General features: G+C 66.5%; 76 protein-coding genes. 28 read left to right on the top strand and 48 right to left on the bottom strand.

What is annotated here, in order from left to right; translation table 11 throughout:
• Positions 1–388: 388 nt before the first annotated feature.
• Positions 389–910 carry an SET domain-containing protein gene (locus AOZ53_RS22535; RefSeq protein WP_054433829.1) on the bottom strand — a complete coding sequence of 174 codons (522 nt, stop codon included), beginning with the start codon at positions 908–910 and terminating at the stop codon, positions 389–391.
• Positions 911–1,017: 107 nt separating this feature from the next.
• Here AOZ53_RS22535 and AOZ53_RS22530 point away from each other — a divergent pair, with 107 nt between their 5' ends.
• Entirely contained in the window at positions 1,018–1,938 is a 921-nt protein-coding gene (locus AOZ53_RS22530; RefSeq protein WP_054475394.1) for a bestrophin family protein, read from the top strand.
• 10 nt (positions 1,939–1,948) lie between these two features.
• Here the strand turns inward: AOZ53_RS22530 and AOZ53_RS22525 are convergent, their stop codons facing one another.
• Positions 1,949–2,419, bottom strand: coding sequence for an Lrp/AsnC family transcriptional regulator (locus AOZ53_RS22525; RefSeq protein WP_054433830.1), 471 nt, complete (start codon positions 2,417–2,419; stop codon positions 1,949–1,951).
• A gap of 93 nt (positions 2,420–2,512) precedes the next feature.
• On the opposite strand from AOZ53_RS22525, the gene ilvB reads away from it, so the two are divergent.
• A complete protein-coding gene (ilvB, locus tag AOZ53_RS22520) occupies positions 2,513–4,333 on the top strand; it encodes a biosynthetic-type acetolactate synthase large subunit (RefSeq protein ID WP_156333485.1) in 1,821 nt (606 codons plus the stop codon).
• Positions 4,334–4,427: 94 nt separating this feature from the next.
• Here the strand turns inward: ilvB and AOZ53_RS22515 are convergent, their stop codons facing one another.
• From AOZ53_RS22515 to AOZ53_RS22495, 5 genes are all read right to left on the bottom strand, one after another.
• On the bottom strand, positions 4,428–5,210 hold the full coding sequence (locus AOZ53_RS22515) for an SDR family oxidoreductase (RefSeq protein WP_082380403.1): 783 nt from the start codon (positions 5,208–5,210) through the stop codon (positions 4,428–4,430).
• Positions 5,211–5,224: 14 nt separating this feature from the next.
• Positions 5,225–6,079, bottom strand: a complete 855-nt coding sequence (locus AOZ53_RS22510; RefSeq protein WP_054433832.1) for an ABC transporter permease — start codon at positions 6,077–6,079, stop codon at positions 5,225–5,227.
• A gap of 7 nt (positions 6,080–6,086) precedes the next feature.
• Positions 6,087–6,857 (bottom strand): ABC transporter ATP-binding protein, encoded by a 771-nt coding sequence (locus AOZ53_RS22505; RefSeq protein WP_054433833.1) that lies wholly within the window; start codon positions 6,855–6,857, stop codon positions 6,087–6,089.
• On the bottom strand, positions 6,857–7,915 hold the full coding sequence (locus AOZ53_RS22500) for an ABC transporter substrate-binding protein (protein WP_054433834.1): 1,059 nt from the start codon (positions 7,913–7,915) through the stop codon (positions 6,857–6,859). The genes AOZ53_RS22505 and AOZ53_RS22500 overlap by 1 nt, the downstream gene beginning before the upstream one ends.
• 133 nt (positions 7,916–8,048) lie before the next feature.
• On the bottom strand, positions 8,049–10,700 hold the full coding sequence (locus AOZ53_RS22495; protein ID WP_054489429.1) for a DNA topoisomerase III: 2,652 nt from the start codon (positions 10,698–10,700) through the stop codon (positions 8,049–8,051).
• A 62-nt stretch (positions 10,701–10,762) separates the two neighbouring features.
• Between AOZ53_RS22495 and AOZ53_RS22490 the strand changes: the two genes are divergently transcribed.
• On the top strand, positions 10,763–13,420 hold the full coding sequence (locus AOZ53_RS22490) for a GDYXXLXY domain-containing protein (protein ID WP_054489428.1): 2,658 nt from the start codon (positions 10,763–10,765) through the stop codon (positions 13,418–13,420).
• Positions 13,421–13,510: 90 nt separating this feature from the next.
• Here the strand turns inward: AOZ53_RS22490 and gluQRS are convergent, their stop codons facing one another.
• The 4 genes from gluQRS to AOZ53_RS22470 all read right to left on the bottom strand — a co-directional run bounded on the left by gluQRS (position 13,511) and on the right by AOZ53_RS22470 (position 18,307).
• Positions 13,511–14,392 carry a tRNA glutamyl-Q(34) synthetase GluQRS gene (gene gluQRS, locus AOZ53_RS22485; protein WP_054433949.1) on the bottom strand — a complete coding sequence of 294 codons (882 nt, stop codon included), beginning with the start codon at positions 14,390–14,392 and terminating at the stop codon, positions 13,511–13,513.
• Between the two features lie 99 nt (positions 14,393–14,491).
• On the bottom strand, positions 14,492–14,950 hold the full coding sequence (locus AOZ53_RS22480; RefSeq protein WP_006392201.1) for a Smg family protein: 459 nt from the start codon (positions 14,948–14,950) through the stop codon (positions 14,492–14,494).
• A gap of 239 nt (positions 14,951–15,189) precedes the next feature.
• On the bottom strand, positions 15,190–17,214 hold the full coding sequence (locus AOZ53_RS22475) for a TRAP transporter permease (protein ID WP_054489439.1): 2,025 nt from the start codon (positions 17,212–17,214) through the stop codon (positions 15,190–15,192).
• Positions 17,215–17,347: 133 nt separating this feature from the next.
• Entirely contained in the window at positions 17,348–18,307 is a 960-nt protein-coding gene (locus AOZ53_RS22470) for a TAXI family TRAP transporter solute-binding subunit (protein WP_054489426.1), read from the bottom strand.
• A 228-nt stretch (positions 18,308–18,535) separates the two neighbouring features.
• Between AOZ53_RS22470 and AOZ53_RS22465 the strand changes: the two genes are divergently transcribed.
• The gene (locus AOZ53_RS22465) at positions 18,536–19,675 is read left to right on the top strand and encodes a DSD1 family PLP-dependent enzyme (RefSeq protein WP_054475374.1); all 1,140 of its coding nucleotides are present in this window, start codon (positions 18,536–18,538) and stop codon (positions 19,673–19,675) included.
• A gap of 8 nt (positions 19,676–19,683) precedes the next feature.
• A complete protein-coding gene (locus AOZ53_RS22460) occupies positions 19,684–21,066 on the top strand; it encodes a DUF6630 family protein (RefSeq protein ID WP_054489424.1) in 1,383 nt (460 codons plus the stop codon).
• 43 nt (positions 21,067–21,109) lie between these two features.
• On the opposite strand, the gene AOZ53_RS22455 is transcribed toward AOZ53_RS22460, so the two are convergent.
• From AOZ53_RS22455 to AOZ53_RS22440, 4 genes are read right to left on the bottom strand one after another with little or no spacing between them, the layout of a single operon-like run.
• The gene (locus AOZ53_RS22455) at positions 21,110–21,847 is read right to left on the bottom strand and encodes an amino acid ABC transporter ATP-binding protein (RefSeq protein WP_054489422.1); all 738 of its coding nucleotides are present in this window, start codon (positions 21,845–21,847) and stop codon (positions 21,110–21,112) included.
• Positions 21,828–22,484, bottom strand: coding sequence for an amino acid ABC transporter permease (locus AOZ53_RS22450; protein WP_054475370.1), 657 nt, complete (start codon positions 22,482–22,484; stop codon positions 21,828–21,830). The genes AOZ53_RS22455 and AOZ53_RS22450 overlap by 20 nt, the downstream gene beginning before the upstream one ends.
• Positions 22,481–23,149 carry an amino acid ABC transporter permease gene (locus AOZ53_RS22445; RefSeq protein WP_054433847.1) on the bottom strand — a complete coding sequence of 223 codons (669 nt, stop codon included), beginning with the start codon at positions 23,147–23,149 and terminating at the stop codon, positions 22,481–22,483. Before AOZ53_RS22445 ends, AOZ53_RS22450 begins: the two co-directional genes overlap by 4 nt.
• Before the next feature lie 30 nt (positions 23,150–23,179).
• On the bottom strand, positions 23,180–23,962 hold the full coding sequence (locus AOZ53_RS22440) for a transporter substrate-binding domain-containing protein (RefSeq protein ID WP_054433849.1): 783 nt from the start codon (positions 23,960–23,962) through the stop codon (positions 23,180–23,182).
• A 553-nt stretch (positions 23,963–24,515) separates the two neighbouring features.
• On the opposite strand from AOZ53_RS22440, the gene AOZ53_RS22435 reads away from it, so the two are divergent.
• Complete coding sequence (locus AOZ53_RS22435; RefSeq protein ID WP_054489420.1) at positions 24,516–25,091, top strand: TetR/AcrR family transcriptional regulator; 576 nt, start codon at positions 24,516–24,518, stop codon at positions 25,089–25,091.
• A gap of 57 nt (positions 25,092–25,148) precedes the next feature.
• Here AOZ53_RS22435 and AOZ53_RS22430 read toward each other — a convergent pair whose 3' ends face one another.
• Positions 25,149–26,114, bottom strand: coding sequence for a Bug family tripartite tricarboxylate transporter substrate binding protein (locus AOZ53_RS22430; protein ID WP_054489418.1), 966 nt, complete (start codon positions 26,112–26,114; stop codon positions 25,149–25,151).
• Positions 26,115–26,327: 213 nt separating this feature from the next.
• On the opposite strand from AOZ53_RS22430, the gene AOZ53_RS22425 reads away from it, so the two are divergent.
• The 7 genes from AOZ53_RS22425 (at position 26,328) to AOZ53_RS22415 (ending at position 40,566) form a co-directional block, all read left to right on the top strand.
• Positions 26,328–27,521: an acetylornithine transaminase gene (locus AOZ53_RS22425; RefSeq protein WP_054489416.1), complete on the top strand. Its 1,194-nt coding sequence runs from the start codon at positions 26,328–26,330 to the stop codon at positions 27,519–27,521.
• 516 nt (positions 27,522–28,037) lie between these two features.
• Positions 28,038–29,633 carry an Eco57I restriction-modification methylase domain-containing protein gene (locus tag AOZ53_RS33710; protein ID WP_197286513.1) on the top strand — a complete coding sequence of 532 codons (1,596 nt, stop codon included), beginning with the start codon at positions 28,038–28,040 and terminating at the stop codon, positions 29,631–29,633.
• Positions 29,634–30,611: 978 nt separating this feature from the next.
• A complete protein-coding gene (locus AOZ53_RS34385) occupies positions 30,612–32,477 on the top strand; it encodes a hypothetical protein (RefSeq protein ID WP_156333483.1) in 1,866 nt (621 codons plus the stop codon).
• Entirely contained in the window at positions 32,470–36,702 is a 4,233-nt protein-coding gene (locus AOZ53_RS22420) for a helicase-related protein (RefSeq protein ID WP_054489414.1), read from the top strand. Before AOZ53_RS34385 ends, AOZ53_RS22420 begins: the two co-directional genes overlap by 8 nt.
• Positions 36,703–37,505: 803 nt before the next feature.
• Positions 37,506–38,906: a hypothetical protein gene (locus tag AOZ53_RS34380; protein ID WP_156333482.1), complete on the top strand. Its 1,401-nt coding sequence runs from the start codon at positions 37,506–37,508 to the stop codon at positions 38,904–38,906.
• Positions 38,896–39,735 (top strand): phospholipase D-like domain-containing protein, encoded by an 840-nt coding sequence (locus tag AOZ53_RS33705; protein WP_081335563.1) that lies wholly within the window; start codon positions 38,896–38,898, stop codon positions 39,733–39,735. Before AOZ53_RS34380 ends, AOZ53_RS33705 begins: the two co-directional genes overlap by 11 nt.
• Before the next feature lie 498 nt (positions 39,736–40,233).
• Positions 40,234–40,566, top strand: coding sequence for a hypothetical protein (locus AOZ53_RS22415; protein ID WP_054489413.1), 333 nt, complete (start codon positions 40,234–40,236; stop codon positions 40,564–40,566).
• Positions 40,567–40,660: 94 nt separating this feature from the next.
• Here the strand turns inward: AOZ53_RS22415 and AOZ53_RS22410 are convergent, their stop codons facing one another.
• Complete coding sequence (locus AOZ53_RS22410; protein WP_054489411.1) at positions 40,661–41,617, bottom strand: GlxA family transcriptional regulator; 957 nt, start codon at positions 41,615–41,617, stop codon at positions 40,661–40,663.
• 138 nt (positions 41,618–41,755) lie between these two features.
• On the opposite strand from AOZ53_RS22410, the gene AOZ53_RS22405 reads away from it, so the two are divergent.
• The 7 genes from AOZ53_RS22405 to AOZ53_RS22375 all read left to right on the top strand — a co-directional run bounded on the left by AOZ53_RS22405 (position 41,756) and on the right by AOZ53_RS22375 (position 48,030).
• Positions 41,756–42,067, top strand: coding sequence for a DUF3817 domain-containing protein (locus tag AOZ53_RS22405; protein WP_049070432.1), 312 nt, complete (start codon positions 41,756–41,758; stop codon positions 42,065–42,067).
• Between the two features lie 3 nt (positions 42,068–42,070).
• A complete protein-coding gene (locus AOZ53_RS22400; protein WP_054489409.1) occupies positions 42,071–42,499 on the top strand; it encodes a CopD family protein in 429 nt (142 codons plus the stop codon).
• Between the two features lie 141 nt (positions 42,500–42,640).
• Positions 42,641–43,285, top strand: a complete 645-nt coding sequence (locus tag AOZ53_RS35090) for a sigma factor-like helix-turn-helix DNA-binding protein (RefSeq protein ID WP_054489407.1) — start codon at positions 42,641–42,643, stop codon at positions 43,283–43,285.
• The gene (locus tag AOZ53_RS22390) at positions 43,275–44,315 is read left to right on the top strand and encodes a FecR domain-containing protein (RefSeq protein ID WP_054489405.1); all 1,041 of its coding nucleotides are present in this window, start codon (positions 43,275–43,277) and stop codon (positions 44,313–44,315) included. The genes AOZ53_RS35090 and AOZ53_RS22390 overlap by 11 nt, the downstream gene beginning before the upstream one ends.
• A 158-nt stretch (positions 44,316–44,473) precedes the next feature.
• Positions 44,474–46,903 (top strand): TonB-dependent siderophore receptor, encoded by a 2,430-nt coding sequence (locus tag AOZ53_RS22385; RefSeq protein ID WP_231690663.1) that lies wholly within the window; start codon positions 44,474–44,476, stop codon positions 46,901–46,903.
• 249 nt (positions 46,904–47,152) lie between these two features.
• Positions 47,153–47,467, top strand: a complete 315-nt coding sequence (locus AOZ53_RS22380) for a helix-turn-helix domain-containing protein (RefSeq protein WP_054433877.1) — start codon at positions 47,153–47,155, stop codon at positions 47,465–47,467.
• Positions 47,468–47,604: 137 nt separating this feature from the next.
• The gene (locus tag AOZ53_RS22375; RefSeq protein ID WP_054489403.1) at positions 47,605–48,030 is read left to right on the top strand and encodes a hypothetical protein; all 426 of its coding nucleotides are present in this window, start codon (positions 47,605–47,607) and stop codon (positions 48,028–48,030) included.
• A gap of 98 nt (positions 48,031–48,128) precedes the next feature.
• On the opposite strand, the gene AOZ53_RS22370 is transcribed toward AOZ53_RS22375, so the two are convergent.
• The 9 genes from AOZ53_RS22370 to AOZ53_RS22330 form a co-directional block, all read right to left on the bottom strand.
• Positions 48,129–48,530, bottom strand: coding sequence for a type II toxin-antitoxin system VapC family toxin (locus AOZ53_RS22370; protein WP_054433881.1), 402 nt, complete (start codon positions 48,528–48,530; stop codon positions 48,129–48,131).
• A complete protein-coding gene (locus AOZ53_RS22365) occupies positions 48,527–48,799 on the bottom strand; it encodes an AbrB/MazE/SpoVT family DNA-binding domain-containing protein (RefSeq protein ID WP_054433883.1) in 273 nt (90 codons plus the stop codon). The genes AOZ53_RS22370 and AOZ53_RS22365 overlap by 4 nt, the downstream gene beginning before the upstream one ends.
• A 201-nt stretch (positions 48,800–49,000) precedes the next feature.
• Positions 49,001–49,339, bottom strand: a complete 339-nt coding sequence (locus AOZ53_RS22360) for a VOC family protein (protein ID WP_054489435.1) — start codon at positions 49,337–49,339, stop codon at positions 49,001–49,003.
• A gap of 60 nt (positions 49,340–49,399) precedes the next feature.
• On the bottom strand, positions 49,400–49,966 hold the full coding sequence (locus AOZ53_RS22355; RefSeq protein ID WP_054489401.1) for a sugar O-acetyltransferase: 567 nt from the start codon (positions 49,964–49,966) through the stop codon (positions 49,400–49,402).
• Between the two features lie 49 nt (positions 49,967–50,015).
• The gene (locus AOZ53_RS22350; protein ID WP_054489399.1) at positions 50,016–50,717 is read right to left on the bottom strand and encodes a hypothetical protein; all 702 of its coding nucleotides are present in this window, start codon (positions 50,715–50,717) and stop codon (positions 50,016–50,018) included.
• A gap of 9 nt (positions 50,718–50,726) precedes the next feature.
• Positions 50,727–51,359: a LysE family translocator gene (locus AOZ53_RS22345; protein ID WP_054489397.1), complete on the bottom strand. Its 633-nt coding sequence runs from the start codon at positions 51,357–51,359 to the stop codon at positions 50,727–50,729.
• A gap of 39 nt (positions 51,360–51,398) precedes the next feature.
• Positions 51,399–51,923 (bottom strand): DUF4189 domain-containing protein, encoded by a 525-nt coding sequence (locus AOZ53_RS22340; protein ID WP_054489394.1) that lies wholly within the window; start codon positions 51,921–51,923, stop codon positions 51,399–51,401.
• Positions 51,924–51,931: 8 nt separating this feature from the next.
• The gene (locus AOZ53_RS22335) at positions 51,932–52,522 is read right to left on the bottom strand and encodes a cysteine hydrolase family protein (protein WP_054489433.1); all 591 of its coding nucleotides are present in this window, start codon (positions 52,520–52,522) and stop codon (positions 51,932–51,934) included.
• A gap of 100 nt (positions 52,523–52,622) precedes the next feature.
• On the bottom strand, positions 52,623–53,534 hold the full coding sequence (locus AOZ53_RS22330; RefSeq protein WP_054433892.1) for a hypothetical protein: 912 nt from the start codon (positions 53,532–53,534) through the stop codon (positions 52,623–52,625).
• Between the two features lie 214 nt (positions 53,535–53,748).
• On the opposite strand from AOZ53_RS22330, the gene AOZ53_RS22325 reads away from it, so the two are divergent.
• Positions 53,749–54,810, top strand: a complete 1,062-nt coding sequence (locus tag AOZ53_RS22325; RefSeq protein ID WP_054433895.1) for a YwqG family protein — start codon at positions 53,749–53,751, stop codon at positions 54,808–54,810.
• A gap of 51 nt (positions 54,811–54,861) precedes the next feature.
• Here AOZ53_RS22325 and AOZ53_RS22320 read toward each other — a convergent pair whose 3' ends face one another.
• The 15 genes from AOZ53_RS22320 to AOZ53_RS22250 all read right to left on the bottom strand — a co-directional run bounded on the left by AOZ53_RS22320 (position 54,862) and on the right by AOZ53_RS22250 (position 74,934).
• Positions 54,862–56,505 carry an acyl-CoA synthetase gene (locus AOZ53_RS22320; protein ID WP_054489392.1) on the bottom strand — a complete coding sequence of 548 codons (1,644 nt, stop codon included), beginning with the start codon at positions 56,503–56,505 and terminating at the stop codon, positions 54,862–54,864.
• 9 nt (positions 56,506–56,514) lie between these two features.
• Positions 56,515–57,579, bottom strand: a complete 1,065-nt coding sequence (locus AOZ53_RS22315; protein WP_054489391.1) for a phosphotransferase family protein — start codon at positions 57,577–57,579, stop codon at positions 56,515–56,517.
• The gene (locus AOZ53_RS22310; RefSeq protein ID WP_054489387.1) at positions 57,576–58,802 is read right to left on the bottom strand and encodes an acyl-CoA dehydrogenase family protein; all 1,227 of its coding nucleotides are present in this window, start codon (positions 58,800–58,802) and stop codon (positions 57,576–57,578) included. Before AOZ53_RS22310 ends, AOZ53_RS22315 begins: the two co-directional genes overlap by 4 nt.
• Positions 58,803–58,830: 28 nt before the next feature.
• Positions 58,831–59,592, bottom strand: coding sequence for an SDR family NAD(P)-dependent oxidoreductase (locus AOZ53_RS22305; protein ID WP_054475334.1), 762 nt, complete (start codon positions 59,590–59,592; stop codon positions 58,831–58,833).
• Between the two features lie 33 nt (positions 59,593–59,625).
• Positions 59,626–61,767, bottom strand: a complete 2,142-nt coding sequence (locus AOZ53_RS22300; RefSeq protein ID WP_054489385.1) for an acetate--CoA ligase family protein — start codon at positions 61,765–61,767, stop codon at positions 59,626–59,628.
• A gap of 38 nt (positions 61,768–61,805) precedes the next feature.
• On the bottom strand, positions 61,806–62,777 hold the full coding sequence (locus AOZ53_RS22295) for a tripartite tricarboxylate transporter substrate binding protein (protein ID WP_054433905.1): 972 nt from the start codon (positions 62,775–62,777) through the stop codon (positions 61,806–61,808).
• Between the two features lie 61 nt (positions 62,778–62,838).
• Positions 62,839–63,180, bottom strand: coding sequence for a Zn-ribbon domain-containing OB-fold protein (locus AOZ53_RS22290; protein ID WP_054433907.1), 342 nt, complete (start codon positions 63,178–63,180; stop codon positions 62,839–62,841).
• Complete coding sequence (locus AOZ53_RS22285; RefSeq protein WP_054489383.1) at positions 63,177–64,325, bottom strand: thiolase family protein; 1,149 nt, start codon at positions 64,323–64,325, stop codon at positions 63,177–63,179. Before AOZ53_RS22285 ends, AOZ53_RS22290 begins: the two co-directional genes overlap by 4 nt.
• Positions 64,318–65,088, bottom strand: coding sequence for an IclR family transcriptional regulator (locus AOZ53_RS22280; RefSeq protein ID WP_054433911.1), 771 nt, complete (start codon positions 65,086–65,088; stop codon positions 64,318–64,320). Before AOZ53_RS22280 ends, AOZ53_RS22285 begins: the two co-directional genes overlap by 8 nt.
• Positions 65,089–65,215: 127 nt before the next feature.
• On the bottom strand, positions 65,216–66,448 hold the full coding sequence (locus AOZ53_RS22275; RefSeq protein WP_054433913.1) for an MFS transporter: 1,233 nt from the start codon (positions 66,446–66,448) through the stop codon (positions 65,216–65,218).
• Between the two features lie 123 nt (positions 66,449–66,571).
• On the bottom strand, positions 66,572–68,587 hold the full coding sequence (locus AOZ53_RS22270) for an acetyl/propionyl/methylcrotonyl-CoA carboxylase subunit alpha (RefSeq protein WP_054475326.1): 2,016 nt from the start codon (positions 68,585–68,587) through the stop codon (positions 66,572–66,574).
• 179 nt (positions 68,588–68,766) lie between these two features.
• On the bottom strand, positions 68,767–70,374 hold the full coding sequence (locus tag AOZ53_RS22265; protein ID WP_054433916.1) for a carboxyl transferase domain-containing protein: 1,608 nt from the start codon (positions 70,372–70,374) through the stop codon (positions 68,767–68,769).
• Between the two features lie 288 nt (positions 70,375–70,662).
• A complete protein-coding gene (locus tag AOZ53_RS22260) occupies positions 70,663–71,844 on the bottom strand; it encodes an acetyl-CoA C-acetyltransferase (RefSeq protein WP_054433917.1) in 1,182 nt (393 codons plus the stop codon).
• A gap of 34 nt (positions 71,845–71,878) precedes the next feature.
• Positions 71,879–73,744, bottom strand: a complete 1,866-nt coding sequence (gene aceK, locus AOZ53_RS22255; RefSeq protein ID WP_054433918.1) for a bifunctional isocitrate dehydrogenase kinase/phosphatase — start codon at positions 73,742–73,744, stop codon at positions 71,879–71,881.
• A gap of 11 nt (positions 73,745–73,755) precedes the next feature.
• Entirely contained in the window at positions 73,756–74,934 is a 1,179-nt protein-coding gene (locus tag AOZ53_RS22250) for an isovaleryl-CoA dehydrogenase (protein ID WP_054433919.1), read from the bottom strand.
• Positions 74,935–75,179: 245 nt separating this feature from the next.
• Between AOZ53_RS22250 and AOZ53_RS22245 the strand changes: the two genes are divergently transcribed.
• From AOZ53_RS22245 to AOZ53_RS34360, 4 genes are all read left to right on the top strand, one after another.
• Positions 75,180–76,358 (top strand): M20 aminoacylase family protein, encoded by a 1,179-nt coding sequence (locus AOZ53_RS22245; protein ID WP_054433920.1) that lies wholly within the window; start codon positions 75,180–75,182, stop codon positions 76,356–76,358.
• 131 nt (positions 76,359–76,489) lie between these two features.
• Positions 76,490–77,461: a Bug family tripartite tricarboxylate transporter substrate binding protein gene (locus AOZ53_RS22240; protein WP_054475315.1), complete on the top strand. Its 972-nt coding sequence runs from the start codon at positions 76,490–76,492 to the stop codon at positions 77,459–77,461.
• A 243-nt stretch (positions 77,462–77,704) separates the two neighbouring features.
• Positions 77,705–78,166: a hypothetical protein gene (locus tag AOZ53_RS34365; RefSeq protein ID WP_156333481.1), complete on the top strand. Its 462-nt coding sequence runs from the start codon at positions 77,705–77,707 to the stop codon at positions 78,164–78,166.
• A 10-nt stretch (positions 78,167–78,176) separates the two neighbouring features.
• Positions 78,177–78,902 carry a hypothetical protein gene (locus AOZ53_RS34360; protein WP_156333480.1) on the top strand — a complete coding sequence of 242 codons (726 nt, stop codon included), beginning with the start codon at positions 78,177–78,179 and terminating at the stop codon, positions 78,900–78,902.
• A gap of 98 nt (positions 78,903–79,000) precedes the next feature.
• On the opposite strand, the gene AOZ53_RS22230 is transcribed toward AOZ53_RS34360, so the two are convergent.
• Positions 79,001–79,333 (bottom strand): YnfA family protein, encoded by a 333-nt coding sequence (locus AOZ53_RS22230; RefSeq protein ID WP_180180090.1) that lies wholly within the window; start codon positions 79,331–79,333, stop codon positions 79,001–79,003.
• Positions 79,334–79,340: 7 nt separating this feature from the next.
• Positions 79,341–79,724: a MerR family transcriptional regulator gene (locus AOZ53_RS22225; protein WP_006392261.1), complete on the bottom strand. Its 384-nt coding sequence runs from the start codon at positions 79,722–79,724 to the stop codon at positions 79,341–79,343.
• Between the two features lie 73 nt (positions 79,725–79,797).
• On the opposite strand from AOZ53_RS22225, the gene AOZ53_RS22220 reads away from it, so the two are divergent.
• Positions 79,798–80,865: an MBL fold metallo-hydrolase gene (locus AOZ53_RS22220; protein WP_054475309.1), complete on the top strand. Its 1,068-nt coding sequence runs from the start codon at positions 79,798–79,800 to the stop codon at positions 80,863–80,865.
• 54 nt (positions 80,866–80,919) lie between these two features.
• On the opposite strand, the gene AOZ53_RS22215 is transcribed toward AOZ53_RS22220, so the two are convergent.
• Complete coding sequence (locus tag AOZ53_RS22215; RefSeq protein WP_054433924.1) at positions 80,920–81,546, bottom strand: LysE family translocator; 627 nt, start codon at positions 81,544–81,546, stop codon at positions 80,920–80,922.
• Between the two features lie 77 nt (positions 81,547–81,623).
• On the opposite strand from AOZ53_RS22215, the gene AOZ53_RS22210 reads away from it, so the two are divergent.
• On the top strand, positions 81,624–82,322 hold the full coding sequence (locus AOZ53_RS22210; protein ID WP_054475307.1) for a nitroreductase: 699 nt from the start codon (positions 81,624–81,626) through the stop codon (positions 82,320–82,322).
• An 82-nt stretch (positions 82,323–82,404) separates the two neighbouring features.
• The gene (gene metC, locus AOZ53_RS22205) at positions 82,405–83,598 is read left to right on the top strand and encodes a cystathionine beta-lyase (RefSeq protein WP_054489431.1); all 1,194 of its coding nucleotides are present in this window, start codon (positions 82,405–82,407) and stop codon (positions 83,596–83,598) included.
• Between the two features lie 99 nt (positions 83,599–83,697).
• On the opposite strand, the gene AOZ53_RS22200 is transcribed toward metC, so the two are convergent.
• The 4 genes from AOZ53_RS22200 to AOZ53_RS22185 form a co-directional block, all read right to left on the bottom strand.
• Positions 83,698–84,657 carry an alpha/beta hydrolase gene (locus tag AOZ53_RS22200; protein WP_054489381.1) on the bottom strand — a complete coding sequence of 320 codons (960 nt, stop codon included), beginning with the start codon at positions 84,655–84,657 and terminating at the stop codon, positions 83,698–83,700.
• Positions 84,636–85,847, bottom strand: coding sequence for an ABC transporter substrate-binding protein (locus AOZ53_RS22195; protein ID WP_054475297.1), 1,212 nt, complete (start codon positions 85,845–85,847; stop codon positions 84,636–84,638). Before AOZ53_RS22195 ends, AOZ53_RS22200 begins: the two co-directional genes overlap by 22 nt.
• Positions 85,848–86,012: 165 nt before the next feature.
• Complete coding sequence (locus AOZ53_RS22190) at positions 86,013–86,645, bottom strand: thiol:disulfide interchange protein DsbA/DsbL (protein ID WP_054433928.1); 633 nt, start codon at positions 86,643–86,645, stop codon at positions 86,013–86,015.
• An 86-nt stretch (positions 86,646–86,731) separates the two neighbouring features.
• Positions 86,732–87,120, bottom strand: a 389-nt coding sequence (locus tag AOZ53_RS22185; protein WP_197286512.1) for an SPOR domain-containing protein, incomplete at its 5' end; no start/stop codon positions are given.

Raw genomic sequence — 87,120 nt, 5'->3', positions numbered from 1 at the left:
AAGACGCGGGGGGCGGGGGGGCTTGGGGGGAGCGGGGCTACGATTGCGGTCCGGAGCGTTCGCTCCGGACTGCCCCTGCCTCAACCTCGTCCGCCTTCGGCTCCCTTCGGTTTCCGTTGGGCGCATCTACACGCCCCGCTCCCCCCAAGCCCCGCCACCCCCGGCTCGGTCAGCTGTACCTTCACGGGCGCTGGGGGAAAGCGGTGTGCTTGGCGTTTTGGCCCAGGATGGGGCTGGGGGGAGGGTCTTGCGGGGTCGCCAAAGGCGGCCGCGCGGGCGGCCTTCTTTGGCGTTTGAGGGGGTTGCGTGGGGGCGGTGCCGGGCTGGATGCCGGGTGTCGGGCTAGCGCAGCTGTTGGGGCTGCGCTGTGGGTGCTCTCGCCGCTTGCTTACTTCGCGGCTTCGGTTTGCGCTTCGGCCGGTTTCTTTTTCTTCTTCTTTTCGGGCAGGGCCAGCATGGTGCCGCGGCACGGCGGGGTGCCGCAGAGGCACTTGTAGCCTTCCTTCAGGGCCTTGGTGATGCGGCCGTCTAGGACCAGGCCGTAGTCGTAGGAGAGTTCGGTGCCGCGCGGGATGTCGTTCAGGGCGACGATGTAGACGCGCTTGCCGTGCTTGCCTTCCTGGGCTTCGCAGTTGGGCTCGCAGGAGTGGTTGATCCAGCGGGCGTCGTTGCCCTGGTCGCCGCCGTCGATGACGCGGCCGGAGCTGAGGGCGAAGAAGAAGGTGTGGAAGGGATCGTCGGGATTGGTGGGGTGGCGACGGTCGGCTTCCTTGGCGCTGATGCGGGCGCCGCCGTACTCGATGATGCGGGTGCCTGCGGGGATCTTGCGGGCGGCGAAGACGCCGTTGCCGTGCAGCTTGGAGCGGCGCACGACGTACCAGGGCTTGATGGGGGTGTCTTCGGTGGTCATTGAGTGGCAAGTGTGGCGGTGAGACGAAACAGAATTATATCGGCGCGCTCATGACACGATGACAGGCGTATAGTGAGCGCCGCCTCGTTTCTTTGTTCACCTGCACCATGATTGTCCGTCCGCGTCCTTCCGCGCTGGCTCTGTTCTTTGTCTTGCGCGGTTCCATCATTCCCCGCATCTTCAGCCGCATCCTGGTGATCACCGTGCTGTCGTGCGTGGTGGTCTGGATGTATCACCGGCAATGGTTCTCGCCCACGCACCTGTCGGCGGTGCCGTTCTCGCTGTTCGGGCTGGCGCTGTCGGTGTTCATGGGGTTTCGCAACAACGTCTGCTATGACCGCTGGTGGGAAGCGCGCAAGCAATGGGGCGACCTGATCGTGCAGGCCCGCAGCCTGGCGCGCGAGAGCGCGGTGCTGCTGGCGGCCAGCACCGCCAATCCGGTGCAGGAGCGGCTGGTGCGGCGTTGCATCGGCTTCGGCTATGCGCTGGCGGCGCGGCTGCGCGACCAGGACATGCTGGAAGCGGTGCGGCCCTGGGTGCAGCCCGAGGAACTGGATACGCTGGCCGGCAACCGCAACGTGCCGGACGCGCTGCTGATGGCGATCAACCGCGACCTGGCGGCCTGTCTGCGGCGCGGCGAATTGACCGACATCCTGTACCAGGGGCTGACGCAGCGGGTGGCGCAATGCGCGGCGATCCAGGCGGCCTGTGAGCGCATCAAGTACACGCCGACGCCGTTCGCCTATTCGCTGCTGCTGCATCGCACGGCCTGGTTGTTCTGCCTGCTGCTGCCGTTCGGGCTGGTGGGCACGCTGGAATACCTGATGCCGGTGGCGGTCACCATCATCGCCTATACCTTCTTCGGGCTGGACGCGCTGGGCGACGAGCTGGAAGACCCGTTCGGCCTGGAGGAAAACGACCTGCCGCTGTCGGCCCTGGCGCGGGTGATCGAGATCGACCTGCTGGACGGGCTGGGCGTGCGGCCGCTGCCCGAGCCGGCGCAGCCGGTGGACTGCGTGCTGCGCTGAGCGCCAGGATTCAGGTCGTCGGCCCGTTCAGCGGCAGCATGGTTTCCTTCAGGCGCCGCAATACGAAGCAGGATTTGCTGTGGCGGATGCCGGGGATGCGATACAGCTGCTCGCGCAGCAGCCGCTCGTAGTCGCGGGTGTCGCGCACGGCGATGCGGATGTAATAGTCGTAGTCGCCCGACACCAGGAAGGCTTCCAGCACCTCCGGAATCTGCGCCAGCGCCCGCCCGAACTCATAGAGCGTTTCCTCGCTGTGGCTTTCCAGGGTCACGTGGACGATGACCGTGTCCATGAAGCCCAGGCTGGCCGGGTCGATGTCGACCGTGTAGCCGCGGATGACGCCGGCGGCCTCCATGCGCTTGATCCGGTTCCAGCACGGCGTGGACGACAGGCCGACCGCCGCGCCGATGTCGTTGAGGCTGGCGCGGGCGTTCTCTTGCAGGGCGCGCAGAATCGCCAAATCAAACTTGTCCAGGTTCATTTTCTTTGATTCCTCCGATCCAAAGATAAATTTACTGCGTTTGCCGGCAATTCGTGGAAAAGAAGATAAATATTCTCCCGGATTCCCAATAAGATGGATAGCATGAACGATCGCCTGCACCCCTCCGTCGCCGCCGCGCTTGCCGCCCCTGAAACTCCCCCCGCCAACGGGGCCAGGATTCTGCTGGAAACGCTGATCGCGCACGGCGTGGACACCGTGTTCGGCTATCCCGGCGGCGCCGTGCTGCCGCTGTATGACGCGCTCTATGCCGAGCCGCGCCTGCGCCACGTGCTGGTGCGCCACGAGCAGGCCGCCGTGCACGCCGCCGAGGGCTACGCCCGCACCACCGGCCGCACCGGCGTGGTGTTCGTGACCTCCGGCCCCGGCATGGCCAACACCACCTCGGGCCTGCTGGACGCCATGTGCGACTCGATCCCGGTGCTGTGCATCAGCGGCCAGGTCGCCACCAGCGCCATCGGCACCGACGCCTTCCAGGAATGCGACGCCATCGGCATCTCGCGTTCCGTGACCAAGTGGAACACCCAGGTGCGGTCGGTCGACGACGTCGCCGCCGTCACCGCCCGCGCCTTCGAACTGACGCGCCAGGGCCGGCCCGGCCCGGTGCTGCTGGACTTCCCCAAGGACGTGCAGCTGGCCGTGCCGCGCGATGCCGACGGCGACGACGACACCCCGTCGCAGCAGAAGCTGGCGGCGCTGCGCGCGCGGCGCCAGTCGGGCAAGCTGGCGCCCAAGCTGCCGCAGTCGGCGGTGCGCCGCGCCGCCGCGCTGATCGCCCAGGCCAAACGCCCCATTTTCTACGGCGGCGGCGGGCTGGTGAACGCCGGCCCCGAGGCCTGCGCCGCCTTCACCGAACTGGTGCGCGCCAGCGGCGCGCCCTGCACCCTCACGCTGATGGGCCTGGGGGCGTTCCCGGCCTCCGATCCACAGTTCGTCGGCATGCTCGGCATGCACGGCACCGTCGAGGCCAACCTGGCCATGCACAACGCCGACCTGGTGGTCTGCATCGGCGCCCGCTTCGACGACCGCATCACCGGCAAGCTGTCCGAGTTCTGCCCGCATGCGCGCAAGATCCATATCGACATCGACCCCGCCTCCATCAACAAGGTGGTGCGGGTGGACGTGGCCCTGGTGGGCGACTGCCTGCCGCTGGTGCGCGCCCTGCAGGCCGAGCTGGGCGGGCCGCTCGATGCGGCCCGGCTGGCGCCGTGGTGGGCGCGGGTGCAGGCCTGGCGCGCGCAGGACTGCCTGGGCTACACCCCGGCGGCCGACGCCATCCTGCCGCAGCACCTGATGTCGCGCCTGAACGCGGCGCTGGCTGGGCGCGACGCCATCGTCTCGACCGACGTCGGCCAGCACCAGATGTGGGCCGCGCAGTACCTGCGCTTCGACCAGCCGTACCGCTGGCTCACCTCCGGCGGCGCCGGCACCATGGGCTACGGCGTGCCGGCCGCCATCGGCGCGCAGGTCGCGCATCCGGACAAGACCGTGGTGTGCGTCAGCGGCGACGCCTCGGTGCTGATGAATATCCAGGAACTGTCCACCGCCATGCAGCACCAGGCGCCGGTCAAGGTCGTGCTGTGCAACAACGGCTACATGGGCATGGTGCGCCAGTGGCAGGAACTGATCCACGGCGGCCGCTACAGCCACAGCTACAACGCCTCGCTGCCCGATTTCGTGGCGCTGGCGCGGGCCTTCGGCTGGGGCGCGGCGCGGGTCGAGGACCCGGCGCAGCTGGACGCGGCGCTGGCCGAATGCCTGGCGCACGACGGCCCCTACTTCCTCGACGTGGCGGTGACGGCGCAGGAGAACTGCTTCCCCATGATGCCGGCCGGCCATGGCCACCACAAGATGATGCTGGCCGAAGGCGTCTGGTACCAGGACGAGACGACCTGAGCCGGCGGCGATTGCCGGGCAGGCGGACCTCCCACGCGGGGCCGCCGGAATGACGAAGGGGCCCGCAAAGGGCCCCTTCGCTTTTGCCGCACGGTCAGAACTGGATTGACAGGCCGCCGTCGACGACGAGCACGTGCCCGTTGACGTAGGACGCCGCCTTGGACGCCAGGAACACCGCCGCGCCGGCGATCTCTTCCGGCTCGCCCCAGCGCCCGGTCGGGTTGCGCGCCGCGATGCGCGGGCCGACCGCGGGGTCGGCCACCATCTGCGCATTGGTCTCGGTGGCGAACGTGCCCGGCGCGATGGCGTTGCTGGTGATGCCGCGCCCGCCGAACTCCGCCGCCAATGCCCGCACCATGCCGGTCAGGCCCTGCTTGGCGGCCGGATAGACCGCGTCGCCGGCGCGCGCCAGCTCGCCCACCACCGAGGTGATGGCGATCAGGCGGCCGCCGCCCTGGCGCGCCATGCGCTCGGCGGCGTGCTTGGCCAGCAGGATGCCGGCCACCAGGTCGGTGTCGATCAGCTCGCGGATTTCGGCGGCGCTGGTGTCGGCCAGCGTCTTGCGGTTGCGCGCGCCGACGTTGTTCACCAGGATGTCCAGGCGGCCATGCTCGCGGTCGATGCGCTCGAAGGCCCGCGCCATGGCGTCGTCGTCGCTGACGTCGAAGGCCAGCGCGTGCGCGTCCAGGCCATCGGCGCGCAGCGTGGCGGCGGCGCTTTCCGCGGCCTGCTCGTTGCGGCCGTTGATCAGCACGCGCGCGCCGCTGCCGGCCAGCGCGCGGGCGATACAGAAGCCCAGCCCGCGGGCCGAGCCGGTCACCAGCGCGACCTGGCCGCTCAGGTCGAAGTTGCGCAGATAGGGCAAGGAAGTCGTCATGGTCGCGGCTCGGTTCATTCGCGGAATTCGGGCGCCCAGTGCAGCAGCCGCCGTTCCAGCCAGGTGACGCAGTACACCAGCGCGATGCCGACGATGGACAGCAGCGTGACCGCCGCGAACATGTCGGTGGCGTTCAGTGTAGCCAGCGCGGTGATCATCAGGTAGCCCATGCCGGTGGTGGAGCCGACGAACTCGGCCAGCACCACGCCGATCAGCGCGAAGCTGATGGCGTTGGGCAGCGCGGCGAAGGTCCAGGCGGCCGCGGTCGGGATGCGCACGCGCCACAGGATCTGGCGCGGCGACCCGCCCAGCGTGCGGCAGAAGTCCACCAGCTCGCGCTCGACGCTGCGCCCGCCCTTGTAGGTGTTGAAGAACACCAGGAAGAACACCACGAACCACGAGGTCACCACCTTGGACGCCAGCCCCAGGCCGAAGAACATGGTGATGAGCGGCACGAAGGCGATGCGCGGCATCGAGTTGAAGGCCACGATGAACGGGTTGAACACGTCCGCCAGGAAGCGGCTGCGGCTCAGCGTCATGCCGACGATGAAGCCGCTGCCCACGCCCACCACCAGTCCGACCAGCGTGGCCTGCAGCGTCAGCCACAGGTGCGGCCAGACCGAGCGCGGGCCGGGTTGCAGCCATTCCCACAGCCGCACCGCCACGCGCGAGGGCTGGCTGATGAAGAACGGATCGAACAGCGTGTTCTGGGTGAACCACGGGATGCGCGTCAGCGTTTCCCAGGAGCCGAGGATGAGGGCCAGGATCAGCACCTGCCACAAGGTGATGCGCATGCGCCGCAGGGCGCTGGCGCGGCGGTCCAGCCGCAGCTGGTCCTGCAGGGTATCGGTGAATTCGGGAGCGGTCATGGCGGAATCAGGCGGCGGCGCGGAACTGCTGGCCCAGCACGCTCCAGAGGCTTTGCACGTGGGTGACGAACTGCGGCGTCTCGCGCAGGGTGAAGACGTCGCGCGGATGTGGGATGGCGATGCGCTCGTCCAGCAGCACGCGGCTGGGCGGGCCGGACAGCACCACCACGCGATCCGACAGCAGGATGGCCTCGTCCAGGTCGTGCGTGACCAGCACCACGGTCTGGCCCAGCTTGCGCCAGATTTCCATCAGCTCGCGGTGCAGGTGGGTCTTGGTGTGCGTATCGAGCGCGCCGAACGGCTCGTCCAGCAGCAGGATGCGCGGCTCCACCGCCAGGCTCATCAGCAGCGCCACGCGCCGCCGCATGCCGCCCGACAGCTGGTGCGGAAAGGCGTCGGCGAAGGCCGTCAGGTGGCCCAGCTCCAGCAGCTCGGCCACCCGGCTGGCGATGCGCGCGGCCGGCACGCCCTGGAACTTCAGGCCCAGCGCCACGTTCTTCCTGACGCTGAACCAGGGCAGCAGCGTGTCCTTCTGGAAGATGTAGCCCAGCGCCGGCGGCACCTGGCCATCGACCACCTGGCCGTCGACCCGGATCTGGCCGGTGGTGGGCGGCAGGAAGCCGGCGATCATGTTCAGCAGCGTGCTCTTGCCGCAGCCCGAGGGGCCGACGATCGACACGAACTCGCCCGCCGCGATCTCCAGGCTGACCTCGCCCACCGCGTGGGTGGTGCCCTGGCGCGTCTGGTAGGCCTTGCCCACCCGGTCCAGCGTGATCATCACAGGCCTCGCGCTTTGCGCACGAAGCTCATGTCGACGCACTTGGCGTACGGCACGGTCTTGATCTCGTCGTTCGAGAACTGGCGGCCGTCGCCCATGATCGCGGTCATGCGGTCGTAGGCGTCCTGGGAAATCAGGTTGTCCTTCAGGAACACGGTTTCCTTGTACACGCCCAGCGTCTTCTCGATAGCGGCGCGCGGGAAGGCGTTCAGATAATCGTCGTAGATCACGTCGGCGATCTCGGCGGCGCTGTGGGCGGTGATGAAGTCCTGCGCCCGCACCAGACCTGTAACGAAGGCCTGCACCGTCTCCGGCCGCTTCTGGATGGTGTCCTGCAGCGTCAGCGCGGCGATGCCCGGCACGTCGCCGCCCATGAACTCGTTCCACGAGGCCTCGGTGGTGGCGTCGAAGATCGGCACGCCCCAGCCTTCCTGCCGGGCCTGTTCCATCATCGACATGGTGGCCATGCTGGCGGCCACCGAGCCGGTCTTGAGCGCGCCGAGCATGGTGGCCAGGTCGCCCAGGGGGCGGATGTCGACCTTGTCGGCCACGCCGGCCTTCTGCATCAGGTACAGCGCCATCAGCCAGGTGCTGGACTGCGGCTGGGTCGCGCCCACGCGCTTGCCGGCCAGGTCCTTGAGCGACTTGATCTTGCCGCTCTCGAAGTCCTCGCGCCGCACGATGACGTTGGCGTAGGTCAGCTTGCGGTCGAAGCCGAACACCAGCGTGGCCGGCTTGCCGGCCAGCGTCAGGGCCGGCGCGGCGGTGGCCGCGGTGGCGCCGAAGGCGATCTGGCCGGCCGCCAGCAGCTGGTTGGTGCGCGGGCCGCTCTGCGAATTCAGGTACTCGACCTCCAGGCCCCCTTCGCCGAAATAGCCCTTCTTGAGCGCCACATAGCCAGCCGCGAAGAACGGGTCGATGCTGCCCTGCCCGTAGACCACGCGGCCCAGCTTGGGCTGGGCGAAGGCGACGCGGCCGCCGATCAGGGTGACGCCGGCGAGCGCCCCGGTTGCGGCCAGCACACGGCGGCGGGTGGTGAAGTGGGGGCTCGTGCTCATGTCTTCCTCGGTCTCGATCGGGTGTGGTTGTTTGGCGTCAACAATACCGCAGCGGCGCCTGCCGTCCAACAATGGAAAACGCCCGGTTGCCCGGGCGTTCTCGTCGTGCCACGCAAGTGTAGACCGTGGCGGTCTATGCCGCGGTCTTCTTGGGCGCGGCCTTCTTCACGGCCTTCTTGGCGGCGGTCTTGGTCGCCGTTTTGGTTGCCGTCTTGGTGGCCGTTTTCGTGGCGGTCTTCTTCACCGCGGCCTTCTTGGCCGGCGCCTTCTTCGCCGCCGTCTTGGTGGCGGTGGCGGCGGTCTTGGCCGGGGCGCGGCCGCGGCCGGGTTTCTCCGGACGCGGTTCGAACTCGAAGCCGATCTTGCCGTCGGGCTGGCGCACCAGGAAGGCCTTGAACTTGCGGTTGGTGCGGCTGGAGACGAAGCCGTCGAGCAGGTCGGTGCGGCCGTCGGTCAGCAGCTTTTCCATCTGCTCGCGCGAGATTTCCTGTTGCAGGATGACCTTGCCGGAGCGGAAGTCGCAGCTCTTTTCAGGGCCGACCGACTTCTCGCAGACATAGCTCATGCCGTGCTCGAACACGCGCGACTGGCACTTGGGGCAGTTGCCCACCGGCGTGTGGCCGGAGAAATCCACCGCCTCGCTGTCGTCCTCGTCGTTCTGGCCGAAGTCGAATTCCAGCTTGTACTCGTCGCTGATGCGCAGGATGGCGGCGAACGGCCGGCCCATCTTGCTGATGAAGCCCTGCAGCGGACCGATCTCGCGCTTGGCCAGCAGTTCCTCGACTTCCGGCAGCTCGAAGGTGCGGCCGCCCGGGTGCTTGCCGATCGAGAAGTCGCAGTTGGTGCAGGCGAAACGGCGGTAGTTTTCCTTGACCACCCCGCCGCACTTGGGGCACGGCGTCTGCAGCGTGGCGTAGTCGCCGGGCACCGTGTCGCGCTCGTATTCCTTGGCGCGCTTGACGATGACCTGCGTCATCTGGGCGATCTCGCGCATGAAGGCCTGGCGGTCCAGCGCGCCCTGCTCGATCTGCTTGAGCTTGTGTTCCCATTCGCCGGTCAGCTCGGGCGAGGTCAGTTCCGACACGTCCAGGCCCGACAGCAGCGTCATCAGCTGGCGCGCCTTGGCGGTCGGCACCAGGTCGCGGCCCTCGCGGCGCAGGTAGACCTCGTTGAGCAGGCCTTCGATGATGGCCGCGCGGGTGGCCGGCGTGCCCAGGCCGCGCTCGGACATGGCCTCGCGCAGTTCCTCGTCGTCCACCAGCTTGCCGGCGCCTTCCATGGCCGACAGCAGCGTGCCTTCGTTGAAGCGCGCCGGCGGCTTGGTGGCCAGGCCCACGGCTTCGACTTCCTCGGTGCGCACGGTTTCACCGTCGCCCACCGGCACCAGGTTGGCGTCCTCGCCCTGCGCTTCCTTGCCGTACACGGCCAGCCAGCCCGGGTTGACCAGCACCTTGCCGTCGGTGCGGAAGCGATGCCCCTGCACCTCGGTCATGCGGGTGGTGACGCGGTATTCGGCGGCCGGGAAGAACACGGCCAGGAAGCGCTTGAGCACCAGGTCGTAGAGCTTGGCCTCGGCCTCGCTCAGGTCGTGCGGGATCTGCAGCGTCGGGATGATGGCAAAGTGATCCGACACCTTCTTGTTGTCGAAGATGCGGCGGTTCGGCTTGACCCAGTGCTGGCTGACCACGGTGTCGGCATGGCGCGACAGCCCGCCGACGGCGTTGGAGCCGCCCTTGGCCAGCGCGCGCATGGTTTCCTGCACCGTGCCGATGTAGTCCTCGGGCAGGTAGCGCGAATCGGTACGCGGGTAGGTCAGCGCCTTGTGGCGTTCGTACAGGGTCTGGGCCAGGGCCAGGGTGGTCTTGGCCGAAAAGCCGAAGCGGCCGTTGGCCTCGCGCTGCAGCGAGGTCAGGTCGTACAGGGCCGGCGACATCTGGGTCGACGGCTTGGATTCCTCGGTCACGCTGCCCGGCTGGGCGCGGCAGGCGGCCACCACGCTCTGGGCGGCGGCCTGCGACCACAGGCGCGACTCGCGCTTTTCCGGGTCGCGCTCGTCCTTCTTGAAGTCCGGGTCGATCCAGCGGCCTTCATACAGGCCGGCGGCCGCCACGAAGGTGGCGCGCACTTCCCAGTAATCGCGCGAGACGAAGCGGCGGATGCGCTCTTCGCGCTCGGCCACGATCGCCAGCGTGGGGGTCTGCACCCGGCCCACCGGCGTCTTGAAGAAGCCGCCGTCCTTGCTGTTGAAGGCGGTCATGGCGCGCGTGCCGTTGATGCCCACCAGCCAGTCGGCCTCGGCGCGCGAGCGGGCGGCGGCCTCCAGCGGCTTGAGCTGGACGTCGTCGCGCAGGTTGGCGAAGGCCTCGCGGATGGCGGCCTGCGTCATGGATTGCAGCCACAGGCGCTGGATCGGCTTCTTCACCCCGGCGTACTGGATGATGTAGCGGAAGATCAGTTCGCCCTCGCGCCCAGCGTCACAGGCGTTGATGATGGCATCGACGTCCTTGCGCTTGGCCAGGCGCACCAGCAGCTTGAGGCGTTCGGCCGATTTCTTGTCGGTCGGGCCCAGTTCGAATTCAGGCGGAATTACGGGCAGGTGCGTGAAGCTCCACTTTCCCTTGACCGGATCGTTGGGCGCGACCAAGCTCAGCAAATGGCCAATGCTGGACGCGAGTACGTAACGTTCGCTTTCAAAATAGTCGCCCTCGCGCGCAAAGCCTCCCAAGGCGCGTGATATATCAAGGGCCACCGAGGGCTTCTCGGCAATAATCAGCGTTTTATTCATGTGTATCCAGTGGCGGCAGACCCGCCTTAGTAGCGCGGATAATAAGATCGGAGATTCGCGAGATGCAAGTCGGCACTGAACGGCAAGTGGGATCCGAACTGCACGCATGGCGCCAATTCCTGGCCCGCAGCACCCTTTGGCTAGGGGTTTTGCTGCTCGGCAGCGCCGCCATCTGCTGGGTCGCGGCGAACTGGCAGGACATGACCAAAATCCAACGCTTCGCCGGCACGCAGGGCCTTTTGGCCCTCAGCGCGCTGGCGGCGGCGTGGGCCGGATTGCGCCTGCGCGCCACCCCGGGGGTGCGCCGCAGCATACCCGGCGCGCTGCTGGCCCTGGCCGGCATCCTGCTCGGCGCCCTGCTCGCGTTATTAGGCCAAACTTACCAGACTGGCGCCGATACCTGGGAATTGTTCGCCTGGTGGGCGGTCCTGCTGCTGCCCTGGGCGCTGGTGGCGACCAGCCAGGCGGTCTGGCTGCTGTGGGTGGTGGTCAGCAACGTCGCCCTGGCCCTGTGGCTGGGTGAACGGGCGTTCAACTGGTGGCTGTTGCTGGGCGGCCCGCAGGTCGCCAGCCTGATCATGGCCGCCTGGAACCTGATCCTGCTGCTGGGCTGGGAACTGGCGGCGCGCCGCTGGCGCGCCAGCACGCTGATCGGCCCGCGGGTCCTGGCGGCGCTGGTCATCAGCCCGCTGGTGACGGCGCTGGTGTTCGGCCCGATGGTGACGGTGCTGGTGATCGGCGACGCCATGTCGCGCGGCCTGGGTTCCGTCAACAGCCTGGCCTGGATCGCGGTGACGTTGGGCCTGGGCTTCTATTACCAGCGCGGCCGCCGCGACCTGGTCATCCTGGCGATGCTGGTGGCCGGCGTCATCTGCGTGTCGCTGCGGATAGTAGGCGAATGGCTGCTGCGGCTGGAACCCGGCATCTGGGCGGCCCTGCCGCTGGCGGCGCTGCTGATGGCCGAGGCTGTCTGGGCGGCGCGCTGGCTGCGCGGCCTGGCCGCGGGGCCGCAGGCGGCCGTCGCGGCCCCGGCCGATGCCGAGCCCGCCGCCGCCTCGGCCGGCAACGCGGTCGATCCCGGCGAGGCCGGCGAACCGGTGGCGCAACTGGCGCCGCCCGCCGTGCCGCACACCGAGCCGCCCTGGTACGTGCAATGCATCCTGGCGCTCAGCGCCTGGCTGTCGACGCTGCTGCTGCTGGCGTTCGTGGCCTTCTCCGGCATGATCAATTCAGAGGAAGGCGCGCTGGTGGCCGGCCTGGTGCTGTGCGCCGCCGGCGTGGCCGTGCTGCGCAGCGACACCGGCCCGTTCTGGCGCCAGTGCGGCACCGCCATGGCGTTCGCCGGCCAGATCCTCATCATCTACGGCATGTCCGAGTCGACCTCGTTCGCCAGCGCCTGCCTGTTCGTGTTGCTGATGGCCACGGCGGTCTACGCGCTGGGGCCCGACGTGATCCTGCGCTTCCTGAGCGGCGGCCTGATCGCGATGGCCGGCGCCGGCCTGATCTGGCGCGTCCTGGCGCCCGAGCTGCTGCGCGACGACATACTCGACGCCCTGCTGTACTTCGACATGGCCCGCGCCGCCTTCGTCTGGCTGCCGATCGCGGTGACCGGCGCCTGGGCCACGGCGGTGATCCTGACCCTGGGCCAGCGCCTGGGCGGCAAGCGCGGCCACGCGCTGCAGCCGCTGGCCTGGGCCTTCCTGCTGTCGGTGCAGGGCATGGTCTGGCTGGCCAGCGGCCTGTCGATCATGCAGCTGCCGGCCATGTGGCAGCTGAACCCGCAGACCGCGCTGCTGGTGGGCGCGGGGGCGGTGCTGCCGGCCGCCTCGGCGCTGGCGGTGCTGTGGCCGCGGCGCCGCGTGCTGACCGCCGGCGTGCTGTGGGGCGTGCCCATCGCCCTGCTGCTGCTGGCGCTGTTCTGGCTGCCCAGCCCCGGTGTCGGCTTCGCGCTGGCCTGGCTGCTGCTGGGCTTCGGCCTGAACCAGCCGCGGGTGGCGCTGTTCGGCGTCTTCAGCCTGCTGATCTACCTGGGCGTCTATTACTACCAGCTGGACGTGCCATTGCTGGAAAAGGCCCTGTGGCTGGGCGGCGGCGCCGTGCTGCTGTTCGTGCTGCGGGGGCTGGTGTGGCTGGTGCCGCGCCTGATGCGCACCCAGGCGCCGTCGCGCCGCGCGCCCCTGCCGCCGATCTCGCCGGCCCTGCGCTGGCGCACCCTGGCGATCCTGGGGGGCCTGGTGCTGGTCCTGGGCGTGGCCAACGGTGGCATCTGGCAGCGCGAGAAGCTGCTGGCCAACGGCAAGGTGGTGATCCTGGAGCTGGCGCCGGTCGACCCGCGCTCGCTGATGCAGGGCGATTACATGGCGCTCAACTTCGCCGCCGGGCGCGAGGTCACCCGCATGCGGCTGGGCGGCGAGCGCCAGGGCGCCGACGACTCGATCATGGGCTACGAGCCCGACGGCTACGTGCTGCTGACGGCCGACGCGCGCGGCGTGTCGCAGCCGGTGCGCATCCAGCCCGACGCCCGTCCGCACGCCGACAACGAGGTGCCGCTGCGCTACCGCGTCCGCGACAACGGCGTGCGCATCGTCACCAACGCCTATTTCTTCCCCGAAGGCCAGGCCAGCCGCTATGAAGTCGCCAAGTTTGGCGAGTTGCGCGTGGCCGAGAACGGCGAGGCCCTGCTGGTGCGGATGCTGGGCGAGGATCTGCAGCCGCTGTGATGGCGCGGGCGGGCCGCCGGCGGCGGCCGTCCCGACAAGCTCGGATCGGGACGGGCGGCGCCGCGTGATCGCGCCAGCCTTGGGGCCGCTTCAGGCCAGCGGAAAGCGCGCCGCCCAGCGCGCCGTCGCCTCGCGCAGGAATGCGCCGGGGTCGGCGGCGGGCAGCGGCGCGAAGCCCAGGGCGCGCCAGGCGCCCTGCAGCGACGCCAGGGGCGCCGCCGTGTCGATGGCCGGGGCGCCGTTCTGCTTGGACAGTTTCAGGCCGTTGGCGGGGTCCAGAATCAGCGGCACGTGCAGGTAGCGCACCGGCGGCAGGTCCAGCAGCCGGCCCAGCACGCGCTGGCGCGCGGTCGAGCTGAGCAGGTCGGCGCCGCGCACCACGTCGGTCACGCCCTGCGCGCCATCGTCCACCACCACCGCCAATTGATAGGCCCACAGGCCGTCGGCGCGCTTGACCGCGATGTCGCCCACTGCCTGCGCCACGTCCTGTTCCTGCGGTCCCAGCCAGCGGTCCTCGAAGCGTTCCACGCCTGCCGGCATGATCACGCGCCAGGCGCGCGCCTCGCGGCCGGGCGGCAGGCCGTGGCGGCAGGTGCCGGGGTACGGGCGTTCGCCATCGGCGCCCGGCGCCGTCTGGCCGCGCAGCGCCGAGTCGGCGATCTCGCGGCGGGTGCAGCCGCAGCCATAGACCAGGCCGCGCGCGGCCAGGGCGTCGAAGGCCGCCTGGTAGACGTCGCCGCGGCGCGATTGCCACAGGATCTCGCCGTCCCAGTGCAGGCCCAGCGATTCGAGCTGGCCCATGATGTGTTCGGCCGCGCCGGGCACGGTGCGCGGCGTGTCCACGTCCTCGATGCGCAGCAGCCAGCGGCCGTCGTTGGCGCGCGCATCCAGCCAGCTGGCCAGCGCGGCCACGAGCGAACCCGCGTGCAGCGGGCCGCTGGGGCTGGGGGCGAAGCGGCCGGTGTAGGTCACGGGATGGCGCGGCAAAACAATGGGGTTACGGCGAAGCGGCGCCGCGCGCCTGACGCGCGCGGGTCGTGGGGAAACGGACGTCGGCCGGAGCCGGCGCCGTCAGTGCAGCAAGCGCACGCCGTCTTCGTCCAGCAGCTCTTCCAGGACCAGATTGTCGATCTCGGCTTCCTGGCTCCAGAGAACCATGAGGGCGATGATCTTGATCTTGGAGAGCGGCACGGGCGATTCCGGCGAAGCCAGGCCCCGGTCGATGACGATCTCGCGCAAGGGCGCGGGCAGCACGCCGGCCGATTCCAGAAAGGCGATGAAGCCGATGGATTCGGAACCCAGTTGCTGGTATTCGTTATCGGTGTAGATCCGGGTGCCGCTGGTGGGCGCCTGGGCGAGGTCGACACAGCGTTCGGTGGTTTCAGCCAGCCCGTAGAGCCAGCCTAACGCATCGTCGATGTCTTCGTGCTCGAACCCGGCGGCGGCCAGCCGTTTCGCCAGGACATCGGCGGCGGGACAGGCTTGCGGCGTGTAGTAATTCTCGTACAGGTAAACCAGGATATCGAACATATGGCGCAGTCTTGTGCCTGTTTGCACAGTCGGCCCGCATATCGGCAGACCAGCAAACATGAATTTTACTTTACGCTGATTTATTTGCCCGGGCAACCGCCGAAAAGGCCGGGGGCGGCGGGGCGTCGTGGCCTTGCGACAGTCATGAAAACCGCGCGGAAAGGCTGACAGAATAAGGGGTTGCGCGATCTGCCAGGGGCGGACTTCCAGGGTCCGCCCCTCTTTAATACCCCTACGAATCAGGCGGTTTTCGGCGCCGTTTCCAGCTTCAGCTGCGCCAGCTGGCGGATGAACACCGGGATGCAGATGGCCAGCCCGATCAGCCCGCTGGCCAGGCCCGGCAGGATGGTCAGCAGCGCGCCCAGCGTGCACAGCCAGCGTTCCCAGCTCTTCATCCCCACCAGCATGTAGCGCGAGAACGCCGCCGACAGCAGCACCAGCCCCACCATGCAGCCGAACAGGGTCACGAAGAAGTCGTACCAGGTGAAGCCCTGCACCGAGATCAGCAGCGACGGCGAGAACACGAACACGAACGGCACGATCAGCTTGGTGATGCCCAGCCGGAACGCGGTGTTGCCGGTCTTGAACGGATCGCTGCCCGCCATGCCCGCCGCCGCGTAGGCCGCCAGCGCCACCGGCGGCGTGATGTCGGCCAGGATGCCGAAATAGAACACGAAGAAGTGCGCCGCGATCGGCTGCACCCCCAGCTGCACCAGCGTTGGCGCGGCCACCGCCACCATGATCAGGTAGTTGGCGGTGGTCGGCACGCCGCAGCCCATCAGGATGCACACGATGCCCGTCATGATGAGCGCGGCGATCAGCGTCAGCGACTGCATGTTGGCGATGCTGTCCGGAATCACCGTGGCCGCGCCGGCGGCCAGCGCCTGCGAGGCCGCGATCACGATGTACGAGATCTTGAAGCCCACGCCCGTCAGCGTCACCACGCCGATCACGATGCCCACCGTGCCCGCCGCCGCGCCCACCGCCAGCGCGTACTTGGCGCCGGTCTCGAAGGCCTCGTACAGATCGCGCCAGCGCAGCCGCTGGAACGGATTGAGCAGGCCGACGATGATGCAGCCGGTGATGCCGGCGAACGCCGCCAGGTACGGGGTGCGGCCGCTGGCCAGCACGCCGATCAGCAGGAACAGCGGGATCAGGGTCGGCCAGCGCATCTTGAACGACTGCTTCAGCTTCGGCATCTCGGCCTCGGTCAGCCCGCGCAGGCCCTCGCGCTTGGCCTCGAAGTGCACCTGCATGAACATGCCGAAGAAATACAGGAAGGCCGGGAAGATGCCGGCGATCGCGATTTGCTGGTACGGAATGCCCAGGAACTCGATCATCAGGAACGCCGCCGCGCCCATGATCGGCGGCGTGATCTGGCCGCCGGTGCTGCTGGCCGCCTCCACCCCCGCCGCGAAATGGCGCGGATAGCCGATGCGGATCATCGCCGGAATGGTCAGCGAGCCGACCGTGACGGCGTTGGCCACCGACGACCCCGACAGCATGCCGAACATGGCCGAGCCGAACACCGACACCTTGGCCGGCCCGCCGGCGTAGCGCCCGGCGACCGTCGAGGCCACGTCCAGGAACAGCTGGCCCAGGCCGATGCGCGTGGCCAGCACGCCGAACAGCACGAAGTGGAACACGTAGGTCGCCACCACCCCCACCGCCACGCCGTAGACGCCCTGGCTGGTCAGGTACATGTGGTTGACGATCTGCGGCCAGGTGTTGCCCGCGTGCTTGAGCAGCCCGGGGAAATACGGCCCGAACATCGCATAGGCCATGAACACCAGCGCGATGATGGGCAGCGGCCAGCCCATGGCGCGGCGCGTCGCCTCCAGCAGCCCGATCAGCAGGATCGAGCCCATGAAGACATCCATCGGCATCGGATTGCCGACGCGGAACGCCAGGTCCTCGAAGATGTAGGGGATGTACAGCACCGACAGCGCCAGCGCGATGGCGATGATCCAGTCGTACAGCGGCACGCCGCCCGGCGCATACCAGGTGGACTTCGGCTCGCGCTGATAGTGCGACTTGGAAAAGCCGAACACCAGGAAGATCAGGCTCAGTACGAACGCCAGGTGCACGCCGCGATGCGTGGCCTCGCGCAACAGGCCGAAGCCGGCGGTGTAGTAGTGGAACAGCGACAGCGCGACGAGCAGGCCGGACACGAGCCACGTGGCGGTCTTGTGCAGCGGGCGGAAGCGGATTTCGGAATCGTACTTTTCCGCCAGCTGCTGGGTCTTCTGGTGGTCAATTTCCATGGCCAGGAATCTCGGCAAGAACACGGCGGGCAGGGCCGGACGGCCCTGCCCCTGCCACGCGACGGCGCGCGCGGATGCTTGCGGACCGACGCCGGCGCGGCAGGCCGACGTCAACGGGTCCGCGGCGGCGGGCCTACTTCAGCAGGCCGACTTCCTTGTAGAACTTCTCGGCGCCCGGATGGAACGGAATGCCCGCGCCCTTGACCGCGTTTTCCTTGGTGATGAGCTTGCCCTTGGCATGGCCCGCGTCCAGCGTCTTGCGGGTGGCGTCGCTGTACAGCGCCTTGGTCACCTCATACACCGTCTGCTCGGGGATCTTGGCCGACGTCACCATCTGCGCGTTGACCGAGATGGTCTTGACCTCGGGCAGGTTCTGATAGGTGTTGGCGGCGATCACGTCGGGCGTGAAGAACTCCTGCTTGGCGCGCAGCGCGTCGATCTCCGGGCCGACCAGCGGCACCAGCTCGATATTGCCGGTGGAGGCCAGCTCGGCGATGGCGCCGGCGGGGGCGCCGCCGACGAAGAAGAACGCGTCCAGCCCGCCGTCCTTGAGCTTGTCGCCGGCTTGGTTGGGCTTGAGGTACTCGGCCTTGATGTCCTTGTCGGTCATGCCGTAGGCGCCCAGGATCAGGCGCACGTCGACCAGCGTGCCCGAGCCCGGCTCGTCCATCGACACGCGCTTGCCCTTCAGGTCGGCCACGCCCTTGATGCCGGCGCCCTTGCGCGTCACCAGGTGGATGCTTTCCGGATACAGCGTGGAAATCAGCCGCAGGTCCTGCGCCTTGGGCTTGCCTTCGAACGTGCCAGTGCCGCTGTAGGCCCAGAACGCCACGTCCGATTGCGTGAAACCGGCCTCGAACGAACCGCCCATGATGCCGTTGATGTTGGCGACCGAGCCATTGGAGGCGACCGCGGTGGCGATCAGCTTGCCGGGCTGCGACACGGCGTTGCCGATGATGCCGCCGACGGGGTAGTAGGTGCCGGCGGTGCCGCCGGTGCCGATGCGGAAGAACTGCTGCGCCTGCGCCGTACCGGCCGCGGCCGCCAGGGACAACGCCATTGCCAGGGTGGTGATCCAGCTTCTCGTTTTCATGCGGGCTTCTCCAGGGAATAGATAAGGGGCATGCTTTGACGCTGCTGGGCCGTTTCGCGGCCTCGGCTCCCGCTCGGTATCGGATCGGCCCGTTGTGCGGGCGCATGGCGCGGGGCTTTATTTGTGGTGAAATTCTGGCATGGCCGCACCCCCGCGCCAATGCTTGCAGGGCTATGGTTTACCAGGGGGTCGCCGCTTTCCTCGCAGTGCAGACAACGGAGTCTCCAGATGTCCCAGGAAGTCATACGCGGCATTGCGCTGCCCCCGCCCGCGCAGGCCGGCGATCCCCTGGCCAGCGTCGACACGCCCAGCCTGGTGCTGGACCTGGCCGCGTTCGAGGCCAACCTGCGCACCATGCAGGCCTGGGCCGACCGCCACGAGGTCGCGCTGCGGCCCCACGCCAAGGCCCACAAATGCCCCGAGATCGCGCGCCGCCAGCTGGCGCTGGGCGCGCGCGGCATCTGTTGCCAGAAGGTCAGCGAGGCCGTGCCCTTCGTGGCCGCCGGCATCACCGACATCCACATCAGCAACGAAGTGGTCGGCCCGGCCAAGCTGCGCCTCTTGGGCCAGTTGGCGCGCGCCGCCAAGCTCAGCGTCTGCGTCGACAACGCCGCCAACCTGGTGCAGATCTCGCAGGCCATGGCCGCGGCCGGCGCCGAGATCGACGTGCTGGTGGAAGTGGACGTGGGCCAGGGCCGCTGCGGCGTGTCCGACGACGCCACCGTGCTGGCGCTGGCGCAGCAGGCGCGCGCGCTGCCGGGCGTGAACTTCGTCGGCCTGCAGGCCTATCACGGCTCGGTGCAGCATTTCCGCACCCGCGAGGAACGCGCCGCCGTCTGCCGCCAGGCCGCGCGCATCGCCGCGTCGTATCAATTGCTGCTGCGTGAAAGCGGCATCGCCTGCGACATCATCACCGGCGGCGGCACCGGCAGCGTCGAGTTCGATGCCGCCAGCGGCGTCTACACCGAACTGCAGGCCGGTTCCTACGCCTTCATGGACGGCGACTACGGCGCCAACGAATGGGACGGCCCGCTGGCGTTCCAGAACAGCCTGTTCGTGCTGTCCACCGTGATGAGCACGCCGGCGCCCGACCGCGTCATCCTCGACGCCGGCCTGAAGTCCACCACCGCCGAATGCGGCCCGCCCGCGATCCACGGCGCCCAGGGCCTGCAATACGCCGCCATCAACGACGAGCACGGCGTGGTGCGCGTGGCGGCTGGCGCGCCGGCGCCCGCGCTGGGCGACACGCTGCTGCTGGTGCCCTCGCACGTCGATCCGACCTTCAACCTGCATGACGGGCTGGTGGTCTATCGCGACGGCATCGTGCGGGACATCTGGGAGATCTCGGCGCGCGGCTTCTCGCGCTGAAACCGGTCATGCCGAGCGCGATGGAACCGTTGTCCTTCGACTGGAAGACGCCGCTGCCGGAACTGCTGGACGGGTTGCGGCAGGCGTATGCGGCGCGCTACCCGGTCCTGGCCTCCGCTCGGTTGGACGCGCTGCGCGCCGCGTTGCGCGATGACCGCGCCGACGACTTCCTGCCGCCGTTGGGCCAGGAACTGGAGGCGTTGGGACTGGCGCTGATCGGGCAGGACGAAGACGACGACGCCATCCACCTGCTGATTGTGCCGCGGGCCGATGCCGGCGACGCGCTGGCGCGGCTGGCCGCGCAAGGCCGGCAGGTGGTGCGGCATCGGCAGGATGGCGCGGCGCAGGACGCCCCGGCCACGCTGCCCCGCCCCGCTTCCGGTCCGCTGGCCCAACCCGGCGACTACCTGGACATGGCGCAGTGCGTGCCGCTGGCGCCGGGCTGGGCCAGCGTGGTCAATCGTGACACGGCGGCGCCGGAACTGGTGGACCTGCATGATTGGCCGGCCTTGCGCGAGGTCGGCGGCAAGTTCCAGCCGCATCGCGGCCTGCTGGCGTCGGCCGTCGCCGCCAACGGCGTCCATGCCTGGATTGAACAGGGCCCCGACGGCATCGCCAGCACGCCCTATGCGCACCTGCTGCGCGCGCCCCGGGTCGAGGCCGCGCCGCTCGACCGTCCCGGCCTCGCGCTGCCACCGCGCGCGGCGCAGGCGCAGCGCCGCACGCCCGAATTCAGCCTGGGCTTCGCGGGCGATGATCTGCTGCTGGTGGATCGCGGCATGGCGTTCGTGTACCGGGGCTTTGCCACGCTGGACGAAGCGGCCGCCATCGAGCCGGCGCTGCTGTACACCGCGCCGCCGCAACGTCGCCCCGTCAGCGACCGCTCGGCGGTGATCCAGACGCCCGATGGCCGCGCCTGCGTGCTGTGCCGTGGCCAGCTGCTGCGGTGGCGCGATGGCCAGTTGCATCCCCTGGCATTGGGCCCTGCCGACTCGGCATCGGGGGATCTTTCGCATCCCGTCGCCTGCGGCAACGGCGCCATCGCCTGGCTCGAAGACGATGCGCTTTGCCACGCGGACCTGGACGCCCTTGCCGTCAGCCGCCATGCGCCCCAACAGATGCCCGCCGGCGGCATGATCCTGCAGTCCCTGCCGCAAGGCTGGCTGCTGCTGGGCCACTGGCACGCGCCGCATCGCAGCCTGGACCTGGGCCAGCTGTGGCATCCCGATTCCGGGCAGGTCCTGCGCATCCGCCATGGCGCGCTCGACCTGGACAGCGGCATCCAGCGCGCGTGGATTTTGCCGGATGGCGAGGTGGTGGTGGGCGGACAGCTGCGTCATGTGCGCCTGGGTCGTTTCGACGCATTGTTGGGCCGGCTGTCAGCCGCTTGACCCTCGGTGGCCGGGCCATGGCCGCCGCCAGGATCCACGCGCCCTATCCGGCCAGATCCGTCATCCCCAGGAACTGCCGCAGCTCCGGCGTCGCCGGCGCCGTGAACAGTTCTTCCGGCGGCCCGATCTCGTGCACGCGGCCCTGGTGCATGAAGACCACGCGGTCGCACACCTCGCGCGCAAAGCGCATCTCGTGCGTCACCATCAGCAGCGTCATGCCGTCGGCGGCCAGCTCGCGCACCACCGCCAGCACCTCGTTGACCAGCTCCGGGTCCAGCGCCGACGTGATCTCGTCGCACAACAGCGCCAGCGGCTGCATCGCCAACGCGCGCGCGATCGCCACGCGCTGTTGCTGCCCGCCCGACAATTCCTCGGGCCAGGCGTCGAACTTGTGGTCCAGCCCCACCCGCGTCAGCATCGCCCGCGCCAGGTCGGCGGCCTGGTCCTGCGGCATGCGCTTGGCCACCATCGGCGACAGCATCACGTTGCGCCCCACCGTCAGGTGCGGGAACAGGTTGAACTGCTGGAAGATCATGCCCACCTTCAGCCGCAGCGCGCGCAGCCGCAGCTCGTCGTCGCCCAGCTGCGCGTCCGCCACCATGATGGCGCCGCTGTCGATCTGCTCCAGCCCGTTCACGCAGCGCAGCAGCGTGCTCTTGCCGGAACCGCTTTTGCCGATGATGGCGATCACCTCGCCGGGCTCGACGCGCAACGTCACCCCTTTCAGGACTTCGTTGTCGCCGAACTTCTTGCGGACGTCTTCAAGGGCGATGAGGGGCATGCAACTTCCTTTCCAGCCGGAGGCTGAGGCGCGACAGGGGCCAGCACAGCGCGAAATAGATCAGCGCGGCGCAGGCATAGACGGTGAAGGGGCTGAAGGTGGCGTTGGTGATCACCGTGCTGGCCTTGGACAGCTCGGTAAAGCCGATGATGGAGGTCAGCGCCGTGCTCTTGACGATCTGCACCGCGAAGCCGACGGTCGGCGCCACCGCGATGCGCAGCGCCTGCGGCAGCACCACGTAACGCATCTGCTGCACATAGCCCAGCGCCAGGCTGGCCGAGGCTTCCCACTGGCCCTTCGGAATCGCTTCCACGCAGCCGCGCCAGATCTCGGCCAGGAACGCGCCCGACCACAGCGTCAGCGCCGCGCCCGCGGCCAGCCACGGCGGCACCTCCACGCCGATCAGCGACAGCCCGAAGAACGCCAGGAACAGCTGCATCAGCAGCGGCGTGCCCTGGAACAGTTCGATATACGCCCAGCTGACCCGCCGCATCAGCGCCACGCGCGAGGTCCGCATCATCAGCGCCAGCATGCCCATCAGCGCGCCGCCGGCAAACGCCACCAGCGACAGCACGACGGTCCAGCGCGCCGCCAGCAGCAGGTTGCGGACAATGTCCCAGGTGGTGAACTCGATCATCGCGCCGCCTTGCGGAACAACCGCCTGCCCGTCATGCGCAGCAACTGGCGCAACCCCACCGCCAGCACCAGATAGATGCCGGTGGTCACGAAATACACCTCGAACGCGCGGAAATTGCGCGACTGGATGAAGTTGGCCGCGAACGTCAGGTCCTCGGCCGCGATCTGCGAGCACACCGCCGACCCCAGCATCACGATCACGATCTGCGATGACAAGGCCGGCCAGATGCGCGCCAGCGCGGGTTTCAGCACGACATGGCGGAACACCTGCCAGCGCGTCATCGCCAGGCTGGCGCCGGCCTCGTACTGGCCCTTGGGCGTGGCGTCGATGCCGGCGCGGATGATCTCGGCGCTGTAGGCGCCCAGGTTCAGCGCCATCGCCAGGCAGGCCGCCTGCATCTCGCTGAACTGCACGCCCAGCGACGGCAGCCCGAAGAACACGAAGAACAACTGGATCAGGAACGGCGTATTGCGCACCGCCTCCACATAGGCGGTGACCGGCGCGCGCAGCCAGCGCGGGCCCTGCGTGCGCGCCCAGGCGCAGCCGATGCCCAGCGCCACGCCCGCCACCGCGCCAAACGCGATCAGCTCGACCGTCACGCCGATGCCCTTGATGAGCACCGGCGTGTAATCGAACACGGAAGCGAAGTCGAATTGATAAGCCATGAAAAGCGCTCCGGCGCGTGCGCGCCCGCCCTACAGATCCTTGGGCAGGCCGGCGCCCAGCCACTTCTGCGAGATCGCCGCCAGCGAGCCGTCGCGCTTGGCGTTGGCCAGGATCTCGTTGACCTTGGCGCGCAGCTTCGGCTCGTCCTTGTTCAGGCCGATGTAGCAGGGCGAATCCTTGATCAGGAACTTGGTCTCCGGCTTCTTCGGCGGGTTGCGCGCCAGGATCGCCGCGGCCACCACGTTGCCAGTCGCGATCAGCGGCACCTGGCCCGACAGGAAGGCGGTGATGGTGCCGTTGTTGTCCTCATAGCGCTTGAGCGTGGCCGTGGGCGGAGCGATCTTGCTCAGCTCGATGTCCTCGACCGCGCCGCGCGTCACGCCGATGGTCTTGCCCGCCAGGTCGGCGGCCGACGCCACCTTCAGGTCGGCCGGGCCGAACACGCCGTTGAAGAACGGCGCATACGCGTCGGAGAAATCGATCGCCTTCTCGCGCTCCGGATTCTTGCCCAGGCTGGAGATCACCAGATCCACCTTGCGGGTCTGCAGGTACGGCACGCGGTTGGCGCTGGTCACCGGCACCAGCTCCAGCTTCACGCCCAGCTGCTTGGCGATCAGCGCGGCGGTGTCGATGTCGTAGCCCAGCGGCTTCATGTCGGCGCCGACCGAGCCGAACGGCGGGAAGTCCTGCGGCACCGCGACCTTGAGGGTGCCGCGCTTGACGATGTCGTCCAGGGTGTCGGCATGCGTGAGCGGCGCGGCCAGCAGGGCGGCGGCGGTGCAGAGGGACAGCAACAGGGTTCTACGGTTCATGAGGAACTCTCCAGGGCGCGCCGCCCCGGGAGCGGGGTCGAGCGTTGCACACCAATTCGGTATACAAAACTGGAAAAGCAAGTTCTGTGCCATTCGGCCGTCCCTTGGACGGATGCCGCCAGGGCGGCGCCGAATGCACCGGCATAGTGCGGCATGCGCCGCTACGGCGCACGCGTGGCACTGGAATGGGAGTGGCGGACGGCCCGAAGCGGATTCACCAAACCAACCATAATGGTTGGAAAAATACCGAATTGGTTTAATATGGCCGCATCCATCACCCGGCCGGCCCTGCCCGCCGCCCGGACTTCCAGGAACCCGTGTTGCCCCGCTTCCGCCCGTCATCGTCCCGGCCGCACCGTCCTTTCTCGGACCGTCGCCTCGGAACCCTGAGAATGGCCGCCGCCCTCGCCCTGCTCGCCGGCATCGCCGCCTGGCTGTGCCTGACCGAGCCGCCGCCGCGCATCGTGCCCTTCGTCGGCATCATGTCGGCCCTGCCGCGCGCGGCGCTCTGAAGCGGCATCAGGCAAAATGCGCCGAACCGGAAGAATCCACCATGCCCAAACCCACCAAATCCGAAATAGACGCCGAGATCCTCGACCGCGCCGCGGCCCTGTTCGCCAAGCACGGTTTTGCGCACACCTCGTTGCAGCAGATCGCCGACGCCGTCAATTACTCGAAGGCGGGCTTGCTGCACCACTACCCCAGCAAGCAGGCGATCTACGAGGCTGCCCTCAAGACCGGCTCCGACCACATGCAGTCCCTGCTGGAGAGCGTCGCCGACATCCCCGTCGGCATCGAGCGCGATCGCGCCGTGGTCGAAGCCTCCGTCGACTTCACCTACGACTGGCCCGGCCTGTCCGCGCTGGCCAACCGCCTGGCGGACCAGGGCGCCGACGTCGACCCGGAACTGATCAAGACCGGCCTGACCCTGTACGCCGCGCTCGGCATCGACATGGCTGACCTGGAACTGGAGCGCGTGGTGCGCGTCACCACCGCCTTCTGCGGCCTCGGCATCGCGGCGCTGACCGCCGCGCGCATGGACATGAAGCGCGAATGGCGCGGCCACATCGTCGCGTCCGCCATGGGCGCGCTGGGCCATGCAAGCAAAAGCGCCCGCAAGGGGCGCTGAAAGAAGCGCGGCGGGCCTCTCGCCCGCCGCCTTGCCGTCTACTTCCTTATAGAGGGCTCAGTCCACCTGCGCGCCGGACTGCTTGACCGCCTTGCCCCACTTCTCCACCTCGCCGGCGATGAACGTGCCGGTGGCCTCGGGCGTCAACGGCATCGGCTCGGCGCCGCGGTCTCGGAAGAACTTCTGCATCTCCGGCGTGCCCAGCACGTGGGCGATCTGCTGGCTCAGGTAGTTGGTGACAGCCGGCGGCGTATCACGCGGCGCCAGCACCGAGGCCCAGCCGATCGCCTCGAAACCCGGATAGCCGCTCTCGGCCACCGTCGGCACGTCCGGCAGTTGCGGCAGGCGCTTGGCCGTCGTCACCGCCAGCGCCACCGCCTTCTTGCTCTGCACGTGCGGCAGCCCCGCCGTCACCGAATCCACCATCAGCGGCACCTGGTGCCCCAGGAAATCCGCCTGTGCCGGGCCGCTGCCCTTGTACGGAATATGGCGGATGTCGATATTGGCCGCCGCCTTGAACATCTCGGCCGACAGATGCTGCGTGCCGCCGATGCCGGCGCTGGCATACGCCAGCTCGCCCGGATTGGCGCGCGCCTGCTTGACCAGCTGCTGCAGCGACGTGATGCCCGAAGCCGGCGTCGCCAGGAACATCAGCGGCACCGAGAACACCCCCGACACCGGCGCGAAATCCTTGGTCAGGCTGTAGTTGATGGTCTTGTACAGCGTCTGGTTCACCGCCGCGGCCGAGCCCGCGATCACCAGCGTGTAACCGTCCGGCGTCGCGCGCGCGGCCTGCTCCATGCCGATATTGCTGCCGGCGCCGGCGCGGTTCTCCACCACGATCGGTTGTTTGACGGCGGTGCCCAGCTTCTCGGCCAGCGCGCGGGCGAAGATATCGGTGGCCTGCCCCGGCGGGAACGGCACGATCAGGCGGATGGGACGGTCGGGATACTCGGCATGCGCGGCCGTCGCGGCCGCCGCCAGCACCAGGCCGGTGGCAAGACTGGAAAGAATTCGTGTCATGATCGGTCAGTAAAAAGCGACAAAGAGCGGCGTCCGGCGCCGGCCCTGTTGCATAAAATAGAGAGCCCCGCGCAAGCGGCCCTTTTGGGGCGGCCGTGGGGCGGATCGGCTGGGGGTGCGTCACGATAGCATTCCCCCGCCGGTGCTAAATTCGGCATTTAGCGTTTCCCCTTCTTTTTCAACCCCTGTTCTCTCCTTTCAGCAGGAACCGCCATGGAATTCAGCCAGTACAACGTCAACGCCCTCATGGAGATCACCTCCCGTCCGGACCTCGTGTTCGTGCGCGGCCAGGGGTCCTGGCTGGAGGATCACGCGGGCAAGCGATACCTGGACTTCGTCCAGGGCTGGGCCGTCAACACCCTGGGCCACAGCGCCCCGGAAATGCAGAAGGCCCTGCTGGACCAGTCCAAGCTGCTGATGAACCCGTCGCCGGCGTTCTACAACCTGCCCTCCATCGAACTGGCCACCCGCCTGACCGGCGCCTCGGTCTTCGACCGCGTCTTCTTCGCCAACAGCGGCGGCGAAGCCAACGAAGGCGCCATCAAGCTGGCGCGCAAATGGGGCCAGGTCAACAAGAAGGGCGCCTACAAGATCATCACCATGAACCACGGCTTCCACGGCCGCACCCTGGCCACGATGTCGGCGTCCGGCAAGCCGGGCTGGGACAAGATGTTCGCGCCGCAGGTGGAAGGTTTCCCGAAGGCCGAGATCAATGATCTGGAATCGGTGCGCAAGCTGATCGATGATCAGACCGTCGCCATCATGCTCGAACCTGTGCAGGGTGAAGCTGGTGTCATCCCCGCCACCAAGGAATTCATGCAGGGCCTGCGTAAGCTGGCGGATGAGCACAAGCTGCTGTTCATCGTTGATGAAGTGCAGACGGGGATGGGGCGTACCGGTACCCTGTTCGCCTATCAGCAATCCGACGTGGTGCCGGACATCATGACGCTGGCCAAGGGGATTGGTGGTGGGGTGCCGTTGGCTGCGTTGCTGGCCCGTCAGGAAGTTTGCGTGTTCTCGCATGGGGACCAGGGTGGTACGTATAACGGGAATCCGCTGATGGCGGCTGTGGGGGTGGCGGTGTTTGATGCGTTGGCTGCGCCGGGCTTCATGGAATCGGTTAATGCGCGCGCCAAGCAACTGTCCGAAGGGCTGCTGGCTTTGTCGGCCAAGTATGGGATGAAGGGCGAGCGCGGGATGGGGTTGCTGCGCGCACTGATCATGGATCGCGATGATGGTCCGGCGATCGTCGAGGCTGCGCGGAATCTGACGCCGAATGGGCTGCTGCTGAATGCGCCGCGGGGGAATCTGCTGCGGTTTATGCCGGCGTTGAATGTGACGGCGGAGGAAATCGATACGATGCTGGGGCAGTTGGATGGGTTGATTGGGAAGGTGCGTAAGGCTTGATTAGAGTCTGATGGTGGGTGAAACAAGGGTCGCTTTTGCGGCCCTTGTCTTATTTGCTTGGCTACTTACTTATAGAGCGTAGACAACAAGTCAAGGGCCGTTTTTAATCATAAGCAGCTCTTGTACGCACCCCAGTGAATGACTGCTTGCGGCTGGATTCCCTCGCTAAGGACAGCATTAGCGATTATCTACAGTGGATGATGGGAATCGTTCTGAAGAAATTGCGGATGGAAAGTTAGGTTGTCCGTCACGGGATGTTAATTTGAAGACGGTGCGGTATCGCAGCCGGCACCGGTAACAGCTAAATTCCTGAGCGTTGTGTAACGAAAGTACAAAAAGAGTATAAAGAGATAACTATGCAACCGACGAAATTAGGGGGGCGGTTCAATGGTAATACCGGCTGAGGCTCGGGTCCAGTTCGGAAGAAGGATTGCTGCGCTTAAACGACTGGTCGCCTGTGATCAAGGGTCGGCCGAAGTTGTTGCATCGGCATTGCTATATGTCTGGACACAACGTGTGCAGCCCAATCTGACACCGAAGAGAACACCCAATAAAGCTGCCGAACTTGTTGTCGACCCCCGCGTAATCACATTTGTAGACTGGCTTGCGACGCTTGAGAAATTTGAAGAAGCCGCTTATTGGATAGCTACCGCATACGCAACCTTAGTCGGGGACAAAGTCAGAAAGCAGAGAGCTCTCTATTTCACGCATCCGGTATTGGCAGGGCGGGTCATTGACGCCCTGCTTGCGCAGGGCGCAAGTTTAACGGACGACCACTGGCACGACCCTGCCTGTGGAGGAGCCGCCTTTTTGGTTCCAGTCGCGCTTCGAATGTCAAAAGCCCTGCAAGAGCGGGGCTTACCGGCTCGGGAAATCGTCGACCAAATCAGCAAGAACCTCAGCGGCAACGACACCAGCAATGCCCTTATTCGGCTGTCCAAGGTCTTCTTAAACCTTGCCCTGGCACCGTTGCTGCATGCAGCCGGACAGCCGCTGAAAGTCCGGATTACGGAGGGCGATGGTTTGCGCAAATGGCGAGGCGCTTCTCGCCCAGCCGTTGTCATCTGCAACCCACCGTATCGCAAGCTCAGCGCTAAGGAGGCCGCGCCGTATCGAGGCTGCTATGAACATGCACTTCAGGGGCAGCCCAACATCTATGCGCTGTTCATGGAGCAATCTCTACAGCTTGTCGCACCTGGTGGCCTTGTCGGCCTCCTTACGCCGACCAGCTACCTAACAGGTCCATATTTCTCAAGTCTGCGGAAACACATGTGTGCGGTCGCAAAGGTCCACTCTGTAGACCTCCTCGGCAATCGTTCGGCAACCTTCTTGAATGTCGAGCAAGAGACAGCGATTGCCACAATGCGGGCAACGCCCACTAGAAAAGGGCAAGAGTCTAGAGTATCGGTTTGGACAGAAACTGGCTTTGAGGAAATTGGTGTCATTCGCCTTAGGAATGACGGAGGTCCTTGGGTCCTCCCTCGGTCGGTAAAAGACAAGTCACTGCTAAGTCTCTCCGCTAAGTCTCCCCATCGCTTGAAGGATTATGGATACACGCCAAGAATCGGCTCTATGGTGGCCTATCGCAGCGAACGAATTACATATGAGACATATAGGGGGAGTGGTAAGGGCTTAGTCGTACCCCTGATATGGGCCACGGATATCACCCCCCAAGGCGCTTTTGTGCACGGCCGCCGCCATCACCGAAGCCACCGATCCGGGGAAGTCTTCATTGAAGTGCCCTCCAAAGAAGGCGCGGGAGTACTAACTCGGCCTGCAGTGCTGCTTCAACGGCTGACCTCTACAGATCAAACTAGACGACTGGTCGCAGCAGCTCTGCCAGAAGCGTTACTCGCCAAGCACATGGCCTATGTGTGTGAGAACCATGTCATTGCGCTTCTCCAAGCGCAAAACAGTAGTTGGACTCCTCAGGAAATGGCCGCCATCCTGCAGACAAACTTGGTCGACAGATTATATCGGGCGCTTTCAGGTTCATCGAACGTCGGCGCGTATGAACTGCGCGAGTTACCTCTCCCGTGTCCGCGCAAGCTAAGGGCGCACCTGGCCAAGGGGCACGACCTGGAGAGCGCCATACGGAAAGCATTTAAATAAATGACCGGAGAGTAGGTATGAAGGCACAGTCGGGATGGGCCTGAGATGATCAGATCTTCGTTGACTTTAAGTCGATTGGACAGGGCCGAGGCGCTTGAAAAGAAAAAGGCTATTGCCGCACGGCTTTTAAAGATTGGCAAACCGCCAGCACAAGCCGGCCCGTACTCGGTCGAGCCCATGCCAAGAGAGAGTGAAGAGACGAGCGCGCCACCGTACGACACGCCATTGGCCGAGGAATGCCGCTCACCAGGATTTAGCCTTAAGAGACTTGAAAGTGGGTTACCCGTTGCCGTTCACGAGGGAGTGGAGAGACTTGCCGCCGCTCTCGTTCAAGCTGCAAAAACTAGGGCCCATAAGAGCATTCTCCTATGGCCTGGATCTCTAAAGCGGCTCGCACTCGTTCATGCCACAGCCACCTTATCTGAGTGGCACGCCGGGAACAAGAGGGGAATTAGGACGCTCATTTATCCCGCAAAAGCAAACTTTCTGCACGGTCTTAACCATATCGTCGCTGACAGGAAGGAGATCGCTTCCCTCGCCGCTAGCCAGTGTGAGTCCCCTGGAGGAATGCCCAACCCGCTAGTTACCGTCTCGATGCATGAGAAGGACCCATTCCTAACGTGCCTTAATAATGAGCATTTGGACGAAGGTGGTGGCATCGACCCGACACTTTCCGAGTTGCTACCTCATTTTTATAGCGGGGATGATTCTGGCAATTGGTCGGCTAGCGACGGCGACTTGCTAAGGCGAGTGAAGGGTCAACTGGGAAACCGGAGTTGGACCCGAGCTCTAAACGACCTTATTCGGGCGGTGAGCGATTTTTCTTCAGCCCCTGATGCATTGATGGCGCTGGGGTGGCGTTCGTCGGGAGAGGCTGTAGAGTTAATCCTCCGCAAGCTTAGGCGTGGGGGACGCCCAGACGTAATCGTCCTAGACCTCATGAAGGGTACAAGGAAGTCGATTACCAACTGGCGTCCGATGATCATTCGTTTCTTGGACATTCTGACAGCGGTATTTGGAAGCGATTTGCCAAGCGTCGTCGTGGTTTCAGATGACCCGCACGTTCGTATGCAACTACTGAGGGAACTGGACAAAAGGTCCAAGAGTGCCAACGGATTAGCAAGTCGTCTCAATCCAATTCTGCGGGTGAGCCCCCTGGGAATACCCTTCACCACGACTGGTGAAGGGGTTACCCCTCCAGAGCTTTCTCGATTCCGTCCTCCATCTGCGCTGGACTATGTGGTCACAGAGACCGACAGAACAGCGGCATCTGTGGTACTTGGCTTCGAGGCGCTTAAAAAACGCGCTCAAGCCGAACAAGAGAGGGAACTGCTGTCGCAGGCAATCACCTTCTTGAACCGACTGGCATCGATGCCTTCAAGCGTCAAGGTCTTGACTAACTGGCTTAGCGAGGCTGATTTGCCAATGAATGTGCGTAAGGACTTCTTATGGCCAAGCCGGAGAGTGCCTCTTACTGAGCTCATCAACTCATCGACCTATCCTGATGCTGCGAAACTGAAGGCGCTAGTCAACCAAGCGGACGACATGTGGCGAGCCTATGAAAACGGAACGCCGTTCGTCCAGCTGCTGGCGCGACTGATCGAAGAGCACACACGTGGGGAGGAAAAATGCGTCCTCATCTTCACTCACCCGACTGCGCGAAAGCTCGCAGAGCGCTTCTTTGAAACCTACAGTTATGATGGATTTGCTCCTGGTGAGGGCTACGGCATTCTAAAAGACAGGCTTCGTCTCGTTCCAAGCGCGACATTGGATGAAGTGCTCAAGTGCAACAGCGATTCGACCGTAGTCTTTGCTGGACTGGATGAAGAAGGACTTCGTCTGTTGATTTCGGATGAGCGTATTTATGGGCGTGCCTACTTACTTCTCACAGCCAGAAACGCGGCATACCTGAAATCTTCACTGCATGCTATTGAGGGCATTGCAGGCATGCAAGGCCTTAAACCTCGCATGGCCAAGCTGCTATCTCAGCTTAGTGCGTATCCTGACATCGAAGACACAAAGCTCTCTCGAGAAGACTTTGTTCTTCCGGCCTTTTCGTTTGAAGCGGGTCTCTCTGGGCATATCAACGAGAGCGAGCCGGACGACCCAGATGCTTGGAAACTAGTTCTCGATAGTGGAAAAGTTCTTGTTCGTAGTCCCGCGACAACAATCTATCTCTATGATCCCATAGAGGGGCAACCTCTAACGCGAGGCTTCAGAGCTGTGCAGGTCAAGAGTCTCAAGCCCGGCGATCAAGTTCTTGTAATGTCTGGCGAACTTCGAGAGCTAACAGAAGGTGCACTGAAGTCTGCAGGCGTCTCCATATCCAACGACAAGCGTTTCGAATCGCTGCTTCATCAGTACCACACTCGCATTGCCGGACTGGTCGAAGAACGTCTCTTTGGAAAAACGCTGACCGACAAGGCGGAGCGGCTGAGGGAGGTGATTCAGAATATGCCCGGGTGCCCTCACGACTTCCCGACGGTCAACACTATTCGAGCGTGGATAGACGCTAGTAGATGGCTCACCGTGGCATTTGAAGAAAACCAACCTCACGCGCCTCAAAAGGAGGCTCACTTTAAGTACTTTGCGGAGGCCGTCGGTCTGTCACCCGTCGAAATGCTCCTCTTCTGGAAAACCGTCATTCAACCAATGCGGGGAACAAGAAGAGCAGACGGACGTCGTGTTTCAGATGCATATACAGACCTCCTCATGGCGCAAGAGTCGTTTGCCGTACATCAGAGGCTGGACCCGGCTGTTGTCCATCGATTGTTCTTGATGGCACAGGATAACGTATACACCGTAGAGGCGGTTCAAGAATCCATGAGGGTGAAAAATGGCTGAATCAGTGTCCAGAGTTGATCCGTCTGAAATCCCGACTGGGCTGAAAGAGGCAGTGGTGGACAGCCTCATAAATCAAACCTTCTTCGCTATTTCGGGGCATGGGCCAGAAGGTTCTGAGCTTTTTGGGGCCCGCCCAAGAAGTATCCTAAATTCTGCCTTCCTGCTGCCAAGACCAGCCGAGCTGGGCGATGGAGACGAAGTCACGCAGCCAATTCAGATTTATTCCCATGGGCTGAATTTTCACGTCAAGAGTGGCCACGCGGTCAAGTTCACGGTCAAGCCATCTTTTCAGGTGTATGTACGCGTTCTTCCAACGAGCGAGGACCTTCGCCGATCCAATATGCAACTCTCCTTTCGCGTAAACGACGAGACCCGAAAGGCGCTTCAAGACCAAACGAAAGCAGCACTCGAGGCATCGTGGCGCAAACTCAAGACTGAAGAAGGGGAGCAGAGCCGAAACAAACATCCGAAATGGAAAGAAACAGAAAAACGCGTCCGCGAAGAGATCCATAGGGTGATGGGGCTCCCCATCAATTTGCAAAGTGTGAAGAATCCGGATGCACTACTTGATTACACCACTACGGCAACGTCCACCTCTTCAGGTAGTGAGTTGATCGACAGGGAGCTGACAGCAGAGGTTGAGGGAGCCACAGTAAGTTCAGAGGCAGTTGCCGTCGAACTAAAAGATGACCATGCACAGCCACTCGATATTCCACAAAAGTGGTTCCGCATTCCTTTGGATGTGGGGAAACTGCCGGCCCTTGTCGTCGATGCTTCATGGTCTCCTGAACGATTGAAGCGGGAGCTTGATGTCTGCTCAGCGGAGCTGAACGGAGCTGTGCATTTTGCGATCGCGGAGTGGGCGCAATCAACGCAGGGGAAGGATTGGGGAATACGCAAGGGGAGAAAAGTCTTTCCTTCTCAATATAAGGGTTGGGATGCTTTTTTGGTCGATATGCGAAAGGAGCCCAAGATAGAGCTGCCTGCATTCAAGCTTGAGTGGGACGTCACTCTGATTCCTAACTGGCTCAATCCAGATGAAACAACAGTTCAGGTTCTTCTGGAGAACCGGTCTCAAGATTCATCGGATGACTTCACTGAAACAAGCGTTTTTCAAGTGTCGCTTGAGACTTTGATTTCCAACGAACAGCTCAAGGAATTAAAACTAGGTCGGGTAAAACCTTCATACCGGTACAACCGATATTTGGCTTATCCGGCGACAGGCTTCAATGGTGGTGTGAAGGTAATTCAGAAAACAGAGCGAGAGATGGTGCTCCGTACCACCTGGTCGCCGAGATACACCCAACCTCGAATTATCCCGAAAGAGCATGCAGGAATCGATCGGAATATTCTTGCTCTGAGCCGACCCGAGGGGCTGGACGGTGTCTTGCCGCTTGGAATTGCGATTGATAGATGGTTCTCGAGCCTGAGTGATTCGGTTCAACTTGATGCAGGCCTGGAGGCGACGGATATCAATGGACGTGAGCGCGAGAAGAACGGATTTGAGAAAGACTGTGTTGCTTGGGAAAAAGAAATCGCAGCTATAAAGGCAGGATTGAAGATTCTTCAAGAGTCTCGTACCGCTTGGGAAAAGAACTCAACGCGGGGGCCGCAAGTCGATGAGGCTGCGATCGTGTTCGAGGCATGGTTGTGCATGAACGAGGCGATGGCTGACCTCCTGCGAGAGAAGCTCAAAAATGATAAGGGGGAGTGGCGGCTATTCCAGCTAGCATTCATCGTGGCGCACATTCCAGCCATGGCCACTAGGCTGAAGTCATTCCATCAGCACTACGACAAATTCCGAGATGACACGGTCACGTTGCTCTACTTTGCAACCGGGGGGGGCAAGTCAGAGGCCTTTTTTGGACTTCTTGCATTCACCCTATTCTTCGACCGCTTGCGCGGTAAAGCCTTCGGGGTGACCGCGATGATGCGTTATCCCCTTCGTTTGCTGACAATTCAACAGGCGCAGCGATGCGCCGTGGTGCTCGCCAAAGCAGAACTGGTTCGTAAGCGTAGAGGTGTTGTTGGGGCTCCGTTCTCGATTGGGTTCTGGGTCGGTAGTGGTGGTTCTCCAAACCACCCCAAAGCGCCAGGGTTTGATGACATTCCACTGCTTAAGGACAGTCTTCCTACCGAGAAAAACGAGCGCAAGTTACTCAATGCTGATTCGAGTCGCTATCGCCTCCAGTTCGATGCTTGGAACAAAATTCCTGCTTGCCCATTCTGTGGTCAACCGACCGCACTTCGGGTATTTGGGGAGCTAGATAGCTTACTTGGTCACGTCTGCACAAATCTCCAATGCGCTTCGAACGAGGGTGGGTGGAGTCCGCTTCCGTTCTATATCTGCGACACGGATATCTATGCAATCGCTCCAAGCGTCGTGTTAGGGACGGTCGACAAGCTCGCGCTTATCGGGCAGTCAACCAGTACCCTCCGAAACATCTATGGCATGTTCGGCGCGGCCCCGTGGAGGCATCGTGAAACGGGACGTTTGAAGATGCCGAAGTCCCCAAAAGAGTTCGATGGTGACCCCGAGTCTTTGGGCTACGAGCTCCTCTCGCCCTCGTACCCACGCGGTGCTTCAGCGTTCTTTGACCCATTTCCGAGTCTGCTGATCCAGGACGAAGCGCACTTGCTAGACGAATCGTTGGGCACATTTGCGGGCATCTTCGAATCTTCGCTAGACGCCATCTTCGAGGAATTGGGTAAGGTACTCAGGGGGCTCGTCATTAGAGAGCCTGATGGAATCAAGCGCCGAAGAGCCAAGGTGATTGCTGCTTCCGCTACGGTTTCCGACCCCGAGCGGCAGATGGAGCACCTCTACCAAAGAGAAGTTCCAGCGATGCAGTTTCCCTATCCAGGGGAGAGTTTGTACGAGTCCTTCTACGCCAACCCAGCAGCCTCCAAAGACGGTCCTGTTCGGGACGCATTGCGAGATGTGAATACCGAAGCTTGGGCATCTTGGAGCCGAGTCTATGCAGCCTTCTTAACCAACGGTCGGCCACATACGGCAACTACCGTTGCCGTACTTGCGAGTTTTCATGCTCTTGTATCTCGCCTGATGCTTGGTCTCACCTCGACAGATGAAGCGGAGGTGTCAAAGGCTAGAGCGCTACTAAAAGATGGCATATCCGACGGTCCACTCCACTCCATCTACCTGCAGCATATCGAAACTGCAACTCCTGACGCGCTCGCTACATTGGTCGACTTGCATCGCATCTCACTGACGTATGTGACGAACAAAAAGGGCGGCGACCAAATCATGGCTGCGGAGTTCGAAGAGACTCGCAAAAAGCATGAGGACCTCGGACTTGACATCTCCGATCTGCAAACTCGCCTGATAACTGGCTCCGTGGCCCAAGGGGAGATTCAAGCCACTGTGCGGGAAGCTCAACGGCGGCCGCATCCGGGTCAGCCTTTCGGCCCACTTACAAGTGAGCTGCGATCTGTAATTGCGACCTCTGCCATCTCCCATGGTGTTGACGTTGAGGAGTTCAATTCGATGTTCTTTGCAGGTATGCCTTCTGACGTGGCAGAGTATATACAGGCCTCATCTCGCGTTGGACGAACACATGTTGGATTCGTGGTGTTGTTGCCGACGCCTCAACGCCGACGAGATAGGTATGTGATTCAGGTTTTCGACAGCTACCACCGATTCCTCGAGCGCATGGTTGCGCCAGCAGCTATAGACCGCTGGGCTGACAAAGCCATCGAACGAGTACTGCCTAGTCTCTTGCAGACCTATCTGGCAGGCATTCGCTTCGTGAAGGAGGTCACTCTTGAACCTCCAGAAAGCAAAAAGTCCGTGCGAGACCTTTCTTGGATACCCAATACGAACTCTCTCTTCGAGAAACAGGGTGCGGTCTTGGTTGATGGCGCATGCTCGTTCATCTACAAGGCACTGGGACTAGACAATGACACGTTCGCGCCATATCACAAGGAGCACTACCTTGAAGATATACGCCAACGCGTCGTTCAGCAGCTCTCTGATTGGGCTTCAGATAGGTCGATGGCGGAGCAGTCCATCGGCGAATTCTATAAGGAACGCCCAAGCTCGCTTCAGCGTCCGATGACCTCGCTTCGAGATGTTGACGAAGCTGGATCTATCAGGTTCGCGTATCGCGATTTCAACGGTAAAGGACTTGACTCCGACGACGCTCGCACAATCATGCGATTCACTCGGTTCGGCTCTGCAAATGACGATGTCTTGGGAGAGCAATGATGGCGCGCTCGGGAAGCTACTTCAGAGAGGGCCCCGCTAAGCCCGCACCGCAAGCCATGAGCAGGTCACGAGGCCAACTCGCATCATCTTACGCACCTGGTTCGATTTTCACCTTCGAGGGCGGACTGGGAGCATGTGTGGCAGTACCTTTGGAAGATGTGAATGCTAAGGAGGTGCAGTTGCCGACAGAGGCACAGCGACAACTCTTTGAGCGACTTCAAGAGACTTGGAGAAGTTGGTACGCCAGAGCGCAGGAAGCAGGTGACGATAAGCATCGTCCCTTGCCTAGGCAGTGCATCGATAAGGCGCTCCTGCCGGAGGGGAACTACAAGGCGCTTTCGCCCAATCAGTTCCAACTGGTTAACCCAACTCTTGTTGGATATATCCCTGGCCCGGCTTCTTTTGTTTGCAACAAATGCGGCCGATTTCATCAATTTGATACTGTGAAAGAGGCGGCAGCGTCACTTCCAAGACTTACAGGCGAACCCTGCAAGACTGATGGGAGTCGATGCACTTGGAGGCAGCTCGATGTCATTTTCGTTCACTGGTCTGGTGGATGGAGCGCCCCGCACCCTGGCCGTTGGGAGTGGAGCCAAGCTGAGCAAGATTCGTATCGACCGGTCGGGTGCCGACAGTGCGGTAGCAGTAAGTTTTTCCTAAATGACAAGTCGCCAAGAATAGGTCAATGGTTTTTCACATGTGAAGCTGGCCACAAGGCCGGCGACTCTTGGTTGCAAAACGATAAGGAGACTACGGAGATTCTTGGCGACGAGTGCTTCAATCGCCCCCCCAGGTGGCGACGGATGGAGCCTATTAGCTATCGTGCAACGGCATCGTTCTATCCGCACAGTGATCAGTTCATTGTGTTTGGAAAGGAGCAGCAGAAACTTCTGGAGTTGTTGAGAGAGGAGCGAAGGTCTGACCTGGCTAATAGTTTGGCGGGCTGGTATGGAATTGGTTCAGCGCCCTTGACCACAGAAGAAATTCTGCAGGTTATGGAACAGAAAGGCGCTGCAGCACAGTTGACGCCATACCGAGCTCTCGAGGAAATGTTGAGCGGACCGATGGCGGAGTCAAACAAGGAAGACTTGCGTGGAGTACTCTCGAAGATGGTTGAGAGTTGGCGAGAAATACCCGGCCTCATACCCGAACGCACGGAGGCTCCGCCTTCGTTCTTGGCGCAGGTTATGCAACGTCAAAGCTATGGGAGCCGCTATGATCCGGTGCTTCTAGCAGTCGAGCACGAGGCTCTCAAGCGAGGAACGCTCGAAGCGTCAACGCTGCCAGGTGAACGTGCACCCTTCGTTCTTTTCACGTCACCAGACAGAATCATAGGACCTCGTGACGACGAACAGATGTTGTCTCAGATGAGCACTACTAAGAGGGTTGCTGCGAGACTGGGTATAGAGAAGATTGGACTGATCCGCGAGTTCGAGCTGTGTCGCTTTACCCATGGGTATACAAGAATGTCCAATGAACCCATCATTGAAAAGAAGGACTCTGGAACTCTACGCCTGCCGGTTAGATTGAATCTGTTCGATCCCTTTAGGGATTCCCGTAAGCGGCCTATCTACACTGTAACGCAGAAGAATGAGGCCATCTACGTTCAACTTTCTCCAGAGCAAGTTTTGGCTTGGTTGAGAGAGGTGAACGTTGCAGATTTGCCCGACTGGAATCCCCACGAGACGGCCAAGCTGAACGCGCATTTGCTGGAACGAGCTCAGCCGTTTGGGCGATTTTTCTCCGACTTGATTCCGGCGGATGCCTCCACCTACCGATACTGCTATACCCTACTTCATACTTATGCACATGTGGTCATGAAGGCGGTTTCAGAGTTTTCGGGTCTCGACCTTGGCTCTCTTAGTGAGTACCTTTTTCCATGCGATATGGCCTTCGTCGTGTATCGCAATGCCACTACGATGGACCTAGGATACATGTCGGCCCTTTGGCGAAATTCCAATACTGAATTTCTTAAGCACCTAGGCGCGCAAGAGTCTCTACTGTGCGGTTCGGGCAGCTTATGCGAAACGAAGGGAGGGGCTTGCCCCGATTGCATTGTTGTGCCAGAAACGTCTTGTATTGCGTCTAACCGACTGCTTTCGCGTTCCGTGCTGGGAGGAGGGCTTGCTCCTCGCGAAGATGCAACGCATGCCGGCATGCGAATTCCAGGATATCTCGAGGTGATTGCCCGCAATGAAAAATGAGGCGATTGCTGTCCTCCTTGAGGTGGCTCGCTTTGCCGAACTCTTGGCTCCGATCTTCGTGCAGGGATCAAAAGGTCGACTCCGAACTCCGTCGAGCGTTAAGGAGCTTGCAAAAATTGCTGGTGTCTCCACCGCGCGTCTCGAGACGGTGCGGGAGGCGCTAGCATCCGTTTGTAGGGCCGGCGCTGCTGTTAAAGAGAGCGAAACTACCTGGAGATTGACGTTATCTCCGGCTGTCTGCTACGAACTTTCGCTGATGCTACTAGGAATAGCGGTATATCGCACGAAAGTGCACGAAGATGCGGATCGGGTGTCCGTGGTGCTATCAAGACCACCCTCGCCAAGTATATTTAGTTCTGCTCTGGCTCAATCCCTTAGGGGCGATTGGGGCTTACAAGAGACTGGGGACACTTTCCAGCGGATGGCTGTTTCGGCAGATCGGCGGTTCCTTGTGATGACGCCCTTCCTTGACGCTGATGGACTTGATCGTGTTCTATCCCTTTTCGAGATGACGCACCCGAAAGTTGAGCGGTGTCTTGTGGTCAGACAGGCCCATGCGCAAGCTATTATTGCGGCCAAGCAGCGCCTCGCGGGACTAAGCGTTTCGGTATTCGAATTCCGCCTCGCCAAAGGTGCCGGGCAGTATGAAACGTTTCACGCGAAAGTGGTTGTCGCAGACAACAATCAGTGCTACCTGGGGTCTTCCAACATGACGACTTGGTCCTTCAACTATTCACTTGAGCTGGGCTTCTACGTTCAAGGCGCTTCAGCCCGAAGGGCGGCGGAAACAATCGATGCCGTCTTGGCAGTGTCGCCGCGAAAGATGTGAGGGGTATATACGCTGAGTAGAGCTTACATTGACGGTAGTGGCTAGTCGCGCTATCCGACTGCAGTGATTTTGAATGGCAGCGACGCTGTACGTTGAGAGCAGCAGCTGCTTGCATGACTTTGACCGGCGTAAATCGTTGCTTTGCAGCCGTTCCTAGGCAGCGTTTGAAAAGCTCAACGGGTCGAAACCAGACACCATGTGATGATTGTTCCGACACTCGCTATGGCCAAACTGACTACTTGGCAGAAGGGACAGCAGTCGTCACCGTATACTTACTCCACTACCGCCACCAACGGTACCCCGGTGTGGAAGCCGGAAAATTCGTCGATGCCGACCCCTTAGGGTCAGCAAGCCTCCGCACGCCCAATGGGCGGGCCTTGGCAGGGGTGCGCTAGCCGCACGCCGGTTCCGACGATCCGGTCTTCCAACCTTGTCCTGTGCCCGCCCGCCCCATTTGGAAGTGGGGCAGCGGGATTTCCACATCGTCGGAGGAAGTCCATGCAATCCCACCCCCTCACCCAAAACCCCTGGCTGGTCGACACCGACCCCGAGCACGCCCCGGTCCCTCTCTCCCACCTCTACAACATCGAACGCGCCCGCTACGCCATCCAGACCATCGCCCGCCTGGTCGGCAACAGCGCGTCGGAGCCCGCCGCCACGGGCAGCCAGCCGCTGGACGCATGGACGGTGGCCGCGTTGATGGGCGGCGTGGAGGGCCTGTGCGATCACCTCGGCACCCTGACCGACGCCATGCTGGAATCGGCCCGCGCCTACGCTGATGACGCCGCGTTCGACGCCTCCACGCATAACGCGCCCCGCTCGATCCAGTAACCCGAAAAAGACCAACGGCCTGCCGCGCAACGCGTCAGGCCAGTTCCAGGCCACCAAGCGTCAGGCCGCCCCATTCCCAAGCATCAGGCAGCCTTCACGCCGCCCGCCGAAACGCCCGTCGATACCCCATCGGGCTCGTCCCCACGATCCCCGTGAAATGCTCCCGCAGCGACACCGCTGACCCGAACCCCACTTCCATCGCCACCCGCTCCACCGGCAGGTCCGTCGTCTCCAGCATCCCGCGCGCACGATTCACCCTCGCCTGGATCACCCATTGCAGCGGACTGACCCCCAGCAGTTCCTGAAACCGCCGGTTCAAGGTGCGCACGCTGACCGCGGCCTGGGCGGCGAGCGCGGCGACGGTCAGGTTCTCGGCCAGTCGGTGTTCGATCCAGTGCAGCAGCGGCGTCAGGTCGGTGTGCGAGGCCGGCGTGGGCCGGACGATGAATTGCGCCTGGCCGCCGGCGCGTTCCAGCGGCACGACGGCCAGGCGGGCGCTGTTGGCGGCGACGGCGGCGCCGTGGTCGCGCTTGATCATGTGCAGGCACAGGTCCATGCCGGCGGCAGCGCCGGCGGAGGTCAGGACCTGGCCGTTGTCGACGAACAGGACGTTGGGGTTGACGTCGATGGCGGGGTAGCGGCGCGCGAGCAGGCCGGCGGCTTTCCAGTGGGTGGTGGCCTTGAGGCCGTCGAGGATGCCGCTGGCGGCCAGGACGAAGGCGCCGGTGCAGATGGAGGCGATGCGGGCGCCCCGGGCGTGGGCGTGGCGGACCAGGTCGAGGATGTCATCCGAGACGCTGTCAGCGGGGTCGGCCAGGCCGGGGATGACGAGGGTGTCGGCGCCGCGCGCGGCGTCCAGGCGGTGGCGGATGTGCAGGTCGTAGGCGTGGGTGCGGACGCGGGGTTTGCTGGCGTGGACCTGCACGGCGTAGGGGCGGCGGCCGTCGAGGGTTTCGGCGAGCTGGAAGATTTCGCAGGGGATGGACAGGTCGCCCGCGACGAGGCCGTCGAAGGCGAGCACGGCGACGCGGTGCGGGGTGGACGGGGGCATGGGGTTGGGGCCTCGGGACAGGTCGGGCGGACGGCGGCGCACGGTTGGCGGATTTCTTTCGAAGATTGGCATTTTGGCCAATGGCTGGCGATTGCGCCAGCCCGGACAATGCCGCTGATCCTGTTGCGAGACGCTGCCATGCCCCTGAAAGACGCCGATGCTTCGACCCCTGCTCTCTTCAAGTGGGCGGCCATGCTGGAAGGCGTGACGCTGTTGGCGCTGCTGGGCGTCGCGGTGCCGTTGAAGCATCTGGCCGGAATGCCGCAAGGGGTGTCGTGGGTGGGGCCGGTGCATGGGGTGGCGTTCATGGTCTATATCGCGCTGGCGTGCAATGTGGCGTCGGCGCAGGGCTGGCCGCGTCAGCGGCTGGTGTGGACGTTGGTGGCGACGCTGGTGCCGTTTGGCGGCTTCGTGATCGCTCGTTCGCTGCGCCGCGCGCGGGAGGCGTGAGCGATGGCGTATCTGCTGATCAAGTCGCTGCACCTGGCGCTGGTGCTGTTCTGGGTGGCGGGGATGGTGGTGCAGGCGTTCGTGCTGGCGGCGGCCGACAAGCTGCCGGGGCCGGCCTTGCCGCAGGAGCTGGCGCGCCTGCGGCTGCTGCGCAAGTGGGAACGGCTGCTGACCACGCCGGCGATGGTGGGCGCGTTGGCCAGCGGCGTGTATCTGGCGACGAGCGCGGGCTGGTTTGGCAGCGGGTGGCTGTCGGTGAAGCTGGCGTTGGTGCTGGTGCTGGCGGCGGTGCACGGGATGCAGGCGGGGCGGCTGCGGCGGCTGGCGGAGGCGGCGGGTGACGTCACCGAGGCGAGTCGCGCGCGGCTGATGTCGGTGGTGCTGGCCGCGCCGGTCCTGATTATTCTGCTGGTGGTGATGAAGCCGTTCTGAGGGCGGTATGTCGCTCGATGGCGTCGATATGGTGGCTTGTCGCTTCAGGCGCCGAAGGTGTTGGCCTGGCCGCGCAGTCCCGGGGGAGCCCAAGCTTCACCCCTATAATGTGAACAATTCCCATTCACATGCCCTGCCCTCATGCCAGCCAAGCCCAGCGCCAGCCCCGACGCCGGTATCGCGACGCTCTACCGTGACCATCACGCCTGGCTGCATGGCTGGCTGCGCCTGAAGCTGGGCGATGCGCACCGCGCGGCCGATCTGGCGCAGGACACCTTCGTGCGCCTGCTGTCGGCCAATCCGTCCGGCACGCTGCACCCGTCCGGCACGCTGCACCCGTCCGGCACGCTGCACCCGTCCGGCACGCCGAACCCGTCCGACGCGCAAAGCCCGTCCGACACCCCGCACGCGCCCAACGCCTCCCACACTCCCGACACCGCCCTGCGCGAGCCGCGCGCCTATCTGCGCACCATCGCCAACCGGCTGCTGGTCGACCACTGGCGCCGGCTCGACATCGAGCGCAGCTATCTGGCGGTGTTGCAGACCTATCCGCAACAGCACTGGCCCTCTGAAGAATCGCGCCTGCTGATCCTGGAATCGCTGGAGCAGGTGGCGCAGATGCTGGGGCGTCTCAAGCCCGAGGTGCGCGATGTGTTCCTGCTGGCGCAGATGGACGGCTACACCTGCCCGCAGATCGCGCGGCAGGTGGGCAAGTCGGTGGCGACGGTGGAGCGTTATCTGGCGCAGGCGCTGGGCCATTGCTATCGGCTGGTCTATGAGTCCTGATCGCACGTCCGCGGCGCAGGCCGATCCCGGTCCGGCGGCGGACGGCGCGGCGGACCCGACCGTGCTGGACGCGGCGATCCAGTGGCGCATCAAGCTGCAATACAACACGGCCGATGCCGGCGCGTGGCAGGCGTTCGAGGCCTGGCTGCATGCGCGGCCGGCGCACGCGGTGGTGTGGGAACGCCTGCAGGCGCTGGGCGCCCGGTTGCAACGGCCGGCGGCGGGGATGCCGCCGCAAGCGGCCGCGCGCATCCTGCGGCAGACGGGCGCGGCACAGGCGCGGCGTTCGCGCCGCAAGGTGCTGGCGTCGTTTGGCGCGCTGGCGGCGGGCGGGTGGATGGCGTGGCGGCTGGGCGATGCGCCCATGGTGCAGCAGATGCTGGCCGATGTGTCCACCGCGCGCGGCGAGCGGCGCGAGGTCCGCTTGCAGGATGGCGGCACGCTGGTGCTCAACAGCGATAGCGCGGTCGATATCGACTATGGGGGCGCGGTGCGCCGCATCCGGTTGCTGGCCGGTGAAATCTATCTGATCTCGGGGCACGAGCCGCAGGCGCGGCCGCTGTTCGTGGAGACGCGCGATGGCCGGGCGCAGGCGCTGGGCACGCGCTACCGGGTGCGGCAGTGGGACGACTACAGCGAGGTCGCGGTGGATGAAGGCGCGGTGGCGCTGGCGCCGCGCGAGGGCGATACCTCGACCACGCTGCATCCGGGCCAGTCCGCGCGCATGACGCCGCGCGGCGTCGAGCCGATCGCGCCCGAGGCCGTTCGCATGCTGGACGGCGGCGCCTGGGTCGAGGGCGCGCTGTCGGTGCGCGACATGCCGCTGGACGCCTTCCTGCGCGAGCTGGCGCGCTATCACGGGCCGATCGAGTGCGACCCTACGGTGGCGCGTTTGAAGGTGTCGGGCGTGTTCCAGCTGGACGACACGCGCAAGGTGCTGGCGCTGCTGCGCCAGATCCTGCCGGTGGAGCCGCAGGCCGGGCGCCTGTGGTGGGGCGGCCGGGTGACGCGGGTGCGGGCGCGCGGCTGAGCGCCGTTACAAAGAATTTGAGGGGATTGGGCAAGACGCTCGTCATACCGGGTGCAGCAGTGCGCACTGCCCCGTATCGACCGACCCTCAATGGAGTATCTCTCGTGAAGACCCACCGCCTCCGGGCCGCGGCGACGCCGCCCGGTGACCGGGCTTGCTTGCGCGCCTGCCCTTCCCTTTCCTCTGTTGCGCTGCTGCCGTTGATGGTGGCCCTGGGCGCGTTGACGAGCGCGGCTCCGGCGCGCGCCCAGGCCGGGCCGCCCGCGACGCAGGCGGCGACCGCGTCGGCGCGCGTCTATGCCATCGCGCCCGGGCCCTTGAATGACGCGCTGTCGGCGTTCGCGCGGCAGGCGGGGATCTCGCTGGCGTATTCGTCCGCGCAGCTGGCGGGGGCGCGCAGCGCCGGGTTGAACGGCGCCTTCGACACGGCGGACGGCTTGCGCGCGCTGTTGGCGGGCACGGGCTATCGCGCGGTCAATGTCGATGGCGGCATCCGCATCGAGGCCGAGCCGCGCACCGGCGTCAGCACGTTGTCGCCGGTGCTGGTGAGCGGCACTTACCACGCCCAGACCGAGGGCTCGCAGTCGTACGCCGCTAGCGCGGCGACCATCGGCAAGACCGAGCAGGCGCTCAAGGACATTCCGCAGTCGGTCACGGTGGTGACGCGCAAGCGCATCGACGACCAGAACCTGGCCACCATCAGCGAGGTGCTGGAGAACACCACCGGCGTGACCATCAGCGAAGTGGCGGACGGCGGGCGCAATTTCTATTCGCGCGGGTTCAAGATCAGCAATATCCAGTACGACGGCGTGCCGCTGTCGCGCAGCTTCTATGCGGTGGGCAACAGCTTCACCGGCAGCACCGCCTATCTGGACCGCGTCGAGGTGTTCCGCGGCGCGCAGGGGCTGTTCGAGGGCGCGGGCCAGCCGGGCGGCTCGGTCAACCTGGTGCGCAAGCGCCCGACCGCCGAGACGCAGGTGTTGATGGAAGCGCGCGCCGGGTCGTGGGACCACTACGGCGGCATGCTGGACGCGGGCGGCGCGCTCAACGCCGACGGCAGCCTGCGCGGCCGCGCGGTGCTGGACTACGACACCAAGGGTTCGTTCATCGACGTGGTCAAGGAGCGCGACACCAACCTGTACGCCGCGCTCGACTACGACCTGACGCCGCGCACTACGCTGGGCGCGGGCGTGCTGGTGTCGCGGCTGCGTTCCACGCCCTTCTTCGGCGGCCTGCCGCGCTACAGCGACGGCAGCTCGCTGGGCCTGAAGCGGTCGACCTTCCTGGGGGCGGACTGGAACAAGTGGGACCGCGACGAAACGCAGCTGTTCGCCGACCTGACGCACCGCTTCAACGACGACTGGCGCCTGAAGATCGCCGCCACCTACGTCAAGGAAGAGAGCCTGACCACGGCGCTGGACGCGACGGGCGCGGTGGACCCGGTGACGCGGATGGGGCCGATGCGCAACGCATGGAACTACGACAAGTCGGCGCGGCACATCGGCTTTGACGCCAACGTGAACGGGCGCTTCACCACCTTCGGCATGCCGCAGGATCTGGTGGTGGGCGTGAGCCTGTCGCGGCTCAAGTCCACCGACCGCATCGAGTACGCCTCCAACTACCTGCCGCTGGACGTGTTCCGCCCGGATGCGCGCGTGCCCAGGCCGGACAGCTTCCCGGATTCGCAGCGCACCTCGCGCTATGAGCCGCACGTGCAGAAAGGCGTCTACGCGCAGTTGCGCAGCAGCCTGACGGATGACCTGACGCTGGTGTCGGGCGGCCGCTTCAGCTGGTTCGAGAGCCGCTACAGCACGCAGGCCGCCACCTGGAGCGACGTCAGCACCAGCAAGGCCAGCGCCGAGTTCACGCCGTTCCTGGGCCTGGTGTACGCGCTGACGCCGAACTGGTCGGTCTACACCAGCTACGCCGACATCTTCGAGCCGCAGACCGCCACCACGCTGGACGGCAGCATCCTCAAGCCCATCGTCGGCGCCAACTACGAGGCCGGCATCAAGGGCGAGCTGATGGACGGCAAACTCAATACCTCGTTCGCCGTCTACCGCATCGACCAGAAGAACCGCGCGGTGCAGGACTACGAGGCCGGTCCGGTGTGCAACGGCGGCTATTGCTCGCGCGCCGCCGGCAAGGTGCGCAGCCAGGGCTTCGAGGCAGAGCTGAGCGGCGAGGTGATGACCGGCCTGCAACTGGCGGCCGGCTACACCTTCAACAGCAACAAGTACCTGAGCGACCCCGACCGCGAAGGCCAGACCTTTAGCGAGGAAACCCCGCGCCACCTGCTGCGCGTCTGGAGCGAGTACCGCCTGCCGGACGAGTGGAACCGCCTGAGCCTGGGCGCCGGCGTGAACTGGCAGAGCGCGCTGAGCAACAGCATCTCGAAAGTGCGGCGGCCGTCGTACAGCGTGTGGAATGCGCGGGTGGCGTACGACCTGACCTCGCACTGGACGGCGGCGCTGAACGTGAACAACCTGTTCGACAAGGTGTATTACGAGTACCCCGGGTACGTGGAGAACCGCAACAACTATGGCGCGCCGCGCAGCGTGTTGTTGACGTTGCGGGGGCGGTTCTAGCGCGTTGCCTGCGGCACAGCGTTTAGTCGATGTCTGACGCGACGGGTTGAGTGAACGGCGAGCCGATCGCGCGGGGTCGGCTCGCCGCTGTTACGCAGCGGGGCCTTGCGTCGATGCAATGTCGGCTTTCTTTTCTGTTGGTCGGATATCAGCTGCTGCGTATCCGCTTGAGAAGGCAACCTCGCCAAAATGGCTCTCCTGGCTATTGCCACTCAAAAGCATGTTGGAAGCGGAACGCGAGGCGCGGCGATGAAAAAGCGGAATTTGTATGCGGAAATAGCCGAGGGCCTCGATGCGCTTGCCGATGAGCGAGCGGGCAAGCGAACCTTGCGCACGCACAAAGTAGAACGCAATCCCGCACCGGAGGTGACCGCGGAAGAGCTGCTGGCTCTGCGCGAGCGCTTGCACCTGTCGCGGCAGGTATTCGCACACTATCTGCGCACCAACCCTCGCACGTTGGAAAACTGGGAGCAAGGCCGCGCCAAGCCGAATGCGCAGGCGGCCTTGCTGATTCGTCTGGTCGAGAGATTCCCCGATACCGTGGAACGACTGGCAGTCGTGTAAGCGCAAGGCGCGTCTTGCAGCCACAAGGCAGCGTCATTCGCTTCGTCCGAAACCCACGCCCGGCACGCGCATGGACGACATGAAGCCCGTCAAAATGGGCTTCAGTCGATCCCCAGACGCGATACGCGTGCGTTGCCATGAATGCCCTGTTTGTCGAGCTGCCCGAATTCTCTCGCCACCGCGAGGAATTTCTGGCCGACGACGAATTTCGCGCGCTGCAATGCCTGATGTTGAAACTGCCCGAGGCCGGCGTCGTCATCGAAGGCACCGGCGGGCTGCGCAAGCTGCGTTACGTCGACCCGCAGCGCAGCCGGGGCAAGCGCAGCGGCTTGCGAGTCATCTATTACTGGTGCGACGCCGAGCGGCAATTCTGGCTGTTCCGGTTGTATTGCAAGCAGGATGTGAACGACAGCAATTCCGCCATCCGCAAGATGTTCGCCAAGTTGCTGGCGCAGGCGCTGGCGGCGCCGGGAGGCACGCCGGCGGCCATCACGCGCAGGGAGCCGAAGGTGCCGACGCATTACCGGGCGCCGAAGCATTCGATGAAGGCCAGGGCTGAATAAGCCGCCGTTGTTGCAGGTTCGAAACCGCCTTTTGCAGATTGGCGGCATCGGGGCACGTGGTCTCGATGCTGCTAAAGCAACGAGACGATGTGATCGATTCAGGCCAGCCAGTTTTCCACGGCGAGTCCGGGGATACGCTCGAATTCCCGGGTATTACCCGTCACCAGCGTCAGCCCGAGCGTGCAGGCGTGTGCGCCTATCCACAGATCGTTTGCACCAATCGGCTCGCCAGCGGCTTCCAGTTCAGCGCGCAGGCTGCCGTACTTGATGTCGACGGGCACATCCAGGGGCAGTACAGGGAGCGCGCTCAGCAGGCTTTCGACTTTCGCTTGCAGCTTCGCGGACCCCTTCTTGGCGCAGCCGTAGCGCAGTTCCGCCGCGACGACGATACTGGTGAATATCCTCTTTGGGCCTACCCGCTCGATGTGGCGGGCCGCCGGGCCGTTGGGATCACGCAGCAGCGCACTGATGATGTTGGTGTCCAGCAGATAACCGCTCACAGGACGTCCTCCGGCTTGAGCGGCGCGTCGGCGATGTCCGGAAATTGGTCTTCCGGCCCAAGCGGTTCGTCTTGTCGCCATTGGACCAACAATTCCACGATGTCGCGCGGCCCGATTACCGGTTCGATGATGAGCTTCGTGCCCTCACGATGGATCAGCACACGATCACCTGGCAATTCGAACTCTGCCGGAATGCGCACCGCCTGGCTGCGGTTGTTGCGAAAGAGCTTGGCTTCGCGGGGTTTGGCGGGGGAGGTCGGAATCGTCATGGCTTCTTCCTTTTGGCATATGCCAAATTGTATATGCCATGGACGAGGAAGAAAAACCGGTTCAATAAAAGAGGACTGGCTTGGCATGGTGGTCGTCTATCGCCGGCCACAAACGCTGCAACCGACTTTTGCAGTCGATTGAAGGTAACACCAGGGCTTCTCATCCCACACAGCCGCCGGTCTGATTTGCCCGGGTCCTCGTCAAACCCCCTGCACAAACGCCAGCGTATATCCGTTGCCATCCACCAACCCGAACTCATGGGAGCCATACGCCATGCGTTGCAATGGCCACGCGATGGGCGTCTTGTCCTTGATCTGCCGATAGAGCGCTTCGACATCGGGAAGCGAGAAATACAGGGTGCCGCTGAATCCCGGCGCCTGCTGCCACAGGTCGAGCGTGGTGAAGATCAGCCGGCCGCCGTGTTTCTCGACCGTGAGCGTGCCTTCGGCGGAGTCGGTGACGGTGAAGCCCAGCACAGACCCGTAAAAGTCGCGGGTCGCGGCGAGATCGGTGGTGTGCAACAAGGCGGAAAGAGGCATGGCGATGTTCTGCGCGATGGGGGGCCACACGATTCTTTCACGGATCGCCCGGCCGTGGTTTTATCTTTCAGGCTCTTCGAGGGGCCGGACCACGCGCGCGGGGTTGCCCGCCACCAGGGTGTTCGGCGGCACGTCCCGGGTGACGACGGACCCCGCCGCCACGACCGAATTCTCGCCGACGGTCACGCCGCCGATGACGGTGGCGCCAGCGGCGATCCAGACGTTTCTTTCGATCGCGATGGGCCTGGCGGTGACGAAATCGCGCCGTTGCGATGGCGCGAGCGGGTGGCCGGAGGTGATGAGGTTCACGTTTGGCCCGATCATCACATCGTCGGCGATGGACAGGCCGCCCAGGTCGTAAAAGGTGCAGTTCTGGTTGATGAAGACATTGCGTCCGAGCCGGATGTCGGGGCCGCCGGTGGTGTAGAACGGCGGGATCAGCAGGACGCTGTCATCGACGGGCTGGCCGATCAATTCGCTGAACAGGGCGCGGACGGCATCGGCGTCGTTGAAGGTCAGGCGGTTCAACTCGGCGGTAAGCGCCATGGCCCGCTTGACGTTCGCGATCATGGCGGCGGATGCGGGTGTGCGCCGGGGGATCACCAAGGTGCGATCGTCATTGTCCATGGTCATTGTCATGAGGCCGTTGCGTTATGAGGCCGCTGCGTCATGAGGCTCAATCCTCCAGGAATCCCAGGGTCCTGAGTTCGGCGATCGCGCCCAGCTCCTCGTCGCGCCGCTTCTTCGGCGCGCCCAGCGATGCGGTCAGCAGCATGGCCGGCTTGTCGGATTCGTCGAAGCCGCGCAGCACGCTGTCGGCGACGGGAAAGGCCTTGGCGAAGCCCGCGTCCAGCGCCGGTTGACCACGATAGCGGCCGCGCTTGTCCAGGATCACCTGGGTCCGCGGATCGCGCCTGATCAGGTGCAGCGGCACGCCTTCGCAACGCAGTCCCAGCAGCTTGGCTTCGCTGATGTCCAGCGCCCAATCGGTCTCGGCATAGAACGCGGCGCGGGCGGTCTCGAATTGCTGCAGCCGGTCCGCATCCGTGCAGAACGCTTCGGGCGTCAGGTTGAGATTGAGCTTGCCGATCTTGCCTTTGAGCGTGACGCGGCGAAAGAACGAGGCCCACACCAGCAGGATGGGGTTGGTGGACAGGTCTTCGACCACCACGTCCTCGAACACGCACGGCTTGATCTCTGAATTCGTCACGCGGCATTGGGACAGCCGCAGGTGCTGTACGCGCGACATGCGCTGCGGAGACTTGACCATCGACAGGCCGCAGTTGTCGAAGGCGCAGTCGTGCAGATGCAGGTCGTGGAAATGCGCGTTGCCCTTGTCCAGGGCCATCCGGAATTCCTGGCCTTCGATTTTCTGCATGGGTGCGCGTCAGTTGCGGTTGGCGGTGGCCAGGCGCAAGGCCAGGGCCAGGAACACCGAGCCCAGGACGTACTGCGGCCAGCGCGACACGCGCTGCCGTCCGGCCCAGCGCCGGCTGAGCTGATGCGCGGCCAGGATGACGGCGCCGTTGATGAAGAGGCCGATGACGTTGAGGATGGTGGCCAGCACCAGGATCTGCAGGGCCACCGAGCCGTCCTGCGGCCGCACGAACTGCGGGAACAGCGCCAGCACGAACAGCGCCATCTTGGGGTTGAGCAGGTTGGTCAGCAGGCCTTGCATGAAGACCTCGCGCACCGGCGAGCGGGCCCTGCCGGCGTCGGGCACGCTCTGCGCGGGCTTGCTGCGGAAGGTGCGCACGGCCAGGTACAGCAGGTAGAGCGCGCCGGCGAAGCGCACCGCGTCGTAGGCCATGGGCACCGCCACGAACAGCTGCGACAGGCCGAAGGCGGCCAGCAGCGCGTGGCAGTAGGTGCCGGCCTGGATGCCCGCCAGCGAGGCGAAGCCGGCGCCCTTGCCCTGGGCGGCGCTGCGCGAGGCGATCAGCAGCATGTCGGGGCCGGGCGTCATGGCCAGGGCGACGCAGGCGCCGCCGAAGAGGACAAGGGTGGCGGGGTCAAGCATGGAAGGTCCTTCGAGAATGGCGGGCCGGCGCGGCGTCGATTACTGGGCCGCCGGGGGCAGGCTGCAACCGGCGTAGAACGTCTGGCAGCTGCCGCCGGCGTCTTTGCCGCAGGTCTCCAGCGCGCGCATGCGGGCCAGTTCTTCGCTGGCGGCGAGGGCGGAGTTGATCATGACGCCGCTGCCCTTGGGCGACGGGCCATAGGCCACCGCCACGCACTGGTCGTGATAGGTGGTGTTGATGGCGCAGCGGGCGCCGCCCTTGGTGGCGCATTGGGCCAGCGCGTCTTTCTCTGCCTTGGCTTTGCTGGTCCGGTCGGCCGAAATGCCGATCGAGCCCGAGGGGGCGTCATACGCCACGGCGCCCCAGCGCTGGGCGTTGCCCGACGCGGGGGTGGACGCGGCGCCCGCGGCGGGCGCAATCTCCACGGGGATCGGCACGCATTGCTGGCCGGGCGTGCCGACGCTGGGCGCGTAGCCGTCCGGGCAGCCTTGTTCGGCTTGCGCCGCGCCGGCGGCCGAGAAGTTCAGGGCGATGACAAAGGAGGCAATGATCAGGGTACGCATGGGTCAACTCATTCGTTCGATAGACCGCCCAGCAGGGACAGGGCGGCGTCCAGCGACAGCACGGTCGTGCGGGACTCGAAAGCGGTCGCGAACAGGTGGTCGTGCACGACGGGATCGGGGTCGTAGCAACAGTCCTTGACGGTCAGGAGACGGTAGTCGGCGTCGCTGGCGTGGGCGATGGACGACAGCATGACGCCGGTGGAGGCGACGCCCACCATGATCAGGGTGTCGATGCCCTGGGCGGACAGGCGCGGTTGCAGGTCGGTGCCGAAGAACACGCTGGCGCGGTGGGCCAGGATGAGGGGCTCGTCGTCGCGCCGGCCGAGTTCGGGCGAGACGCGGTCATGCACGAAGCGGCCCAGCTGCCGGATGCCCTGCCCGTTCTTGTTGAGCGGGCTGACTTCCGGGTAGCCGGGACTGAAATGGATCTTGGCGAAGTAGACGCTCACACCGGCCTGGCGCGCGGCATCGCACAGTTGCCGCGCGTCGGCCAGCAGCCGGGGGGCGACCGACGGGAACAGGTCCATGATGTCGGTCTGGTAGTGCATGACCAACAGCGCGGTGCGCGCGGGGATGATGGCCGGGGGCTGGGAGGTCATGGTCCGTTCCGTGAAGACGTGCGTCATGACCTGTCAGTGTAGCGGCAGTCGCGGGGCCGCGGCGCGGGCCATGCCGGCCAGCGCCGCCCCGCGGGGTGGCTTACTTCTCGGCGTACTTTTTGCTGGCGGCGTCGTAGACGTAGCTGACGGCGTCGGCCGCGCCCAGCTGGCGGGTCTTGCCCGGGCCGGAGATTTCGCTGCCGCTGGGGGTGACGGTGATCCTGGGCATGTCGCCGCCGTTCTGCGCGGTGAAGGTCAGCTTGCCGGTCTTGGACACGCACGGCATGACGTCGCCGTCGGCGCAGGCGGCGCTGTTGTCGTCGCCGGTGATGAGGCTGCCGACGTAGGTCCAGACGTTGTCCTTGAGTTCGTCGCGCGGGCCGATGTTGAAGACGAACAGCGCGTAGCCTTCGAAGCTGGTGCCGTTGTCGAAGCCCTGCGTGGGCACGGCCAGCACCAGCTTGCCAGCCGGGGTGCGGTATTCGAGCGGCTTGCGGCGGGTGTCGATGGCCTCGGGCCGTTCGTAGGCGCCGAACATGCCGATGGTGTGCTCCATGCCGCGGAACTTCCAGGGGCGTTCGGCGCTGGAGCCGGTCAGGGTGAAGGTGGACTCGGCCAGGTTGACCTGGGTCTCCGGGCCGACTTCGTCTTCGCCGGGCTTGCCGTATTTCTCGCGGGTGTCCCAGGCGAAGCCGGTGAAGTACTGCGTGCCGCCCAGCTCGAAGGCATGGCCGAACCAGTAGGTGGCGACGCTGCCGTTGGCCACTTCGTAGGAATCGGCGCCCTTGCCGTCGATTTGATAGATGTAATAGAGCACGGTGGCCGCGTCGGGCGGCGTCACGGCGGCGGCGGCGCCCTGGACCGCATCCAGGCGCGGCGCGGTGGCGGCGGGCTCGGCGGCGATGGCGGCCGGGCCGGCGAGCGCGCCCAGCGTGGCGAGGCACAGGCTGGCCAGCGTGGCGCGCAGCAGCGGACGACGGGAGGACGGGCGGACGTTCAGACGCGTTTTCATATCGGACTTTTTCTCATCGGTCTTCGGTAGGCGCACCGTGGCGCATGATGCGGCGCCATCTTAGTGGGCGGCCGGGGTTGGCGTCGGACAGCAGTTTGCCAATTGTGTCCGACTGCAAGGCGAGCGGGGACGCGTCGCTGTCCTAGAATGGCGCTTTCGTCTCCGACACCCACCCCATGCCGGCAGAGCGCGACCGCCGGGAAAGGATGCGCCGATGGACTTCAAGCCGCTGCCCGCGGACCACGACGCCTTGCAGCGTTCGCTGGCCGACACCGACCTGCCTCGCGCCGTCATCGATCGCCTGCTGGCGCAAGCGCGCCCCGCGCTGCTGCTGGCAACCACCGCCGGCGACGAGGACGCCATCCCGTTGGGCGCCAGCAAGATCGGCGGGCGCCCCGACCTGCCGCCGGGCATGGCCTGGCCGACGCGGCCCGCCTATCCGGACGCGGGCGCGCGCGCCGCGGGGCATCGCCAGGAGGCCGACCGCCTGCTGGCGGATTCCAAAAAAAAGGGCTCGTGGATGACCCCGGCGCAAGGCGTGCGTTTTGCCGCCGATGCCCGCGCCCGGGCAGATGCGGTGGAGACGACGTTTCCGCTGACATTCCTGGGGCAGTTCGATCTGGCCACGCTGTCGCGGCAGGCGGGATTCGATGCCGCCTTGCCGAGCGAGGGTCGCCTGCTGGTGTTCTACGATTTCCTGGAGCAGGCCGAGAGCTTCACGCCGGCGGCTTCGGTGGGCTGGCGCGTGCTGTGGGACAGCACGCCCGCCGCGATGCTGACGCGGGCACCGGCGCCAGCGCAGCTTGTCGCGCTGTCGGATGAGGAATGGACCTGCGTGTTCCCCGGCGCGCCGGTGGCGGCGCGCACCGTGTTGACGCCGATCGGCGTGGACGACGCGGGCTGGGACGCGTTCAAGCTCGACGACGACGATCTCTACGACGGCTACCAGGATTGGCGCTCGCAGTTCGGCACGCCGGACATGGACGGCCGCGACAACCATCAGCTTGGCGGCCATCCGCAGTCCTTGCAGAACGGCATGCAGGCCACTTGCCAGCTGGTGTCGCACGGCCTGGACTGCGGCGGCAGCGAGGTCTGGCGCAGCGAGGCCGCGCAGGCCCTGCTGCCAGGGGCGCGCGACTGGCGGCTGGTGTTGCAGATCGGCGCGGATCCGCGTGCCGGCATTCCGCAGCCGGGCGCCTACTACGTGCTGATGCGCGAGCAGGACATCGCGGCGCGCCGCTTCGATCTGGCGCGCGTCACGTATCAATGCGATTAGCGTGACGTCGTCGCGAGACCCGGGCGGGCGCGAACCGCCGGACCTCGCTCCTCAAGTTGGCGGATCGCGATCCGCCAACGCCGCCGCCTGCTCGCGCAGCACGAACTTCTGGATCTTGCCGGTCGAGGTCTTGGGCAAGGCGCCGAACACCACGGTGCGCGGCGTCTTGAAGCGCGCCAGGTGTTCGCGGCAATAGGCGATCAGCTCGTCCGCGCTGCGCGATGCGCCCTCTTTCAACGTGACGAAGGCGCAGGGCGTTTCGCCCCACACCGCATCGGGGCGCGCCACCACGGCGGCTTCCAGCACGTCGGGGTGGCGGTACAGCACGCTTTCGATCTCGACGGTCGAGATGTTCTCGCCGCCGGAGATGATGATGTCCTTGGCGCGGTCCTTGATCTCGATGTAGCCGTCCGGGTGCACCACGGCCAGGTCGCCGGAGTGGAACCAGCCGCCGGCGAAGGCCTCGGCGGTCGCGTCGGGGTTGCGCAGATAGCCTTTCATGAGGGTATTGCCGCGCAGCATGATCTCGCCCAGCGTGACGCCGTCGGCCGGCACCGGCCGCATGGTGGCGTCCATCACCTGCACGGCTTCGACGTTGAGCTTGCGCACGCCGATGCGGGCCTTGAGCGCGGCGCGCTCGGCCAGCGGCAGGTCGTCCCATTCCTCATGCCAGGCGCAGCTGATCGACGGGCCGTAGGTCTCGGTCAGGCCGTACAGGTGCGTGACGCCTATGCCCAGCTGCTCCATGGCTTCGATGATGGCGGCGGGCGGCGCGGCGCCGCCGGTCATGGCCTGCACGCGGTGCGTGGCGCGATGGCGCACGTCGGCGGGGGCGTTGACCAGCATGTTCAGCACCACGGGGGCGGCGCAGAAGAAGCCGACCTGGTGGCGGCGGATGGCCTCGAAGATGGCGGCCGGTTCCACGCGCCGCAGGCAGACGCTGGTGCCGGCCAGCGCCGCCAGGGTCCACGGGAAGCACCAGCCGTTGCAGTGGAACATGGGCAGCGTCCACAGGTAGACGGCGTGCGGCGGCATGCCGCAGGCCAGCACGTTGCCGGTGGCGTTGAGGTAGGCGCCGCGGTGGTGATAGAGCACGCCCTTGGGGTTGCCGGTGGTGCCGGAGGTGTAGTTCAGGCACAGGTTGTCCCATTCGTCCGGCGGCCCTTCCCAGGGGGCGTCGGCCGGTTGGGCGGCGAGCCAGGCTTCGTATTCCGCGTCGCCCAGGTCGCCGTGGGGGCCGGCGTATTCGCTGTCTTCGATGCGCACGGTGCGCGGCGGCGCGCGCAGGTGGCCGAGCACTTCGCGCACCAGGGCGGCGTATTCGCTGTCGTACAGCAGCACGGTGGCGCCGCCGTGTTCCAGGATGAACGCCAGCGTGCGCGCGTCCAGGCGGGTGTTGAGCGCGTTCAGCACCGCGCCGGCCATCGGCACGCCGAAGTGCGCTTCGTACAGGGCCGGCGTGTTGGGCGCCAGCACCGCCACCACGTCGCCACGACGCACGCCCCAGGCGGCGAGCGCCGCGGCCATGCGGCGGCAGCGTTCGTCGGTGACGCGCCAGCTCTGGCTGCGGTCGCCGTGCAGCAGCGCGGCGCGTTCCGGGTAGACGGCGGCGGCCCATTGCAGGAAGCCAAGCGGCGTCAGCGGCTGGTGGTTGGCGGCGTTGCGCGGCAGCGCGTCGGCGGACGGTGGGGTCATGATGCGCTCCTAGTGGCCGGCGGGGGCCAGGCGTGCGGATTCGCGTTGCGCGGCCTGCCAGCCGAGCGCGGCCAGCGGTTCGACGCGCGCGCCCATCTCCAGCGCGTCCGTGGCGGCGGCGTTGCCGGCGCGGGCGCGGGCATACACGCCCTGCAGGATGGCGGCGATGCGAAAGAAGCTGTAGGCCAGGTAGAAGTCCCAGTTGGCCGGCGGCGCGATGCCGCGCGCCTCGCAATAAGCCCGCACGAACGCGGCTTCGTCGGGTATGCCCAGCGCCGCCAGGTCCAGGCCGGCGATGCCGCGCCACAGGGCCGGCGGGATGCGCCAGCACATGCAGTGATAGGCCAGGTCCGCCAGCGGATGGCCCAGCGTGGACAGTTCCCAGTCCAGCAGCGCGATGGCGCGCGGCGCGTCGGGCGCGAACACCAGGTTGTCGATGCGGTAGTCGCCGTGCACCAGGCGGGTCTGGTCGTCCTGCGGCAGGTGCTGCGGCAGCCAGTCGATCAGCGCGTCCATGGCGCCCAGGGACGTGGTCTCGGTATCGCGGTACTGGCGGGTCCAGCGCGCCACCTGGCGCGCGAAGTAGTCGCCGGCCTTGCCGTAGTCCGCCAGGCCGACGGCGGCCGGTTCCACGGCGTGCAGCGCGGCCAGCACGCGGCCGGTCTCGGCGTAGAGCGCAGCGCGTTCGACGGGCGCCAGTCCCGGCAGCGCCGGGTCCATGAAGACGCGGCCGCGGGCGTAGCTCATCAGGTAGAACGGCGTGCCGACGATGGAAGGGTCGGCGCAATAGTGCAGCATCGCCGGCACGGGCACGGCGGTGCCGGCCAGCGCGGCCATGACGCGGTATTCGCGGTCGATGGCGTGGGCCGAGGGCAGCAGCGCGCCGGGCGGCTGCTTGCGCAGCACGCGCGCGCCGCTGGCGTCTTCCAGCAGGTAGGTCGGATTGGACTGGCCGCCCGTCAAGGCCCGCGCGCGCAGGCCGTCGGCGTTGCCCAGGCCCTGGGCCGACAGGTAGGCGGCCAGGGCGGGCAGCCAGTCGGGGGCGGCGTTGGTGGCCGGATCGGGCGCGCTCATACCAGCGCCTTGCGCGGCGCGTCCGCGGCGTCCCACTGCCAGAACGCGTCGCCCTGGTCCATCAGGTAGCGCGCCAGCACCATCTTGTGGACTTCGGAGGCGCCGTCCACCAGCCGCGCCTGGCGCGCGTAGCGGTAGATCCATTCCAGCGGCGTGTCCTTGGAATAGCCGCGCGCGCCGTTCAGTTGCAGGGCGGTGTCGACCACCTTGTGCAGGGTTTCCGACACGACGATCTTGGCCATGGAGATCTCCTTGCGCGCGAAGTCGCCCTGGTCCAGCCGCGCGGCGGCGCGCATGGTCAGCAGGCGGCCGATCTCGATCTGCATGGCGGCGTCGCCCAGCAGCCATTGCACGCCTTCGCGGTCGGCCAGCTTCTGGCCGAAGCTGCTGCGTTCGCCGACGTAGTCCACCGCCACCGCCATGGCGCGCCGCGCCAGGCCAAGCCAGCGCATGCAGTGCGTCAGGCGCGCCGGGCCGAGGCGGATCTGCGTCAGCTTGAGGCCGTCGCCCACTTCCATCAGGCGGTTCTCGTCGGGGATTTCGAGACCGTCGAATTCCAGCTCGCAATGGCCGCCGTGTTCTTCCGGGCCCATGATGGGGATGCGGCGCACGATGCGCCAGCCGGGCTGGTCGGCGTCGAACAGGAAGGCCGACAGGCCCTTGCGGGCGTCGTCCGAGGTGCGCGCGATCAGAATGAAATGCTGTGCCGCGCCAGCGCCGGTGATGAACCACTTGCGGCCGTGGATCAGCCATTTGTCGCCCTGGCGCGTGGCGGTGGTGCGCATCATCGACGGGTCCGAGCCGCTGCCGGGGTTGGGTTCGGTCATCACGAAGGACGAGCGCACCTTGCCGTCGATGATGGGCTGCAGCCAGCGGTCCTGCTGGTCGGGCCGCGCCACCTGCGCCAGCACGCGCATGTTGCCGTCGTCGGGCGCGGCGGCGTTGAAGGCGGCCGGGCCGAAGATGGAGCGGTTCATTTCTTCGTAGCAGGCGGCCAGGCCCACCATCGGCAGGCCCTGGCCGCCGCGCTGGCGCGGCATCTGCAGCGCCCACAGGCTGGCCTCGCGGGCCTTGGCGCGGACGCGGTCCAGCAGGGCTTCGTCGATGTTCTCGTGGTCGTCGTAGTTGGCGCGGTCGGCTTCCAGCGGAATCAGCTCGCGGTCGACGAAGGCGCGCACGCGCTGGCGATAGTCTTCCAGTTCAGGGGGCAGCGAAAAATCCATGGCGGGGTCTCCGGATGGGGATGCGGGTTCAGAGCGAGCTGGCCAGGTGGCCGCCGTCGACGTCGATGACCGCGCCCGTCATGTAGGCGGAGGCATCGGAGGCCAGCAGCAGCAAGGGGCCGTCCAGGTCCTGCGGACGGCCCAGGCGGCGCTGCGGGATGCGCTTGACCAGGGCCTCGCCGGCGGGCGTGGCGAAGAAATCGCGGTTCAGGTCGGTGCCGATGTAGCCGGGCGCCAGCGCGTTTACGCGGATGCCGTGGCGCGCCCATTCCAGCGCCAGGGCGCGGGTCAGGTGCAGCAGGCCGGCCTTGGCGGCGGTGTAGGCGGCGACGTGCGAGGCCACGCGCTGGCCCAGGATCGAGGCGATGTTGACGATGGCGCCGGGACGGCCGTGGCCGTGGAAGTGGCGCGCGGCGCACTGCGCCACCCGCCACGCGCCGTTCAGGTTGACGTCGATCAGGCCGGTCCACTCGTCCTCGCTGATCTCCAGCGCGGGGCGCGTCATGGCGATGCCGGCGTTGTTGATGACGATGTCGATCGGGCCGAGCGCCTGTTCCGCCTGCGCGAACGCCGCCTGCACGCTGTCGGGTTGGGTGACGTCCATGGCCGCGACGCAGGCCTGGCCGCCATGGCCGCGGATCTCCTGCGCCAGCGCGTCGCCCAGTTCGGTCCGGCGGCCGCACAAGGCCACGCGCGCGCCGGCTTCGGCCAGCCGCAGCGCGAAGTGGCGGCCCAGTCCGCTGTAGGCGCCGGTGACCAGCGCGGTCTTGGATTTCAGGTCTTCAAACATCGGTGCGTCTCCTTTGTTTGTCTGCCGGCGGCATTACGCCGCCTCACGGGTCGCGGCCTGGCTGGCGGGATGAAGTTCCACCAGCGCGTCCACCGCCACCGCGCCCTGCCCCACGGCGCCGACCATCACCGGGTTGATGTCGACCGACGCCAGGCGCGGACCGGCCGCCAATGCGTAATCGCCCAGCGCCACGGCCTGCCGCGCCAGCGCCTCGACATCGGCCGGCGGATCGCCGCGCACGCCTTGCAGCAGCGTGCCGATGCGCAGGCCGCGCAGCTTTTCGATCACCTGCGCGGCGTCGAACGGCGGCATCAGCACCGCCACGTCGCGCAGCGCTTCCACGTATTTGCCGCCGCTGCCGATCATGACGACCGGCCCCAGCACTGGATCGACGCGCGCGCCCAACGCGCATTCGTGCAGGCCGCGCTGCATCCGCGCCACCAGCCAGGCGCCATCCCGCACGTTCAGCTTACCCAAGGTTTGGGTCTGCTGGGCAAACGCCGCGCGCAGCGCGGCCTCGTCGTTCAGTCCCAGCGCCACCAGCCCGTGCTCGGACTTGTGCGGCAGCTGTGCCGAGCAGGCTTTCAACGCCACCGGCGCGCCGATACGGCGCCACGCGGCGACGGCCTCGTCGGCCGTGCGGCAGACGGCGTGCTCGATCACCGCCAGCCCGTTGTCGGCCAGCAGCGCAAGGCTGGCCGCCTCGGACAGGAAGCCGCCGGCCGCGTCGGGCGCCGGATCGGCCGCCACTGCGTCTTGCGGCGCCGGGATCACGCCGTCGCGCTCGCGCAAGCGGCGCAGACGGAACAGCGCCGACAGCGCATCCATCGCCTGGATTTCGTCCGCATAGACCGGCAGGCCGCGCGCGCGGAATGCGCTGGCCACGTTGTCCTGCCACGCCACCACCACGACCGGCTTGGAAGCGGCCTGTGCGAAGCCGGCGGCATCCGCCGCGAACGAGGCCACGTCGTAGCCGCGCCCCGCCACCGGAATGTCCAGCAGGAACATGTCGGCCGCCGGGTCGGTGCCGATCACGGGCAGCACCTGGCCGAACAGGCCGTTGTTCGACAGCAGCGCGGCGGTGATGTCCACCGGGTTCACGGTGGTGGCATAGCCGGGCAGGCGCTCGGCCAGCGCCTGCTGGGTGGCATCGGCCAGCGGCGCGATCTCCAGGCCGCGCTCGGCGGCCGCGTCCGAGGCCAGCACGCAGCTGGCGCCGGAGTTGCTGACCACCACCACGCGCGGGCCTTGCGGCAAGGGGCTGCGCAGGGCCAGTTCGGCGTAGCGCACCAGTTCCTGCGGATCGCGCGCGCGCAGGATGCCGTGGTGTTCAAAAAACGCATCGACCGCACGGTCCTCGTTGGCCAGCGCGCCGGTATGCGAGGCCGCGGCGCGCGCGCCGGCCTCGGAGCGGCCCGACTTGACCACGATCAGCGGCACGCCGCGCGCCCGCGCCAGCGCCGCCGCCTCGGCCAGGGGGCCGGCCTCGCGCAGCGATTCCAGGTATAGCAGCACGCAGCCGACTTCCGGATCGCGCAGCGTCGCGCAGGCCAGTTCGGCGACCGACACATCGGCCTCGTTGCCGGTGGCATGCACGTGACGCACGCCGATGCCGCGCTGGCGCAGCAGGCCGTAGACCATGGCGCACATGCCGCCGCTCTGGCTGATGACCGCCACCGGCCCGTCGCCCGGCTCCACCTCCAGGAACATGGTGGAGAAGCTGGCGATGGCGCCGTTGCCGAAGTTGGCCAGGCCTTGCGAGTTGGGGCCGACGATGCGCATGCCGGCGGCGCGGGCGCGCGCCGTCATCGCATCCTGCAGGGCTCGGCCGGCTTCGCCGGTTTCCGAGAAGCCGGCCGAGATGACGATGGCCGCCGCCACGCCCAGCGCCGCGCAGTCATCCACGGCCCGCACCGCCTGCTCGCCCGCCACCGCCACGATCGCCAGGTCCGGCGCCGCGGGCAGCGCGGCCAGGCTGGGCCAGGCGCGTTCGCCCTGGACCTCGGCGCGTTGCGGGTTGATCGGGTACAGCGCGCCCGCATAGCCGTGGCGCCGCATGTAGTGGATGGGCCGGCCGCCGATCTTGTCCGGATTGTCGGAAGCGCCGACGATCGCGATCGAGGCCGGATCGAGCAGGCGCGCGAGGCTGGCGTCGCCGGTGGGTACAGAAGCCATGAAACTCCCCTGGGTAGGATGAAGGCGGGCGCGCGCGGTCAGTTGACCGTGGCGCCGGAAGTCTTGACCACGCCGGCCCATTTATCGACCTCGACGTCGAGGAAGCGCGCCGTGTCGGCGGGCGTCTTCCATTCCGAGGCGAAGCCCTGCGCGGCGAATTTCTGCTGGATGTCGGCGCGGCCCAGCACCTTCTGCAAGGCGCTGTTCAATCGGTCCACCACCGACGCGGGCGTGCCGGCCGGGGCCAGCAGGCCGTTCCAGGCGGTGGCCTCGTAGCCCGGCAGTCCGGCCTCGGCCACGGTGGGCACGTTGGGCGCGGCGGGCGAGCGCGCCGCGCCGGTCACGGCCAGCGCCTTGAGCTTGCCGCCGTTCACGTAGGGCATCGACGACAGCATGGTGTCGAACATGATGTCGGCCTGGCCGCCCATGACGTCCGTCAGCGCCGGCGCGCTGCCGCGATAGGGCACGTGCACCATGCGCACGCCGGCCATGGCGCCGAACAGTTCGGCCGCCAGGTGGGTCGACTGGCCATTGCCCGACGAGGCGAAGGTCAGTTTGCCCGGCGTCGACTTGGCCAGCTCGATCAGCTCGCGCACGTTGCTGGCGGGCAGGTCCGGCCGCGTCACGATCACCAGCGGGCCGCTGGTCAGCAGCGATACCGGCGCGAAGCTCTTGCGGGTGTCGTAGTTCAGGTTCTTGAACAGCGACATGTTGATGGCGTGGGCCGTGGTCGCCAGCAGCAGCGTGTAGCCGTCGGGCGCGGCCTTGGCCACCATGTCGGCGCCGATGTTGCCACCGGCGCCCGAGCGGTTGTCGATGATGATGGTCTGCTTGAGCTCGTCGCCCAGTCCCTGCGCGACCACGCGGGCCACGATGTCCGTCGGGCCGCCCGGGGGATAGGGCACAACCACGGTGATGGGTTTGGCGGGCCAGTCCTGCCCGGCCGAGGCGGCGGCTGCCACCAGGGAAAGCGCGGCCAGGGCCGTGCGGCATGCTGCGATTGCGCGCATGATTGTCTCCTCCGTCGTGCGGATATGTTGTTTTGCTGGGGATGGTGTTGCCGGCGGCGCTTCAAGGCGGCCGGCGCGCCTCGAAACCGAGCAATGCGCGGCCGTCGATCGTGATCGCGCGACCCATGACCTGCTGGCCGATAGCGATGCCGGCGTCGGCATGGCCCATCAGCACCGCGCCCTCTTCCAGGCGCACCAGCACCAGCACGTAGGGCACGTGCGCGCGCCAGAAGGCGTCGGGCGCGCGGTGGATCTCGGTGCGCGCCAGCACTTCGCCCGCGCCGCTGCTGCGCCGCCATGGCAGGTTGGCGCCGCCGCAATGGGCGCAGGCATAGGGACGCAGGGCCCACCACGCGCCGCAATCCTCGCAGCGTTGCAATTCCAGGGGATCGCGGGTGTTCATCGGGCCTCCTGCGCCTGCAGCACCAGGCTGACATGGGCGGACAGCACGCCGCCGTCCGCATGCACCAGCGCGCAGCGCGGCGCGCCCACTTGCCGCGACCCGGCCCGGCCCGCCAGCTGGGTCCAGGCCTCGGCCACGTGCGCCATGCCGCCCGCCACGCCGGAATGCCCGAACGACAGCAGGCCCCCGTGGGTGTTGAGCGGCAGCGGCCCGGCCGCGTCGAAGTCGCCGCGCCGCGCGCGTTCCGCGGCGCCGCCGCGTGGCGCGAAGCCCAGTTCTTCCAGCAGCATGGCCAGCGTGATGGTGAAGGAATCGTAGATGCCCAGGTAGTCGACCTGGTCCTGGCCGATGTCGGCGTCGGCATAGGCCAACTTGAGCGCCCGCGCCGCGCCGGTGTCGAAGAGGTCGCGCAGCGCCGACAGGTGCTGGTGGCGGTGCGCCTGCCCGGCGCCGCTGATGCGCACCGGCCCTTCGTCGGCGCTCACCACCAGCGCGACCGCGCCGTCCGAGATCGGGCAGCAGTCCAGCAGGTGCAGCGGCGTGGCGATGGGCCGGGACGCCAGCACCTGCTCGACGCTGATGGCCTCGTTCAGGTGCGCATGCGGATGGCTGGCGGCATGGCGCCGCATCAGCGCGGCGAACTCGGCCAGGTCCTCGCGGCGGGTGCCGGTCTGGTGCATGTAGGCGGAGGCCAGCAGCGCGTAGTAGGCCGGCACCGAGGCGCCGTTGGGCACTTCGGTATCGGCCTCGCCGACCTGGGCCAAGGTCTGGATGGACGCATCGACGGCCTGGCCGGTCAGGCGGTTCTCGCCCGCCACCACCAGCACGCGGCGGCAGCGGCCGGCGCGCACCAGTTCGCGCGCCAGCATCACCATGGCCGCGCCGGTGGCGCCGCCCATCTGCATGCCGTGCGCGTAGTGCGGGTCCAGGCCCAGCTTTTCGCTGAGCAGCGTGGCCAGCATCAGGTGCGGGAAGGTGGTGGCGTAGCCGCACAGCACGCCGTCGATATCGGCGCGGCGCAGGCCGGACTGCGCCAGCGCGGCGTTGGCGGCCTCGGCCATCAGGTCCAGGGCCGAGCGGCCCTCGTGGCGGCCGAAGCGGGTGGTGGCCGCGGCCAGCAGGTGGGCGTGGCGAAGGTCAGGCATGGGGCATCCAGGCGCGTTCGATGGCGCGGGCTTCGGCCGCCAGGGCCTGGGCCAGTTCCTGTTCGCGCGATTCGACGCGCTCGCTCAAGGCGGCCACGCTGAGCGCGGCGATGGCGCGGCCGCTGGGGCCGCGCACGGCCACGCCCAGGCCGCCCATCTTTTCCACCACCACGTCCAGCAGCATGGCGTGGCCGAGCTTGCGCGCGCGCGCCGTCATCTGTTCCAGCAGGCGCACCGGATAGCGCGGGTAGCGTTCCTGCAACCGCTGGTGCACCGGTGGCAGTACCGCCTGCGCCTCGCTGTCGTCCATGGCCGCCAGCAGCGCCAGGCTGCCGGCGCCGATGCCGAGCGGACGGCGGCTGCCGACCTCCAGGTAGTTGGCGCGGATCGGATAGTCGCCGAAGCACAGGTCCAGGCAGACCGACTCCCAGCCGGTCGGCAGGGACAGGATGACGGTGTCGCCGAACTTGCGCGCCAGGCGGATCAGCGCGGGCCGCGCCAGGGCGCGCAGATCGAGGCCGTCGACCATGGCGTGGTGCATGGCATAGACCTGCGGACCGAGCATGTAGTGCTTGCTGACCGGGTCTCGCTCCACGAAACCCTCGGCCTCCAGGTCCTTCAGGATGCGCAGCGCGGTGGACACGTCCAGCTGCGCCGCCTGGGCGATGTCGGTCAGGCGCTGGACGCGCCGGTTCGACAGGCTGGCGAGGACGCGGCAGACCTTTTTCGTGGCGGAAACCAGGCTTGTATCCGGTGAAGACATGGCAGCGGCATAACCCGATGGCTGAACATGGTCACAAGATAGGCAGGCCCGCGAAGCGGGTAAAGTTGCGTCGCAACAAATTTTCGCCCAGCAACAATCGCGGTTTTGCCGGGCGTTGGCGCCGGGGTCAGGCCGGCTCGGATTCGGGGTGCAGCGTGCGCAGCCGGCGCAGCTCCGGGAACCAGTGCATCCACAGCCCCGCCACCGCGATGGTGCCCAGCCCGCCGACCACTACCGCCGGCACCGCGCCCAGCAGCGCCGCCATCACGCCGGACTCGAATTCGCCCAGCTGGTTGGAGGCGCCGACGAACAGCGTGTTGACCGCGCTGACGCGGCCCAGCATGTGGTCGGGCGTATTCAGCTGCACCAGCGACGAACGCACCACCACGCTGATGGCGTCGGCCGCGCCCAGCACCACCAGCGCGCCCACCGACAGCGGGATCGAGGTCGACAGGCCGAACACGGTGGTGGCCAGGCCGAACAGGATCAGCGCGCCGAACAGCAGGCGGCCGACGTGTTCGCCCAGGCTCAGGCGCGCCAGCGTCAGCGACATCAGCATGGCGCCACAGGCCGGCGCGGCGCGCAGCGCGCCCAGGGCCCAGGGGCCGGCATCGAGGATGTCCTTGGCGAAGATCGGCAGCAGCGCCGTGGCGCCGCCCAGCAGCACCGCGAACAGGTCCAGCGACAGCGTGCCCAGCAGGATGCGGCGCTGGAAGATGAAGGTGATGCCCGCGAACAAGGTGCGCCAGGTGGTGGGCTCCCTGCGCGGCGGGGCGCGGTCGATCGACATGCTGGCGATGCAGGCGAAGCCGCACAGGTACAGCGCGGCCGCCACGCAGTAGATCCACCCGGCCCCCAGGCCATAGCCGATGCCGCCCAGCGCCGGGCCGGCGATCTGCGCGATCTGGCCGCCGGAGGACGACAGCGCGGTGGCGCGCGGCAACCACTCGCGCGGCACGATGGCCGGAATCAGCGTGGTCAGCGTGGGCGCCTCGAAGGCGCGCGCCGAGCTCATGATGATGAGGGTGGCGTAGATCAGCGTCTTGCCGCCGACGCCGTGCAGCGCCGCGATCGCCAGCAGCAGCGTGGCCAGGGTCTCGACCGCCATGCAGATGGCGACGATCTTGCGGCGGTCGTAGCGGTCGGCCACGTGGCCCACCACCAGCGTCAGCGCCGCCATCGGCAGGAACTGCGCCAGCCCGATCAGGCCCAGGTCGAGCGCGCTGCCCGATAGCGCGTAGATCTGCCAGCCCACCGCTACCGAGACGATCTGGAAGGCCAGCGACGCGCCGATGCGCGCGAACAGGAAGTGCAGGAAGGCGGGGCGGTAAAGCGGACTGGGCGAGTCGGGGGCAGGCATCGGGGCGGGCGCGCGGCAGGCGCGCGGACGGCGCCGGAATGCGCATTCTATAAACAGCCGGCTGACGCCAAACTAAAGCGCCCGCCGGCCGTGGGGTCTTGCGTGCCTCCCGGGGGGACGGCCTCAGTCGCCGATCGACACCAGTTCCGCGCCTTCCGTCACCTGGTCGCCGACGGCGTAGAACAGTTCCTCGACCTTGCCGTCGGCCGGCGCCGAGATGGTGTGCTCCATCTTCATGGCCTCCATCACCAGCAGCGGCTGGCCCTTGGCGACGCTGTCGCCGGCCTTGACGGCGATGGAGATGATCTTGCCGGGCATCGGCGCGGTCAGGCCGCCGCCGTGGTCGCCCTGGGTGTCCTGGGCGTGCGCCAGCGGGTCGTACAGGTCCAGCACGCGCGCGCCGCCGTCGCCGAAGACGTGGGCCTTGTCGGCGTGCAGCACCACGGTGCCGGCGCGTTCGCGGCCGTCCAGCGTGATGCGCAGCACGCGGGCCGGGCCCGTGGCCTGCTCGGCGCGCCAGGCGAAGGGCCGGGCGCCGTCGCCGCTGTCCAGGGTCCAGTCGGCGCCCTGACGCGCGACGCCGACGTGGCGGGTCTCGCCGTTGTCGATCCATTGCAGTTGGCGCTGGTAGCGCCCGCCCAGGCGCCAGCCGTCGCGTGTGTCCCACGGATCGGCCGGCGCGGCGGCATGCGGCGCCGATTGCGCCTGGCCCTGGCTGGCCAGCACGGCGGCCGTGGCCAGCGCCAGCGTGGCGGCGTCGGCCGGCGTCGGCTCGGGCAGCAGCGTGGCGCGCTGGCGCTCGATCAGGCCGGTATCGAGGTCGGCGGCGGCGAAGGCGCTGTCGCGCATCAGGCGCGACAGGAAGGCGACGTTGGTCTGCACCCCCACCGCCTGGGTCTGCGCCAGCGCCTGCAGCATGCGGGCGCGGGCCTGGTCGCGGTCGGCGCCGTGCACGATCAGCTTGGCGATCATGGGGTCGTAGAACGGCGTGATGGTGTCGCCGGTGCGCACCCCGCCATCGACGCGGATGTCGCCGTTGGCGAAGGCGACGTGGGCCGGCAGGCCCAGGTAGGCCAGCGTGCCGATCGACGGCAGGAAGCCCTTCTCCGGGTTCTCGGCGTAGATGCGGGCCTCGATGGCGTGGCCGTGGATGCGCAGGTCTTCCTGGCGCGCCGGCAGCGGCTGGCCGGCGGCCACGCGCAGCTGCCATTCGACCAGGTCGTGGCCGGTGATCATCTCGGTGACCGGATGCTCGACCTGCAGGCGCGTGTTCATTTCCATGAAGTAGAAGCGGCCGTCGGGCTCGGCGATGAATTCCACCGTGCCGGCGCCCACATAGCCCACCGCGCGCGCGGCGGCCACGGCGGCTTCGCCCATGGCGCGGCGGCGTTCCTCGGTCATGCCGGGCGCGGGCGCTTCCTCGATCACCTTCTGGTGGCGGCGCTGCACCGAGCAGTCGCGCTCGAACAGGTAGACGCAGTTGCCGTGGGTGTCGGCGAACACCTGGATCTCGATATGGCGCGGCTTCTGCAGATAGCGTTCGATCAGCACGCGGTCGTCGCCGAAGCTGGAGGCGGCCTCGCGCTGGCACGAGGCCAGCGCATCGAGGAACGCGCCCGTCGATTCGACCACGCGCATGCCCTTGCCGCCGCCGCCGGCGCTGGCCTTGATCAGCACCGGATAGCCGATGGCGTCGGCCTGTTCCTTGAGGAATTGCGGGTCCTGGTTGTCGCCGTGGTAGCCGGGCACCAGCGGCACGCCGGCCTTTTCCATCAGCGACTTGGCCGCGGACTTGCTGCCCATGGCGGCGATGGCCGAGGCCGGCGGGCCGACGAAGGCGATGCCGGCCTGTTCGGCGGCTTCGGCAAAGGCTTCGTTCTCCGACAGGAAGCCGTAGCCGGGGTGGATGGCGCCGGCGCCGGTGTCGCGCGCGGCTTGCAGGATGGCGTCGGCGCGCAGGTAGCTGGCGCGCGGCTCGGGGCCGCCGATATGCACCGCGACGTCGCAAGCGGCGACGTGGCGGGCGTTGGCGTCGGCGTCGGAATAGACGGCGACGGTGCGGATGCCCAGGCGGCGGGCGGTGGCGGCGACGCGGCAGGCGATCTCGCCGCGGTTGGCAATCAGCAGGGTATCGAACATGGCGTTATCCAGACTGGGATGATTCGTTGACTACGTTGCAGCGGCGAGCGCGTTGCATCCAAAACCCTCACACGTCGCATTACGCCGACCTTATCGGGGACACCGCGGATCCGGCTTCGCCGGTCCGCCGGTGTCGCCCCCTTGAGGGGGCGCGCGCAGCGCGTAGGGGGTGGGTTCTTCTACATCCGGAAGACGCCGAAGCGCGTGTCCTCGATCGGCGCATTCAGCGCCGCCGACAGCGCCAGCCCCAGCACGCGGCGCGTGTCGGCCGGCGCGATGATGCCGTCGTCCCACAGCCGCGCGGTGGCGTAGTACGGATGGCCCTCGCGTTCGTACTGCTCGCGGATCGGCGCCTTGAAGGCGTCTTCCTCGGCCGCCGACCACTGGCCGCCGCGCGCCTCGATGCCGTCGCGCTTGACCGTGGCCAGCACGCTGGCGGCCTGCTCGCCGCCCATCACCGAGATGCGCGCGTTGGGCCACATGAACAGGAGGCGCGGCGAATAGGCGCGGCCGCACATGCCGTAGTTGCCGGCGCCGAACGAGCCGCCGATCAGCACGGTGAACTTGGGCACGTTGGCCGTGGCCACCGCCGTCACCATCTTGGCGCCGTGGCGCGCGATGCCTTCGTTTTCGTACTTGCGGCCGACCATGAAGCCGGTGATGTTCTGCAGGAACACCAGCGGGATCTTGCGCTGCGCGCACAGCTCGATGAAGTGCGCGCCCTTCTGCGCCGATTCCGAGAACAGGATGCCGTTGTTGGCGACGATGCCCACTGGCATGCCGTGGATGTGGGCAAAGCCCGTCACCAGCGTGGGGCCGAAGCGCGCCTTGAATTCGTCGAACTCGGAGCCGTCGACGATGCGCGCGATGACCTCGCGCACGTCATACGGCTTGCGCGTGTCGGCGGGGATGATGCCGTTCAGCTCGGCCGGGTCGTAGCGCGGCTCGCGCACCGGCACGGTGGCCAGCGGCGCGGGCTTCTGGCGGTTCAGGCGCGCCACGGCGCCGCGCGCCAGTTGCAGCGCGTGCATGTCGTTGGCCGCCAGGTGGTCGGCCACGCCCGACAGGCGCGTGTGCACGTCGCCGCCGCCCAGGTCCTCGGCGCTGACTTCCTCACCGGTGGCGGCCTTCACCAGCGGCGGGCCGCCCAGGAAGATGGTGCCCTGGTTCTTGACGATGATGGACTCGTCGCTCATGGCGGGCACGTAGGCGCCGCCGGCGGTGCACGAGCCCATCACCACCGCGATCTGCGCGATGCCTTGCGCCGACATCTGCGCCTGGTTGTAGAAGATGCGGCCGAAGTGTTCGCGGTCGGGAAAGACCTCGTCCTGCTGCGGCAGGTTGGCGCCGCCGGAGTCGACCAGGTAGACGCACGGCAGCCGGTTCTGCGCGGCGATCTCCTGCGCGCGCAGATGCTTCTTGACCGTCATCGGGTAGTAGGTGCCGCCCTTGACGGTGGCGTCGTTGCAGACGATCACGCATTCGTTGCCGGCGATGCGGCCGATGCCGGTGATGACGCCCGCGCCCGGCGCGTCGCCGTCGTACATGCCGTGCGCCGCCATCGGCGACAGTTCCAGGAACGGCGACCCCGGATCAATCAGGTTCTCGACGCGGTCGCGCGGCAGCAGCTTGCCGCGCGCCACGTGCTTGGCGCGCGAGGATTCGCTGCCGCCCAGCGCGGTCTGCGCCAGTTGCCGGCTCAGGTCGTCCAGCTGCGCCTGCATGGCGCGCGCGTTGTCGGTGTAGTCCTGCGACCGCGGATTGATGCGGGATTCGATGATGGGCATGGGGTACCACCCGTCCTGCTGATTGGGATGTTGAAGGCGCTCGGGATCGAGCGGTTTGTCTCGCTGCCCGCTGAGCCGGGCATTCTTGTCATGGATTAACTCAGCTGCATTTCGTTGCGCCTCTCCCGCACGGCCCGCGACCGACCCGTCGCGGACTTCGCCTTGCGGAAAAGGCGCAGCGAAATGATGCCCCTCGGTGTACCCGCTACGCGGGCTTCCTGCCCCCCGAGGGGGCGCTTTTTCCCAGGGACATCCAGGGAAAAAGTGCGCCTCGGGAGAAGTACCGCCTTAGATCATCTCGATCGCCATCGCCACGGCTTCGCCGCCGCCGATGCACAGCGTGGCCACGCCGCGCTTGCCGCCGGTCTTGCGCAGCGCGCCGATCAGCGTGGTCATCAGGCGGGCGCCGGAGGCGCCGATGGGGTGGCCCAGGGCGGTGGCGCCGCCGTGCACGTTGACCTTGTCGTGCGGCAGCTTGAAGTCGGCCATGGCGGCCATGGTGACCACCGCGAAGGCTTCGTTGATCTCGTACAGGTCCACGTCCTCGGCCTTCCAGCCGGTCTTGGCGAACAGGTTCTTCAACGCGCCGACGGGGGCGGTGGTGAACCAGTTCGGTTCCTGCGAGTGCTGGCTGTGCGCCACGATGCGGGCCAGCGGCTTGACGCCGAGCTTCTCGGCGGTGGAGGCGCGCATCAGCACCATGGCGGCGGCGCCATCGGAGATCGACGACGAGTTGGCGGCGGTGACGGTGCCGTCCTTCTTGAACGCGGGCTTGAGGGTGGGGATCTTTTCCGGCATGGCCTTGGTGGGGGCCTCGTCGGTGTCGATCACGGTGTCGCCCTTGCGGCCGGCGACCGTGACGGGGGTGATTTCCCACTTGAAGCTGCCGTCCTCGGTGGCGGCGCGGGCGCGGCGCAGCGATTCCAGCGAGAACGCGTCCTGCTGCTCGCGGGTGAACGAATACTTGGCGGCGCAGTCCTCGGCGAACACGCCCATGGCCTTGCCCTTGTCGTAGGCGTCTTCCAGGCCGTCCAGCGCCATGTGGTCATACACGGTGTTGTGGCCGTAGCGGTAGCCCTGGCGGCCCTTGAGCAGCAGGTAGGGGGCGTTGCTCATGCTTTCCTGGCCGCCAGCGACGACGATGTTGGCCGAGCCCGCGGCCAGCAGGTCGTGGCCGAACATGGCGGCCTTCAGGCCCGAACCGCACACCTTGTGGATGGTGGTGCACGCCACGCCCAGCGGCAGGCCCGCGCCCAGCGCGGCCTGGCGCGCGGGCGCCTGGCCCTGGCCGGCCTGCAGCACGTTGCCCATGATGACTTCTTCGATCTGTTCGGGCTTGACGCCGGCGCGCTCGACGGCGGCCTTGATGGCGATCGAGCCGAGTTCGTGCGCGGCCAGGCCGGACAGGCTGCCGAGCATGCCGCCCATGGGCGTGCGGGCGACGGAAACGATAACGATGGGATCTGACATGACTAGCTCCTGTGAGGGTCGGGACAGCGTCTGCTTACGAGGCCGCGCCGGCGGATGCCGGGCGCAGGCGTCTGTCCGTATCGTAAGGGAAAAATTCTTCGATCCGGCCTTGCGCCACGTGGGCGCGGCAGGCCTGCCACCAATCCGGTTCCAGCAGGTCGGCATGGTGGCGCAGGAAGGCGCCGCGCACGCGCGCGTCGCCCAGCAGGAAGCGGCCGAACTCCTCGGGGAAGACGTCGTTCGGTCCGATGGCGTACCAGGGTTCCGACGCCATTTCCGCCTCCTCGTTGGGGGCGGGCGGAATCCGTCGGAAATTCATTTCGGTCATGCGCTGGATTTCGTCGTAGTCGTAGAACACGACCCGTCCGAGCCGCGTCACGCCGAAGTTCTTGTAAAGCATGTCGCCGGGGAAGATGTTGGCCGCGGCCAGCTGGCGGATGGCGTCGCCGTATTCGCGCACGGCCGGCTCCAGCAGCGCGTCGGACGCCTGGCTCAGGTACAGGTTCAGCGGCGTCATGCGCCGCTCGATGTAGACGTGGCGGATGACCACGGTGTCCCCGGTTTCCTCGATCAGGCTGGGCACCAGGCGCCGCAGTTCGTCCAGCAGCGGCGCGGCGAAGCGGTCGCGCGGCAGCGCCACCTGGGAATATTCCCAGGTATCGGCCATGCGGCCGACGCGGTCGTGCAGCTTGACCATCTGGTACTTGCGCCGCACGGTGGCGTGGTCCATGCCGTCCTTGTCGATGCGGTCCTTGATCAGCTTGAACACGTAGGGATAGGACGGCAGCGTGAACACGCACATCACCATGCCCTTGATGCCGGGCGCGATGTCGAAGGCGTCGCGCGAATGCGCCAGGTGGTGCAGGAAATCGCGGTAGAACAGCGTCTTGCCTTGCTTCTGCAGCCCGATCATGGTGTACAGCTCGGCCTTGGGCTTGCGCGGCAAGAGGCTGGCCAGGAAGTTGACCACCGCGGCCGGCGTCTCCATGTCCACCAGGAAATACGCGCGCGTGAAGCTGAACAGCGTGCTCAGGTCGTCCGCGCCCAGCAGCAGCGCATCCAGGTTCACCTGCCCGGCCGGGTTGCGCGTGAGCGCCACGGCGAAGGGGTAGACGGTGCCCTGGTTGATCAGGCGGCCGACGATGTAGGCGCCCTTGTTGCGAAAGAACAGCGAGCCCAGCGCGTGCACCTGGCAGTCGCTGGCGATGCGGCGGCCGACGTGGCGCGGCAACTGCTGGCGCAGCTGCCGCACCGCGGCGCGCGCCAGCAGGCGGGTGTCGCGCGGCAGGTCCTCGAACGGCAGCGCCAGGCCGAAGTCGGCCACCATGCGGATCAGGCTCTTCTGCAGGCCCTCGGTCACCGGGTAGTAGACCCGGTACGACGGCATGCGGCTGTCCAGGTAGTCGGTGGCCACGGCCGGCCGCACGAACAGGAAATCGTTGTGGAAATAGTCGCGATGCAGCAGCCGGCACGACACCGAGTTGAAGAAGGTCTCGGCGCATTCGGGCTGGCGGTGCTCGCCCAGCAGGCCGACGAATTCCTGCTTGATCTGCTGCCAGTAGGCGGTCTGCGTCGCGGTCAGGGCCGGGGCGGCCGCGCCGTTGGCCTCGTCGGCGCCGTGGACGCCGACCGCGCCTTCGGGACGGCCGCGCAGCACGCCCTCGAGCTGGCTGGCGCACTCGCGCACCCGCATGTCGTAGTACTCGATGCGTTCGCGCGACAGGCGCTGGATGCCGTGCCAGTCGCCCGATTCGAATAGCGCCTTGGCGCGCTGCGCGCTGTAGCGGAACAGCGCGTAGTGGCGGTCGAAGCCGGCCAGGATCCGCCGCGCGACCTCCAGCGCCGAGGGGCCCTGCGCGGGCGCCTGCTCGATGTGCTGGACGTCGGACGTGCGGATCATGGCGGCCGGGCTCAGGCGGTTTCGGCGAACAGCTCGCGGCCGATCAGCATGCGGCGGATTTCGCTGGTGCCGGCGCCGATCTCGTACAGCTTGGCGTCGCGCCAGAGGCGGCCCACGGGGTATTCGTTGATGTAGCCATTGCCGCCCAGGATCTGCACGCCCTCGCCGGCCATCCAGGTGGCTTTCTCGGCGGTGTACAGGATCAGCGCGGCGCAGTCCTTGCGCACCTGGCGCACGTGCTCGGCGCCGAGGCGGTCGAGGTTCTTGCCGACCTGGTAGCAGAAGGCGCGGCTGGCCTGCAGCGTGGTGTACAGGTCCGCCACCTTGCCCTGGATCAGCTGGAATTCGCCAATGGCCTGGCCGAACTGCTTGCGGTCATGGATGTACGGCACCACCACGTCCATCACGGCCTGCATGATGCCGACCGGGCCGCCCGACAGCACCGCGCGTTCGTAGTCCAGGCCGCTCATCAGCACCTTGACGCCGCCGTTGACCTGGCCCAGCACGTTTTCCTCGGGGATCTCGCAATCCTGGAACACCAGTTCGCCGGTGTGGCTGCCGCGCATGCCGAGCTTGTCCAGCTTCTGCGCCACCGAGAAACCCTTGAAGCCCTTTTCCACCAGGAACGCGGTGATGCCGCGCTGGTGCGCCTCGGGGTCGGTCTTGGCGTAGACCACCAGGGTGTCGGCGTCGGGGCCGTTGGTGATCCACATCTTGGTGCCGTTGAGCACGTAGCGGTCGCCCTTCTTGTCGGCGCGCAGCTTCATGCTGACCACGTCCGAGCCGGCGCCCGGTTCGCTCATGGCCAGCGCGCCGACGTGTTCGCCGGAAATCAGCTTGGGCAGGTATCTGGCCTTCTGCGCCGGGGTGCCGTTGCGGTTGATCTGGTTGACGCACAGGTTCGAGTGGGCGCCATAGGACAGGCCGATCGAGGCGCTGGCGCGGGAGATTTCCTCCATCGCCACCATGTGGGCCAGGTAGCCCATGTTGGCGCCGCCGTATTCCTCGCTGGCCGTCATGCCCAGCACGCCCAGGTCGCCGAACTTGCGCCAGAGGTCCATGGGGAACTGGTCGCTGCGGTCGACTTCGGCGGCGCGCGGCGCGATCTCGGCCTGCGCGAAAGTGCGCACGGCGTCGCGCAGCATGTCCAGGTCTTCGCCCAGATCGAAGTTCAGGCCAGGAAGGTTCATCGCTGTCTCCGTGATAGTGGGTACTTACATTCTTATGGGCGCCAGGATCGCGCCGGATCTCGCCGCGTGGCCCCATGATGCGCTGATCGACGCTGGCTACGCAATGATGCACCGCAAATATTACGTTTACGTAAACGTAAATAAGAGTCGGGTTTTCCCTAGGCAAATGTTTGCGTCCCGGGGGAACGCCCCTGGGTACTATTCCCCGGATCCTTGAAACCTCAAATTTTGTTACGGAGTCAGCGGTGTCCGACCTGGCCAATCTCGACGATATTGTGGCGCTGCGGCGCGACCTGCACGCCCATCCCGAGCTCTGCTACGAAGAGCACCGCACCGCCAAGGTGGTGGCCGATGCGCTGCGCGGCTGGGGCATCGAGACCCATACCGGCATCGCCAAGACCGGCGTGGTCGGCGTCATCAAGCGCGGCGCTTCCGACCGCGCCATCATGCTGCGCGCCGATATGGACGCCCTGCCGATGCAGGAAGAGAACCAGTTCGAGCACCGCTCGCGCCACGACGGCAAGATGCACGGCTGCGGCCACGACGGCCACACCGCCATGCTGCTGGCCGCCGCGCGCCACCTGCAACAGCAGGGCGGCTTCGACGGCACGGTCTATTTCTGCTTCCAGCCGGCCGAGGAAGGCGGCGCCGGCGGCCGCGCCATGATCCAGGACGGCCTGTTCGACCGCTTTCCCTGCGAGGCCGTGTTCGGCATGCACAACTGGCCCGGCCTGGAGGCCGGTTCGTTCGGCGTCTGCGCCGGCCCGATGATGGCGTCCGCCAACGGCTTCAAGATCACCGTGCGCGGCAAGGGCGGCCACGCCGCCGCGCCGCACGACTGCGCCGACCCGGTGCCGGCGCTGTTCGCCATCGGCCAGTCGCTGCAGACCATCCTGACCCGCAGCAAGCGCCCGCTGGACGCCGCCGTGTTGTCCATCACCCAGGTGCAGGCCGGCGGCAGCGTCATCAATGTGATCCCGGGCAGCGCCTGGCTGGGCGGCTCGGTGCGCGCCTACAGCACCGACGTGGTCGACCTGATCGAGCGCCGCATGCACGAGATCGCCGGCAGCATCGCCGCCGCCCATGGCTGCGAGGCCGAGGTCTATTTCGAGCGGCGCTATCCGGCGCTGATCAATACGCCGGCCGAGACCGAGTTCTGCATGGAGGTCATGCGCGAGGTGGCCGGCGCCGACCACGCCCGCGTGATCGAGCCGGTGATGGCCTCGGAGGACTTCGCCTTCCTGCTGCAGGCAAAGCCCGGCTGCTACGTGTTCCTGGGCAACGGCGACGGCGACCATCGCATGGCCGGCCACGGCCTGGGCCCGTGCATGCTGCATAACACCAGCTACGACTTCAACGACGCCCTGATCGCGCCGGGCGCGAGCTACTGGGTGCGCCTGGCGCAGCGCTACCTGGCCGGCTGATCGCGCGCGGCCGTCGCGACGCGCGTGTCGCCTTCGCGGTCACCGCCTTTGTCGCCACGACAAGTTTTCCTTTTGCTTTACCCGTTTCACGCATTACCTCACGCAGTGCTACGCAACACCACAAGGAAGCTATGAAAAAGAAGATGTTGTTCACGGCCGCGGGGGCGGCCCTGGCGATCATGACGGGCGGCGCCGCGCTGGCGCAGGGCTGGCCCGCCAAGCCCATCACCCTGGTCGTGCCCTACACCGCCGGCGGCAGCGCCGACGCGATCGGCCGCCGCCTGGGCGACGTGCTGCGCAAGGAGGCCAACGCCACCGTCATCGTCGAAAACAAGCCCGGCGCGGGCGCCTCGGTCGGCACCGACTTCGTGGCGCGCGCCCAGCCGGACGGCGCCACCCTGCTGCTGGCTTCCACCAGCCCGCTGACCATCTTCCCGCACCTGGCCAAGACCAACTACGACCCGATGAAGGACCTGACGCCGGTGGCCAGCGTGGCCGTGGCGCCCGTGGCCATCGTCGCCACCAAGGCCCTGCCGGTGAAGGATTTCGCCGGCCTGATCGACTACGCCAAGTCGCACCCGGACGGCGTGCGCTACGGCACGCCGGGCCAGGGCACCGTGGCCCACATCGGCATGGCGGCGCTGACCACGCAGACCGGCACCAAGATGCTGCACGTGCCCTACCGCGGCAACAGCCAGGCGCTGACCGACGGCCTGGGCGGCGTGGTCGAGCTGCTGGTGGTCAACACCGACGTGGTGCTGCCGCACGTGGCCAGCGGCGCGCTCAAGCCGCTGGCGGTGATGGCGCCCGAGCGCCTGGCCGCCTGGCCCGACGTGCCCACGATGGCCGAACTGAAGCTGCCGCAGGCGCAGTACTACTCGAACTTCGGCATCTTCGCGCCGGCCAATCTGCCGCCGACGGTGGCGGGCCCGCTGCAGGCCGCGCTGGCCAAGGCCGTGGCCAGCGCCGAGTTCCAGGACCTGCTGGCCAAGTCCTACCTGCAGCCCGGCACCGCGTCCGGCGAGGCCTTCGTCAAGCAGGTGCAGGCGGAATACGCCAACAACGCCCGCATCATCAAGGAAGGCAACATCAAGGCGGAATGACGCCAGCGCCGCCTGAATGTCGGCGGTCCAATGCAAAGCGCGCTCCTTGTGGAGCGCGTTTTTTATTGGCGCGGGCAGGGCTGGTTTGCGTCATGCGAATCGGGCGTGGCGTTCGGACGGCGCCAACCGATCTGAGTGATGGTCTGACATATGCCCCCAGGATCGTGTGTGAGTCGTTATCTCCCCGGTAATCTCTTCGAGCAAGGCCTACGCAAAGCGGGACTTGATTAGGGAAACGTTCGAATGAAGTTGCGCACACGATTCACTTTCACTTGGCTTCTGGGGCTTGGACTTGTCTGCGCGACTGCCGCGGCATATGACCCGACGACAGAGGTTCCCGTCTGGCACATGAGCATGTTCTCTCGCGCCAATTGCATCAACAATGAATCCATTTCATGGGATACCAGTGGCGCTTCATATTGGAACTTGTATACGCAGTCGTACCAAACCAACCTGGACGACTTCTCTGAAGTTTTTATCAGCGCCGGACCGGAAGTAACTTGGCGGTCTGCGGCAGTCGCATGGTTTGCAGCAGGAGAAGGCTTTTGGCAGGTCGAAGGCTATCACCTCATTCAGCCCGCTCCGCGAACGGATCCGGATGAGGGCTGGGCGCTGATCTACCAGAATTGCACGGACAGTTTTGGTGGCGCAACGGCCACCCTGGAAGAGTGCGTACGTACCTTGGCCGATGATTGCAGCTTCTAGAGAGCGCTCAATGTTCCACAGCAGTTACAAAGCCACTGTCCTTGCACTGGTTATTCTTTTTCCCTGGCCTGGAGGCATGGTTCATGCCGCAGCGCCCGTTCCCACTGAGTTCCCTGCGGTGGGAGACCTTCAACCTCCCGCCAACATGCCTGTAGATGCCAGAAAGCGGTGGGAAGAACGAAAATTGCGTCAAATTCGACCGAAGGCGCGTAGCGCCAAGCCAATCGTCTTCAGTGACCTCGCGTCCGTGCCTGTCCTGCAACGCTCATTCAAGCCGTTGAAGGCACGCGTTGAACAACTCGCGCAAGCACACAACAGCCTTCCCGCGCGACTACGCTCCTCCTGGATACATCCGGCGGACGTATCAAAGGGTCCGCTGAGCCGCTGTGCCTTGCAGTGCCAGACACCCGCCGGTGTTGAAGTGGACGCCAAGCTGACCGGCCTGGTCCGCGCCTATGAGTGCCCAGACGTGGACGCCGTCATCCTTTCGGAAACACTGTTGAGTAAAGGAGGCATGGTCAATCTGCTATCCGCTGAACAAGTGAACGCGACGATGTCAGCGGGCGGTCATCCACGCGGTGTTGTGGCGACCCGCCTGGTTCGGCCCGAGGATGGTCAGGAGATGACGATGGTGCGTTGGCGCAGTGGCGAAAAAATGATGACGCTTCGCGTGGCGGGAACACAAGCGCCATCACTGGATTTCGTACGCAAGGTCATGGAGAGCATGCCGGATTGATCCTGACTACCTTCCATGCGCGGAAAGGCCTTCTATGTTGGTCTCGGATCAATCCGCGTGAGTGGTGTCGGGACGCAATACCCAGTCTTGGAGGTGTGTCAGGCGGCTTTAGGCCCGAACATGATCACCAGCATCCCCGCCAGGCACAGCCCCACGCCGACATAATCGCTGACGCTGGGCCGCACGCCATCGACCGCCCACAGCCACAGCAGCGCCATGCCGATGTACACGCCGCCATAGGCCGCATAGACGCGACCCGACGCGGTCGGGTGCAGCGTCAGCAGCCAGGCGAACAGGGCCAGGCTGACGGCGGCCGGCGCCAGCAGCCAGATCGAATGGCCGCGGCGCAGCCACAGGTACGGCAGGTAGCAGCCGACGATCTCGGCCAGCGCGGTCAGGACGAACAGCGCGAAGGTCTGCAGCATGCCCATGACGCGGTCAGGCTCGCTGCTGCGCGAGCAGGTCGTGGCACTGGCGTTCCTGCACCGCGATTTCCTGCAGGGTGTCTTCGATGTCGCGGCGCTGCTGTTCCAGCGTGGCGCGATGCTGGGCCAGCACCGCCAGGTACTGGCGCAACTGCACCTCGGTGTCGCCGGGGCCGTCGTACATGTCGATCAGCGTCAGGATCTCGGACAGCTGCAGGCCCAGGCGCTTGCCGCGCAGGGCCAGCTTCAGGCGCGTGCGGTCGCGCGGTCCGAAGATGCGGTTGCGGCCCTCGCGCGCCGGGCTGACGATCCCCTGGTCTTCATAGAAGCGGATCGTGCGGGGCGTGACGTCGAACTCGCGGGCGAGCTCGGAGATGGTCCAGGTTGACGGGGACATGCGACGTGTGGCAGTTTACGTAAACGTAAATTATGATGACTTGACGCGATCGTCAAGCGTGGAGAGCGAGGCAATGAACCCCAACGAACAGAAGCTGCAGTATCCCTGGGCCGATTTCCAGCCCGAGGCCGGCCGCGCCCACCAGGTGGCCGAGGGCGTCAAATGGATCCGCATGCCGCTGCCGTTCGCGCTGGATCATATCAATCTCTGGCTGCTGCGTGATCGCATCGACGGCCGCGACGGCTGGACCATCGTCGACTGCGGCATCTCGCGCGACGAGGTCAAGGCGCTATGGGAAAAGGTGTTCGAGAACGAACTCGAGGGCCTGCCGGTGCTGCGCGTCATCGTCACCCACATGCACCCCGACCACATCGGCCTGGCCTACTGGCTCTGTGAACGCTGGGATGCGCGGCTGTGGATGACCATGACCGACTTCATGGTCGCGTCGCTGTGGTCGTCGCGCCGCAATGACGCCGGCGCTGGTCCCGGCGGCCAGTCGGCCGTCGACCACTTCGCCCGTCACGGACTGACCGATCCGGACGCGCAGGAACAGATCCGCCAGCGCGCCAACTACTTCCCCAACCTGGTGCCGGCGGTGCCCGCGCGCTACACCCGCATCATGCACGGCGACCCGGTGCGCATCGGCGCGCGCGACTGGCGCGTCATCGTCGGCTACGGCCACGCGCCCGAGCACGCCTCGCTGCATTCGCCCGACCTGGGCGTGCTGATCTCCGGCGACATGGTGCTGCCGCGCATCTCCACCAACGTCAGCGTGTTCGACTACGAGCCCGACGCCAATCCGTTGCCGCTGTACCTGCGCTCGCTCGACGGCTACGCCGACGTGCCGCGCGACACGCTGGTGCTGCCGTCGCACGGCCGGCCGTTCAAGGGCCTGCACGAACGCATCGCGCAGCAGCACGAGCATCACCGCGACCGCCTGGCCGAAGTGCTGGAAGCCTGTGCGGCCGCTCCGCAATCGACCTCGGACATCGTGCCGGTGCTGTTCAAGCGCAAGCTCGACCTGCACCAGCTGACCTTCGCCATGGGCGAGGCGCTGGCGCACCTGCATGCCTTGTACTTCGAGGGCAAGCTGACCCGCGCCACCGGCGCGGACGGCATCGTGCGCTTCAAGGCGGCCTGACGCGGTATTGCGCCGCGTTGCGCGGCGGCCTTCCGCGGGCGCGAGCCGGCCGTGTCAGCGCGTGGCCGTCGCCAGCCGCACCGCCAGCCCCACGAACACCAGCGCCGCGATGCGGTTGAGCCAGCGCTTGGCGGTGACCGAGCGTTGCAGCAGTTCGCCGAACGCGCCCGAGAAGAAGGCGATGGCGCCGAACACCAGCAGCGTGGCCAGCATGAACACCGCGCCCAGCTGCACCGTCTGCCAGCCCACCGAACCCAGTTTGGGCGAGGTGAACTGCGGCAGGAAGGCGAAGAAGAACAGCAGCACCTTCGGGTTGGTCAGGTTCATGACGATGCCGCGGCGGTACAGCGCGGACGTCTTCATCGGCGCCGGCCGTTCGCCATCCTCGGCATGTACCGGCGCCCGCAGGATCTGCCAGGCCAGATAGGCCAGATACGCCGCGCCGGCCAGCTTCAATACCGTGAAGGCCACCGGCGAGGCGGCGAACACCGCGGCCAGCCCCAGCGCCACCGCGGCGGTATGGCCCAGCAGGCCGGTGCACAGCCCCAGCACCACGAACAGCCCGGCCTTGCGGCCCCAGATGGCCGACTGCATCAACACGAACAGGTTGTCGGGTCCGGGCGTGAGGGCCAGCAATACGGCAATGCCGAAGAAAGCGATCAGGGAATCGAAGGGCAGCATGGGGTCTCGCCAGGGTCGGGCGGCGCCTTGCGCGCCGGCAATCAAGTGGCATCATACGAGGAAACCAAGGAGACACCATGTCCGCCGTACCCGAATCCGCTGCCGCGCGCCCCGACGCTGCGCTCGAAGGCTGGCTGCGCGCGCGCCACAGCTGCCGCGCCTTTCTGCCCGGGCCGGTGCCGCGCGCCACCATCGAACGCATCCTGACGCTGGCGCAGCGCACCGCGTCCTGGTGCAACTGCCAGCCGTGGCAGGTGACGGTGGCCTCGGGCGACGGCGCGCGGCGTCTGAGCCGGGCCCTGGTGGAACGCGCCGGGCAATCGGGTTTCACGCCCGACTTCCCGTTTCCGCGCGAGTACCAGGGCGACTACCTGGCGCGGCGCCGCGAGTCGGGCTTCCAGCTGTACGGCGCGGTGGGCGTGGCGCGCGGCGACCGCGAGGCCTACCGCCGCCAGGAGCTGCGCAACTTCCAGTTGTTCGACGCGCCGCACGTGGCCATCATCACCACCGACGAGGCGCTGGGCGAATACGGCGCCATCGACTGCGGCGGCTACGTCGCCAATTTCCTGCTGGCGGCGCAGGCCAATGGCGTGGCCACGGTGGCCCAGGCCTCGCTGGCGATGTATCCCGAAGTGCTGCGTGAGCAGCTCGGCATCGGCGCCGACCGCCGCGTGGTCTGCGCCATCTCGTTCGGCTACGCGGACGCCGCGCATCCGGCCAACAGCTACCGCACCCGCCGCGCCGACCTGGACGCGGCGGTGCGCTGGATCGACTGACACCGGACCGGGGGCGCGACATCCGCGCGCGTTCCTGCTACGGTTCGGATTCCCCACAATACGCAAGCACTCCCTCTTGAAGATGGCTACCAAACACATCGATACGGTTTTGCAGCACGCGGGCACCGCCCCGTTCAACCCCGAGACGGGCACCGCGCCGGTGCCGCTGCCGCCGATGCGGGCCAGCACGGTGCGCTTCGAGAACCTGGCGGCGCTGGAAAAGGCCCAGCGCACCAAGGCCGCCGGTGGCCGCGCCACCACCTACGGCCGCATGGGCATGGACACGCACGCCGCGCTGGAGCAGGTCTTCGCGCAGCTCGAAGGCGGCACCCACGCGTATCTCGCGCCGTCGGGCCTGTCGGCCATGACGATGGTGATGCTGGCGTTGTGTTCGGCCGGCGACCATGCCCTGATCTCCGATTGCGTCTACGGCCCGATGCGCGAGCTCGACGATGCCGTGCTCAAGCGCATGAACATCGCCGTCACCTACTTCGCCGCCGGCGAGGACCTGGACGCGCTGGTGCAGCCCAACACCAGGCTGCTGTATGTGGAATCGCCCGGCTCGCTGCTGTTCGAGATGCTCGACATGGGCGCCATGGCCGCCGTCGCGCAGCGCCACGGCCTGGTGCTGGCGACCGACAACACCTGGGGCTCGGGCTACATCTATCGGCCGCTGACGCTGGGCGCGCAGGTGTCGGTCATCGCCGGCACCAAGTACGTGGGCGGCCACTCCGACCTGATGCTGGGCGCGGTGGTCACCAATGACGAAGCCATCGCCAGGAAGCTGAACCGCACGCAGTACGCGATGGGTTATTCCATCAGCGCCGACGATGCCTGGCTGGCGCTGCGCGGCGTGCGCACCATGCCGATCCGCATGGCGCAGCACGCGCGCCACGCGCTGGAGGTCTGCGAGTTCTTCAAGCAGCGCCCCGAGACCGTGCGCCTGTTCCACCCGGCCTGGCCGCAGGACCCGGGCCACGCGCTGTGGCAGCGCGACTGCACCGGTTCCAACGGCATGCTGTCCGTCGAGCTGCGCCTGTCGCCGGCCGCGGCGCGCGTGTTCGTGGACGAACTGGAACTGTTCGGCATCGGTTTCTCGTGGGGCGGCTACGAAAGCCTGGTGCAGCTGGTGTCCCCCAAGGACCTGTCGAAACACCGCTATTGGGGCGAGGGCGAGAACGCGCTGGTGCGCCTGCACATCGGCCTGGAGTCGCCGCAGGACATCATCGCCGACCTGACCCAGGCGCTGGAAAAGGCCGCGGCGGTCAAGGGCTGACCCCGGCGTGACCGCGGGCCGGGCCGTGCCCGGCCGACGCGCCATCCCCACCCGCGACGAAGGCCGGCGCAAGCCCTTGTGGCAAGGCGCCGCCGTATGTCAGGCGTTGGCGCGGATCCACGCGCCGATGCGCGCGGCGATGTCGTCGCTGTTGTCGTCCATCATCGGCATGTGCGAATTGCCGCGGATACCCATGTCGGCCAGTCGCCAGCGGGTGACGCGGCCGCCCCGTGCTGCCAACTGGTCGGCGTAGGCCTGCCCGGCCGCATCCAGCCTGGCCCATAGCGGCGTGGCGTCGAGATAGTCGCCATAGACGAACAGGAACGGCTTGCCCGCCACCGCCGTCGGGTCCACTTCCGCCGAGAACCCCGACGGCTCGATGCCGATGACGCCGCGGACCAGTTCCGGCCGCGCCTGCAGCGCGCGGTAGGCCACTTCGCCGCCATGGCTGTGCGCCAGCACCAGGCACGGGCCGATGCGTTCCAGCGCGGCGCAGAAGCCCGCCAGCGCCGCATCGTTGTTGCCCAGCCAGCGCGGCACGGCGTGGCGGATGAAATCATCGAAGGCCGCCAGCGGAAAGCGCTGGCCGTCGAACGCGCGGCGCTGCGCGTAGTCCTCGGCGCGGCCGAAGCGGAACAGCGACCAGCTTTCCTCGGCGTTGCGCACGATCGGCGCATCCGGCCAGACCTCCTCGAACGGCGTCCAGCCGGCGCGGCCGCGCTCGACGTTGTCGACCACATAGACCGCGTGGCCCTGCCGCACGAAATGCTGCAGCCAGCCATGCCGGCCGTCCGGCGTCTGTTCCCACATCGCGCCGGTCATGCCGCCGCCGTGCAGCAGCACCAGCGGCAGCGGGTGGCGGCGCTCGGCGGGGATGAAGTACTGCACGTAGGCCTGCTCGACGTGGTACAGCCCGTTGGGGTCGTACGTCAGCGAGGCGGTCTTGGTGAAGGCGATCTCGCGCACGGGGCGGCCGGCGATATGGGCCTGCCGCCCGCCCGCGTAGAAGCTGCCGAAATCGGCCAGCGCCAGGGGGCCTATTTCTTGACCAGCGAGCATTGGCTTTCCGACAGGGGCCAGGCGAGCGAGTCGCCGGGAATGGTGCGCACGATGTTGTAGTAGTCCCAGGGCGCCTTGGACTGGTCGGGCGATTTCACCTGCGCCAGCATCATGTCGCGCACCACCAGGCCGTCTTCGCGGATGTGCGCGTTCAGGCTGAAGGGGTCGTCGATCGGCATCGACTTCATCTTCGCCATCACCGCGTCCGAATCGGTCGTGCCGGCCGCCTGCACCGCGCGCAGGTAGTGGCGCACCGAGCTGTACACGCCGGCCTGCAGGAAGGTGGGCGGGCGGCCCAGGCGGGCCTCGAACTTCTTGGTGAAGGCGCGGGTGCCGTCGTTCATGTCCCAATAGGACGGCACCGTCAGGTAGGTGTGCTGCGCGGCCTGTAGGCCCAGGCTGTGCACGTCGGTCAGCAGCAACAGCATCGCCGCCAGCTTCTGGCCGCCGCTGGAGATGCCGAATTCGGCCGCCTGCTTGATCGCCGAGATGGTGTCGCCGCCGGCGTTGGCGACGGCGATGATCTGCGCCTTGGAGGCCTGCGCCTGCAGCAGGAACGAGGCGAAGTCCGAGGCGTTGAGCGGATGGAACACCGTGCCCACGACCTCGCCGCCGTTGGCTTTGACCACGGTCTCGGTGTCGGCGGCCAGCTGCTTGCCGAAGGCGTAATCGGACGCCAGGATGAACCAGCGCTTGTTGCCTTCCTTGACCACGGCGGTGGCGGTGCCGCGCGACAGCGCGTAGGTGGTGTAGGTCCATTGCACGCCATAGGGCGAGCATTGCGCCTGCGTCAGCGCGGTGGTGCCGGGGCTGGAGAACAGCACCAGCTTCTTCTTTTCGCGCGCGATGCCCTGCACCGCCAGCGCCACCGATGAATTGGGCACATCCACCACCACGTCGACGCCGTCGGTGTCGTACCACTTGCGCACCATGCTGCTGCCGATGTCGGGCCGGTGCTGGTGGTCGCCGGACACCAGCGACACGGGCTTGCCGAGCACGCTGCCGCCCAGTTCCTCGATCGCCAGGCGCGCGGCCTCGACCGAACCGCGTCCGGTGGCGTCGGCGGTGACGCCGGCCATGTCCGTCAGGACGCCTATCTTCACGCCATCGGCGTCATTGGCGTGCGCGCTCAGGCCGGCCAGCGCCAGGCACGCGCCCAGCGCCGCGCGGCGCAGGAATTGCTGTCTCATTTGTCTTCCACCCTTGTAGGCCGCGCGGGGCGGCGAATTATTGTGGGAGGAAGTGTAGCCCGCGGCGCGGCGTTTGCCGCGTCCGCGCGCCCTGGGGATGACCCCATGAAAAACGCCCCGGCCGGAAGGCGCGGGGCGTTTTCAGGAACGTGATTCAGGCGCGGGTCAGTTGCCGCGGGCCATCGGGATCAGCTGGTTCACTTCCTTCAGGGCGCCTTCGTAGCTGTTGCCCGCCATGACCGGCGAGGTCATGAACTTGCCGCCCACGGCGAAGGACGGCGTGCCGTCGATGCGATAGGCCTCGGCCAGCTGGTTGGCGCGCTGCACCTGGGTCTGGACGCTGAACGAGTCGAACACCGAGTCGAACTTGGCGCGGTCCACGCCTTGCGAGGCGGCCCACTCGCCCATGGCCTTCTTGTCGATCAGGCGCTTGTGCTCGCCGTGGATGGCGGTGAAGACCTTGGCGTGCAGGTCGGGGCGATCCAGGGCCAGCAGCGTGTAGTACAGCTGTTGCAGCGGCTTCATGCCGGCGTTGAAGGCGATCGGCACCTGCTTGAGCACGACGTCTTCGGGCTTGGTCTTGGCCCAGTCCTCGACCATGGGTTCCATGGCGGCGCAGTGCGGGCAGGTGTAGGCGAAGAATTCCAGGACCTCGATCTTGCCCGGGGTATCCGACGGCAGCGGCGGATTGATCGGCACGTAGGCCTGGGTGCCCTGGGCGTGGCTGACCGGGCTGAAGAACGCGGTGGCGGTCAGCGCGGCGGCTGCCAGGATGCGGATGAGCTTGGGGGACAGCATGATGGGGTGAGGTTCCTGAACAAAGAGGTTACAGACAGGGCCAGGCCCGGATTAGTTCAATCAAAAACCATGATGGGGGCGCCGTGTTACTGGCGCACCACCGCCGTTTCAATCTTGTTTTCGCCCAACCGGCCGCGGGCGCGGTTCATGTCGTCCAGGCGGGCGAACGGACCGACGCGCACGCGGTTGATCGGCTTGCCGTTGACCTCGGCCTTCTGCACCGCCACCGGCAGGCCCAGCAGGATGATGCGGGCCTTGAGCGATTCGGCGTCGTCCTGACCGCGGAAGGCGCCGGCCTGCAGGTAGTACGAGCCATTGGCCGACGCCGTCGGGGCGGCGCTGGCGACCGGCGCCTTGGCCGCGGGCGCCGGGGTCGGCGCCATCTTGGCGATGGGCGTGGGCGGCGCGCTGGCGGCCGGCGCGGGCGTGGGGGCCACGGCCGGCGCGGCGGCGGGGGGGGTGTTGGAGGTCGGCA

The organism is Achromobacter sp. 2789STDY5608621, from assembly GCF_001299375.1.
GTDB classification, from domain to species: domain Bacteria; phylum Pseudomonadota; class Gammaproteobacteria; order Burkholderiales; family Burkholderiaceae_B; genus Achromobacter; species Achromobacter insuavis.
The sequence above is the reverse complement of the archived record's forward strand: the minus strand, read 5'-3'. Positions and strand labels throughout refer to the sequence as shown.

Excerpts from the sequence above, each read along its gene's own strand:
- AOZ53_RS22515 (WP_082380403.1), bottom strand. The coding sequence starts at position 5,210 with ATGACGACTTCCTTGCCCTATCTGCGCAACTTCGACCTGAGCGGCCAG.
- AOZ53_RS22465 (WP_054475374.1), top strand. The coding sequence starts at position 18,536 with ATGTCCCAGGAAGTCATACGCGGCATTGCGCTGCCCCCGCCCGCGCAG.
- AOZ53_RS22435 (WP_054489420.1), top strand. The coding sequence starts at position 24,516 with ATGCCCAAACCCACCAAATCCGAAATAGACGCCGAGATCCTCGACCGC.
- AOZ53_RS22320 (WP_054489392.1), bottom strand. The coding sequence starts at position 56,505 with ATGACCCCACCGTCCGCCGACGCGCTGCCGCGCAACGCCGCCAACCAC.
- ilvB (WP_156333485.1), top strand. The coding sequence starts at position 2,513 with ATGGATAGCATGAACGATCGCCTGCACCCCTCCGTCGCCGCCGCGCTT.
- AOZ53_RS22470 (WP_054489426.1), bottom strand. The coding sequence starts at position 18,307 with ATGAAAACGAGAAGCTGGATCACCACCCTGGCAATGGCGTTGTCCCTG.
- AOZ53_RS22380 (WP_054433877.1), top strand. The coding sequence starts at position 47,153 with ATGAAAAAGCGGAATTTGTATGCGGAAATAGCCGAGGGCCTCGATGCG.
- AOZ53_RS22300 (WP_054489385.1), bottom strand. The coding sequence starts at position 61,767 with ATGGCTTCTGTACCCACCGGCGACGCCAGCCTCGCGCGCCTGCTCGAT.
- AOZ53_RS22430 (WP_054489418.1), bottom strand. The coding sequence starts at position 26,114 with ATGACACGAATTCTTTCCAGTCTTGCCACCGGCCTGGTGCTGGCGGCG.
- AOZ53_RS22495 (WP_054489429.1), bottom strand. The coding sequence starts at position 10,700 with ATGAATAAAACGCTGATTATTGCCGAGAAGCCCTCGGTGGCCCTTGAT.
- AOZ53_RS22325 (WP_054433895.1), top strand. The coding sequence starts at position 53,749 with ATGGACTTCAAGCCGCTGCCCGCGGACCACGACGCCTTGCAGCGTTCG.
- AOZ53_RS22195 (WP_054475297.1), bottom strand. The coding sequence starts at position 85,847 with ATGAGACAGCAATTCCTGCGCCGCGCGGCGCTGGGCGCGTGCCTGGCG.
- AOZ53_RS22375 (WP_054489403.1), top strand. The coding sequence starts at position 47,605 with ATGAATGCCCTGTTTGTCGAGCTGCCCGAATTCTCTCGCCACCGCGAG.
- AOZ53_RS22500 (WP_054433834.1), bottom strand. The coding sequence starts at position 7,915 with ATGAGCACGAGCCCCCACTTCACCACCCGCCGCCGTGTGCTGGCCGCA.
- AOZ53_RS22310 (WP_054489387.1), bottom strand. The coding sequence starts at position 58,802 with ATGGATTTTTCGCTGCCCCCTGAACTGGAAGACTATCGCCAGCGCGTG.
- AOZ53_RS22490 (WP_054489428.1), top strand. The coding sequence starts at position 10,763 with ATGCAAGTCGGCACTGAACGGCAAGTGGGATCCGAACTGCACGCATGG.
- AOZ53_RS22420 (WP_054489414.1), top strand. The coding sequence starts at position 32,470 with ATGGCTGAATCAGTGTCCAGAGTTGATCCGTCTGAAATCCCGACTGGG.
- AOZ53_RS22285 (WP_054489383.1), bottom strand. The coding sequence starts at position 64,325 with ATGCCTGACCTTCGCCACGCCCACCTGCTGGCCGCGGCCACCACCCGC.
- AOZ53_RS22415 (WP_054489413.1), top strand. The coding sequence starts at position 40,234 with ATGCAATCCCACCCCCTCACCCAAAACCCCTGGCTGGTCGACACCGAC.
- AOZ53_RS35090 (WP_054489407.1), top strand. The coding sequence starts at position 42,641 with ATGCCAGCCAAGCCCAGCGCCAGCCCCGACGCCGGTATCGCGACGCTC.
- AOZ53_RS22290 (WP_054433907.1), bottom strand. The coding sequence starts at position 63,180 with ATGAACACCCGCGATCCCCTGGAATTGCAACGCTGCGAGGATTGCGGC.
- AOZ53_RS22335 (WP_054489433.1), bottom strand. The coding sequence starts at position 52,522 with ATGACCTCCCAGCCCCCGGCCATCATCCCCGCGCGCACCGCGCTGTTG.
- AOZ53_RS22215 (WP_054433924.1), bottom strand. The coding sequence starts at position 81,546 with ATGCTGCCCTTCGATTCCCTGATCGCTTTCTTCGGCATTGCCGTATTG.
- AOZ53_RS22305 (WP_054475334.1), bottom strand. The coding sequence starts at position 59,592 with ATGTTTGAAGACCTGAAATCCAAGACCGCGCTGGTCACCGGCGCCTAC.
- AOZ53_RS34365 (WP_156333481.1), top strand. The coding sequence starts at position 77,705 with ATGAAGTTGCGCACACGATTCACTTTCACTTGGCTTCTGGGGCTTGGA.
- AOZ53_RS22340 (WP_054489394.1), bottom strand. The coding sequence starts at position 51,923 with ATGCGTACCCTGATCATTGCCTCCTTTGTCATCGCCCTGAACTTCTCG.
- AOZ53_RS22330 (WP_054433892.1), bottom strand. The coding sequence starts at position 53,534 with ATGAAAACGCGTCTGAACGTCCGCCCGTCCTCCCGTCGTCCGCTGCTG.
- AOZ53_RS22475 (WP_054489439.1), bottom strand. The coding sequence starts at position 17,214 with ATGGAAATTGACCACCAGAAGACCCAGCAGCTGGCGGAAAAGTACGAT.
- AOZ53_RS22280 (WP_054433911.1), bottom strand. The coding sequence starts at position 65,088 with ATGTCTTCACCGGATACAAGCCTGGTTTCCGCCACGAAAAAGGTCTGC.
- AOZ53_RS22505 (WP_054433833.1), bottom strand. The coding sequence starts at position 6,857 with ATGATCACGCTGGACCGGGTGGGCAAGGCCTACCAGACGCGCCAGGGC.
- AOZ53_RS22265 (WP_054433916.1), bottom strand. The coding sequence starts at position 70,374 with ATGCCCATCATCGAATCCCGCATCAATCCGCGGTCGCAGGACTACACC.
- AOZ53_RS22345 (WP_054489397.1), bottom strand. The coding sequence starts at position 51,359 with ATGCTTGACCCCGCCACCCTTGTCCTCTTCGGCGGCGCCTGCGTCGCC.
- AOZ53_RS22260 (WP_054433917.1), bottom strand. The coding sequence starts at position 71,844 with ATGTCAGATCCCATCGTTATCGTTTCCGTCGCCCGCACGCCCATGGGC.
- AOZ53_RS22315 (WP_054489391.1), bottom strand. The coding sequence starts at position 57,579 with ATGAGCGCGCCCGATCCGGCCACCAACGCCGCCCCCGACTGGCTGCCC.
- AOZ53_RS22225 (WP_006392261.1), bottom strand. The coding sequence starts at position 79,724 with ATGTCCCCGTCAACCTGGACCATCTCCGAGCTCGCCCGCGAGTTCGAC.
- AOZ53_RS22270 (WP_054475326.1), bottom strand. The coding sequence starts at position 68,587 with ATGTTCGATACCCTGCTGATTGCCAACCGCGGCGAGATCGCCTGCCGC.
- AOZ53_RS22445 (WP_054433847.1), bottom strand. The coding sequence starts at position 23,149 with ATGGCTTATCAATTCGACTTCGCTTCCGTGTTCGATTACACGCCGGTG.
- AOZ53_RS22360 (WP_054489435.1), bottom strand. The coding sequence starts at position 49,339 with ATGCCTCTTTCCGCCTTGTTGCACACCACCGATCTCGCCGCGACCCGC.
- AOZ53_RS34385 (WP_156333483.1), top strand. The coding sequence starts at position 30,612 with ATGATCATTCGTTTCTTGGACATTCTGACAGCGGTATTTGGAAGCGAT.
- AOZ53_RS22230 (WP_180180090.1), bottom strand. The coding sequence starts at position 79,333 with ATGGGCATGCTGCAGACCTTCGCGCTGTTCGTCCTGACCGCGCTGGCC.
- AOZ53_RS22535 (WP_054433829.1), bottom strand. The coding sequence starts at position 910 with ATGACCACCGAAGACACCCCCATCAAGCCCTGGTACGTCGTGCGCCGC.
- AOZ53_RS22525 (WP_054433830.1), bottom strand. The coding sequence starts at position 2,419 with ATGAACCTGGACAAGTTTGATTTGGCGATTCTGCGCGCCCTGCAAGAG.
- AOZ53_RS22200 (WP_054489381.1), bottom strand. The coding sequence starts at position 84,657 with ATGCTCGCTGGTCAAGAAATAGGCCCCCTGGCGCTGGCCGATTTCGGC.
- AOZ53_RS22390 (WP_054489405.1), top strand. The coding sequence starts at position 43,275 with ATGAGTCCTGATCGCACGTCCGCGGCGCAGGCCGATCCCGGTCCGGCG.
- metC (WP_054489431.1), top strand. The coding sequence starts at position 82,405 with ATGGCTACCAAACACATCGATACGGTTTTGCAGCACGCGGGCACCGCC.
- AOZ53_RS22365 (WP_054433883.1), bottom strand. The coding sequence starts at position 48,799 with ATGACGATTCCGACCTCCCCCGCCAAACCCCGCGAAGCCAAGCTCTTT.
- AOZ53_RS22450 (WP_054475370.1), bottom strand. The coding sequence starts at position 22,484 with ATGATCGAGTTCACCACCTGGGACATTGTCCGCAACCTGCTGCTGGCG.
- AOZ53_RS22295 (WP_054433905.1), bottom strand. The coding sequence starts at position 62,777 with ATGCGCGCAATCGCAGCATGCCGCACGGCCCTGGCCGCGCTTTCCCTG.
- AOZ53_RS34360 (WP_156333480.1), top strand. The coding sequence starts at position 78,177 with ATGTTCCACAGCAGTTACAAAGCCACTGTCCTTGCACTGGTTATTCTT.
- AOZ53_RS22400 (WP_054489409.1), top strand. The coding sequence starts at position 42,071 with ATGGCGTATCTGCTGATCAAGTCGCTGCACCTGGCGCTGGTGCTGTTC.
- AOZ53_RS22405 (WP_049070432.1), top strand. The coding sequence starts at position 41,756 with ATGCCCCTGAAAGACGCCGATGCTTCGACCCCTGCTCTCTTCAAGTGG.
- aceK (WP_054433918.1), bottom strand. The coding sequence starts at position 73,744 with ATGATCCGCACGTCCGACGTCCAGCACATCGAGCAGGCGCCCGCGCAG.
- AOZ53_RS22275 (WP_054433913.1), bottom strand. The coding sequence starts at position 66,448 with ATGCCTGCCCCCGACTCGCCCAGTCCGCTTTACCGCCCCGCCTTCCTG.
- AOZ53_RS22455 (WP_054489422.1), bottom strand. The coding sequence starts at position 21,847 with ATGCCCCTCATCGCCCTTGAAGACGTCCGCAAGAAGTTCGGCGACAAC.
- AOZ53_RS22440 (WP_054433849.1), bottom strand. The coding sequence starts at position 23,962 with ATGAACCGTAGAACCCTGTTGCTGTCCCTCTGCACCGCCGCCGCCCTG.
- AOZ53_RS22350 (WP_054489399.1), bottom strand. The coding sequence starts at position 50,717 with ATGCAGAAAATCGAAGGCCAGGAATTCCGGATGGCCCTGGACAAGGGC.
- AOZ53_RS22220 (WP_054475309.1), top strand. The coding sequence starts at position 79,798 with ATGAACCCCAACGAACAGAAGCTGCAGTATCCCTGGGCCGATTTCCAG.
- AOZ53_RS22250 (WP_054433919.1), bottom strand. The coding sequence starts at position 74,934 with ATGAACCTTCCTGGCCTGAACTTCGATCTGGGCGAAGACCTGGACATG.
- AOZ53_RS22510 (WP_054433832.1), bottom strand. The coding sequence starts at position 6,079 with ATGACCGCTCCCGAATTCACCGATACCCTGCAGGACCAGCTGCGGCTG.
- AOZ53_RS22460 (WP_054489424.1), top strand. The coding sequence starts at position 19,684 with ATGCCGAGCGCGATGGAACCGTTGTCCTTCGACTGGAAGACGCCGCTG.
- AOZ53_RS34380 (WP_156333482.1), top strand. The coding sequence starts at position 37,506 with ATGGAGCCTATTAGCTATCGTGCAACGGCATCGTTCTATCCGCACAGT.
- AOZ53_RS22240 (WP_054475315.1), top strand. The coding sequence starts at position 76,490 with ATGAAAAAGAAGATGTTGTTCACGGCCGCGGGGGCGGCCCTGGCGATC.
- AOZ53_RS22190 (WP_054433928.1), bottom strand. The coding sequence starts at position 86,645 with ATGCTGTCCCCCAAGCTCATCCGCATCCTGGCAGCCGCCGCGCTGACC.
- AOZ53_RS22355 (WP_054489401.1), bottom strand. The coding sequence starts at position 49,966 with ATGGACAATGACGATCGCACCTTGGTGATCCCCCGGCGCACACCCGCA.
- AOZ53_RS22210 (WP_054475307.1), top strand. The coding sequence starts at position 81,624 with ATGTCCGCCGTACCCGAATCCGCTGCCGCGCGCCCCGACGCTGCGCTC.
- AOZ53_RS22530 (WP_054475394.1), top strand. The coding sequence starts at position 1,018 with ATGATTGTCCGTCCGCGTCCTTCCGCGCTGGCTCTGTTCTTTGTCTTG.
- AOZ53_RS22410 (WP_054489411.1), bottom strand. The coding sequence starts at position 41,617 with ATGCCCCCGTCCACCCCGCACCGCGTCGCCGTGCTCGCCTTCGACGGC.
- AOZ53_RS22425 (WP_054489416.1), top strand. The coding sequence starts at position 26,328 with ATGGAATTCAGCCAGTACAACGTCAACGCCCTCATGGAGATCACCTCC.
- AOZ53_RS33705 (WP_081335563.1), top strand. The coding sequence starts at position 38,896 with ATGAAAAATGAGGCGATTGCTGTCCTCCTTGAGGTGGCTCGCTTTGCC.
- AOZ53_RS22480 (WP_006392201.1), bottom strand. The coding sequence starts at position 14,950 with ATGTTCGATATCCTGGTTTACCTGTACGAGAATTACTACACGCCGCAA.